General features: G+C 72.5%; 61 protein-coding genes, 2 pseudogenes and 1 riboswitch (1 of these 64 running past the window's edge). Of the genes and pseudogenes, 31 read left to right on the forward strand and 32 right to left on the reverse strand.

Annotated elements, in window-relative coordinates; translation table 11 throughout:
- Together B0I31_RS14440 and B0I31_RS14445 are read right to left on the reverse strand one after the other, a co-directional pair.
- On the reverse strand, nt 1–592 hold the start of the coding sequence (locus B0I31_RS14440; RefSeq protein WP_106615844.1) for a hypothetical protein. It extends 2,396 nt beyond the left edge of the window; only the first 592 of its 2,988 coding nucleotides appear in the window; it begins with the start codon at nt 590–592; its stop codon lies off the left edge, out of view.
- 66 nt (nt 593–658) lie between these two features.
- A complete protein-coding gene (locus B0I31_RS14445; protein WP_106615845.1) occupies nt 659–3,379 on the reverse strand; it encodes a type 1 periplasmic-binding domain-containing protein in 2,721 nt (906 codons plus the stop codon).
- Nucleotides 3,380–3,604: 225 nt separating this feature from the next.
- Here B0I31_RS14445 and B0I31_RS14450 point away from each other — a divergent pair, with 225 nt between their 5' ends.
- The gene (locus tag B0I31_RS14450) at nt 3,605–4,948 is read left to right on the forward strand and encodes an alpha/beta hydrolase family protein (RefSeq protein ID WP_106615846.1); all 1,344 of its coding nucleotides are present in this window, start codon (nt 3,605–3,607) and stop codon (nt 4,946–4,948) included.
- A gap of 383 nt (nt 4,949–5,331) precedes the next feature.
- On the forward strand, nt 5,332–6,006 hold the full coding sequence (locus tag B0I31_RS42920) for a transglycosylase SLT domain-containing protein (RefSeq protein WP_342751482.1): 675 nt from the start codon (nt 5,332–5,334) through the stop codon (nt 6,004–6,006).
- Between the two features lie 48 nt (nt 6,007–6,054).
- On the opposite strand, the gene B0I31_RS14460 is transcribed toward B0I31_RS42920, so the two are convergent.
- The gene (locus B0I31_RS14460; protein ID WP_106615847.1) at nt 6,055–7,449 is read right to left on the reverse strand and encodes a BNR repeat-containing protein; all 1,395 of its coding nucleotides are present in this window, start codon (nt 7,447–7,449) and stop codon (nt 6,055–6,057) included.
- 67 nt (nt 7,450–7,516) lie between these two features.
- A complete protein-coding gene (locus tag B0I31_RS14465) occupies nt 7,517–8,488 on the reverse strand; it encodes a helix-turn-helix transcriptional regulator (protein WP_106615848.1) in 972 nt (323 codons plus the stop codon).
- A gap of 94 nt (nt 8,489–8,582) precedes the next feature.
- Here B0I31_RS14465 and B0I31_RS14470 point away from each other — a divergent pair, with 94 nt between their 5' ends.
- Complete coding sequence (locus B0I31_RS14470) at nt 8,583–8,978, forward strand: RidA family protein (RefSeq protein ID WP_219910725.1); 396 nt, start codon at nt 8,583–8,585, stop codon at nt 8,976–8,978.
- 47 nt (nt 8,979–9,025) lie between these two features.
- Here B0I31_RS14470 and B0I31_RS14475 read toward each other — a convergent pair whose 3' ends face one another.
- From B0I31_RS14475 to B0I31_RS14485, 3 genes are read right to left on the reverse strand one after another with little or no spacing between them, the layout of a single operon-like run.
- Nucleotides 9,026–10,000, reverse strand: coding sequence for a GNAT family N-acetyltransferase (locus tag B0I31_RS14475; RefSeq protein WP_106615850.1), 975 nt, complete (start codon nt 9,998–10,000; stop codon nt 9,026–9,028).
- Between the two features lie 52 nt (nt 10,001–10,052).
- The gene (locus B0I31_RS14480) at nt 10,053–11,060 is read right to left on the reverse strand and encodes a HEAT repeat domain-containing protein (RefSeq protein WP_106615851.1); all 1,008 of its coding nucleotides are present in this window, start codon (nt 11,058–11,060) and stop codon (nt 10,053–10,055) included.
- Entirely contained in the window at nt 11,054–11,731 is a 678-nt protein-coding gene (locus tag B0I31_RS14485) for a HEAT repeat domain-containing protein (protein ID WP_106615852.1), read from the reverse strand. Before B0I31_RS14485 ends, B0I31_RS14480 begins: the two co-directional genes overlap by 7 nt.
- A 191-nt stretch (nt 11,732–11,922) precedes the next feature.
- Here B0I31_RS14485 and B0I31_RS14490 point away from each other — a divergent pair, with 191 nt between their 5' ends.
- The 4 genes from B0I31_RS14490 to B0I31_RS14505 all read left to right on the forward strand — a co-directional run bounded on the left by B0I31_RS14490 (nt 11,923) and on the right by B0I31_RS14505 (nt 18,608).
- Nucleotides 11,923–12,393, forward strand: a complete 471-nt coding sequence (locus tag B0I31_RS14490) for a (2Fe-2S)-binding protein (protein ID WP_106615971.1) — start codon at nt 11,923–11,925, stop codon at nt 12,391–12,393.
- On the forward strand, nt 12,390–14,405 hold the full coding sequence (locus B0I31_RS14495; RefSeq protein WP_106615853.1) for a xanthine dehydrogenase family protein molybdopterin-binding subunit: 2,016 nt from the start codon (nt 12,390–12,392) through the stop codon (nt 14,403–14,405). Before B0I31_RS14490 ends, B0I31_RS14495 begins: the two co-directional genes overlap by 4 nt.
- A gap of 49 nt (nt 14,406–14,454) precedes the next feature.
- A complete protein-coding gene (locus B0I31_RS41195) occupies nt 14,455–15,117 on the forward strand; it encodes a hypothetical protein (RefSeq protein WP_219910702.1) in 663 nt (220 codons plus the stop codon).
- 188 nt (nt 15,118–15,305) lie between these two features.
- Complete coding sequence (locus tag B0I31_RS14505) at nt 15,306–18,608, forward strand: S8 family serine peptidase (protein WP_106615854.1); 3,303 nt, start codon at nt 15,306–15,308, stop codon at nt 18,606–18,608.
- Nucleotides 18,609–18,645: 37 nt separating this feature from the next.
- On the opposite strand, the gene B0I31_RS14510 is transcribed toward B0I31_RS14505, so the two are convergent.
- Nucleotides 18,646–18,894 carry a hypothetical protein gene (locus tag B0I31_RS14510; protein ID WP_106615855.1) on the reverse strand — a complete coding sequence of 83 codons (249 nt, stop codon included), beginning with the start codon at nt 18,892–18,894 and terminating at the stop codon, nt 18,646–18,648.
- A 90-nt stretch (nt 18,895–18,984) separates the two neighbouring features.
- The gene (locus tag B0I31_RS14515) at nt 18,985–19,476 is read right to left on the reverse strand and encodes an SSI family serine proteinase inhibitor (protein ID WP_181320162.1); all 492 of its coding nucleotides are present in this window, start codon (nt 19,474–19,476) and stop codon (nt 18,985–18,987) included.
- A gap of 125 nt (nt 19,477–19,601) precedes the next feature.
- On the opposite strand from B0I31_RS14515, the gene B0I31_RS14520 reads away from it, so the two are divergent.
- Both B0I31_RS14520 and B0I31_RS14525 read left to right on the forward strand, forming a co-directional pair.
- On the forward strand, nt 19,602–20,993 hold the full coding sequence (locus B0I31_RS14520) for a PLL family lectin (RefSeq protein ID WP_245949916.1): 1,392 nt from the start codon (nt 19,602–19,604) through the stop codon (nt 20,991–20,993).
- A 61-nt stretch (nt 20,994–21,054) separates the two neighbouring features.
- Nucleotides 21,055–22,101 (forward strand): glycoside hydrolase family protein, encoded by a 1,047-nt coding sequence (locus B0I31_RS14525; protein WP_106615858.1) that lies wholly within the window; start codon nt 21,055–21,057, stop codon nt 22,099–22,101.
- Between the two features lie 2 nt (nt 22,102–22,103).
- On the opposite strand, the gene B0I31_RS14530 is transcribed toward B0I31_RS14525, so the two are convergent.
- Nucleotides 22,104–23,342 (reverse strand): DUF8189 domain-containing protein, encoded by a 1,239-nt coding sequence (locus tag B0I31_RS14530; RefSeq protein ID WP_106615859.1) that lies wholly within the window; start codon nt 23,340–23,342, stop codon nt 22,104–22,106.
- A gap of 111 nt (nt 23,343–23,453) precedes the next feature.
- Between B0I31_RS14530 and B0I31_RS14535 the strand changes: the two genes are divergently transcribed.
- Nucleotides 23,454–26,174, forward strand: coding sequence for an AfsR/SARP family transcriptional regulator (locus B0I31_RS14535; protein ID WP_106615860.1), 2,721 nt, complete (start codon nt 23,454–23,456; stop codon nt 26,172–26,174).
- Nucleotides 26,175–26,209: 35 nt separating this feature from the next.
- Here B0I31_RS14535 and B0I31_RS14540 read toward each other — a convergent pair whose 3' ends face one another.
- Nucleotides 26,210–27,823: a RecQ family ATP-dependent DNA helicase gene (locus tag B0I31_RS14540; protein ID WP_219910703.1), complete on the reverse strand. Its 1,614-nt coding sequence runs from the start codon at nt 27,821–27,823 to the stop codon at nt 26,210–26,212.
- Nucleotides 27,820–28,242 (reverse strand): DUF2243 domain-containing protein, encoded by a 423-nt coding sequence (locus B0I31_RS14545; RefSeq protein WP_106615861.1) that lies wholly within the window; start codon nt 28,240–28,242, stop codon nt 27,820–27,822. The genes B0I31_RS14540 and B0I31_RS14545 overlap by 4 nt, the downstream gene beginning before the upstream one ends.
- 148 nt (nt 28,243–28,390) lie before the next feature.
- On the opposite strand from B0I31_RS14545, the gene B0I31_RS14550 reads away from it, so the two are divergent.
- The 4 genes from B0I31_RS14550 to B0I31_RS14565 all read left to right on the forward strand — a co-directional run bounded on the left by B0I31_RS14550 (nt 28,391) and on the right by B0I31_RS14565 (nt 32,665).
- A complete protein-coding gene (locus B0I31_RS14550; RefSeq protein ID WP_106615862.1) occupies nt 28,391–29,227 on the forward strand; it encodes an alpha/beta hydrolase in 837 nt (278 codons plus the stop codon).
- 97 nt (nt 29,228–29,324) lie between these two features.
- Nucleotides 29,325–30,974, forward strand: coding sequence for a glycoside hydrolase family 99 protein (locus B0I31_RS14555; RefSeq protein WP_106615863.1), 1,650 nt, complete (start codon nt 29,325–29,327; stop codon nt 30,972–30,974).
- Nucleotides 30,975–31,021: 47 nt separating this feature from the next.
- Nucleotides 31,022–31,783, forward strand: coding sequence for an SDR family NAD(P)-dependent oxidoreductase (locus B0I31_RS14560; RefSeq protein WP_106615864.1), 762 nt, complete (start codon nt 31,022–31,024; stop codon nt 31,781–31,783).
- A 72-nt stretch (nt 31,784–31,855) separates the two neighbouring features.
- Nucleotides 31,856–32,665, forward strand: a complete 810-nt coding sequence (locus B0I31_RS14565; RefSeq protein ID WP_219910704.1) for a TIGR02569 family protein — start codon at nt 31,856–31,858, stop codon at nt 32,663–32,665.
- Here B0I31_RS14565 and B0I31_RS14570 read toward each other — a convergent pair.
- A complete protein-coding gene (locus B0I31_RS14570; protein WP_106615866.1) occupies nt 32,640–33,560 on the reverse strand; it encodes an SDR family NAD(P)-dependent oxidoreductase in 921 nt (306 codons plus the stop codon). The two genes, B0I31_RS14565 and B0I31_RS14570, sit on opposite strands and share 26 nt — an antisense overlap.
- Before the next feature lie 117 nt (nt 33,561–33,677).
- Between B0I31_RS14570 and B0I31_RS14575 the strand changes: the two genes are divergently transcribed.
- Complete coding sequence (locus tag B0I31_RS14575; RefSeq protein WP_219910705.1) at nt 33,678–34,214, forward strand: TetR/AcrR family transcriptional regulator; 537 nt, start codon at nt 33,678–33,680, stop codon at nt 34,212–34,214.
- Between the two features lie 3 nt (nt 34,215–34,217).
- Here the strand turns inward: B0I31_RS14575 and B0I31_RS14580 are convergent, their stop codons facing one another.
- The gene (locus B0I31_RS14580; protein WP_106615868.1) at nt 34,218–35,717 is read right to left on the reverse strand and encodes a flavin-containing monooxygenase; all 1,500 of its coding nucleotides are present in this window, start codon (nt 35,715–35,717) and stop codon (nt 34,218–34,220) included.
- 1,073 nt (nt 35,718–36,790) lie between these two features.
- On the opposite strand from B0I31_RS14580, the gene B0I31_RS14585 reads away from it, so the two are divergent.
- Complete coding sequence (locus B0I31_RS14585; RefSeq protein WP_106615869.1) at nt 36,791–37,657, forward strand: SDR family NAD(P)-dependent oxidoreductase; 867 nt, start codon at nt 36,791–36,793, stop codon at nt 37,655–37,657.
- Here the strand turns inward: B0I31_RS14585 and B0I31_RS14590 are convergent.
- Nucleotides 37,627–38,481: a transglutaminase-like domain-containing protein gene (locus tag B0I31_RS14590; protein WP_106615870.1), complete on the reverse strand. Its 855-nt coding sequence runs from the start codon at nt 38,479–38,481 to the stop codon at nt 37,627–37,629. The genes B0I31_RS14585 and B0I31_RS14590 overlap by 31 nt on opposite strands.
- Before the next feature lie 58 nt (nt 38,482–38,539).
- On the reverse strand, nt 38,540–39,226 hold the full coding sequence (locus B0I31_RS14595) for a class I SAM-dependent methyltransferase (protein WP_245949896.1): 687 nt from the start codon (nt 39,224–39,226) through the stop codon (nt 38,540–38,542).
- Nucleotides 39,227–39,344: 118 nt separating this feature from the next.
- On the opposite strand from B0I31_RS14595, the gene B0I31_RS14600 reads away from it, so the two are divergent.
- Nucleotides 39,345–40,754: a rhamnulokinase gene (locus B0I31_RS14600; protein WP_245949898.1), complete on the forward strand. Its 1,410-nt coding sequence runs from the start codon at nt 39,345–39,347 to the stop codon at nt 40,752–40,754.
- A 63-nt stretch (nt 40,755–40,817) separates the two neighbouring features.
- Here the strand turns inward: B0I31_RS14600 and B0I31_RS14605 are convergent, their stop codons facing one another.
- The 3 genes from B0I31_RS14605 to B0I31_RS14615 form a co-directional block, all read right to left on the reverse strand.
- Nucleotides 40,818–41,204, reverse strand: a complete 387-nt coding sequence (locus B0I31_RS14605) for a hypothetical protein (protein ID WP_106615871.1) — start codon at nt 41,202–41,204, stop codon at nt 40,818–40,820.
- 11 nt (nt 41,205–41,215) lie between these two features.
- A complete protein-coding gene (locus B0I31_RS14610) occupies nt 41,216–43,033 on the reverse strand; it encodes a hypothetical protein (RefSeq protein WP_181320163.1) in 1,818 nt (605 codons plus the stop codon).
- Between the two features lie 154 nt (nt 43,034–43,187).
- Complete coding sequence (locus B0I31_RS14615; protein WP_106615873.1) at nt 43,188–43,880, reverse strand: FadR/GntR family transcriptional regulator; 693 nt, start codon at nt 43,878–43,880, stop codon at nt 43,188–43,190.
- A 68-nt stretch (nt 43,881–43,948) separates the two neighbouring features.
- On the opposite strand from B0I31_RS14615, the gene B0I31_RS14620 reads away from it, so the two are divergent.
- From B0I31_RS14620 to B0I31_RS14640, 5 genes are all read left to right on the forward strand, one after another.
- Complete coding sequence (locus B0I31_RS14620; protein ID WP_106615874.1) at nt 43,949–44,677, forward strand: (Fe-S)-binding protein; 729 nt, start codon at nt 43,949–43,951, stop codon at nt 44,675–44,677.
- Complete coding sequence (locus tag B0I31_RS14625; protein ID WP_219910706.1) at nt 44,674–46,074, forward strand: LutB/LldF family L-lactate oxidation iron-sulfur protein; 1,401 nt, start codon at nt 44,674–44,676, stop codon at nt 46,072–46,074. The genes B0I31_RS14620 and B0I31_RS14625 overlap by 4 nt, the downstream gene beginning before the upstream one ends.
- Entirely contained in the window at nt 46,071–46,913 is an 843-nt protein-coding gene (locus B0I31_RS14630; RefSeq protein WP_106615875.1) for a LutC/YkgG family protein, read from the forward strand. Before B0I31_RS14625 ends, B0I31_RS14630 begins: the two co-directional genes overlap by 4 nt.
- A gap of 61 nt (nt 46,914–46,974) precedes the next feature.
- Nucleotides 46,975–47,054, forward strand: a riboswitch (S-adenosyl-L-homocysteine riboswitch).
- A gap of 11 nt (nt 47,055–47,065) precedes the next feature.
- Nucleotides 47,066–50,653 carry a methionine synthase gene (gene metH / locus B0I31_RS14635; RefSeq protein ID WP_106615876.1) on the forward strand — a complete coding sequence of 1,196 codons (3,588 nt, stop codon included), beginning with the start codon at nt 47,066–47,068 and terminating at the stop codon, nt 50,651–50,653.
- A gap of 143 nt (nt 50,654–50,796) precedes the next feature.
- Entirely contained in the window at nt 50,797–53,523 is a 2,727-nt protein-coding gene (locus tag B0I31_RS14640; RefSeq protein ID WP_106615877.1) for an ABC transporter substrate-binding protein, read from the forward strand.
- A 4-nt stretch (nt 53,524–53,527) separates the two neighbouring features.
- Here B0I31_RS14640 and B0I31_RS41755 read toward each other — a convergent pair.
- Nucleotides 53,528–53,626: pseudogene (locus tag B0I31_RS41755) on the reverse strand (aldo/keto reductase); the annotation flags it as partial.
- 90 nt (nt 53,627–53,716) lie between these two features.
- Complete coding sequence (locus tag B0I31_RS14650; RefSeq protein WP_106615976.1) at nt 53,717–56,809, reverse strand: efflux RND transporter permease subunit; 3,093 nt, start codon at nt 56,807–56,809, stop codon at nt 53,717–53,719.
- Between the two features lie 345 nt (nt 56,810–57,154).
- Between B0I31_RS14650 and B0I31_RS14655 the strand changes: the two genes are divergently transcribed.
- Entirely contained in the window at nt 57,155–60,730 is a 3,576-nt protein-coding gene (locus B0I31_RS14655) for a DUF4082 domain-containing protein (RefSeq protein WP_106615879.1), read from the forward strand.
- On the opposite strand, the gene B0I31_RS14660 is transcribed toward B0I31_RS14655, so the two are convergent.
- The 3 genes from B0I31_RS14660 to B0I31_RS43095 form a co-directional block, all read right to left on the reverse strand.
- The gene (locus B0I31_RS14660) at nt 60,697–61,140 is read right to left on the reverse strand and encodes a hypothetical protein (protein WP_106615880.1); all 444 of its coding nucleotides are present in this window, start codon (nt 61,138–61,140) and stop codon (nt 60,697–60,699) included. The genes B0I31_RS14655 and B0I31_RS14660 overlap by 34 nt on opposite strands.
- Nucleotides 61,133–61,519 carry a hypothetical protein gene (locus B0I31_RS14665; RefSeq protein WP_106615881.1) on the reverse strand — a complete coding sequence of 129 codons (387 nt, stop codon included), beginning with the start codon at nt 61,517–61,519 and terminating at the stop codon, nt 61,133–61,135. Before B0I31_RS14665 ends, B0I31_RS14660 begins: the two co-directional genes overlap by 8 nt.
- Before the next feature lie 166 nt (nt 61,520–61,685).
- Nucleotides 61,686–61,937 (reverse strand): TetR family transcriptional regulator, encoded by a 252-nt coding sequence (locus B0I31_RS43095; protein WP_219910707.1) that lies wholly within the window; start codon nt 61,935–61,937, stop codon nt 61,686–61,688.
- 5 nt (nt 61,938–61,942) lie between these two features.
- On the opposite strand from B0I31_RS43095, the gene B0I31_RS14675 reads away from it, so the two are divergent.
- A complete protein-coding gene (locus tag B0I31_RS14675) occupies nt 61,943–62,098 on the forward strand; it encodes a hypothetical protein (protein WP_219910708.1) in 156 nt (51 codons plus the stop codon).
- On the opposite strand, the gene B0I31_RS14680 is transcribed toward B0I31_RS14675, so the two are convergent.
- The gene (locus B0I31_RS14680) at nt 62,095–64,602 is read right to left on the reverse strand and encodes a hypothetical protein (protein ID WP_106615882.1); all 2,508 of its coding nucleotides are present in this window, start codon (nt 64,600–64,602) and stop codon (nt 62,095–62,097) included. The genes B0I31_RS14675 and B0I31_RS14680 overlap by 4 nt on opposite strands.
- A gap of 215 nt (nt 64,603–64,817) precedes the next feature.
- Here B0I31_RS14680 and B0I31_RS14685 point away from each other — a divergent pair, with 215 nt between their 5' ends.
- A complete protein-coding gene (locus tag B0I31_RS14685; protein WP_106615883.1) occupies nt 64,818–66,233 on the forward strand; it encodes an aminopeptidase P family protein in 1,416 nt (471 codons plus the stop codon).
- 10 nt (nt 66,234–66,243) lie between these two features.
- On the opposite strand, the gene B0I31_RS14690 is transcribed toward B0I31_RS14685, so the two are convergent.
- Nucleotides 66,244–67,509, reverse strand: coding sequence for a hemolysin family protein (locus tag B0I31_RS14690; RefSeq protein WP_181320164.1), 1,266 nt, complete (start codon nt 67,507–67,509; stop codon nt 66,244–66,246).
- A 113-nt stretch (nt 67,510–67,622) separates the two neighbouring features.
- On the opposite strand from B0I31_RS14690, the gene B0I31_RS14695 reads away from it, so the two are divergent.
- Entirely contained in the window at nt 67,623–68,540 is a 918-nt protein-coding gene (locus B0I31_RS14695; protein ID WP_106615885.1) for an effector-associated domain 2-containing protein, read from the forward strand.
- 3 nt (nt 68,541–68,543) lie between these two features.
- Here the strand turns inward: B0I31_RS14695 and B0I31_RS14700 are convergent, their stop codons facing one another.
- Nucleotides 68,544–70,481: an MDR family MFS transporter gene (locus B0I31_RS14700; RefSeq protein ID WP_106615977.1), complete on the reverse strand. Its 1,938-nt coding sequence runs from the start codon at nt 70,479–70,481 to the stop codon at nt 68,544–68,546.
- Nucleotides 70,482–70,641: 160 nt separating this feature from the next.
- Between B0I31_RS14700 and B0I31_RS14705 the strand changes: the two genes are divergently transcribed.
- Entirely contained in the window at nt 70,642–71,163 is a 522-nt protein-coding gene (locus B0I31_RS14705; RefSeq protein WP_219910709.1) for a sigma-70 family RNA polymerase sigma factor family protein, read from the forward strand.
- A 330-nt stretch (nt 71,164–71,493) separates the two neighbouring features.
- Here the strand turns inward: B0I31_RS14705 and B0I31_RS14715 are convergent, their stop codons facing one another.
- The 3 genes from B0I31_RS14715 to B0I31_RS14725 all read right to left on the reverse strand — a co-directional run bounded on the left by B0I31_RS14715 (nt 71,494) and on the right by B0I31_RS14725 (nt 74,763).
- Nucleotides 71,494–71,910 carry a hypothetical protein gene (locus B0I31_RS14715; RefSeq protein ID WP_106615886.1) on the reverse strand — a complete coding sequence of 139 codons (417 nt, stop codon included), beginning with the start codon at nt 71,908–71,910 and terminating at the stop codon, nt 71,494–71,496.
- A 357-nt stretch (nt 71,911–72,267) separates the two neighbouring features.
- Nucleotides 72,268–73,473: a serine/threonine-protein kinase gene (locus B0I31_RS14720; protein WP_245949900.1), complete on the reverse strand. Its 1,206-nt coding sequence runs from the start codon at nt 73,471–73,473 to the stop codon at nt 72,268–72,270.
- A 351-nt stretch (nt 73,474–73,824) separates the two neighbouring features.
- Nucleotides 73,825–74,763, reverse strand: coding sequence for an aminoglycoside phosphotransferase/kinase family protein (locus tag B0I31_RS14725; protein WP_106615978.1), 939 nt, complete (start codon nt 74,761–74,763; stop codon nt 73,825–73,827).
- A gap of 529 nt (nt 74,764–75,292) precedes the next feature.
- Between B0I31_RS14725 and B0I31_RS14730 the strand changes: the two genes are divergently transcribed.
- Genes B0I31_RS14730 through B0I31_RS14740 form a run of 3 tightly spaced genes read left to right on the forward strand, consistent with a single transcriptional unit; the run spans nt 75,293 to nt 78,251 of the window.
- Nucleotides 75,293–75,556: a hypothetical protein gene (locus B0I31_RS14730; protein ID WP_181320165.1), complete on the forward strand. Its 264-nt coding sequence runs from the start codon at nt 75,293–75,295 to the stop codon at nt 75,554–75,556.
- A 15-nt stretch (nt 75,557–75,571) separates the two neighbouring features.
- Entirely contained in the window at nt 75,572–77,395 is a 1,824-nt protein-coding gene (glmS, locus tag B0I31_RS14735; RefSeq protein ID WP_106615888.1) for a glutamine--fructose-6-phosphate transaminase (isomerizing), read from the forward strand.
- Between the two features lie 22 nt (nt 77,396–77,417).
- Entirely contained in the window at nt 77,418–78,251 is an 834-nt protein-coding gene (locus B0I31_RS14740) for a siderophore-interacting protein (RefSeq protein ID WP_106615889.1), read from the forward strand.
- A gap of 4 nt (nt 78,252–78,255) precedes the next feature.
- On the opposite strand, the gene B0I31_RS14745 is transcribed toward B0I31_RS14740, so the two are convergent.
- A complete protein-coding gene (locus B0I31_RS14745) occupies nt 78,256–79,590 on the reverse strand; it encodes a hypothetical protein (protein ID WP_106615890.1) in 1,335 nt (444 codons plus the stop codon).
- Nucleotides 79,591–79,672: 82 nt separating this feature from the next.
- Nucleotides 79,673–81,163 (reverse strand): glycoside hydrolase family protein, encoded by a 1,491-nt coding sequence (locus B0I31_RS14750; RefSeq protein ID WP_245949902.1) that lies wholly within the window; start codon nt 81,161–81,163, stop codon nt 79,673–79,675.
- A 282-nt stretch (nt 81,164–81,445) separates the two neighbouring features.
- Here B0I31_RS14750 and B0I31_RS14755 point away from each other — a divergent pair.
- Nucleotides 81,446–81,764, forward strand: a pseudogene (locus B0I31_RS14755) (TerC family protein); the annotation flags it as partial.

Genomic DNA, 81,764 nt, shown 5'->3' on the forward strand with positions numbered 1-81,764 from the left:
GCGACGTCAGCACGAACACGCTGCGGGGCAGGGCCGACACGACCAGCCGGGCGTCGTCGGGCGGCAGGTCCACGCCGTCCAGCACGACGACCGCGCGGACGTCGGCGAGCAGCCTCCGGGCCAGGCCCTCGGGCACCACCGTGCCCGCGTCCAGCTCGTAGCACTCGTGCACGAGGTCCCCAAGGACGTCCGCGACCGACCGCGCCACCCGGGCCGGCCACAGCAGGCCGACGTCGTCGCCCACCGAGAGCGCACCGGTGTTCGCCGCGTGCTGGAGCAGCAACGTCTTGCCGGCGCCCTTCGGCCCGGTCACCACGACGTGCCTGCCCGCGGCCACGCTGTCGCGCACGAACGCCAGGTCGTCCGCGCGGCCCCGCACCGGCGAGCGGAGGGTGCGCGCGAGGGTCGCGGGCAACGGCCGCCGCACCAGGTCGTCCGGCCGCAGCACCGGCCGGGGCGCGTCCAGCCGCCGATCGATCGACTGGTGGACGTGCAGGTCCCGCCCGACCTGGATGACCTGGGCAGCTCCGGCTGCCACCGCCACCTGGCCGAGCGCCTCCCGCCCGCCACCGGGCCGTCGCCGAGTGCCCATCACCGGTCATCGTCCTACGGTCCACCGGACCGCGAGCCGCAAGGATGCGGTCCGCCGCGCATTCGCTCAGCGGGGCGTGGTGGGGCACCACGGTGCGCGGCGGAGGTCGACGTCGTCGCGGTTCGGGTAGTCGCCGCAGGAGGCCAGCACGGTGGGCGGCTCGCCGTCGGTCACCCCGAGCACCGCCAGGAACTTGTCGATCGGGACCTGCCCGTCCCCGAAGTCGATCACGCCGCTCTCGCCGGACAGCGCCCGCTCCCCGCCGATGTCGCTCATCTCCTTCCAGACGTGACCGGGCGACACCGGGATGTCACCGAGCTGGATCATGGCGTGCACGAACAGGTACAGCGCGTCGTAGGTGAGCGCCGCGTGGCCGTCCAGCGACGGGTTCGCGCCACCCTCGCACTCCTCCGGCACGAGGTGGCGCAGCGTCTGGTGCATCTCCGTCGCCGCCGCGCAGCCCTGGGCGCCGATCGCGAACGACAGGTACTCGAACGGGATCTCCGGGTGCTGACCGCGCAACGTGTCGTCGGCGGCGTAGCGGGCGATGTCGTCCCCGGCCAGCAGCACGGGCGGGTCGCTCTTGCACCCGGCGCTCAGACCGTCCATGAGCTTGCCGAAGTCCGCGGGCCGTCCCGCGAAGAACACCACCTCGTCGTCACCGACGTCGCACAGCGACTGGCCGAGCCGCCTGGCGTCGGAGCCCTGCCCCGCCGACACCGGCTGGTACGGCTGCTCGCGCACCCGCAACCCCAGTTCGGCGAACCGCTCCGCCACGTCGAGCCGCAGGTTGGCCGCGTAGGAGTCCTGCTCGTCGCTGGAGTGCACGATCACCACGCCGCTCTTGCCCGGGTGGTTCGCGCGCACGTGCCGGGCCGCGACCTCCGCCTGCCGGTCGTTGGTCGGCGAGACCTGGAAGTACATCCGGGACGCCGTGGGCATCTCGTCGTCCGACAGCGTCGCGGCGACCACCGGCAGGCCCACCTTCCCCAGCGCGGTGATCGTGTCCCTGGTCGGCGTGCTGCTCAACGCCATGCCGAGCACGCCGACGATGCTCTTGTCCCGCTCCGGCATCGACCCGAGGACCTCGGCGACCACGCCTCCGTGCTGCATCGCCGAGCCCGCGTTGCTCAGCAGGACCCGGATCAGGGGGTCGTCGGAGTCGGTGCGGTCGAGCAGCCGCGCCTGCCGGGCCGCGACGCCGACCAGCCTCGCGGTGTTGCTGGCCAGCGCGTCCCGGGCCGTGCCCATCGCCGACACGTACACGACGGTCGCGTAGGGGCGGCCGGGGTCGCGCGCGTGCGCCTCCAGCACCTTCCGGTTCTGGTCCACGATCAACTGCTGGACCCGGTTGAAGCGCTGGAGGTCCTCGCCGTCCGCCTCGCCGAACAGCGGTACCGGGCCCGTCGTCACGCCGACGCAGTCGTCGCCGATCCGGCGCAGCGTGTGCGCGTCGGGGTTGTCCCGGTCCAGGCCGCAGTGGTCGAACCGCCACCGGTCGCTCGCGGCGACCACCTGCGTCACGTGCCGGTAGCCGACCGTGGCCACCGACCCGAGCAGGAGCAGCACCACGACCGCGAGCACCGACGTGCGCGACCAGATCGGGGCCTGCCGCACCGACAGCGTGGCCGTGGGCGGCACCTCACCGCGCACCACGGTCACGTCCGGCACCCGCAGCGGCAGGAACCACGCGGTGGGACGGCGGGCCCGGCTGTCCGTGGCCAGCTTGCGCGCCCACGTCTCGTAGGCGTGGCTCGCCTGGCCCACCGGCGCCGGTTCGCGCTCGGCGGCGGTCTCCGCGTCCGGTGGCACCTTGGCGCTGCCGGAGATGATCACCAGCGGGTCGAACGCGCCGGTGTCGTTGCGGACGTCGTTGATGATCTTCAGCAGGGCGTAGCCGCCGTTGTCGCGGCGGATGCCGTCCAGCAGCACGACCGGGTACACCGTGCGGCGGGCCGACCTGATCCGCCACCACGACCGCCGGTACGCGCGGCGCACGTCCTCCAGGAATGCGTTGACCAGCAGCTTCGCCAGCTGGCCGGTGTCCTCGCGCGGCTCGGCGCTCTGACCGGGCACCAGTGCGGAGGTCAACCGCTCGGCGAAGCCGATGAACGTGCCCGGGTCGTGCGGCGCGAGGTAGGGCTGGCGGAGCAGCCACCGGTACTCGCTGCCCGGCACGACCCCGCGCAGCTTCGCCCGGAACAGGAAGGACGGCGCGAGCCGCACCACCAGCCGCACCCACCACGGCGCGGTCCCGGCGGCGTCGTCCAGCACGTCCTTCAGGTCGTCACCGCTGCGCCGGCCCAGGTCCCGCTCCCGCAATCGCGTCAGCAGGGTCGCGGCCGACTCCGGGTCGGTGCCGTCCAACCGCTGGTTCATCAGCCAGTAGACCAGCTCGAAGCGCCGGAACTCGTGCCGCCCGTAGCGGTCGTTCGCGCCGTGGGCCAGTTCGCGGGCGACGCGCACCAGCACCGACCCGACTGCTTCCACCGTGCCGGGCTCGGGCAGGGCCGCGTCCGGTTCCGGGAACCGGTGGTAGGCGTGCGGCACGCGGCCGGGGTGCGCGCCGCGCAGGTGCGCCTGCAGGGCTTGCAGCAGACCGGCCGCCTGCGTGCCGCGGACCAGGCAGACCAGCGGGATGCCCCGGTCGCCACCGGCCCGCGGGCCCGACCGGCGGCCCGGCAGTTCGCCGAACCGCGGCCGTTCGGTCAGCTCCTGCAGGAGCTTCACCAGCTCGTCCACGACCTCGGCCGACGAAAAGCGTTCCCCTGCACCGTGTTCGGCCACCGGACTCCTCGCGGACCTGCTCGTCGCACCCGCTCCGGCGGACGCGGGACGTTCGACTGTAGCTGTCCGGACGGTCCGCTTCGGGCGCTTTCGCCGCTATTTCCCCACGTCACCGCACTCTTGCGGGTTCACGTCCGGCCGTTCGGCCGTTCGGCGATGCGCGGAACAGTGCGGATCTGCGCGAAACCGGACCACCGCGCCCGCCGCACCGCTAAGAAGGTCGCCATGCGCAGGTTCGGGGTTCTGCTCGTGGTGGTGCTGATGGGGTTGGTCGCCGCGCCCGCGGCGGCGAGCGGTGTCCGGCGGTACGAGGGCGAGATCGACGGCGCGCGGTACCGGGTGATGGTGCCGGACCGGTGGAACGGGACGCTCGTGCTGTGGAGCCACGGCGCGTACGGCTCGCCGCCCGACCGGATCGCGTTGACCGACCGGCCGGAGACCGAGGCCTACCTGTTGTCGCACGGGTACGCGTTGGGCGCGTCCCTGTTCCGCACGCCGGTCGGCTGGTCGGCCGAGGACGGGCTGCGCGACCAGATCAGGTTGCTCGACTGGTTCCGGCGCGAGGTCGGCACGCCCCGGCGGACGATCTCGGCCGGTGAGTCGATCGGCGGCGCCACCTCGCTGGTGCTGGCCGAGCGCAACCCCGGGCGGTTCGACGGCGCGTTGTCGCTGTGCGGCGCGACGGCGGGCGGCGCGGCGTACTGGAACTCCGGTCTCGACGTGGTGTTCGCCCTGTCGGTGCTGCTGGACGTGGACGTCGACCTGGTGCGGGCGGCGGACCCGGCGGCCAACCAGGCGCGGCTGGTCGAGGCGATCACGAAAGCCGCGGGCGACCCGGCGGCCCGGCCCCGGCTCGCGCTGGCGGCGGCGCTGGCGGACGTCCCCGGCTGGTTCGACCCGACCGCGCCGCGCCCGGCGTCGGTGGACGAGCAGGTCGACTGGGCCGTGGTCTGGCTGCGGCACTTCCGCGCCTGGGCGGCCGGACCCGCGCGGGCGGACCTGGAGCGGTGGGCGGGCGGCAATCCGAGCGGGAACGTCGGCGTCGACTACCGGCGGGTGCTGGGCCGGTCCGACGAACGCGCGCTGGTGACGCGGGCGTACGCGGCGGCCGGACTCGACCTGGAGGCGGACCTGGACCGGCTGGCCGCCGCACCGAGGGTCGCGCCCGAGCCGCGCGCGGTGGCGTACCTGGCGCGGACCAGCTTGCCGGTGGGGCGCACGCCGTGGCCGGTGCTGACCGTGCACAACGCCGGTGACGGCCTGCTGCCCGCGTCGAACGGGACGGCGTACGCGGACCGGGTGCGGCAGCCGGAGCGGCTGCGCCAGTACACCGTCGACCGGGCCGGGCACTGCCGGTTCAGCGCGGCCGAGGAGATCGTCGCGTTCCGGACGTTGTTCGAGAGGATCGGGACGGGCCGGTGGCCGACCGCCGACGTGACCGTGATGAACGCCGCGGCGGCCGGGCTGGGGCCCGCGCTTCAGCTGACGTCGAACCCGCTGACCGGCTCGGACGTGGCGGTGCGGCCCGCGTTCGCGCCGTTCCAGGCCGGTCTGTACCCCCGCCCGTAACCATTTCGTACCCGATCGTGTGGTTGCGTCGACGCACAGTAGTCGTTAACCGGGACAAACGTGACGAGCATCACCCATTAACGTCGATACCTTGCCTCCGCAAAACACGAACGGTTACGTTCTCGGCCGCAGATCACGGTTCCATCACCGAAGGGACACGGGCCCGACATCCCCGATAGGGCCCACGTCCACCTGGATCCCCCGCCAGGTCCGGTGACGGAGTTCCCCGACCGCAGGAGGCTGCACCCTTGGCTCGGCACGTCCGTCACAAGAACAAACGTGGGCAGACCACGTTCCAGGTACCCCCGCCGCCCCCCGGCTACAAGGGCGCTCACCGCGCCGAGTCGGAGCGGGTCCTCCCGAGACGCATCGCCGGTGTGGCGGTGGCCGTGGGCATCGTCTCCGGCGCCGGCGCCGCGGCCCACGCGATGACCGGGACGTTCAGCCCCGTCGCCGGTGGCGCGGACCTCGGCGGCGTGCCGGACGAGGCGGCCCAGTCCGGCCAGGTCCAGACCGTGCACGCGGTCGACCTCGGCTCGGAGACCGCCCGGATCATCCGCCAGGAGCAACTGGCCGCGCTGCACACGTTCAACCAGGCCAGCGGCATCACGCAGGACGGCTACGCGGCGCGCAAGGCGGCCGAGGAGCAGGCGGCGCGGGAAGCGCACGAGGCCGCGGAGGCGCGCAAGCCGCCGAAGCAGCGCCAGATCGAGGGCTGGATCCGCGAGGCGATCGGCGTCCTGGCGGCCAACGGCACGGCGATCGACGAGAGCAGCGTCGACGAGATCTACACGATCATCATCAAGGAATCCAACGGCAACCCCAACGCCGTGAACACCTGGGACTCCAACGCCGCCCGCGGCACACCGTCCAAGGGCCTGATGCAGTGCATCGACCCGACGTTCCAGAGCTACAAGATCCCCGGCTACGACGACATCTACGCGCCGGTCGACAACATCATCGCGGGCGTCCGCTACACCTACGCGCGCTACGGCGGCTTCGCCAGGCACCCCGGCCTGGTCGGCATCAACAACGGCACCGGCTACGTCGGCTACTGAGCCCGGCTCGCGGCCGCGGGGGTCCTCCGGGCGGACGACCCCCGTGGCTCAGCCCAGGCGGAAGTCCGCAACGCGGATCGGCGACGGTGTCGTGCCGCTGGAGCGCTGCTGGTACTGCAACGACAGGACGCCGTCCACCGCCAGCCGGGAAGTGTCGACGTTGACCTCGCCGAACGCGTTCATCGCCGGGCGGTCGAACACCAGGGTCCAGTCGGTCCACCCACTGGCCTTGCTCGCCGACACGATCCTGCCGCGCGGCATCACCAGGTAGGCGTTGTCCGCCCGGTCGAAGACGAGCTTCGTCCGCTGGGTGCTGCCCGGCGCCACCGGCACCTCCCGCTTGGTCCACGTGCCGTTCGGGTTGCGCACGACGTGGAACGTCCGGCCGTACTGGGTGCGCTGCTGCGCGTAGTTCGAGACGCATTGCGTGAACCGACCCGGCACGTAGCTGATCACCACGTGCGGCGTGCCCGCCGAGTCCGCGCCCTGCCCCTCCTGGTTCATCAGCCCGTGGTTGGGGTCCAGCGGATCGGCGACCAGGCCGGGCGAACCCACCGACACCCGAGTGCCGCCGGTGGTGCCGACGACCGCGCCCGCCGCGTTGCGCCACGTCCGGCCGCGGTCGTCGCTGTAGACGTAACCGGTGTCGTGGTTGGTCAGGCCGCCGGGGCTGCACAGCACACCCGCGTTGCCCTCGCGCCAGGTGAACGCCGCGTGCAGCCGGCCACGCCGGTCGTAGGTGAGGCCGTGCAGGTACATGTTGCGGGTCGTGGACACCGCGCCGTTGGGCCCGCGGTAGTCGCCCGTGGCGGACGACCAGGCGCCCAACCGCCGCCACGCGCCGCCGGTGTACTCGGCCAGCTCGTTCACGCCGTTGCCCGACCCGCCGGTGCGGTAGCTGAACTGCAGCGCGCCCTCCGGCGTGACGACGAACTGCGGGTAGGTCATGGCGCCCAGCTCGACGCCGCCCAGGGTCCGCTGCACGGCACCGAACACCGACGGCGACCAGCGGTGCGAACCGGGCTGCGACGCCAGCCCCGCCACCGACTTCGAGTAATGCAGCCGCGTGTTGTGCGTGTCCATCGCGACGTGCAGCGTGCCGTCCTGCGGTGAGATGCCCAGCGAGATCACGTTGTGCGAGTCGTCGGCACTGAGCTGGTGCGGCAGCACGGCCTTCTCCCAGCCGCCGCCCAACGCCCGCCGCGCGACCACGGCGTGGCGGGTGGACGTGTACCAGGCCGCGTACTGGTGGCCGTTGTAGGTGATCAACGCGTCCTGGAACGCGTTGTTGTTGACCAGGCCGTCGTAGGACACGAAGTACAGCGCCGACTGGTCGAGCAACGTGTCGGACAACAGCGTGACGCCCGGCGCGGCGTGCGCGACACCGGGTTGGGCGAGGGACGCGGCCAGCACGACGGCCGCCGCGAGCGGTGCCTTGTTCATCGGAGACCTCGGGGTTCGTAGTCGGTGACGGCGGCGGACCACGACTCTGGCACAGTGGTGAAACGTTTCACAACGGTCGGTAGAGCGTGGCGATGGCCTGGGCACGGTCGTGCAGCGAGGTGCGCAACCACTGCGGTTGCAGGGCTTCGGCGTTCGTGGCGAGCTGCCACAGCGCCCATTCGGCGTGGCGCGGGTCCTGGAACGTGACTTCCAGCCGCAGCCAGCCGTCCGCGTCGGTCTCCTCGGCGAGGACGGCGAGCGCGGTGCCCACCAGGTCCTCCCGCCGCGCCGGGTTCACCCGCACCAGCACGGCGACCTGGTCGCCGCCCGCCCGGAACCGCGTGCCGCGTTCCTGCCAGGCCAGGTCCAGGTCGACCCGGTCCGGGCGCTGCGCGGGCTCATCGAGTTCCTCGGCGGCCAGCACCCGGGACAGCCGGTAGGTGCGGTCCGCGCCGGACCTGGTGGCCAGCAGGTAACCCTGGTCGCGCACGGTGACCAGGCCGATCGGGTCGACCGTGCGCCACTGCGGGGCCTGGCCCGCCGCCGCGTAGTGCAGGCGCAGCCTGTGCCCGGCCAGCACCGCGCGCCGGATCTCGGCCACCACCGCGTCGGGCACCTCGTCGGCGACCACGCGGCGCGAGAGCAGGTCGGTCTCCGGGTCGATGAGCAACCGCTGCGCCGCGCCCGCCGCGGTGTCCCGGTAGCTCTCGGGCAGCGCGTCGACCACCTTGAGCATGGCCGAGGCGAGCGCCGAGCCGAGGCCGAAGGCCTGCGCGCCACGTCGTGAGCCGGCGATCAGCAGGGCGAGCGCCTCGTCGTGGTTCAGCCCGGTCAGCTCGGTCTGGAAACCGGGCAGCAACGCGAAACCGCCGTGCCGGCCGCGTTCGGCGTAGACCGGGACGCCCGCCGCGGACAGCGCCTCGATGTCACGGAGCACGGTGCGCGTGGACACCTCCAGCTCGCGGGCGAGCGTGGCCGCCGACAGCTGCCCTCGCCGGCGCAGCAGCAGCACGAGCGAGACCAACCGGTCGGCGCGCATGCGCAGAAGCTACCGGAATACACGACAGAGGATGTCGTGATTCGTTGCGAGGCTGTCCGCACTGTCGAAGAACCCGAGTGGAGCTGATGTGGCTGTGGAACGAACGGCGGTCAACCCGTGGACGTGGTCGGTGGCGCTGGGGTACAACCAGGGTGAGATCGTCTCCGGGCACAGCCGGACCCTGTACTGCGCCGGGCAGACCGCGATGAGCGGCGACGGCGAGCCCCGGCACGACGGTGACCTGGGGGCGCAGTTGGCGCTGAGCCTGGACAACCTCGAGGCGGTGCTCGGCGGGGCGGGCATGTCGCTGGCGAACCTCGTCCGGCTCACCGTCTACACCACCGACGTCGACGTGCTGTTCCGGCACTACGGCGTGCTCGCGGGGCGGTTGGCCGCCGTCGGGGTGGCACCGGCCACCACGATGCTCGGGGTGACGCGGCTGGCGATCCCGAGCCTGATGGTCGAACTGGAGGGCACCGCCGTCGCCTGATCCGGCCTCCGCCACCCGTGCCGGGTCGAACCGGCACGGGCGGCGGGTCAGACCTCCAGCGCCCAGCGCACGTACCGCATCGTCGGCGTGAACCCGGCCCGCGCGAAGATCCCGGACGCGCCGGACGGGCTCGCCGAGTCGACGCTCACGCTCGCGCGGTCGTAGCCCTGCTCAGCGGCGGCCCGCAGCGCGTGCCCGACCAGCGCACCGGCGACACCCCGCTTCCGGTAGGCCCGGACCGTTCCGACGAGCATGAAGTGCGCGTCGCGGACGCCGGTGGCCGCGGAGTCGGCGTCCCAGCACAGGGTCACCAGCACGCCCACCGGAGCGCCGTCCGCCGCGTCGCGGAGCAGGAAGCTCACCTCGGGCCGGAACGTCTGATTGGTGATCTTGTTCTGCCAGGAGTCCACCGGCATCGGCACCGCGCCCCAGTAGTCCTGGTAGGACTCGTTGCGCACCGACCGGAAGTCCTCGTCGTTGCGCGCCGACCACGGCTCGACTCGCAGCCCCTCGGGGATCGCCGCGTCACCGAGCGCGTCGCCGAGCGGGTGTTCCAGGCGCTGGAAGTAGCGGACCGGCGCGAAACCCCGGGAGCGGACGAGGTCGGCCAGGCCCGCGATGTGCTCGGCCTTGTGCACGTCGACCACCAGCTTCAGGGCCGGGTGGTGCAGCGCGTGCACCACCTTCGCCGCCGCCACCCCGGCGTCCACGAGCGCGGCGCCGACACCGCGGCGGCGGTGGTCGGGGTGGACGCCGCCGTCCAGGAACACGCGGTGGACGTCCTGAGCGACCGGCTTGTGGCGGACCTTCATGAAGCCGACCATCACATCGCCGTCGAAGGCGGCGAGGCTGGCCCGTGCCAGGTCCGCGTACGGGTCGACCAGCTCCTGGAGCGTGTCCTCCGCGGTGTAGTTCTCGCCGATCCGGTCCACGGTCTCGATGGCGTTGAGGAGGTCGGCCGACGCCTCGGCGTCCTCGCGGGTGAGCGGCCGCCACGTGAGGGAGTCGGAGTGGTCGGGCATGCGGGCGACGGTAATCCCGAGCCCGCGCGCTGTCGCCCGGTTTTCGCCCGCGTCAGTCGACGGACCGCTCCTCGATCATGCGCACGAAAGCCGACGCGACGAGCGCGACAGCCCGATCGTCGTCGTGCGCCAGCTGCCGCAGCACGTCCAGCGCGAGGGTCCCCGGCAGCTCGGCGAGCGCCTGGATCAGGCGGATCCGCACGGCGGAGTCCGGCGAGGCCAGCTCGTCCACCAGTGCGCCCAGCACCCGGTCCGCGCACCCGGGCTCCCGTGCCGACGTGCCCAGCACCTCGGCCGCTTCCACGTCGTTCGTGCCGTCGACCACCATGCCGACGAGGGTCGGCACGGCCGCCGTGACGCCACGCGCGCCCAAGGCGAGGGCGGCGTGCCGGCGCACCGCCGGGTCCGAGTCCTCCAGCGCGTCCGCGAGCACGGCGGTCGCCTCGTCGCCGGGCATCCCGGCGATGGCCAGGACCGCGCGCCGCCGGACGTCGACGTCGTCGGAGTAAGCGCCGGCCGCCACGCTCGCCACGCCGTCACCGCCCGCCCGCGCCAGCGCCCACCGCAGGGCACCGGCGACGTTCGGGTCGGCTTCGGCGAGGACCGCCTCGGCCAGCAGCTCGGTGGGCACGGGCACGTCGTCGGTCGGGGCGAGGACGGTCTGCTGGCGGCGCGCGGCACTGGGCGAGTTCAGCCCGTGCAGCAGTTCGACGATGCGCAGGACGCCCGGCCAGCCGGAGGGCGCCGAGGCGTCGACCGCGCGGAGCCGTTCGAGCAGCTCCCGCTCCCGCTCAAGCCGGTCTTCGGTCTGCCGGATCAGGTCACTGACCAGCGCGGACGGCGTGAACGCCGGGTCTTGCAGGGCACGTCCGATCTGGCGAAGCGACAGCCCCAGGGACCGCAGGCTCTCCACGTGGAAGATCCGGCGGATGTCCTCGGCGGAGTACTCGCGGTAACCGCCCACGGTGCGGCCGGTCGGCCGCACCAGCCCCAGTGAGTCGTAGTGCCGGAGCATCCGGGTGCTCACCCCGGAGCGGCGGGCCACCTCGCCGATCAGCACGCCGCTCCCCCCGGGCCGAGCGCGACGATCCGCTTCGCCTCGTCCACGTCCGGGTCGAAACCGGCGTCCGGGTCGTGCAGGAGCCGTTCCGTGGCACGGGCGTGCGCGCGCACCACCGGGTCGTCATCGGTCAGTGCCACCCGCAGGGCGGGCTCGACCACGTCACCAAGGGCGACGAGCGCCCGGCTGAGGCTCAACCGCACCGTCCGGTCACCACGACCGAGCTGTCCGGCCAGGTCCGCCGCCAGCCCTTCCCTCCCCTCGTCGGGCACGAGGACCACGGCGGCACGCCACGCGCTGCGCCTGACCTCGTCGTCGGCGTCGTGCAGCAACGACCGCGTGATCGCGGGCCACGCCCGCGCGTCCCCGATCTTGGACAGCGTGTGCAACGCCTGGCTGCGGGCCTGGGCGCGCTCGGACCGCAGTTCCGCGAGGAGCCGGGGCACCGTGACGTCCGCCGGGAGCCGGGTCAACGCCCAGGTGAGCATGTCGCGCACGAAGAAGTCCGACTCGACCGCGCACCGGGCGACGAGCGCCTCGACCAGCCCGGGGTCGGCCCGCGTGCCGCCCGCCTGCGCCGCCCGCAGGCGGGTGGACGCGCTCTCCGCGCTCAACGCGTCGAACAGGCGGGTGTCCGGTGGACCACTGGGTGTCGGGTTGATGGGAACCACCTCCTCGGACCCAGTGAAGACCTTGTCACAGTGTCAACCTCAAGTCCGCGCTCCGCCGCGCGGCCCGGGTGGAGCAGGGGCGCAACCGCCTGTCGGCCATACCGGTGCCATCGTTCAGCGACTGAACGAATGATTGCCGGCTGGTCCGCGCGCCACCACGATGAGGTCGGGCCGAACGTAAGGAGGCCGTGGTGGGGCGGTATCGGTTGCACGTCAACGGCGAGCGGCGGGACGTGGACGTTCCCGGGGAGACGCCGCTGCTGTGGGCGTTGCGGGAACAGCTGGGCCTGCTCGGCCCCAAGTACGGCTGCGGAGTGGGTGCGTGCGGTGCTTGCACGTCCCTTGTGGACGGTAAGGCGGCACGGCCGTGCGTCACGGCCGTGGGCGAGGCCGAGGGCAAGCGCATCACGACCATCGAGGGCCTGTCCGAGGACGGCGACCACCCCGTGCAGCGGGCGTGGCTGGAGCTGGACGTCGCCCAGTGCGGCTACTGCCAGCCCGGCCAGATCATGTCGACGGTCGCGCTGCTGGCCGCCAATCCCGACCCGGACGACGCCGAGATCGACGCCGCCTTGCGCGACAACGTGTGCCGTTGCGGCACGTACACGCGGGTGCGGGCGGCCGTGCGGCTGGCCGCCCGGATGAAGCGGGGCGAGCGATGAAGATCAGTCGGCGCACGTTCCTGGGTGGCGTGCTGGTGGTCGGCGTGCCCGTGGCGCTGCCCGGTTCGGCGCAGGCCGCCGACGAGTTCGCCCCCAACGTCTTCGTCCGGTTGGACGATCGGGGCCGGATCACGGTGACCGCGCCCAAGCCCGAGTCCGGGCAGGGCGTGCGCACGATGGTCGCCCTGCTCGTCGCCGAGGAGCTGATGGTCGGCCTGGACGACGTCCGGCTGGAGCAGGCGCACGGCGACACGGCCCGGTTCGGCTCGCAGGCCGTGGGTGGCTCGTTCTCCGCGCGCCAGCTCCACGAGCCGCTGCGCCGGGCCGCCGCGACCGCCCGCTGCCTGCTCGTCACCGCCGCCGCGCGGCGGTGGGGCGTGCCGGTCGAGGAGTGCGCGGCGCGGGACGGTGCGGTCCGCCACGGCCGGCGCGTGCTGCGGTACGGGAGCCTGGTGCGGGACGCGGCGGCGCTCGACCCGGCGACCGTGCCGGTGACGTTGACCCCACCGGAGCGGTGGCGCCTGCTGGGCCGCACCCGGGCCGGTCGCGTGGACGCGAAGGCGATCATGACCGGCAAGGCCCGCTACGGCATCGACACCCGTCCGCCGGGCACGCTGGTCGCCGTCGTGCTCCGTCCACAGTGGATCGGCGCGGTGGTCGACGCGGTCGACGACCGCGCGGCGAAGGCGGTACCCGGCGTGGTCGCGGTGACGACCCTGGACCCGGCGACGTCCGGCCAGGGCGGGGTGGCGGTGATCGCCCGGTCGGTGCCGGAGGCCTTGCGCGGGCGCGAGGCGCTGCGGGTGACGTGGCGCGGCGGCACGCCGACCGCGGACAGCAGGCAGTGGCTCGCGGACCTGGAGACGGCGTTGCCCGCCGTGCCGACCGCGCCCGGACCGGTGGCGTTCGAGGCCACCTACAAGCTGCCGCTGCTGGCGCACGCCCCGATGGAACCGATGAACGCCACCGCGCACGTCACCGCGGCCGGTCTCACCGTGTGGACGCCCACCCAGGACCCCGGCACGTTGCGGCTGATCCTGGCCCGGCAGTTCGGGCTGGACCAGGCCGCCGTGCGGGTCGAGACGGCGCTGACCGGCGGCTCGTTCGGCCGGCGCATCGAGTTCGACCCGGTGCTGGAGGCCGTCGCCTGCTCACGGGTGGCGGGCGCGCCGGTGAGCGTGCTGTGGACCCGTGACGACGACATGCGGCACGACTCGTACCGGCCGATGTCGGTGCACCGGCTGGCCGCCGTGGTGGACGCGGAGGGGGTGCCGACGTGGCGGGCGCACGGTGTGGCCACCTGGCCGTTGAACATCCTGCCGTTCTTCGACAACCCCGACATCGTCAAGGCCAACGGTGACCACTTCCCGTACACCGTGCCGGGCCAGGTCGACGTGACCCTGCGGGACGCGCCGCTGCGCACCGGTTTCTGGCGCTCCGTCTACGCCGGGCACTTCCAGTACGCCGAGGAGAGCTTCCTCGCCGAACTGGGTCACCGCGCCGGGCTGGACCAGGTCGAGCTGCGCCGGCGGCTGCTGCCCGCCGACTCCCGGCTGCGGCGGGTGCTCGACGTGGCGGCGTCACGGGCGGGGCACGTCCGGCCGGGCGTCACCCGCGGCGTGGCGTGCCACGAGGAGTACGGCTCGGTGGTCGCGGTGGTCGCCGACGCGTCCGAGGGCCGGGTCCGGCGGGTCACCGCAGCGGTGGACGTGGGTCCGGTGCTGCACCTGTCCGGGGTGCGCGCGCAGGTCGAGGGTGGGGTGATGGACGCGTTGTCGACGGTGTCGGGCGCGCAGATCACCGTGCGGGACGGCCGGGTCGTGCAGTCCTCGTTCCGCGACTACGCGTGGGCGCGCATCGACCAGGCGCCGGACGTCGACGTGGTGCTGGTGCCGTCCGACGCCCCGGTGGGCGGGGTGGGCGAGCTGTCCTACCCGCCCGCGGCGGCGGCCATCGCGTTCGCCACCGGACGGCCCGTCACCGGCATGCCGGTGGGTGTCGGGGTGGGCTGACGCCGGAAATCCGGTGGTGCCGCGCGGGCCACGACCTACGCTCTGCGCCATGGACCTGGTGGACCTGTGGCGACCGACCGGACGCGCCGAGCTGGACCTGGTGGCGGCGGCGCGGTGGCGCGCGTGGCCGCCGCGGCTGCCCGACCAGCCGATCTTCTACCCGGTGGCGAACCGCTGGTACGCCACGAAGATCGCGCGCGAGTGGAACGTGCCCGCCGGCGGCGTCGGTTTCGTCACGCGGTTCCGCGTGCGGCGGGACTTCCTGGCCCGCTACCCCGTGCAGCAGGCCGGTGGGCGTGAGGTCCTGGAGCACTGGGTGCCCGCCGAGGACCTGGACGAGTTCAACGCCAACATCGTCGGCGCGATCGTGTGCGAAGCCGAGTACCGGGGTCCGGTCGCGGACGCCGAGTTCGACCTGGCCGAGGCGCGGCTGGGACGTCCGCTGCCGGCGGCGTGGCGGCGTTACCTCCAGGGCGGGTCGTGGTGGCGCAGCGGGGTGCTGGGCGACACGTCCCTCACCCTCCACACGCCGAGCGAGACGCTGGAAGCCCACGACCACAACGCGGTCATCGGCGAGGACGGCTCACGCGGACGGCTCGCGTTCGACCTGGGCCGGGACCCGGCTCCCGTGGTGGACGTCGACGGTGTGCCGGTGGCGTCGGACGCCGAGCAGTTCGTCGCGCGGGTGGAGGCCGGCGACCTCTCCCGGTGACGGCGCACGAGCCTCCGATGGTGCATTCGGGTGGCGCAACAGGCCGCCAAAAGACGCTGACCGCACCGGGACGGGGTGGCTAGCGTCGAGGCCGTTGGGGGCTTCGTCACTTCCCGGTCCACCGCCACCGCGGGTCTGCGACGCCCCCGGAGTGCGCGATCCGCGCGCACCGGACACGGGAGGTACGTGTGTTCAGACCACGGAAGCGCGGTAAAGCCCTCGGGGCCGCCGTCCTGGCGTTAGGGCTGCTGTCCACGCCGGTCGCCGGCGCCGAACCCGCGGGAACGGCCGGTGCCGGGACCGCGAGGGCAGCCGGTGCCGAGGACACGGGAGCGGCCGGAGCCGCGAGGCTCACCGGTGCCGAAAACGCGACCGCGACCGACACGGAGCCGACCGACACCGGGCCGACCGGGAGTGACACGCAGCCGCGCACCGTCACCCTGATCACCGGTGACCGGGTCGTGGTGACCGGTGCGGCGGTCGGGTCGTTCCAGCCCGGACCCGGCCGCGACCGGGTCACCTTCCACTCCACCCACCGGGACGGGCGGCTGAGCGTCGTCCCCGAGGACGCGGCCAAGGCCGTCGCCGAGGGCAGGCTCGACCCGCGGCTGTTCGACGTCACGGGCCTGGTCGAAGCGGGTTACGACGACGCCCGCACCGACCACCTGCCGCTGATCGTCACCGGCACGCCCACCGGCCTGCGCTCCGCCCGCGCGCTCCCCGGCGCCATGGCCACCGCGGCACCCAAGGCCGAGGTGGGCGCGACGTTCCGCGCGCTGCTCACCGATCCCGGCGTGACCAAGGTGTGGCTCGACGGCGTGCTCCGCCCGACCCTGGACCGCTCCACCGCCCAGATCGGCGCACCCACCGCGTGGCGGGCCGGCTACACCGGCAAGGGCGTGAAGGTCGCCGTGCTGGACGGCGGCGTGGACGGTGCGCACCCCGACCTGAAGGGCAAGGAGGTCGCCGAGCGCAACTTCACCGACGACCCCGACGCCACCGACCTCACCGGCCACGGCACGCACGTCGCCGCCACGATCGCCAGCGGTGACCGGGCCTACCGCGGCGTCGCGCCCGACGCCCGCATCCTCGACGGCAAGGTGTGCGGCGGCAACGGCTGCCCCGAGTCGTGGATCCTGGCCGGCGTGCAGTGGGCCGTGGACGAGGGCGCGGACATCGTCAACCTCAGCCTCGGCGGCTACGACTCCCCCGGTGTCGACCCGCTGGAGGACGCGATCAACCAGCTGACCGCGAAGACCGGCACCCTGTTCGTCGTCGCCGCGGGCAACGGCGGCCGGTCGAGGTCGATCGACTCGCCGGGCAGCGCCGACGCCGCGCTCACCGTGGGCGCGGTCCGGCACGACGACGACCTGGCCCACTTCTCCAGCCGCGGCCCGCGCAACGGCGACGACGCGGTGAAGCCCGACATCACCGCGCCCGGCCTGAACATCGTCGCCGCCAAGGCCGCCAAGGGCGTGCTCGGCACCCCGGTCGGCAGGCGGCACGCGTCGCTGTCCGGCACCTCGATGGCCACCCCGCACGTCGCGGGCGCGGCGGCCCTGCTCGCCCAGCAGCACCCGGACTGGACCGGCGCCCAGCTCAAGGCCGCCCTCATGGCCTCCGCCAAGCCGAACCCCGCCCTGGGCGTGTTCGACCAGGGCGCGGGCCGGGTCGACGTGACCCGCGCGCTCACCGCGACGACCGGCGCGGAACCCGTGAGCCTGACGTTCGAAGAGCAGCTGTGGCCGCACCACGACGACACCCCGGTCACCAAGACCGTCACCTACCGCAACAGCGGCCCGGAGCCGATCGCCTTCGACCTCGCCGTCGAACTGCGCGGCGGCGCACCCGCCGGTCTGGTCACGGTGGACCCGGCGCGCGTCACGGTGCCCGCCGGCGGGACGGCCACCGTGGCGGTCACCGCGGACACCAGGGTCGGCGCCGTGGACGGCGTCTTCTCCGGTGTGCTGGTCGGCGGGCCCACGCGCGTCCCGATCAGCCTGGCCCGCGAGGTCGAGAGCTACGACGTCGCGATCGAGCACGTCGACGTCGACGGCAACCCGGCCCTGGACAACTCGGTCGCGCTCGTCGGCATGGACAACAACGTCTACGAGAACCTGTACGGCCCGGACGGCACCGCCACCGCACGCGTGCCCAAGGGCGAGTACATGGCGCGGGCCGTCATCCGCAGCTGGCCCAGGACCTGGGTGCTGGGCCGACCGGCGCTGACCGTCGACGCCGACCACACCCGGTACACGTTCGACGCCCGCGTGGCCAAGCCGTTGCAGGTCACCGCGCCCGACCCGACCGCGACGCCGATGATCGGCGACATCAACGTCTCCCGCCTGCTCAACGGCAGGCGCGTCGTGCTCAACACGGCGTTCATCGGCGGTTTCGGCGACATGGCGATCGGCCACGTCGGCCCGACCCTGACCGCCGAGGAGCTGACCGTCTCGGTCGGCGCCCAGTTCCAGAGCCCGCCGGTCGACGGCACGCCGACGCACTACCGGTTCCGCTGGATGGAGCCGGGCGCGGTCCCGACCGGGTACACCCGCGCACCCACGAAGGACGAGCTGACCGAGGTGCGGACCGCGTTCGCGCCCGGCCCCGCCGACCGCCAGTACCTGCACAGCGGCAACGCCAGCCCGCCGGACGGCTCGGGCGGCTGGTCGGTCGGCTTGCCCGTGCCGGCGGGCGGTGAGGTGATCGACCTGCTCACGCCCGACCAGCTCACCTGGAGCTGGGGCTACCAGCGGCTGTCGCCCCAGTACCGCACCGAGGCCGACTACTCGTCGTTCCACCGCCGGTACCGGCTGGGCGAGCGGTACGCGGAGCGGTTCGCCCACCCGGTGCTCGGGCCGGGCCTGGCCGGCTACTCGGCCACCTACCTCGGCGTGCACGAGGACCGGGTGACGGCGCAGATCCCGTTGATCAACGACCGGGACGGCAACCTCGGCCGGGGCAGCCACGAGTCGGCGCGCACGTCGGTGTACCGGGACGGGCGGCTGGTCGGGCAGGTCCGCGACCAGTGGGGCGAGTTCACCGTGCCCGAGGGCGCGGGCCACTACCGGGTGGAGCACGACATCGTCCGCGATCCGGCCGCGCACGAGCTGACCACGCGGGTCAGCGGGGCGTGGACGTTCCGGATGGAGACCCTGCCCGATGGCCACGGCCGCCGGCTGCCGATGTCGGTGGTGCGGTTCGAGCCGGAGCTCGACGCCGCCGGCAGTGCGCCCGCCGGACGCCTGCTGCGCGTGCCGCTGGCCGTCGAGCAGCAGGACGGCGCGGACAACGGCGAGGTGGGCCAGGTCCGGGTGGACGTGTCGTTCGACGACGGCAGGACGTGGCGGCGGGTGCCCGTCACGGGTGGTGCCGCGCTGGTGCCGCACCCCGACGCGGCGGGATACGCGTCACTGCGGGCGTCCGGCTCGGACAGTGACGGCAACACGTTCGAGCACACCGTGATCCGCGCCTACCGGATCACCCGCTAGGCCGGGGCCGGTGCCCCGGGCCGGCGGGTCCGGGGCATCAGCCGCGCCGCCTGCGGGCGACCGGGGTCGGCGCCACCAGGAAGTCGCCGCCGACGAAGATGTTCACCGCCTCGTCCCGCCCGGCGAACGTGCCGTTGTGCACGGGCGGGAACACGGCGGGGCACCGCGGCCCGACGCACGGCCCCAGCCCGCCCGGCAGCGGGTCGGCGACACCGACCCCGGGCAGCGCGACGGCCGTGACCAGCGCCGCCGCGCCGACGACTCCGAGCAGGGTGGTGCGGATCATGCGGTCAATGCTCGGCGAAGTGCCGGTTCCCGCACGGCGAAACCACGCGGGCTACCGCACGGGGTGACCCCGAACCCCCGGCCGGGTGACTCAGCCCCAGACCGGGAGCCAAGCCTGCCAGCGGTCTTCCTCGCACGAGTTGCGGCGGTTGAACCCGGCCGCGACCTCGACGCCGAACAGCACGCCGGACACCTTGGCGTACTCCGGGCCGTAGACCCGGTCCAGGCAGTTCGCGGTGGGCGGCGGCGGCTTGATGGTGCCCGGCGACTTGCGGATCGCCTCGCACGCCTCCTTGGGCCGCGGGTGCGTGCCGCCGTCCGGGTCGCAGGTGAGGCGGTACTCCCGGACGACCGGGGTGAGCGTGCCGTAGACGGAGATGGTGAGGTCGGTGGTCGCGGCGGCGGTGGTCGGTGCCGCGGCGGCGGCGGGTGTGAGCGCGGCGCCGAGGGCGGTCGCGATGGCCAGCGCGGGGAGCAAGCCGCGGGTCAGCCTGGTGACGGGCACGTTGGTCTCCTCCAACTGATCGGCGTTGATCGAGCTGAGAACCGTGGCGGCGGCGGTGCTGCCGGACCAGTAAACCACCTGTCCACAAAGGACGGCCTCGACGGCGCCGGCACAGCGCCGGGGTGGCATCCAGATTCCGTCCAACGCACGTCCAGACGGCCTCTCCACGATTCCCCCCGACAACCTGGAGGGAGCTGGTGGAGATGCTCAAAGCGCACCGGATGATCAGCTGGCTGGGCGCCGCGGTGATGGCGCTCGCCCTGGTCGTGCTGACGCCGACGGGGCCCGCGTCGGCCGCACCGGTCACGCCCGATTTCGGGCCGTCGATCGACGCCTACGCGGCGTACGACGGTCAGGACACGTGCGAGGCGACCGCGAGACCCGGCGTGATCGACGTGCGGGACCTGCTCAACGCCACCTACGGCACGCACACCTCGGGCATCAGCAGGTCGTGCAACGGCACGGTCAGCGAGCACCACGAGGGCCGCGCGCTGGACTACCACTTCAACTACTACGACGCGGCCGACCGCGCCAAGGCCGAGGACTTCCTCACCTGGGTCCTCGCCACCGACCAGTACGGCAACGGGCACGCGATGGCCCGGCGCCTCGGCGTCATGTACATCATCTGGAACAACCGGATCTGGGAGTCCTACCGGGCGGGCGCGGGCTGGCAGCCGTACCACGGCGACAGCCCGCACACCGACCACATCCACCTCAGCTTCAGCTGGGACGGCGCGCTCAAGCGGACGTCGTGGTGGACCGGCAGCCGTGCCGCGGAGGGTTCACCCGCCGTCGTCTCGATGCGGGACGGTCACCAGGAGGTGTTCACCCGCGGCGCGGACGGCCAGGTGTGGCACAAGTGGTGGTACGGCACCACCTGGAGCGGCTGGGAGTCCCTGGGCGGCGGTGCGGTCACGTCGGCGCCGGCCGCGGTGTCCATGCAGGACGGCCACATCGAGCTGTTCGCCCGCGGCACGGGCGGTGACGTGGTGCACCGCTTCTGGTGGGGCAACGGCTGGTCGGGCTGGCACAGCCTGGGCGGCCAGATCGTCGGCGCGCCGGCGGTCGTGTCGATGCGGCCCGGCCACCTGGAGGTGTTCGCGCGCTTCACCGACAACCAGATCTGGCACAAGTGGTGGTACGGCACGTCGTGGAGCGAGTGGGCCCCGATGGGTGGCGGCACCGTGTCGTCCAGCCCGTCCGTGGTCTCGATGCGCGACGGCCACCAGGAGCTGTTCGTCCGCGGCACGGGCGGCGACGTGCTGCACCGGTTCTACTACGGCAACGGCTGGTCGGCCTACCACAGCCTGGGCGGCGCCATCCAGGGCAACCCGGCGGCGGTGTCGATGTACGACGGGCACCTCGAGGTGTTCGTGCGCGGCACGGACAACGCGGTCTACCACAACCACTGGTACGGCACCGCGTGGAGCGGCTGGGGTTCGCTCGGCGGCCAGTTCAAGGACAGCCCGTCCGTGCTGACGATGCGGCCGAACCACCTGGAGCTGTTCGGTCGGGGCACGGACAACGCGATCCACCACAAGTTTTACTACGACGGGGGTCAGTGGAGCGCCTGGCACAGCCTGGGCGCGGTCTGATCGAGGAGTCCGCGGTCGCCCGGTCGCGAGGCCGGGCGGCCCACCCCGAGGGGAGGAAACGATGCGCAGCACAGTCCTGGTGGTGACGCTCGCCGCGCTGGTGGCGGGCGCTCCGGCGGCCGCGTCGGTGACGCGGGGATCGGTCCAGCCGGCGGCCGCGACGTGGGGCCCGGTGCAGCCGGTGTACGCGCCGAGTTCCGGTCAGATGTACGCCTACGCGCCGTCCGCGGTCACCGAAGGCGGGCAGAACTACGTGTACACGTGCCACAACGACACACCGGGCGTGATCACCGACCACGTGTACTTCACCCGCCTCGGCGTGCCGCGCGAGGACCGCTCGGTGCTGCGGCCGAGCACGTCGGGCTGGGACTCGACGCACACGTGCGACCCGACCGTGATCGCCGCGACCGTGCGCCACGGGCAGAAGACGTACCGGTACGTGATGTTCTACCTCGGCACGGACCACGCGAACACGAACAACCAGATCGGGGTGGCGTTCGCGGAGAGCCTCGGCGGGCCGTGGGTGAAGCACCCGACGCCGATCGTGACCACGCCGTTCGGGCCCGACATGTGGGGCGTGGGCCAGCCGAGCGCGACGACGATCGACCCCGCGACCGGCGAGCTGATGCTGTTCTACAGCCAGGGCGGCCCGACCACCGAGTCCTACTTCCGCTACCTGAACCTCGGCGACCTGGGCAGGCCGGTGGTCGGGGCACCCGTGCGGATCACGAACGAAGGGCTGGGCGGCGACGTCCTGCACAACTTCGACATCGCCTACGAGCCGGGTCGTGACCGGTTCTACGCCATCCGGGAGGCCGCGCCGTACCCCTCGGACGAGCCGTCGTACATCTCGGCGCGGGTGGAGGTCGTGAGCATCCCCGGCGGCGACGTCTGGGGCGGCACCGGCCGGTGGACCTCCGAGGGGTTCATCACCCCGGCCGAGTCGGGGTTCCCGCGCAACCACAACCCCGGGCTCCTGCGCACCGTCTACGGCACGCTGCCCTCGGCGAACGAGGTGACCGCGGTCTTCACCGTCGGCCGCACCGGCTCGTTCCCCGGGTCGTTGTGGAGCTACCGGCTGTTCCGGAGCACGGGAACCCTGCGATGACCTCAGCCCAGAGAGTGCCGGACGCTCCACCCCGCGCCGTAGTAGAAGCGGTGCCACACGGCGTTGTCCTGGCCCCGGAAGAAGAGCTCCTGGTGGTTCGGCGCCATCGACAGGACGGTCGGGCTGCTCGTCACGACACCGTCGTTCAAGCCGCCCCACTCGCTCCACGTGCTGCCGTACCACCACTTGTGGTACAGCGTGTCGTCGATGCCCCGGGCGTACACCTCGAGGTGGCCGTCGTACATGGACACCGCGGCGGGCGCGCCGGTGACCCGACCACCCAGGCTGTGGTACGCCGACCAGCCGTTGCCGTAGTAGAACCGGTGCAGCACGTCGCCCCCCGTGCCACGAACGAACAGCTCCAGGTGGCCGTCACGCATCGACGCCACGGACGGGCTGGACGACACGGTGCCGCCACCCATCGGCGTCCACTCGCTCCACGACGTGCCGTACCACCACCGGTGCCAGATCTGGTTGTCGGTGAAGCGCGCGAACACCTCCAGGTGGCCGGGCCGCATCGACACGACCGCCGGCGCGCCGACGATCCGGCCGCCCAGGCTGTGCCAGCCCGACCAGCCGTTGCCCCACCAGAACCGGTGCACGACGTCGCCGTTCACACCGCGGGCGAACAGCTCGATGTGGCCGTCCTGCATCGAGACCGCGACCGGCGGCGAAGCGATCCGGCCGCCGCCCAGCGACTCCCAGCCGCTCCAGGTGGTGCCGTACCACCACTTGTGCCACGCCTGCCCGTCCGCGCCGAGCCGGAACACCTCCTGGTGCCCGTCACGCATCGAGACCGCGCTCTGCGCGATGTCGTCGAGGTACCGCTGGGCCGCCTGCTCCGCGCCCGGCAGCCAGTGCGCGTAGCACTGCGGGTTCCCGCGGTCCTCGCAGTCCGACGCGGCCCAGTGGACCTGCCAGTTCGCGCCCTGGGCGGACAGGTCGTACGCGGCGCGGGCGTTGTTCGCGCCGACGAGCAGGTCGCCGTACGCCGCGACCCGTTCCGGGTAGGCCCTGATCTGCCACAAGCCCTGGTCGGCCGGGTTCGGCCCCTTCTCCCACGTGCGGCAGCCCGACTCGGCCATGCCGATCGCGATGGCCTTGACCAGCGCGTCCTCGCGGAAACCGGCGCCGTAGCCGTACTCGGCGCAGATCGCGGGCCCGTAGTCCTGCGCCTGCGCGGTCGCCGGCCACGTGGTCAACCCGACGAGCAGCACGAGCGCCGTCAGCAGCGATCTCATCCTTGATTCCCCCTCGTCACTCGGAAGCGCACGGATTGTGACCGGCGGCGGGCGCCCGGTTCTGGACGAAATCTGGATGGGCCGCTCGCCGCCGCTGTCTATGCTGCGGACGTGCGAGTCGGGGTTCTGGGGTCCGTCGAAGCGTGGGGCGAGGACGGGGCGCGGCTGCCCATCGGACCTCCGCAGCAGCGGTGCGTCCTCGGTGTCCTGGCGTTGGAGGCGGGTGAGGCCGTCCCGCTGGACCGGCTGATCGACTGCCTCTGGGACGACGACGCCCGGCGTGACGCGCGCGGGCTCGTGCACGGCTACGTCTACCGGCTGCGCAAGGCCGGGCTCACGATCACCAGGTCAGGCGCCGGGTACACCCTCGAAGCCGACGTCGACCTGCACCGCTTCCGCGGGCTGGCACGCGAGGGGGCGCACGCCGAGGCGCTCGGCCTGTGGCGCGGCGAGCCGCTGGCCGGGGTCACCGGGACGGACCTGCTGGCCCGGTTCCGCACGGCGCTGGTCGAGGAGATGCTCGCGGTCGTCGAGGCGTGGGCCGAGCACGAGCTGGAACGGGGACGGCACCGCGAGGTCGTGGGCGAGCTGGCCGCGCGGGCGGCCGAGCACCCGCTGCGGGAGAAGCTCGTCGCGCTCGCGGTGCGGGCGCTGCACCTGTGCGGGCAGCAGGCGGAGGCGCTGCGGCGCTTCGACCGCACCCGCGGGCTGCTCGCCGACGAGCTCGGCCTGGACCCGGGTGAGGAGCTGAGGACCGCGCACGAGCAGGTCCTGCGGGGTGTGCCGGTGTCCGAGGCGCGCGCCAGCACGTTGCCGTTCGACGTGCCCGACTTCACCGGTCGCGCGGCGGACCTGGAGGCGCTGACCCGGCCGTCGACCGGCACCAGGGTGTGGGCGATCGACGGCATGGGAGGTGTCGGCAAGAGCACGCTCGCCGTGCACGCGGCGCACCGGCTCGCCGAGCGCTACCCGGACGCGCAGCTCTACGTCGACCTGCACGGCTTCACCCCCGGCCGCGCGCCGCTCGACCCCGCCGCCGCGCTGGCCACGTTGCTGTCGTCGCTGGGCGTGCCCGCCGACCGGGTGCCCGTGGACGTCGACCAGCGGACGTCGTTGTGGCGCACGACCCTGGCCGACCGCAAGGCCGTCGTGGTGCTGGACAACGCCGCCGACGCCGAGCAGGTGGCACCGCTGATCCCCGGCGCGCCGGACTGCCTGGTGCTGGTGACGAGCAGGCGGCGGCTGGTCGACCTGGACGGCGCGACGCCGCTGTCGTTGGACGTCCTGCCGGTGCCGGAAGCGGTCGAGCTGTTCACCGCCGTCGCCGGGGAACGCCCGGCCGGCGACCGGGCCGCCGTCCTGGAGGTCGTCGAGCTGTGCGGGCGGCTGCCGCTGGCGATCCGGATGGCGGCGGCCAGGTTGCGGCACCGACCGCAGTGGCTCGCCGCCGACCTGCTCGACGTGCTGCGGACCAAGCAGTCCCGATTATCCGGCCTGACCGCGGTTTTCACCGTGTCCTACGAGCACCTCGAACCGCTGCGCCGGCGCGTGTTCCGCACGCTGGCCGTGCACCCGGGCGAGCACTTCGACGCCTTCGCCGCCGCCGCGGTGACCGACGTGCCGTTGCCGCGGGCGCGGGACCTGGTCGAGGACCTGCTCGACGACCACCTGCTCGAGCAGAAGTCCCGCGGGCGGTACGAGTTCCACGACCTCGTCCGCCAGTACGCGCTGACGTTGCCCGAGGACGACGAGGTGCCGCGTCGGCGGATGCTGGACTACTACCTGGTCGTCGCCGACCGCGCGGCCGACCTGCTGCAACCGGGTCGGCGCAAGGCCGAGCCGCCGGTGGCGCACGTGCCCGCGGCACTCCCGCCGTTGGCCGACAACGACTCGGCGATGGCCTGGTACACCGCCGAGCACCGCAACCTCGTGGTGCTGGTGGAGCACGCGGCGGCGCACGGCCTGCCGTCCCACGCGTGCGCCCTGTCCCGCGACGTGGGGCACTACCTGGTGATCACCCACCACGTGGACGACCTGTTGCGCACACAGGAGGTCGCGGCCGGGTGCGCGCGCGAGCTGGGCGACCCGCGCCTGGAGTCGCTCAGCCTGCACCAGCTCGCGCTGACCAACTACATGGCGTGCCGCTACCGGGTCGGCCTGGAGTACGCGACCCGCAACGTCGAGCTGGCCCGCGGCCTGCCGAACGAGGCGCACACGGTCGCGGTCGCCGGGCTGCTGCACCACCGCCTCGGCGCGTACTCGGCGGCGCTGGACTGCCACCGGGCCGCGTTGGAGATCGCGCAACGCGACCAGGACTACCGCGTGTCGGCCATCTGCACCGCCAACATCGGCCGCACGCGGCTCGCGCTCGGCGACGCCGACGAGGCCCGTGAGCTGCTGGAGAAGGCGCTGGTCCGGAGCCGGGAGATCGGGGAGCGCAACGAGGAGGCGTCGAACCTGACCACCCTCGGCACCGCGTTGAGCCGGCTGGGCAGGCACGACGAGGCGCTGGCGGCGTTGCGCGCGGGGCTGGCGCTCGCCGAGGAACTCGGCAACGTGCACTACGCGGTGCGGGGCGGGATCGAGCTGGCGGACGGGCTGCTCGCCGCGGGCCTGCCCGCCGAGGCCGAGCCGCACGCGCGGCGGGCGATCGACGCGCTCAGCGGCGGGCGCGTGCTTGACCACCTCGCCGAGGCGCACAACGTGCTCGGCGCCGTGCTGGCGGCTTCGGGTGACGCGGAAGGCGCGCGGCGGCACCACGGGACGGCGTTGCGGCTCGCGTCGCAGATCGAGTACCGGCGGGAGGTCGAACGGGCCGTCGCGGCGTCCTGAACGGGGTGTCGCGAACGCCGGGCCGGACGGCTCGGTCAGCCCTCCGGGTGGCGGCCGAGCGCGTCGGCCGCGTGCACCGCCTCCAGCGACAGCGTCTTGTACCCGACCTCCTCGAACAGCACGGTGAGCCGGTCGGCTTCGCTCTGCACCACCGTGCCGGAGCCGAACTCGCGGTGGTGGACGCGGGACTGCGCCGGGTACTCGGGGTTGGCCGACACACCGGTGCCGGCCTCGCCGCTCTCGCACGTGTCGCAGTTGCCGCACGCCCGCTCCAGCACCTCGCCGAAGTACCCCAGCAGGTGCCGGCGCCGGCACGCCCTGGTCTCCGCGTACGCCCGCAGCACCTCGATCCGCGACCGGTCCAGCCGGTGCAGCCGCTGTGCTTCCTCCACCGCCAGGTCGGCCGCCTCCCCGGGCTCGACCACCAGCCGGAACCGCGCCTTGGCCGCCTGCACCGCGCCGACCCGTTCCAGCAGGTTCACCCCGGAGGTGACCTTGCGGCGCGACTCCCCCACCTCCCGGGCCAGCTCGGTGACCCGCAGCCCGGGGTGGTCGCGCACTGCCTCCGCCAGCCCCGCCAACGCGTCCCGGTCGACGTGGCGCGAGTGCAGGAACCGCTGGAGCCCGAGGTCCTGCGGCCGGTAGAACAGCACCGCCCGGGCGGGCTCGCCGTCCCGTCCGGCCCGGCCGATCTCCTGGTAGTAGGCGTCCAGCGAACCCGGCGCGGACGCGTGCGCGACGAACCGCACGTCCGGCTTGTCGATGCCCATGCCGAACGCCGAGGTCGCCACCACCACGTCCACCCGGCCGCGCATGAACGCGTCCTGCACGCGTTCCCGTTCGGCGGCCTTCATCCCGGCGTGGAACGGCTCGGCGTTCACCCCTCGGGCGGCCAGTTCCTCCGCGTAACGGCGGGCGTCCTTGCGCGTCGCCACGTAGACCAACCCGGGCTTGCCCGCGTCACGCACCCAGTCGAGCACCGCGCGCCGCTTGTCGTCGTCCTCGACGAACCCGCGCACCGCCAGCGACAGGTTGGGCCGGTCGAACCCGACGGCCACCACGACCGGGTCACGCATCCCCAGGTGGCTGATCACGTCCTCGCGCACGGTCGCGCCCGCCGTGGCGGTGAGCGCGAGCACGGGCGGACGGCCGACCCGGGCCACCGCCGCCTCCAGCCGCAGGTAGTCGGGCCGGAAGTCGTGGCCCCACGCCGACACGCAGTGCGCCTCGTCCACCACGAACAACGCGGGTTCGCCCAACCGGTCCGACACCTCGGGCTTGGCCAGTTGCTCGGGTGAGACGAACAGGTACCGCACCTCGCCGCGCGCCACGGCCTCCCACGTCGCGTCGTTGTCCACTTCGGACTGCGCCGAGTTGACCAGCGCGGCCGTGGGCGCGCCGTTCTCGCGCAACGCCGCCACCTGGTCGCGCTGCAACGCGATCAACGGCGACACCACGACGACCAGCCCGTCCAGCAGCACGCCGGGCACCTGGTAGACCGCCGACTTGCCCGCGCCGGTCGGCAGCACGACGAACACGTCCCGCCCCGCCAGGACCTGCTCCATGGCGGCGACCTGCTCGTCGCGCAGCTCCGCCCACCCGAACACGTCCCCGGCTGCCCGGCGCAACCGCTCCCGCACCGCGGTCACCGGACCACCCGCTCCCGCGCCACGAGCCGGCCGGCCACCACCAACACCGCGCCGAACACCAGGAAACCCAGGTCGTAGGCCAGTTCGTGCGGCCCGGAGCGGACGTGGTGCACGCCGAGCACCAGGTGGTCCACCACCCCTTCGACCAGGTTGAACACGCCCCAGCCGGCCAGCACCCCGCCCCACAGCGTCCGCCCGGCCACCTCACCCGCGCGGTTGAGCAGCGCCACGCCGGTGAGCACGAGCACCAGGCACAGCAGGTGGAACAGCCCGTCCCCGACCATGTTCCGGTGCGGGTCGTCCGGGTACCAGCCGGACAGCATGTGGTGCCAGCCCAGGAGCTGGTGGATGACGATGCCGTCCACGAACCCACCGATCCCCGAGCCGAGCACCAGCGCCGCTCGCGCGCCTCTCGTCATGGCCCGGGAGTTGCCCGCGCGGCCCGGCTCAAACTCGGCCCGTCGTCACACCCCGCCGCACCGAGGTGGTCAACGCGGTGGTCGGCGGCGCGGTCGTGATCGGAGGTGTGCTGCCGGCCCGGTCGGGGCCGAATGTGAGGATCTCTCCATGAACGCGATCTTCGTCTGCCTGCCCGGCTCCAACAGCAACTCGTTCCACTGGTCACCGCTGCTGCGCGAACTGACCCTGCTCGGCCACCGCGCACTCGCCGTGGACCTGCCCGGACACGGCTTCGACGCCACGTTCTCCGCGTCCTACCAGGCACCGCAGGACCCGGCCGCGCTCGCCGCCGCGCCGTCCGGCCTCAAGGGCGCGAGCCACGCCGACAACGTCGCGCACGTGATCGACGTGGTGCGCCGCGCGGGCGAGCACGGCCGGGTGGTCCTGGTCGGGCACAGCCGGGGCGGGATGACGCTGACCGGGGTGGCGAACGCCGTGCCCGAGCTGCTGCACCGGGTCGTCTACGTGTCGGCGTGGTGCTGCGTCGACCTGACCGCCGACGGGTACATGGCGGGGCCGGAGTGGGCGTCGAGCGTGCTCAACGACCTGCCGGGCCTGCTCGCGGGCAGCCCGGTCGACCTGGGCGTGCTGCGGATGAACTGGCGCACCGCCGACCCGGACCTGCTGGCCAAGCTCAAGAACGCGCTCCTGGCGGACGGCACGGACGCGGAGTTCCTGGCCGCGCTGAACACCCTCGAACCGGACGAGAGCCTGGACGGCGGCAGCGACCGCGTCGACCCGGCCGCCTGGGCACGCCTGCCGCACACCTACCTCCGCCTGGCCGGCGACCGCTCGGTGCCGGTCGAGCTGCAGGACCGGTTCATCCGCGAGGCCGACGCGCTGCTCCCGGACAACCCGTTCGACGTGCGCACGCTCGACACCAGCCACATGGGCTTCCTGGTCCGCGCGAAGCAGGCCGCCGCGGTGCTGGCCGAGCTGGCGTAGTCCCGGTCCGGGAGCCGAATCCCGGTTTGTCGAGTTATTGCGTGACGCTGCTCACTTCTTGCATGCTGGTGTCGTCCCTCCAACGAAGGAGCGTGCGGTGCCCCTGTCACGCAGGACATTCCTCGGATCGGCCCTGGCCGCCTCCGCCCTGACCACCACGTCGTCCCCGGCGGGCGCGGCGAGCCCGCCGGGCGACGTGGTCGGCAAGATCACCGTCGGCTACCAGGGCTGGTTCGCCGCCCGGGGCGACCGCTCGCCCCTCGACGGCTGGTGGCACTGGAGCCACGACTGGGGGCAGCCGCCCTCGCCGACCAACCACGCGCTGATGTCCTGGCCGGACATGACGGACTACGCGAACAAGTACACGACGGCGTTCGGCACGCTGGGCAACGGCCAACCGGCGACCGTGTTCTCCAACCACGACTACCAGACCGTGGACGTGCACTTCCGCTGGATGCGCGAGTACGGCTGCGACACCGCCGCCCTGCAGCGGTTCAACCCGACCGGCGGCGAGGGCCCGATCCGCGACGCCGTCACCGCCCACGTCCGGCGGGCCGCCGAGGCGCACGGCGTGAAGTTCTACCTCATGTACGACGTCACGAACTGGACGAACATGCAGTCGGAGATCAAGGCCGACTGGACGGACAAGATGCGCGCGTACACCTCCTCCCCCATGTACGCCCGCCAGAACGGCAAGCCGGTGGTCTGCATCTGGGGCTTCGGCTTCAACGACCCCGGCCGGCCGTTCACCCCGCAGCAGTGCCAGGACGTGGTCGACTGGTTCAAGGGCCAGGGCGTCTACCTGATCGGCGGGGTGCCCACGCACTGGCGGCGCGAGGTCGAGGACTCGCGGCCCGGGTTCGCTCAGGTCTACCGCAGCTTCCACATGATCTCGCCGTGGATGGTCGGCCGGATCGGCACCGTCGCCGACGCCGACCACTTCTTCACCCACGTGAACTCGCCGGACCAGGCCGAGTGCGACCGGCTCGGCATCGACTACCAGCCGTGCGTGCTGCCGGGCGACCTGTCGCGGCGGCACCGGGCGCACGGCGACTTCATGTGGCGGCAGTTCTACAACATGGTCCGGCTGGGCGTGCAGGGCATCTACATCTCGATGTTCGACGAGTACAACGAGGCCAACCAGATCGCCAAGACACCGGAGACGCAGGCGGGCATCCCGGTCGGCTCCGGTTTCCTGGCGCTGGACGAGGACGGCACGCGCTGCTCGTCGGACTACTACCTGCGGCTCACCGGCGACGGCGGCCGGATGCTCAAGGGGCAGCTCGCGTTGACGGCGGTCCGGCCGACCAAGCCGATGCCCGACGCGGTCGAGCGTGATCTCGCCGCCGGCCGGCCGACGACGCAGAGCAGCCAGACCCAGCACTACGGCAGCCACTTCGCCGTCGACGCCGACCCGCACACCTACTGGGAGAGCGCGAACAGCGCGTTCCCGCAGTGGATCGGGGTCGACCTGGGCACGGTGGCCGCGCCGCGCCGGATGGTGCTGAGCCTGCCGCCGAACCCCGCGTGGGGCCGCCGCACGCAGACCATCGCGGTGGAGGTCGGCACCGGCACATCGTTCACCACCGTGCTCGGCCCGACCGGCTACGTGTTCGACCCGGCCACCGGCAACGCGGTCACCGTCGCCCTGCCCGCCGGGGTGACCGCCCGGCACGTGCGGCTGCGGTTCAGCGGCAACACGGGGTGGCCGGCCGGGCAGCTGGCCCGGTGGCAGGTCTTCGGCTGACGGGTCTTCGGCCCGGCTGGGAGCGCTCCCACGGTAGGCTTCCCCGCATGGTGAGCGTTCTGGTCACGGGGTCGGCGGACGGTATCGGTCGGGAGACGGCGGCGACGCTGGTGGCGCGAGGGCACCGGGTGGTGCTGCACGCGCGCGACTCGGCCCGCGGTGACGAGGCGCTGGCCGCCGTGCCCGGCGCGGCCGGTGTGGTGGTCGGCGACCTCGCGTCGCTGGCGCAGACCCGGGAGCTGGCGTCCGCCGCCGGCGCCTTCGACGTGGTGATCCACAACGCGGGCCTCGGCGGCGGCCTGCCCGAGCGGCGGGTCACCGAGGACGGCCTGGAGCTGTTGTTCCAGGTCAACGTGCTGGCGCCGTACCTGCTGACGGCGTTGATGCCCCGGCCCCGGCGGCTGGTCTACCTGACCTCCGGGCTGGAGTCGCAGGGTGTGGCGGACCTCGACGACCTCCAGCACGAGCGCGGTCCGTGGGACGGCATGCAGGCGTACTCGGACTCCAAGCTGCTGGACGTGGTGCTGGCGTTCGCGGTGGCCCGCCGGTGGCCGGACGTGGTCAGCAACGCGGTCGACCCGGGCTGGATCAAGACCAAGCTGGGCGGCCCGAACGCCACCGACGAGCTGCCGAAGGGCGCGGACACCCAGGTGTGGCTCGCCACCGGCGACGAGCCCGCCGCCACGGTGACCGGCCGTTACTTCAAGTGGCGCGAGGAGCTGCGCGCCAACCCCGCCGCGTACGACGTGGACGTGCAGGAACGCCTGCTCGACGCGTGCGCGGAGATCACCGGCGTCAAGCTGCCGTGACCACTCTCCACGCGAGCAGGGCGGCGGCTACCCGGTAGGGCAGCCGCCGCACCGTTGCCTACGATCGCGACCGTGCCCAGACCTCGCCGGACCGTGCTCGCCGCGTTCGGCGCCACGGCCGAGCCGGTCGTGCTGCCCGGTGGCCGGGGCGGGACGTGGCGCGCGGGTGACCTGGTGCTCAAGCCGGTGGACTTCGAGCCCGAAACGCGCTGGCGGTCCGACGTGCTCGCCGCCCTGCCGGAGTCGACCGGGTTCCAGGTCGCCCCTCCGGTTCGGTCCGCGTCCGGCGACTGGGTGGTCGACGGGTGGGAGGCGTGCCGGTTCGTGGCCGGCGAGCCGGACGTCGGCCGGCCGGACGACGTGCTGCGGGCCGGTATCGCGTTCCACGCCGCCGTGCGCGACGTGCCCCGACCGTCCTACTTGGACCTCCGCGATGACCCGTGGTCGTTCGGCGACCGGGTCGCCTGGGAGGAACTGCCCCTCGACGGCAGCCCCGCGGACCTGCTGGCACCGCTCGTCGCGGCCCGTCGCCCGGTGGACCTGCCGGCCCAGGTCGTGCACGGCGACCTGCCGGGCAACGTGCTGTTCGCCGCCGGCCTGCCGCCCGCGGTGATCGACTGGCCGCCCTACTGGCGGCCGGCGTCGTGGGCCGCGGCGGTCGCGGTGGCGGACTGCCTGTGCTGGTACGGCGCGCCGCCGGAGTTGGTCGACCGGTGGTCGCACCTGCCGGGGTGGGACCAGGTGCTGCTGCGGGCGTTGATCTACCGGATCGTCACCCACGACCGGGCTTCCGGTGACTGGTCACCGGACCAGGTCCGCGCCTACCGGCCCGTGGTCGACCTGGTGACGGCCCGGCTCAGCGCGCCAGGGTCTGCTCGGTGACCTCCCACAACCGGGTGGCCGTCTCCGGGTCGAGCGCGTAGGCCGCGACACCGCTGACCATGTTGCCGTCGTTCGGCAGGGCCTCGCGGCAGTCCTCGAAGTACCGCCCGCCGACGCCGTCCAGCAGCGGTGACGTCGCCAGCAGCACCGACGTGGCCGCGCCCTGCTCCGGCGTTTTGAGCCGGAACCCCTCGGCACCCGCATCCTCGATCATCGACCGCATGGCGTCCGGGTCGACGTGGCGCTGGAGGTTGGTCATGATCCCGCCGGGCATCAGGGCGTTCACCGTGATGCCGTCCGCCGCCCAGCGCTTGGTCCCGGCCACGGCGAACAGCACGTTCGCGGTCTTCGACTGCCCGTACGCCGCCCACGGGTCGTAGGGCCGCTCGGTGAAGTGGATGTCGTCGAACACGACCGGCGACATGAGGTGCGCGGCGGAGCTCACCGACACCACCCGGGCGCCCTCGACGGCCAGGAACCGGTGCAGGCCGTTCGTCAGCGCGAAGTGGCCGAGGTGGTTGGTGGCGAACTGGAGTTCCCAGCCCTCCGGCGTGCGGGTCTCCGGTGTCGCCATGACGCCCGCGTTGTTGACCAGGATGTGCAGCGGGCCGTCCCAGCCGGCCACGAACGCCGCCACGGACGCCTGGTCGGCCAGGTCGAGCCGGGCGACCCGGGCCGTGCCGCCGATCTCGTCGGCCACCCGCTGACCGGCCGCCGTGTCGCGGACCGCCAGGGTGACCTCGGCGCCCGCCGACGCCAGTGCCCGCGCCGTCTCGACGCCGATGCCCGACGCGGCACCCGTGACGACCGCGCGCCGTCCGGTCAGGTCGATGCCCGCGACGACGTCGGCCGCGGTGGACTCCGCGTCGAAGGGCGTGGTGATGTGCTCGGTCATGTCTGCTCGTCTCCCCTGTCGTACACTGAAGCGGAGGTTCCTCCGTTACGTTCCACCGTAACCGGAGGTTCCTCCGTTTAGCTCGGAGAGCTGCGTCACACCCGTCTGGAGGCACCCTTGTCCCGCCCACTGCGCGCGGACGCCCAGCGCAACCGCGACCGGCTGATCGAGACGGCGCTGGACGCGTTCACCACCGAGGGCGCGGAGGCCACGCTGGAGTCCATCGCCAAGCGCGCGGGCGTCGGCATCGGCACGCTCTACCGCCACTTCCCCACCCGGGAGGCGCTGGTGGAGGCGGTCTACCGCAACGAGTTGGCGAAGATCTGCGACGCCGCACCCGAGCTGCTGGGCTCGTTGCCGCCGTTCGAGGCGATCAGGGCGTGGATGGACCGGTTCGTCGAGTACCTGGCCACCAAGCAGGGCATGGGTGACGCGTTGCGCGCGGTGATCGCCTCCGGCGGCGACCCGTACGCGGAGAGCAAGGACCGGCTGGTCGAGGCGATGGCCACGCTGCTCGCGGCGGTCGACCGGCCGGACGTGGACCCGTTGCACGTGATCGCCACGGTCGGCGGCATCGCGCTCACGGTGCCCGACGTCGGCCCGGCGGACGGCATGCTCGACCTCGTCGTGGACGGCCTGCGCTACCGCGCCTGACGTCTACCGAACCCGCGCTGTCGGCGTTGGTCGCCGCACGGCCGCACGGGGCGTCCCGACCAACTGCCGGCTCAGGTCACCGCGCAGCGTGGACACCGCGTCCAGCACGTAGTTCTGCCGCACCCGCCACGGACCGCGGTCACCCTGGCGCGGGAACGCGTCGACGGCCCGCTGGATGTAGCCGGAGGCGAGGTCCAGCAGCGGACGGCGGGCCAGCGGTCGGTCCGGCGTGGGGACGACCGACGCGTAGCCGCGCCGGTCCATGTGGTTGACGACCCGGCACACCAGGCGCGAGGTCAGGTCGGCGCGCAACGTCCACGACGCGTTCGTGTAGCCGACGCAGACGGCGAAGTTCGGCAGCCCCGTGATCATCGCGCCGCGCCAGATGAACTGCTCGGACAACTCCACCGCGCGCCCGTCCACGCTCGGCGCGATCCCGCCGAACGCGAGCAGCCGCAGCCCGGTCGCGGTGACCACGACGTCGGCTTCCAGCACCCGCCCGGACTTCAGCCGGACGCCGTCCGGCGTGAACGTGTCGATGTGGTCGGTGACGACCGACGCGCGGCCTTTCTTGAGCGCCCTGAACAGGTCCGCGTCCGGGATGGCGCACAGCCGCTGGTCCCACGGGTCGTAGGTGGGCGTGAAGTGCTCGCGCACCGCGTCGTCGTCCTGGAGCACCTTGGCGGACAGCTTGGTGAGCACCTTGCGCGCCGCCTTGGGCCAGCGGCGGCAGAACTGGTAGAACGCCAGCCCGAACAGGATGTTCTTGGTGCGGATCAGCCGGTGCGCGGCGTGGGCGGGCAGCAGTTCGCGGACCTTGTCGGCGAGCTTGTCACGGCCGGGCACCACACCGATCCACGTCGGCGAGCGCTGGAGCATGGTGACGTGCGCGGCGGTCTCGGCCATCGCCGGCACCAACGTCACCGCCGTCGCACCACTGCCGACCACGACCACGCGCTTGCCCGCGTAGTCCAGGTCGTCGGGCCAGAACTGCGGTCGCACGACCTCGCCGCGGAACGACTCGACACCGGCGAAGACCGGGTCGTAACCCTGGTCGTAGTCGTAGTAGCCCGCGCAGGAGTAGAGGAAGTCGCAGGTAATGACACTCTCGCTGACCACGCCGTCCTCTTCACGACGAACCGTCAACGTCCACCGCGCAGTCTCCGTGGAGAAGTCCGCGGCGACCACCTTGGTCCGGTAGCGCACCAACCGGTCGATCCCGAACTCCGCCGCCGTGTCCCGGACGTACCCGAGAATCGACGGCCCGTCCGCAATCGCCTTCGCCTCGCGCCACGGCTTGAACGGGTAGCCGAGCGTGAACATGTCCGAGTCGGACCGGATGCCCGGGTAGCGGAAGAGATCCCACGTCCCACCGATCGCGTCACGTGCTTCTAGGATCGCAACGGACTTCCCCGGACACTCGGTCCGCAACCGGTAGGCCGCACCGACACCGGACAATCCAGCGCCGACGATCACGACGTCGAGGTGCTCGGTAGCCGTCATACCCCCAGTCTCCCGGACCTGCCAACACCCCTCCCACCTGGGCCAACACCAACCCCAACCGCCGACCCGCGAACACGATGGAGTGAACCTGCCTTCCCCCACTCCCCAAAACGCCGTTATCATTGCCCTCAAACGTCGGTTGAAGAAATGAGGAGCCCCGAGCAACCACCGCCGTGCCACCCCCACCACCCACCCCCACCGCCAACGCCCCGCCACCACCCGACCGCAAGCAACGGCAGCCACCCCACCACCCACCGCCAACACGTCGAGCCACCCGAACCCGGCCCAGGCGCTCCAGCCCACCACCGCCCCAGCCCACCGAGCCCCCAGCCCACCGAGCCCTCGGCCCACCGAGCCCTCGGCCCGCCGGGACCTCGGCCAGCCCAGCCCGCTGTCCGCCGCCGGGATCGAGGCCGCACCCTCGCGCCAGCCGGGTCCCGCCGCACGCAGCCGCGCCCCGCGGATACCACCTCGCCGCGCCGCGCCCTGCCGCCGCCCAGCCCACCAGCCGCCCAGCCCAGCCCGGTCCGCCCGCCCGCCCAGCCCACCAGCCGCCCAGCCCGGTCCGCCAGCGTCCTGCCGCCGCCCGGCACGTCCCGCCGGCGCCTGCCGCGCTCCGCCGCGCCTGTTGTGCCGTCGCGCCGTCGAGTCCCGTCCGCGCCCGGCCGGATCCTGCCGCCGCCGAGCCGCCCAGCCGAGTCCCGGCCCGTCGCCGCCCGGCCCCGTCTTGCCGCCGCCGAGCAATCCCGCCGCGCCAGCCAGCCGTCAACCGCGTCCCGCCGCGCCAGCCAGCCGTCAACCGCGTCCCGCCGCGCCAGCCAGCCGTCAACCGCGTCCCGCCGCGCCAGCCGCGCCCCGTCCTGCTGCCGCCCCGGCCCGTCTCGTCGCCGCCCAACCGAGTCCCGCCGCACCCAACAGCGCCCAGCCGGATCCCGCCGCGCCTAGCCGAGTCCAGCCGCGCCCAGCCGGGTCCCGGCGCGTGAAGTTGAATCTCGGTCGTCCCGAGCCGAGCCGTGGTGGGCTGGGGCGGGCCAGACTGGTGAGGTCTACGGCACGTCGTTGGAGGAGGCCGCATGTCCCAGCTTTCGCGCTACCGGTTCGCGGGCGGTACGGCGGTGGTGACCGGGGCGGCCAGTGGGATCGGTGAGCAGTTGGCGTACGGGTTGGCGCGGCGCGGCAGTGGTCTGGTGTTGATCGATCGGGATGGTGACCGGCTCGCGGCGGTGGCCGGGAAGATCCGTGGGGTGCGGGTCGAGACGTTCGTGGCCGATCTGGGTGACATCGGGGCGTTGGGCGGGCTGGCGGCGCGGGTGCTGGCGGGCGATCCGCGGATCAGCCTGCTGGTGAACAACGCGGGTGTGGCGCTCGGGGGGACGTTCGACCAAGTCGGCGCCGACGAGTTCGACTGGGTCATGGACGTCAACTTCCGCGCGCCGGTGGCGTTGACCCGGCTGTTCCTGCCGACGTTGCTCCAGTCGCCGGGCAGTCACGTGGTCAACGTGTCGAGCCTGTTCGGGCTCATCGGCCCACCCGGCCAGACCGCCTACTCGGCCAGCAAGTTCGCCCTGCGCGGGTTCACCGAGTCGTTGCGCCACGAGTTGGCCGACCGCGGCGTCGGCGTGACCTGCGTCCACCCCGGCGGTATCCGGACCAGGATCGCGGAGACCGCTCGGGTGGCGTCGGGGGTCAGCGAAACCGAAGCGGCACAAGGCAAGGAGAGCTTCGCCAAGCTGCTGACCTACCCCGCGGACAAGGCGGCCGAGCGGATCCTGGCGGGCGTGGCCAAGCGCAAGGGCCGGGTGCTGATCGCGTGGACCGCCATCGCACCCGACCTCGTCGCCCGCCTCTTCCCCACCTCCTACCTGACCGTCCTCAACCGCCTCAGCCCCGCCGCGGCCCGCAACGCCGCTCAGCGCAACACGACCTCCACCGGCAACTGAGTCACCTGATCCAGTGACGTGATCACCGGCGACACACGGTAAGCGTCGGTGTCGAAGGCCGCTCGCACATCGGCCTCCGGGTCCTGCAGCAACGCCGCCAGCTCGTCGGCCGCCGCGACGTCCTCTTCGGACAGTTCCGGCTCGTCGCTCAGCGAGCCCCACAGGTCCCACAGGATCATCTCGTGCTTGTTCAACGACGCCAGGTCCTGCACGAGGTCGTGCCGCACCTGGGTGAGGCCGCGCGTGCCGGGGACGGTCATCTCGGGCGAGACCACGAACCGGTCGGCCTCGATCGCACCCGACCGGGCGGCACGCCACGCGTCCGCGCCCACCAGGAACCGGTCCCGCGGCACGTCCATCAGGTCGACCTCGCCGTCCAGGAACTGCGGGTCGACCAACCGCCACCGCCGCCCGTCCCACACCTCGGCCACCACGTGGTCCAGGTACCAGCCGGGCGCGAGGTACCCGGCGAACCCGACCCGCGACCGGGCCGGGATGCCGTGGTGCCGTGCCATCGCCACGAACAGCAGCGTGAAGTCCCGGCAGCAGCCCACGACCCGCTCGGTCGGTGCGCGCTGCTCGCCCAGCGGCGCGGGGTTCAGCTCGTGCAGGCGGGCGAGGATGTCCGCCGCGTACCGCAGGTCGACCTCCGCCAGCCGTTCGGCGGGGAACCCGTGGTCGGTGATGTTCCCGTTGCCCCAGTAGTGGAACACCAGCCCGGCCGCGACCCGCCGCAGCTGCGCCAGGTCCGGTCCGACGCCGTCCAGCCACCCGGCGAGCGGGCCGGGGTCGGTGAACCGGCTGTGCGTGGTGTAGTCGATCATGTGGGCTCCCCTCGGCCTGTGTGCCGCGCATTGTCTACGCCCTGCCCCAAGGGCACGGTCAAGCGGTGACGGTGAACAGGACGTAGCCGTAGCCCAGCTCCCGCCGACCCGGGTTGGCGCGGACCCACCCGTCCACGACGTCGCCCGGGAACTCGATGCGCAGCACGGCTTCCAGCTCCGCCGCGTCACGGCACCGCCACGACGACATCACCTCGGTGCGCTCCGCGCCCTGGTCGCGCCACCACGCGTCGGTGGTGTCGGCGGCACCCTGCGCGGACGCCCACGGCGAGGCGGCGAGCAGGCCGGCGAACTCGCCGTGCCGCCAGTCGTTGTCGATCACGACCAGCGTGCCGCCGGGCCGCAGCACGCGCCGCACCTCGGCGAGCCCAGGCCCGCAGTCCGGTGGGAAGAAGTACGCGAACCGGGCGTGCACCACGTCCACGCTCGCGTCGGGCAGCGGGACGTGCTCCGCCGACCCGTGCCGCACGGTCCCCCGCTGCGCCGCCCTGGCCAGCAGGTCGGGATCCGGCTCGACACCGATCACCTCGCCCGCGTCGGCCGCGTAGCGGGGCAGCCAGAAGCCCGTGCCGCAGCCCAGGTCGAGCAGCGTGCGACCGGCCCAGTCGGCCCGCTCGCGCAGGGCGCGCCACAACCGCCCGTCCGGGTCGATCGCCTCGTTCTCCCGCTCGTAGACGTCGGGGTGGTCGGCGATGTTGGGCGCGCGGTGGAAGTCCGGGAACGTCACGGAGGACACCGTACGGGCGCACCACCGCGACGCCGCGTCCTTGACAGCCCGGGGCCCGAGGCGCTTGACTGCCGTGACTTGAAACGATTCAAGCACCCGTGGAGTAGTGGAGCCGCCCATGCCGCCCATGTCGTCCGTCGCCGAGGTGTCCGCCGAGGTTTTCGGGGCCGTCGACATCGGCGCCTCGGGTGGTCGGGTCGTGGCCGGGGTGGTGGCCGGTGGTCGCACCACGCTGCACGTGGTGCACCGGTTCCCCAACGGCGTGGTCACCAGGGACGGGCACCTGCGCTGGGACTTCACCGGCCTGTACCGGGAGGTGCTGACGGGGCTGCGGGCGCTGGCCGCCGCGTTCCCGGAGGTGGTGTCGATCGGCATCGACACGTGGGCCGTGGACTACGGGCTGCTGGACGAGGACGGCACGCTGCTCGCCGAGCCCGTGTCGTACCGGGACGGGCGGACCGCCCAGGCGGTGGAGCGGGTGCACGCACGGACCTCCCCCGAGGCCCTGTACGCGATCAACGGCCTGCAGTTCCTGCCGTTCACCACGCTCTACCAGCTGGAGGCCGAGCGGTCGTCGCCGTGGTGGGACGAGGCGGCGCACGTCGTGCTGCTGCCGGACCTGCTCGCCTACTGGCTGACCGGCGAGCTGCGGACGGAGATCACCAACGCGTCGACCACGGGGCTGCTGGACGTGCGGACGCGGACGTGGGCGCCGGAACTGGCCGCCGACGTGCCGTTCCCGCCGTTGCAGGAGCCGGGTGAGGTGCGCGGCCTGCTGCGCCCGGAGGTCGTCGCCGCGACGGGCCTGCCGGCGACGACACCGGTCACGTCGGTCGGCTCGCACGACACCGCGTCGGCCGTCGTGGCGCTGCCCGCGGACGGGTCGCGCTTCGCCTACGTGTCCAGCGGGACGTGGTCGTTGGCGGGCGTCGAGCTGCCCGGACCGGTGTTGAGCGCGCGGGCGCGCGAGCTGAACTTCACCAACGAGGGCGGCGTGGACGGGCGGACCAGGTTCCTGCGCAATGTGGGCGGTCTGTGGCTGTTGCAGGAGTCGCTGCGCGAGTGGCCCGACCGCGACCTGCCCACTCTGCTCGCCGAGGCGGAGACCCTCCCCCCGGGCGGACCGACCGTCGACGTCGACGACCCGGCGTTCATCGCACCGGGCGACATGCCGAACCGGATCGCCGCCGCGGCCACCGGCCCGCTGCGCACCCCGGCCGAGACCGTGCGCTGCGTCCTGGACTCCCTGGCCACCGCCTACGCCCGCACCATCGACCAGGCGGCGACCCTGACCGGCCACGACGTCGACGTGATCCACATCGTGGGCGGCGGCTCGCGCAACGACCTGCTGTGCCGCCTGACCGCGTCCCTCTCGGGCCGCCGCGTCACCGCGGGCCCCGTCGAGGCCACCGCCCTGGGCAACGTCCTGGTCCAGGCCAGGGCCCACGGCGCCGCCCCGGCCACCCTGGAGGCGATCCGGGCGACCCTGGCCACCACCGAGGACATCCGCCACTACGACCCGGCCTGAACCGGCAACCGACAACCGACATCCGGCAACCGGCTTCCGACCGGGCACGCGGGTGCCGGGTGCTCAGCCGCCGAACCGCCGCGTGAACTCGGCCGCCAGCCCGGCACCGGCCGCGCCGACGAGCTTGGCGACGATCGGGTTGAGGATCAGCTCCGACACCGAGGCCGCGAGGCGGGGCATCTTCCGGCCGAACCAGTTGCGGATGCTCTCCATCGTGGCGAGGTCGGGCTCGTCGTCGGTGATCGCCTCTTCCAGCTCGTCGACCTTCGCGCGGGCCGCGTCGTCGTCCTCGCCGAGTTGCGCGCGGAGCCGGGCGAACAGCGCGGCCAGGTCCTCCGCCTCGCGGGCGTCGAGCCGCACGGGTGCGTTGGTGACCGCGTTGTTGTCACCGACGACGACGTTGCCGCTGATGTCGCCCCCGACGCGGAGGCGGAACCGGTTGTCGGACATGGGTTCTCCCGTCACCCCGGAGTGGGGATGGTGGTGGTGGTGGTGGTGGTCGTGGTCGGCTTGACAACCGTGGTCGTCGGCGGCACGGGTGACGTCGCTGCTTCGACCACCCCGCTCAGCACCATGGGACGTTCGGCGGGGAGGGTGACCTGTGCCGTGTAGTCGCCGGGTTCGGTGGCGTCGAAGTAGATCGTCACCGTGCAGCTCTCGCCCGGTGACAGCACGTCGGGGCAGTCGGGCTTGAGGGCGAACACCGGCGCGTCGGGACCGCCGAGCGCCAACCGGCCGGTCGGGACGCCGTCGCCGTGGCAGGGCTGCGCGACGATCGGGATCGAGCGGGTGTTCCGCACGAGGTCGAGCCCCAGCGACGCGGGCAGGACGGGGTCGCACGGCGGATCGGTCGTCGGGTCGGTGATCGGGTCCTCCGGGTCGGCCGGTCCCGAGGTGGGGGTTCCGGCCGGGATGGTGGTGACGGTGTCCGGTGCGCTCGCCGTGGTCGACGCCGTCGGCTGCCCGGCGGTGTCACCCGGCTCGCTCAGGGCCAACCAGCCGAAGCCGACCAGCGGTGCGAGGACCAGCAGCGGGAGGAGGACCTTCCACCACAGACCCGAAGCCGACCGTTCCGCGAGCAGCCGGTCCCGCACCTGGAGTTCCCGTTCGAAGTAGGCCAGTTCGCGGGACTCGCCCAGCACACGCGCGGCCTCCGCGCCGAGCACCAGCACCTCGCCCCAGGCACCGAGTCGCAGTGACCGCAGCAGCGCCGGGGCGGCGACCCGGGCCAGCTCCAGCGCTTCCGCGGTAGGCCCGGCGGCGGTGAGCACGGCGACGATGACCGGTGCGGCCTCGACCACCTCGGATCGTGCCGGGCCGCTCCAGAGCCAGTCCGCCAGCGTGGTCGCCGCCGAGGACGCCGAAGCGACCTCCGCGGCCGGGGTGGCGAGGTGGACCCCACCGCCGTCCACCGTGACGAGCCCGACCCGCTCCAGGTCGGCCAGCACCGGTGCGGCCTCCGCCGAGGCGATCCCGGCCAGCAGCGCGAGGAGCGCGACCGAGCACCCGACGCCGCCGAGCAGCGCGAGCACCCTGATGACCCGGCGGTGCCGCTCGTCGGTCGTGGTGGCGGCGAGCCGGAGCAGCGCGGGCGGGCTGCCGCGGGCGGCCCGGACCTGCCGCAGCTCGGCCGCGGTCGGTGGACGGCCGAGGACGCGGTGCACGAGGGCGAGGCTCGCTTCAGGGGACAGGTCGCCGAGCGCCACGGCCCGCCCCGCGGACCACAGCGTGCGCTCCCGCACCGCGGACAGCACGGTGCAGCCGGACGCCGCGTCGAGCACCCGTTCGATGTCCTCCGGCCGGTCGGACAGGTGGTCCAGCACCAGCACCGCGCGGATCGGTTCCAGGAACCGGCGCAGGCGCGCGGGAGTCGGCCGGTAGTCCTCGGCTGCCTCGTAGCAGGCCTCGAACAGGTCCTGGAGGAGGTCGTCGACGTGCTTGCCGCTCTCCGACAGGCAGATCACGTGATCACGTGCCGCCCGCTGCCGGCTGATGTGCCGCAGCAGCAACGACTTGCCGTAGCCGGCGGGCCCGTGCAGCTGGACGTGCCGGCGGGCGTCGAGCTCGGCGTGCACGGCACGCAGTTCCGCGTCCCGGCCGACCGGCGCCTCCCGTTGTCCCCACAGCAGGGAACGCGGCGGTGTCGTGCGGCGCGGCGCGGGTGGTGTCGTCGGGCTGACCGTGGTGCCGGCGTGGTCGCACACCACGTTGTGATCGCCGATGACGACGACTCCGCTGAGACTCCCCCCGACGCTGACCGTGGTCGATCTGTCGTCCACGACACGATGGAAGCACGGTGCCCTCGTCCCGAAACCCGGATCGCCGCAACGTCCCACCTTCGGGCGCAGCACACATCACCCCATCGAGTGGGCCTTGACGTTCAGTAACCCCACCCCGCGAGAGTCGTACGTCCAGGACCCCTGAATTCAACGCTCACGCGTGCCGGACCCACTCCCGGTGGAAGCCCTCGACGTGACGGGTGACCCTGGTAGCGGCCAGGTCGCCGTCACCCGCCTGGACGGCGCGCAGGATCGAGCGGTGCTCGCGGCGCAGCCGGACGGCGGTGCGCGACCAGTCGGGCAGCGCCTGCACGGCGTCCAGCACGGTGCGGTGGATCGCGTCACGCAGCGCCGCCATGATCGCGGTGTTCACCGCGTTGCCCGCGGCGGCGGTGAGGGCGACGTGGAAGTCGGCGTCGAGCTGGTGGAACGTGTCCGCGTCCAGGTCCGGGGCGTCCATCCGGGTCAGCAGCTCGGCGGCGCGGGCCAGGTCGGGGTGGTCGGGACGGGCCGCGGCGGCGCGCACGGAGTGGCTCTCGATCATCACCCGGGTGCCGACGAGGTCGGACATCGGCAGCCTGCGCGTGGCCAGGTGCAGGCGCAACGCCGCGCCGAGCCCACCGGCCGGGTCCGCGATCACGGTGGTCCCCGCGTCCGGCCCCGAGCCGACGCCGCTGCGCACCACGCCCATCGCCTGCAGCACCCGGATCGCCTCGCGCACGGTCGCCCGGCTGACGCCCAGGTCCTCGGCCAGCTTGCGCTCGGCGGGCAACTGCCGGCCCACGCGGAGCCGTCCCGCGCTCAGCTCAGCCTCGACGTGCCGCAGCACCGCGCCGTACCCGGACAAGGACGCACCTCCACTGTGGTCTGACCACAGCCTGGTGTGGTCAGACCACAGAGTCTAGACTCACCGCGGTGAGAGTCGCGCTGTTCGTCACGTGCCTGGTCGACGGCCTGTTCCCGGACGTCGGCAAGGCCACCGTCCGGCTGCTGGAACGGCTCGGCCACGAGGTCGTCGTCCCGCCCGCCCAGACCTGCTGCGGCCAGATGCACATCAACACCGGCTACCCCGGCCAGGCGCTGCCGGTGATCCGCAACCACGTCGAGGCGTTCGAGCACGCGGACGTGATCGTCGCGCCGTCCGGGTCGTGCGCCGGATCGGTGCGCCACCAGCACGCCGACGTCGCCCGGAAGCACGGTGACGCGAAGCTGGCCGAGGCCGCCGCGGACACCGCCAAGCGCACGTACGAGCTGTCGGAGTTCCTGGTGGACGTCCTGGGCGTCACCGACGTGGGCGCGTACTTCCCGCACCGCGTCACCTACCACCCCACGTGCCACTCGCTGCGCGTGCTGAAGGTGGGCGACCGGCCGTTGCGGCTGCTGCGGGCCGTGGAGGGCATCGACCTGGTCGAACTGCCTGCCGCGGACACGTGCTGCGGGTTCGGCGGCACGTTCGCGCTGAAGAACTCCGATACCTCCACGGCCATGCTCGGCGACAAGATGAGCGCGGTGCTGAGCACGAAGGCGGGCGTGCTCACGGCGGGCGACTCGTCGTGCCTGATGCACATCGGCGGCGGCCTGAGCAGGCTGCGCAGCGGCGTCCGACCGCTGCACCTGGCGCAGATCCTGGAGCACACGCGATGACGACGTTCCTGGGCATGCCCGCCGGCGGCGGGAACCTGACCGGCGAGCCGTTCCCCCAGGCCGCGCGCGAGGCGTTGGGCAACGCCCAGTTGCGCCGCAACCTCGCCAAGGCCACCGGCACGATCCGGGCCAAGCGCGCGAACGTCGTGGGCGAGCTGCCCGACTGGGCTCAGCTGCGGGCGGCGGGCGCGGCGATCAAGGACGACGTGCTGGCGAACCTGGACGAGTACCTGTTGCGGTTCGAGGAGGCGTTGACCAGCCGCGGCACGCACGTGCACTGGGCCCGTGACGCGGAGGAGGCCAACCGGATCGTCACCGACCTGGTGCGGGCGACCGGCACTCGTGAGGTGATCAAGGTCAAGTCGATGGCCACGGTCGAGATCGGGCTGAACGAGGCCTTGGCCGACATCGGCGTGCACGCGGTGGAGACCGACCTGGCCGAGCTGATCGTGCAGCTGGGCAAGGACAAGTCGAGCCACATCCTGGTGCCCGCGATCCACCGCAACCGGTCGGAGATCCGGGACATCTTCCGGCGCGAGATGCCGGGCGTCGACCCGGGGCTGACCGACGACCCGCGCGCGTTGGCCGAGGCGGCGCGCAGGCACCTGCGGCACAAGTTCATGACGGTGGACGTGGCGATCTCGGGCGCGAACTTCGGCGTGGCCGAGACGGGGTCGCTGGTCGTGGTCGAGTCCGAGGGCAACGGGCGGATGTGCCTGACGCTGCCGCGCACGCTGATCAGCGTGGTGGGCATCGAGAAGCTGGTGCCGCGTTGGCAGGACCTGGAGGTGTTCCTGCAGCTGCTGCCGCGGTCGTCGACGGGTGAGCGGATGAACCCTTACACGTCGGTGTGGACGGGGCCGACCGAGGGGCAGACCAGCCACGTGGTGCTGGTGGACAACGGGCGAACGGCCACGCTCGCCGATCCGGACGGGCGGGCGGCGTTGCGCTGCATCCGCTGCTCGGCGTGCTTGAACTCGTGCCCGGTGTACGAGCGGACCGGCGGGCACGCGTACGGCTCCACGTACCCGGGCCCGATCGGCGCGGTGCTGTCGCCGCAGTTGACGGGGGTGGACCGCAACCCGACGCTGCCGTTCGCGTCGTCGTTGTGCGGTGTCTGCTACGACGTGTGCCCGGTGGCGATCGACATCCCGTCGATGCTGGTGCACCTGCGGGAGCGGGTCGTGTCGGCGAAGCGGGCGACGCCGGAGTCGACGGCGATGCGGGCGTTGGCTTGGGCGATGTCGGACGCGCGGCGGTGGCGTCGACTGGTGCGCTTGGGCAAGTTCGGGCGGTTGGCGAGCCGGCACGTGCCGCTGCCGGGCTGGTCGACTGCCCGTGACCTGCCACAACCGCCGAAGGAAACGTTCCGCGACTGGTGGGAGTCCTCTCGATGAGCGCGCGTGACGAGGTCCTGGCCAGGGTGCGGCGGGCGAAGGTGTCGGGATCGGGCTCGGGCGCTGCCGCTCCGGTGCCGCGCGAGTACCGGGCGGCGGGCACGCGGGGGCCGGGTGACCTGGAACTGTTCGCCGAACGGCTCCGCGACTACCGCGCCGAGGTCCGGGTCGTGGACGCCGACGAGGTGCCCACCGCGGTCGCTGCGGCCCTGCGTGAACGTGGCGCGCGCCACATCGTGACCGCACCCGGCATCCCACCCGAGTGGACCGCGGGGTGGGCGGCCGAGCAGGCACGGGCAGCATCGGCAGCCGAGCGGGCCGCGGCTGAGCAGGTCGCAGCGGCAGCGGCCGAGCAGGCCGCGCCGCAGGTGGGCGAGCAAGTTGCGGCGGCAGCGCACGAGCAGGCGGCGCGGGGGGCCGAACGGGCGGCGGCGCGGAGCGGAACGGCCGAATTGTCGGACCCCATCGGTAGAATTGAATCAAGGGTTCCCCTTGGCGGGGACGCTCGCGAAGCGCTTCGCGAAATGCTCGAAGCGGCCGATGCGGTGGTCACCGGCTGTCACGTCGCGGTTGCGGAGACCGGGACCATCGTGCTCGACCACGACGCCGCCGACCAAGGTCCCCGGGCCCTCACCCTCGTGCCGGACTACCACCTGGTGGTCGTGCGGGCCGGCCAGGTGGTCGCGGGAGTGCCCGACGCGGTGGCGGCGCTGGCCGGGGTCCGCACCCAGACGTGGATCAGCGGACCGTCCGCGACCAGCGACATCGAGCTGGAACGCGTCGAAGGCGTGCACGGTCCCCGTACCCTGGAGGTCGTGATCGTCCGCGACACCCAGTGATCAGGTTCTCACCCTTTGGGCGGATCCGCCCACGATCGCCGTGTTCGCTACGATTGGGCATCCGACCGAGAGGCGCTGCAACGGGCGTAGAGCCCGCCACGCTCGGTCGGGCTCGAAGATCCGCAAGGGCGCCTCCCACCAAGGGAGGCCGCGTGTCGGAAAACGCCCTGCGAGAGCTGCTGGACGAGCGCGTCGCGGTGCTGGACGGCGCCTGGGGCACCATGCTCCAAGCCGCCGGGCTCACCCCGGCCGACTACCGCGGCGACCTGCTCGGCGACCACACGCACGACGTCACCGGCGACCCGGACCTGCTGAACCTGACCAGGCCGGACCTGATCCTCGACGTCCACCGCAAGTACCTGGCCGCGGGCGCGGACATCACGACCACCAACACGTTCACCGCGACGAGCATCGCGCAGGCCGACTACGGCCTGGAGAAGCTGGTCCGCGAGATGAACGTGCGCGGCGCGCAGCTCGCCCGCCAAGCCGCCGACGAGGCGGGCGGCCGGTTCGTGGCTGGCTCGGTCGGCCCGCTCAACGTCACCCTGTCGCTGTCGCCGCGGGTCGAGGACCCGGCGTACCGGACGGTGTCGTTCGACCAGGTCAAGGACGCCTACGCGGAGCAGATCAGCGCGCTGGCCGAGGGCGGCGTCGACCTGCTGCTGGTCGAGACGATCTTCGACACGCTCAACGCCAAGGCCGCCGTCGCCGCCGCCCGCGAGGTGGCCCCGCACCTGCCGCTGTGGATCTCGGTCACCATCGTGGACCTGAGCGGGCGGACGCTGTCCGGGCAGACGGTCGAGGCGTTCTGGAACTCCGTCGCGCACGCCGAACCGCTGGTGGTGGGCGTGAACTGCTCGCTGGGCGCGGCCGAGATGCGACCGCACGTCACCGAGCTGGCCCGGATCGCCGGCACCTACACCGCCAGCCACCCCAACGCGGGCCTGCCCAACGCGTTCGGCGGCTACGACCAGACCCCCGACGAGACCGCCGCGCTGCTGCACGGTTTCGCCGAGGAGGGCGTGGTCAACATCGTCGGCGGGTGCTGCGGCACCACGCCCGACCACATCGCGCGGATCGCGGCGGCGGTCAAGGACATGAAGCCGCGGTCGGTGGCACGGGTGCCGGACCGGACCCGGTTCAGCGGCCTGGAGCCGTTCGAGATCGGCGCGGACACCGGGTTCGTGATGATCGGCGAGCGCACCAACGTGACCGGCTCGGCGAAGTTCCGGCGGTTGATCGAGAGCGACAACTACCAGGCGGCCGTGGACGTCGCGCTGGAGCAGGTGCGCGGCGGCGCGAACCTGCTGGACGTGAACATGGACGCCGACCTGCTCGACAGCGAGCGGGCGATGACCACGTTCCTCAACCTGATCGCCACCGAACCGGAGATCGCCCGCGTCCCGATCATGGTCGACAGCTCGCGGTGGAGCGTGCTGGAGGCCGGGCTGAAGTGCGTGCAGGGCAAGGGCGTGGTCAACTCGATCAGCCTCAAGGAGGGCGAGGAGCAGTTCCTGGCCCAGGCCCGCCGCGTCCGCGACTTCGGCGCGGGCGTGGTGGTGATGGCGTTCGACGAGCTGGGCCAGGCCGACACCACCGAGCGCAAGGTCGAGATCTGCGGTCGCGCGTACGACCTGCTGACGCAGAAGGCGGACTTCCCGGCCGAGGACATCATCTTCGACCCGAACGTGCTCGCGGTCGCGACGGGCATCGCCGAGCACAACGGGTACGCCAAGGCGTTCCTGGACGCGATCCCGCTGATCAAGCAGCGCTGTCCGGGCGTGCGGATCAGCGGCGGCATCTCGAACCTGTCGTTCTCGTTCCGCGGCAACGACACCGTGCGCGAGGCGATGCACTCGTCGTTCCTGTACCACGCGGTGCGGCTGGGCCTGGACATGGGCATCGTCAACGCCGGCCAGCTCGCGGTCTACGAGGACATCCCCAAGGACCTGCTGGAGCTGGTCGAGGACGTGCTGTTCGACCGCCGGCCGGACGCCACGGACCGGCTGGTGTCGTTCGCGGAGTCCGTGGCCAGCAAGGGCACCAAGCGGGTGGTCGACCTGGCGTGGCGCGAGGGCCCGGTGGCCAAGCGGCTGGAGCACGCGCTGGTGCACGGCATCGTCGACTTCATCATCGAGGACACCGAAGAGGCACGGCTGGAGGCCAAGCGCCCCCTGGACGTGATCGAGGGTCCGCTGATGGACGGCATGAAGGTCGTCGGCGACCTGTTCGGCGCGGGCAAGATGTTCCTGCCGCAGGTGGTGAAGAGCGCGCGGGTGATGAAGCGCGCGGTGGCGCACCTGGAGCCGTACATGGACGCGGAGAAGGAAGCCTCCGGCTCCACCCGCGGCAACGGCAAGGTCGTGCTGGCCACGGTGAAGGGCGACGTCCACGACATCGGCAAGAACATCGTCGGCGTGGTGCTGGGCTGCAACAACTACGACGTGGTCGACCTGGGCGTGATGGTGCCCGCGGCGAAGATCCTGGACACCGCGATCGCCGAGGGCGCGGACGCGATCGGCCTGTCCGGGCTGATCACGCCGTCGCTGGACGAGATGGTGTCGGTGGCGGCCGAGATGCAGCGGCGCGGGATGAAGCTGCCGCTGCTGATCGGCGGCGCGACGACGTCCCGGCAGCACACGGCGGTGCGGATCGCGCCCGCCTACGACCAGACCGTGGTGCACGTGCTGGACGCGTCACGGGTGGCGGGCGTGGTGTCGGCGCTGCTCGACGAGGACCGCGCCGAGGAGCTGGCCCAGGACACGCGGATCGAGCAGCAGCGGCTGCGCGAGGAGCACGAGAACCGGCAGAGCACGCCGTTGCTGACCGTGGAGCAGGCGCGGGCGAACGCCGAGGCGGTGTCGTTCGAGGAGCTGCCGACGCCCGCGTTCACCGGGTTGCGGGTGGTGGAGCCGTCGCTGGCCGAGCTGCGCGGGATGATCGACTGGACGTTCTTCTTCCTGGCGTGGGAGCTCAAGGGCAAGTACCCGAGGATCCTGCAGACCAACCCGGCGGCGCAGGAGCTGTTCGACGACGCGAACGCGATGCTGGACAAGATCATCGCGGACGGCTCGTTGCAGGCCAAGGGTGTGTACGGGTTCTGGCCGGCGCACTCCGAGGGCGACGACATCGTGGTGGACGGGCGGCGGCTGCCCATGCTGCGGCAGCAGACGGCGAAGCCGCAGAGCCGGCCGAACCGGTGCCTGGCCGACTACGTCGCGCCCGAGGGTGACCACCTGGGTGGGTTCGCGGTGGCGATCCACGGTGCCGAGGAGCTGTCCGGCCGGTACGAGCGCGAGCAGGACGACTACAAGTCGATCATGGTGAAGGCGTTGGCCGACCGGTTGGCCGAGGCGTTCGCCGAGTACGTGCACCTCCAGGCGCGGCGCGACTGGTTCGAGCCGGACGCGGAGCCCGCGCTGGAGGACCTGCACGCCGAGCGGTTCCGCGGCATCCGACCCGCGTTCGGGTACCCGGCCAGCCCCGACCACAGCGAGAAGCTGGACCTGTTCTCGTTGCTGGAGGCGGAGAAGGTCGGGTTGGCGTTGACGGACTCGTTCGCCATGACGCCCGCGGCGGCGGTGAGCGGTGTGATCTTCGCGCACCCGGAGTCGCGGTACTTCACCGTGGGCCGGATCGGGCGCGACCAGGTGGAGGACTACGCGGCCCGGCGCGGCATGCCGGTGGCCGAGGTCGAGCGCTGGCTGCGGCCGAACCTGGCCTACGAGCCCGGAGCCTGACCAGCGGGTCGACGCGAGAGGTCCCACCGGTCGAGCGGGTGATCGGTGGGCGTCCCCTTCCTTACTTCTGCGGTGCGTAACACCACGCGGTGTGTGCGTGATGTGAGTTACACGCGTCGCCGGCGCACCGCAGAGGGGGAAATGTGTCCGATCCCGTGTTCCCGGGCGTCGACGCCTTGTTGACGTTGGTGCGGGTGCTCGTCCGGAGACCGCGATTATGGGAACGCGACGAGGATCTCGAGAAGCGCGGCGACCTGCCGCTGCCCCTGGTGTGCCTGATCCGCGAGCCGGGCGCGGACGGGTTCCTGCCCCGGCTCGACCGGGCGTTCGCGGCCAAGGTGCCGAAGGTGCCTCACGTCCTGGTCACCCCGGAGGACGCGGCGAAGCACCCCGATGCCGTGCTGCCGCTGCTGCACGCGCTGCAGGTGAAGCTGCGCGGTGGGCAGTTCGGCCGCAACTCGGTCAAGAGGTTCGACCACTACGAACTGGCCCACCACCTCACCCGCGTGGAACTCGCGCCGAAGCAGGTGAAGTTCGAGCGCCCGGTCGAGGCCGCCCTGCGCGCCTGGGGCAGGCACCGCATGTCCGGGGAAGTGGGCGAACTCGCCGACAAGGCCGGGGAGCGCGCGCAGTTCCTCATGGCGCTGACGAAGTTCGCCGGTCGGTTCATCGGCCTGTACTGGGGGCGTGACCGCGTTCCGGGGCTCGGTCGGGAGCGGCGGTGGTTCATGCGCCAGCCGTACATGGTCCCGCGGCACTCCCAGGACTTCTTCGACTTCGCCGAGCGGCTGACCAAGGACCGCCGGGACTCCGAGAACCCGGACCAGTTCCGCAAGCTGCTGGTGCACGCGTTCCTGGAGGACCTGCGCGTGGCCTACCGGCGCACCAGGGCCGGGTTCATCCCCCACCGCAAGGCGCACCGGCGGACCACGTACGTACCCGTGCTGCTGGACGACGTCGACCCCGCCGGGTGGGAACTGCTGCGGCTGGTCAACGAAGTCCGCAACGAGACCGGGGAACTCGACCCTCTGCTGTTCGTCACGGCGAGCGGCGAGGAGCCGACCCAGCTGGTCCCGCCCAGCGCGCCGATCACGCCGAACGTGGCGGAGGAGGCGTTCAGCGCCTGGAAGGACAGGTTGCCGCGACGCCGCCAACTGCTGGCGCCGGACGCGCGCTACCTGTTCGTCAGCCTCCCCGCGGCGGTGCCGGACGGCGCCTCGCTGCGCGGTCGCGACCGGCACGCCTGGGAGATCGAGGCCCGCGAGAGCCCTCGGCGCCCCGCGTGGCCCGCCCGCCGCGGCGTCGGCGAGCTGATCGTGGTGCTGGCGGTCCTGGCCGCCGCGACGATGCCTGCCCAGTCGCTCTGGACGCACTGGCGGGCCGGGTGCGCGTTCTTCGGCGCGGTGACCCGCGGCATCGCCACCGAGGTGACCAGGATCGACGGCGCCGACCAGTGCGTCGGCTACAGCGACGGCGCCGGGCAGGTGTTCGGGCGCAACGAGCGGTTGCGGCTGGCCCAGGAGAACGTCTTCGCGCAGAACGAGATCGCGGCGAGGCTGCACGGGCAGTCACCCGAGCGGCCCTACTTCAGCCTGGTCTACTTCGCCGGGCTGACGTTCAACCAGAGCGTCCCGGCCGCCGAGCACTCGGTCGCCGAGGAGCTGGAGGGCCTGCTCATCCGGCAGCGCCAGCTCAACAAGGAGGCGCTCAAGAACGGCCCGCTGCTGCGCATCGTCGTCGCGAACGGCGGCAGCAAGATGGCGGCCGCGCACGCCGTGGCACGTGACCTGCTCGTCCCGCTCATCGAGGCCGATCCGCGCATCCTGGGCGTGGTCGGGTTGGACCGCAGCGTCGAGCAGACGGAGTTGGCGATCAAGGAGTTGGGTGATCACGGCGTCACGACCGTGGGCACCACCCTGACCAAGGTCGGCCTGGACGAGAACTCGCCCCTCTACTTCCAGCTGGTGCCCGACAACACCCAGCAGGCCAACCTGATCGGCGATTACGCGACCCGGGTCGGCGCCACCAAGGTGACCATCTACCACCGGGCCGGGAGCGGGCCCGACGCCTACGTCGACTCCCTGGTGGAGGTCATGCAGGCGCGTCTGAAGGCGGATCCGGTCGGCGTGGTGAGCAAGGACTGGGAGGAGGCGGCCGGGGAGCTCTCGGCGGCGTGCGTCGACCAGGTCGACCGCCACGACGAGATCGCCTTCTACGCGGGGCGGGAGGACGAGTTCGGCGGTTTCCTCGAAGCGCTGCGCAACAACTGCGCCGGCCTGGACAGGCTGCCGCGCGTCGTCGCGTCCGACGCGGTGTCGCGGTTCGTCGCCCACACGCCGGACCGCAACCGCGACGAGTTCAACGGCGTACCCCTGTTCTACGTCGGCATGGGCGGCCTGGTCGTGCTCGCCGGCCGGAACTGCGTCGCGGGCAAGTCGGGCACGGTGGTCGGCGGGTCGTCCGCGCTCGACTCGTTCTGCGCCGGGTACCGCGTCCTGCGGGACGAGATCACGGGGTCGCTCTCGGCGGACGAACGGCCGGTCGCGCCGTGGCCGGGTGAACGGGTCGGAGGTCTCTACGACACGGCCGGCCTCTTCGCCGGCGCCGTGCAGGAGCTGCGCCCGCAAGGGGGGACGACACCGCACCGGGCGGCGGTCGCCCAGCGGTTCCGGGAGATGGACTACCAGGGCGCCACCGGCTTGATCACCTTCAAGCAGGACCGGATCGCCAACACCCGGAACCTGGCGATCCTGAAGCTGGCCGACATCCACGACCTGCAGGGCATCCCGGTGTGCGAGTTGATGACCGGCCTGCTCTACAGCCGGGGGCAGGAGCGGCACCCGGGCACCGGATGCCCGAAGCTCGGCTGATCCATTTGCCGACGATCTCCTCGGACGCGCCGTACGAGCAGATGTCCGCGGTGTCCACGAAGTTGACGCCCGCGTCCAGCGCCTTGTGGGTGATGCGGACCGCGGGCCGGCGCGGGCGAGGCGGCGAACTCCGTGGAACGGCGCAGGCCCCGCCGCCCGGGTGTCGGGTGGCGGGGCCTGCGAACCGCCCGGCTCAGACGCCGACCGGCTCCCGGTCCTCGGCGACCGGCTGCGCGGACTTGCGTGCCTCGCGGCGTTCCTTGCGGCCCTCGACCATCGAGTACAGCGTCGGCACCAGCACCAGGGTGAGCAGCGTGGAGCTGATCAGGCCGCCGATCACCACGATCGCCAGCGGCTTGCCGATGAACGCGCCCTCGCCGGTGATGCCCAGCGCCATCGGCAGCAGCGCGAAGATCGTGGCCGCGGCGGTCATCAGGATCGGCCGCAGCCGCCGCCGTCCGCCCTCGATCACCGCCTCGCGCACCGGCATGCCGTCCCGCCGGTACTGGTTGACCAGGTCGATCAGCACGATCGCGTTGGTCACCACGATCCCGACCAGCATCAGCATGCCGATCAGCGCGGGCAGGCCGAGCGGGGTGCCGGTGAGCAGCAGCAGGCCGATCGCGCCGGTCGCCGCGAACGGGATCGACACCAGCAGGATCAGCGGCTGCACCAGGCTGCGGAACGTCGCCACCATGATCAGGAACACGATCGCGATGGCCGCGAGCATGGCCAGCCCCAGGTCGGCGAACGTCTCGGCCTGGTCGGCGCTGACGCCGCCGATGCTGTGCGCGGCACCGGCGGGCAGGTCGACCGCGTCCAGCCTCGACGTCAGGTCGGCCGTCACCGCGCCCAGGTCGGAGCCGGTGGCCTTGGCCGACACGGTGGCGCTGCGCGCTCCGTCCGTCCGCCGCACCTGCACCGGGCCGTCCACCACGGCCACCTCGGCGACCTGGCCGAGCGTGACGCCACCGGGCAGCGGCAACGCGCGCAACGCGTCCACGTCGGTCGGCGTGGTGCCCGTGCGCAGCAGGATCTGCTGCGACCGGCCGTCGATCGGCAGTTGCGCCACCGGCACGCCGCGCAGCGCCTGCGCCGCGAACTGGCCGATGGCCTGGCCGCTGAGCCCCCGGGCCGCCGCCGCCTCCTGGTTCACGGTCACCTGCACGCGCGGCGCGCTCACCGACAGGTCGTTGGTGACCTCGCCGACGCCGGGCGTGCCGGACACGGCCTGCTGCACGCGGTCGGCCGCGTCCCGCAGCGAGGCGGCGTCGGGCGCGGTGACGAGCACGTCGATCGTGTCCGAGCCGAAGCCGGACGCCGCCGCGCCGAACGCCACCTCGCCCGCGCCGGGCGTGTCCTCCAACTGCTCGGTGAGCCGGTCCTGCAACGCCTCCAGGTCCGTGCCCTCGCGCACGGTGGCGCGCACGCTGGTGTCGCCGTCACCGCCGAACCCGAACGCGGCCAGGCTGTTGTCCGTGCCGATGGTGACCTGGTAGGTCTCGACCTCCTCGGTCTCCGCGAGCACGCCTTCGAGCTTGCGCGCCGCGTCGTCCCGGGCGGCGAGGCTGGTGCCGGGCGGCATCTTCTGGCTGCCCTGCAACGCGGTGCCGCCCGCGTTGTCGATGAAGTTGGTCTCCAGCGAGCCGGCCAGGCCGAGCGTGCCGCCGAAGATCAGCACGGCGATCAGCAACGTCGCCCAGCGGCGCGTGGTGGCGAACTTGAGCACGGGCACGTAAGCGCGCTGCAGCGGGCTGCGCTTCTCCTTCTCCAGCACGGCTTCGCGCGCCTTCGCCGCCTCTTCGGGGTCGGTCGGCACCGCCGGGCGCTTGAGGAACCAGAACGCCAGCACCGGCACGATCGTCAGCGAGACCAGCAGCGACGCCAGCAGCGCCACGGTGACCGTGATGGAGAACGGCCCGAACAGCTCGCCCGCGATGCCGCCGACGAACGCGATCGGCAGGAACACCGCGACCGTGGTCAGCGTGGACGCGGTCACCGCGCCCGCCACCTCGCGGGTGCCGTCGAGCACCGCGCGTTCCTTCTCCTCGCCGTAGCCGAGGTGCCGCTTGATGTTCTCCAGCACCACGATCGAGTCGTCCACCACCCGGCCGACCGCGATCGTCAGAGCGCCGAGGGTGAGCAGGTTCAGCGACAGGTCACCGGTGTAGAGGGCGATCAGCGCGACCACCACGGACAGCGGGATGGACACCGCCGTCACCAGCGTGGACCGGACGGAGAGCAGGAACAGCAGGATCACGACCACCGCGAACAGCAGGCCGAGCAGCCCCTCGGTGGTCAGGCCGCTGATCGCCTTCTCCACCTGCGGGCCCTGGTCGAACGCGACGGTGAGCGTGGAGCCCGCCGCCTCGCCCCACTCGCCGAGCTTCGCGCGGACCTGCTGGGAGATGTCGACGGCGTTGCCGTCCGAGGCCATGGTGACGCTGACGCCCAGCGTGGCCTCACCGTTGGTGCGGGTCAGCACGGTCGCCGCCTCGGGCGCGGACTCGACCCGGGCCACGTCGCCGAGCTTCACCGGACCGCCGGGCGAGGCGAGCGGCAGGTCGCGCAGGTCGTCCACGGTGCCGACGGGGCTGCCGACCTGCACGGTCAGCGTCTTGTCCGCGTCCGGCACCGTGCCGGCGGGCATGATCGCGCCCGCGGTGGTCAGGGCGGCGGTCAGGGCCTGCGGGTCGACCCGCGCCGCGCCGAGGCGCGCGTAGTCGACGGTGACGGTGACCTGGCGGTCCCGCTCACCGCTGACCGTGGCCTCCCGCACGCCCGGGATCGCCTCCAGGCCGGGCACGACCTCGGCGCGCAGCCGGGCCGCGGCGGCGATGTCGTCGTCGCCGGACGTCGCGGCGAGCGCGATGACCGGGATGTCGTCGGTGCTGCCCTGGGCGACGGTCGGCTCGACACCCTGCGGCAGGCGCGGCTGGAGCCGGTTCACCGCCTGCTGCATCTGGGCCACGGCGGCGTCGATGTCGGTGCCGTAGGTGAACATCACCTGCACCGTCGCGGAGCTCTCGGCGGACCGGGTGAACACCTGCTCGACACCGTCGACGCCGCGCACGGCGGACTGGATCGGCTCGGCGACCTGGCTGTCCACCAGGTCCGGCGACGCGCCCGGGAAGGGTGCGATGACCACGGCGGCGGGCAACTCGATGGACGGGAAGAGCTGCTGCTTGATCGAGGGCAGCGAGAACACGCCGAAACCGATCACGAGCAGGCTGAGCAGCCCGACGAGACTTCGGTTGGCCAGGCTCAGTCGAGCCAGCACGGACATCCTGGGAATCTCCTTGGTGAGCGGACCCGCCCGCGCGTCGTCGGCGGCGCGCAGCCGACCACCGGACGACTGCTCGGGGTACCGCGGGCGGATGAGCGAACGCTGGCACACGTCACCTGAGAACGGGCTCAGACATGGGTTGACCGCAGCCCTGCGGCAGGCCTCTGACCTGCGCCGACGACCACCGGCTCAAGATCCGTCGAAGTCGGTGATCTTTATCACGGATGCACCTTCGGCACCATTACTCCTTTCGGGGGATTAACAGTGACGGTTCGTAACGGATCCCTCGCACGGGGGATGTGACCAGTACGGAAGTGTGACCGCCATCACCCCCGCGAGGTATCCATGCCGCTCAACGCCATCTCCACCGAGAACCAGAAACCGGGCAACCCGGCGAGCGAGTGGGACCTCGGTGGGGCCGCGTCGCCGACCATCGAGGGCTTCGCCACCAGGATGAGCGTCAACCGGGGCACGACGGTGCAGTTCAAGATCAGGACGACGTCGTCGAACTACCGGATCGACGTGTACCGGCTCGGCTACTACGCGGGCCTGGGCGCCCGGAAGGTCGCGACCATCCAGCGCAACACCCCCTCGCCCCAGCCCGCGCCCGGCGGCGACCCGGCGATCGGCCTCTACGACGCGGGCAACTGGAGCGTGACCGCGTCGTGGGCGGTCCCGGCGGACGCGGTGTCCGGCGTGTACCTGGCCAAGCTCGTCCGCCAGGACGGCGTGGCGGGCGCGTCCCACATCCCGTTCGTGGTGCGCGCCGACGGCACCCAGCACGACCTGGTCTTCCAGACCTCGGACACGACCTGGCACGCCTACAACGGCTGGGGCGGGGCGAACCTGTACGGCGGCAACGCCACGGCCAGCCCGAACGGCCGCGCGTACAAGGTCAGCTACAACCGCCCCATCGGCACCCGCCACGGCGTCGGCCTGGCCGCCGGCCCGCAGGACTACGTGATGAGCGCCGAGTACGCGGCGATCCGGTGGCTCGAGCGCAACGGCTACGACGTCACCTACCTCAGCGCGGTCGACGTCGGGCCGGGCAACGTGCCGTTGACGCAGTACAAGGCGTTCCTGTCCACCGGCCACGACGAGTACTGGTCGGGCGACCAGCACGCGCACGTCCAAGCGGCCCGGGACGCGGGCGTGCACCTGGTCTTCATGAGCGGCAACGAGGTGTACTGGAAGACCCGGTGGGAGCCCGACCTCAACGGGACCCCCGGCCGCACCCTGGTCTGCTACAAGGAGACCTGGGCCGGTTCGAAGATCGACCCGAGCCCGGAGTGGACCGGCACCTGGCGCGACCCCTCGCTCACCCCGCCGGCGGACGGCGGTCGGCCGGAGAACTCCCTGACCGGCACGATCTTCCAGGTCGACTCCTACCGCTACGACGTCATCGAGGTGCCGCACCCGATGACGCGGCTGAGGTTCTGGCGCGACACCCAGGTCGCGCTGACCGCGCCCGGCGGCACGGCCGAGCTGGTGCCGGGGCTGCTCGGCTACGAGTGGGACGAGTCGCCGAACAACCGGTTCCGCCCGCCAGGCCTGGTCCGGTTGTCGTCCACCGCGCTGGACGTGCACGCCTACCTGGTCGACTACGGCCTCACCACCGCCGCCGCGCACGCCACGCACCACCTCACGCTCTACCGGGCGCCGAGCGGGGCGATCGTGTTCGGCGCGGGCACCGTCTTCTGGACGTTCGGGCTCGACGCCACGCACGACGAGACCAGCAACGGCACGTACCCGGCCGTCGTCGTGGACCGCGACGTGCAGCAGGCGATGGTGAACCTGTTCGCCGACATGACCGTGCAGCCGACCACGCCGCAGGCGGACCTGGTGGTGGCGACCGCGTCGACCGACGTCACGGCGCCGACCGCGGTCATCGCGGCGCCCGCGAACGGCGCGACCGTCGTGCAGCAGCAGAAGGTCGTGGTCAGCGGCACGGCGAGCGACGTCGGCGGCGTCGTCGCGGCGGTGGAGGTCTCCACCGATGGCGGCACGTCCTGGCGCGCGGCGCGGGGCACCGCGAACTGGTCGTTCGACTGGTGGCCCCACCTGCCGGGGCAGCACGCGATCCGGGTGCGGGCGGTGGACGACAGCCTCAACGTCCAGTCACCGGCCGCGAGCGTGGCGGTGACCGTGACGCCGTCCGCGTCGGTCCGGCTGTTCGACCCGAGCGACGTGCCGTTCACCCTGCGCACGGCCGAGCACGCCGCGCTGGAACTCGGCGTGCGGTTCTCGGTCAACACGGCCGGTTCCGCGACCGGCGTCCGCTTCTACAAGAACCCGCACGTCACCGGCTCGCACGAGGCGCACCTGTGGAGCGGCGACGGCACGCTGCTCGCGTCGGCGGCGTTCAGCGGCGAGACCGCGAGCGGCTGGCAGCAGGCGAACTTCCCCGCGCCCGTCGCCCTGTCCCCCGGCGCCACCTACGTCGCGTCGTACCACAACGTCGGTTTCTACTCCGCGGACTCGAACTACTTCACCAGCGCGCGCACCGGCGGCGCGGTGACGGCACCCGCCGGGGACAACGGCGTGTTCGCCTACGGCGCGTCGGGGACGTTCCCGGCGAACACGTTCCGCAGCACCAACTACTGGGTCGACGTGGTCTTCGCCCGCGCGGGCGGCGCGGGCAACCTGCCGCCGGTCGCCGGCAACGACGGCGGGTTCACCACCAACCAGGGCACCGCGATCGTGATCCCGGCCGCCGCGCTGCTGGCCAACGACACCGACCCCAACGGCTACCCGCTGTCGGTGACCGGCGCGGACAACCCCGTCAACGGCACGGTGACGTGGTCGGCGGCGTCGCAGGCGGTGACGTTCACGCCCAGTGCCGGCTTCTCAGGCCTGGCGACGTTCCGGTACACGATCACCAACGGCCGCAACGCCCCGGTGTCGGCGACCGTGTCGGTGTCGGTGCTGGCCGCGGCGGTCCGGCAGACGCTGTTCAAGCCGGCCGACACCCCGGCGATCGCGGGCTTCGACGACCCGCACCCGATCAACCTCGGCGTGAAGTTCCGCTGCTCCGCGCCGGGCGCGAAGGCCAAGGGCGTCCGGTTCTACAAGGCGCCGCAGAACAGCGGCACGCACGCGGCCCGCCTGTGGACCGCGAACGGGGTGCTGCTCGCGTCGGCGACGTTCAGCGGCGAGACCGCGAGCGGGTGGCAGGAGGCGACGTTCCCGGCACCGGTCGACCTCACCGCCGACACCACCTACGTCGCGTCGTACCACACCGCGGCCGGGAACTACGCCGTGACCGGGAACTTCTTCGCCAACGCGGTCACCCGCGGCGCGCTCGTCGCGCCGTCCAGCGGCAGCTCCGGCGGGAACGGCGTGTTCGCCTACGGCCCGTCACCGGCGTTCCCGACCTCGTCGTTCAACGCCACGAACTACTGGGTGGACGTGGTGGTCGACGCGCCCTCCCCGCTGCTGCGGAGCCTGTTCGAGGCAGGCGACGCGCCCGCGGTCGTGACGGTGGCCGATTCGGGGCCGGTGCAGCTGGGCACGAAGTTCCGCACGTCGGCGACGGACGCGACGGCGGTCGGCCTCCGGTTCTACAAGGGACCGCAGAACACCGGCACCCACACGGGACACCTGTGGACGGCGAGCGGGGTGCTGCTCGCGTCGGCGACGTTCAGCGGCGAGACGGCGAGCGGGTGGCAGCAGGTCGTGTTCGGCACGCCCGTGCCGCTGACCGCCGACACCACCTACGTCGCGTCGTACCACACGAACGCGCCGTACTCGGCCACCGGGAACTTCTTCGGCACCGACCACGTGAAGGGCACGTTGACCGGCCTGTCGAGCGCGGGCAGCGGTGGCAACGGGGTCTTCACGTACGGGCCGGCGGGCAGCTTCCCCAGCTCCAGCTTCAACGCCACCAACTACTGGGTGGACGTGGTGGTGCGGTCGAGCTGACCGCGGCCGGTGTGGCGCAGCCAGAGCAGGCCGAGTGCCGGGAGGACGAGCGGGATGAACAGGTAGCCGCCGCCGAAGTCCGACCACACCGTGGCGTCCGGGAACGCGTCGGCGAAGACGAGGCTCGCGGCGCCGACGACCAGGACGCCGGTCAGCTCGACCGCGCAGGCGAGGTAGGCGATGCGTCGTGACACCACGCCGGCGAGGGCGGCGGTGGCGACGACGTAGACAGCCGCGGCGAACGCCGACAGGGTGTAGGCCAGTGGTGCCTGCTCGAACCGGGTGGCGATCTGGACGGCGGAGCGGGCGGTGGCGGCGAGGGCGAAGATCCCGTAGACCGCGATCAGCATCCGGCCGGGGCCGGAGCGGGTCGTGACCTTGAGTTGGTCGTGGCGCTGCCGGTCACCCATGGGTCGTTTCCCAGAGCTGGTTGAGGCGCAGGATCATCGCCGGGACGCTCAGGCAGGTGACGGCCAGTACCCCGGCGCCCCATCGCGACCGGTCGCCCAGTGCCCAGTAGGCCCCGATCGGGAGCACCAGGGTGACGGAGATCAGGTAACCGAAGAAGGTCGGCGTGTCCAGGCTGCCGCGGTCGGCGCTCAGCACGTTCACCGTGACCAGGACCGCTTGGATGAGCAGGCCGGTTTCGAGGAGCACGACGACGGCGGCGAGGCCCAGGGTCGGTTTGGTGGCGAGCGTGATCGGGCGGTCGGTGATGACCAGCACCAGCGACCACAGGGCCGCCACGAGCGCGACGACCGTCAGGGCGGTCGCGAGGACTTGGATCATGAGGGCTTTCCGGGGGTCGTGGTCGGTTCTTCGGGCGGTTCTTCGGGGGTCGGGGGCTGGGTCCGGCTCGATTTGACATGGGACCCTTGCGGGCACTCCAGGCAGGCCAAACCCGGCAGGCCCGGCGGGGAAGAGCGTCCCGCCAGGCCTGCCGGCTTCGACCAGCCTAAAGCACCCGAACCCATGTCAAATCGAGCCTCGGTGGGTGGGCGGCGGGTCCGTTGCGGGCCCGAGGATCGGCAAGCCTCGTAGGGTGCCAGCGGGGTCCGATGTGGCACGTGAGTTGCCCGCCTTCGCTGGGCGGCTGCGGGTCCGTTGTGGCCTGCCGGTTGGCGAACCGGCGGTGCACGGTGGTGCGCGCGACGCCCGCGGCCTCGGCGATCTGCTCCGTGGACGCGCCGGGGTTGACCGACAGCACCCCTCGTGCGCGCGGGCCTGGACGCCCTGGACCGCGACCGCGCCTACCTCGCGCCGGGCCTGCGCAACGCGCTCAACGCCCACCTCGTCCCGCGCCGACCGCGCCGACTGGTGGCCGCGATCGCCGAACGCGTCACCCGGTCGGTGCTCCGGCAGGACTAGTTGACCGGATCGCCCGACAGGGTGAGGCCGCCGAGCACGACGGTGGTGCGGGGTGTCGCGACGGCGTCCGCCACCCGCGCCACGACCTCGTCGAACACCGGGTCGTCGTAGTAGTCGCCGTGCCCGCGCAACGGCGAGGCGACCATGTCCGGATCGGGGTCGAGGAACTCCGGGTCGCGCAGCCGCACGTCGTTCCCGCAGCGCACGCCCCACAGCTTCGGGTCGGCGAACACCTGCTCCTCCGCCGTCTCCGGCCACACCTGCACCGGACCGCCCAGCGGGTCGGTGAGCCGGTGCACGTTCCACCACCGGTCGCCGAGCTCCTCGTGCAGGCTCGCCAGCCGGGCGTGGCCGAGGTAGTGCGGGAACAGCCGCGAGTACGCCCACTGCAACTGCGAGCCGTAGGTGACCAGGCCGACCCGGCGCAGCGCGGCGACCGCGTCCGCCTGCCTGATGTACCGCTCGCCATCGGCCGGGTCGGGCCGTTCGCTCTCCCGGCGCAGCAACGACAGCGCGGCGAAGCACACCACGCTGCCCTGGCTGTGCCCGGACAGCACGACCGCGCCCACGTCGTGGTGCCGGGCCAGCCGGACCGCGCGGGAGGTCAGCTCGATGGTGGCGCGACCGCCGTAGGGCGGCGGGCAGATCGGGTGCGCCAGCCGGGGCCAGAACGCCACCAGGTCCCACACGATCCCGACCGCCGTGCGCATCCTCGGGTTCTGCCACGTCCGCACACCCAACAACAACAAGACCAGCACGAGACCGGACACCACCAGGCTGCCCAACGCTCCCAGCTCCTGCGCCGGACGGGTCGACAGCCAGTCGGCCAGTCCCGGCGGCGGCGCGGCCCGCCAGTCCGGGTGCACGAGTCGGGCCAGCGCGAGCCCGCCGCCCGCCGCCACGAAAACCCCGCCCATCAGCGCGATCGCGCCGAGCAGCCAGTGGTAGCGGTACTTCGCCGCCGCCAGCCGCTGGTTGAACGCCACCTTGCCGATCCCCGGCCGATCGGGACGTCCCGGGTAGTCGGCCACGACGCCGTCCCGGACCGCCACCCCGATCGCGTGGCGCACGCAAGACACCATGCCGATCGCGTACAGCAGACCGGAGACGATCGCCGCCGCCCAGAACGCCCAGCCCGGCATGGACGTCCACCGCAACACCACCGCCACCGCCGCGGCCACCGACCCGGCCGCGAACACCAGCGCGCTCGACACCTGCCGCACCATGGCCGCCACGATCGGCGCCACCAAAAGCGGGAACGCGAGCGCCAACACACCCCACAACCCCGCGCCGACCAGGTAACTCGTGCTCAGCACCAACCCCGGACGACCGGCCTCGGGCACCGGGTCGCCCACCCACTCCACCACCCGGTACGCCAACCCGCCGCTGAACCCGACCGCCAACGTGGTGGCCACGGCCGCGATCACCACCGCCGCGTAGCCGTGCCACAGGGGCCGGAACCGCTTGTCCACCACCATCAACTCGACACCACGCGCCGAATACCGCATCCGCACGCACGCCCCGAGCAGCACGACCAGCAACAGCATCGCCAGCGCCGCCAGGATGTTGGTGACCGCCTCGAACCCGGCCAGCGGCGTCACCGACCCGGCCGCGGACGTCGGCACCCGCCACAGCAACGCCGTCGCCAACCCCGCCGCGAGCAGCAGGTACGCCACCGACGCCCACTTGAGCGCCCGCGAGTTCACCTCGCGTCGGTCCGGCGACATCACCACGCACCCGACCGCCCACGCCAGCACCACCACGCCCAACCCCACCACCGTCCACGACAGCACGTCAGACGGCCGATCCGGCTGCGCCGTCCGCAACGCCCCCGCGTACAGCACCCCCACCACCACGCACGCCGCCGCCACGTGCGCGTCACGCAACACGGGCGTGCGCGGCGACGTGTGCCAGAACGCGTAGTCGCCCAGGCTGCCCGTCCGCGTCTCCCACGCGTGGTGCGTGCCCTTGGGCTCGTACAGGAACGTCTGCCTGCCGAACCACCACAGCACGGTGATCACCAGCCCCGGCGGCACCAGGCCGACCAGCAGCATCGCCCCGAACGGCCACCCGTCGAAGAACGCCAGGTTCTCCTCCCGGCACGCCACCGTGCCCGCGCACTGCCGCACCAGCAGCTCCAGCGACACGTACGCCGTCGCCGCGACCAGCATGCACGTGAGCACCAGCCCGAGCAGCCGCAGCACCGCCTCCGCGAACCGCCCCGCACCCAGCAACGCGTACCGGGCCAGGTTCAGGATCGCGAACGGGATGAGCACCAACCACAGCGCCCGACTCGCCCCGCCGGACGTGAACCGCCCCCAGTGGAACGCCTCGACCGTCCGCGTCCGCCCGCTGGACAGCGCCCGCGCCGGCTTGCCCGCCCGCAGGAACCGGGCGACGTCGTCCCCGGCCACGGGGGTGGGGAACGGGTCACCGAGCATCGCTTCCGGCGGGGTGCCGGACACCCCGTGCACCCGCAGTTCGACAACGTCCTCGGGACGCATGCGCTCCACCTGCCGTCGGTAGCCGTGCGTGTTACCTACCGGATCGCCCACGCGGGGTAGGCCGTTTCAGTGCGGGTGACACCCCATCGGGGGATCAGGGATTCGTGGGGCGGGCTCCGAGTAGCGATGAAGGCTGGTGAGAACATCGTCGGCGACGCCCGGTCGCCGATCGCGGTCGGGCGCGTCCACGGCCCCGACCCGAAAGGCTGCCCACCGTGACCAAACCCGCCCGTCGAGACCCGAGCAAGCTGGTGGACGCCTCCGGGTTCCGCGAGTTCGTCCAGCACGGCTGGGGTCCGGCCGACCGCGCCGCCCGCGTCACGCCCGGCGCCGCGCAGGCCGCTGCCGCGCACCGCGACCGGCTCAGCCGTGCCCTGCCCGGCGCGCGCATCGCGGTGGCCGCCGGCTGGGCGCCGGTGCGGTCCAACGACACCGACTACGGCTTCCGGCCCGACAGCGACTTCTCCTGGTTGACGGGCTGCGCGGCGGAGGGCGCGGTGCTGGTGATGCAGCCCGTCGCCGGTGGTCACGAGGCGGAGCTGTTCCTGCGCCCGCCCGCCGGGCCCGACGAGCCGGACTTCTTCGCCAACGCGCGTGACGGTGAGCTGTGGGTCGGCCCGGTACCCGGCCTGGCCGAGTGGGGCGAGGCGCTGGGCCTGCGCTGCCGCCCGCTGCACGAGCTGCCGTCCGCGCTGCGCGGCAGGCTGCCCGCCGTGCACGCGACCTACGGCGTGGACCCGCTGCTGGACGCGTCGACCGGCGCGGACCACACCGCCGAGCTGCGCACCGTGCTGGCCGAGCTGCGCCGGATCAAGGACGACTGGGAGATCGGCCAGCTCCAGGCCGCCGTGGACGCCACGATCCTCGGGTTCGCCGACGTCGCCGCCGAGCTGCAGGCCGCGGTGAAGGGTGGTGGCGAGCGGTGGTTGCAGGGCACGTTCGACCGGCGCGCACGCACCGCCGGCAACGGTCCGGGCTACGCCTCGATCGTGGCCGCCGGGCCGCACGCGCCGGTGCTGCACTGGGTGCGCAACGACGGCCCGGTGCCCGAGGACGCCGTGCTGCTGCTGGACGCGGGCGTGGAGCTGGAGACCCTCTACACGGCCGACATCACCCGCACGCTGCCGGTGTCCGGGACGTACAGCCCGGCGCAGCGGCAGGTGCACGAGCTGGTCGAGCGGGCGTCGGTGGCGGCGTTGGCCGTGGTCAGGCCCGGTGCGGCGTACCGGGACTTCCACCAGGAGGCCATGCGGGTGCTCGCCGAGGGCCTGCACGACTGGGGCCTGCTGCCGGTGTCGGTGGCCCGGTCGCTGGACCCGGACGGCCAGCACCACCGCCGCTACATCACCTGCGGCGTGGGGCACTTCCTCGGGCTGGACGTGCACGACTGCGCCAACTCCCGCGCCACCGCCTACCACGAGGGCGAGCTGGAGGCCGGCATGACGCTGGCCGTCGAACCGGGCCTGTACTTCCACCCGAACGACGAGACCGTGCCGCCGGAGCTGCGGGGCATCGGCGTGCGGCTGGAGGAGAACGTCGTGGTCACCGCCGACGGCAACCGCGTGCTGTCCTCGGCGCTGCCGCACGACGTGGCCGGGCTGGAGGCGTGGGTCGCGGCGGCGGGCCGGTAGTCGCCGGAGGTCAGCGGCGGCGCAGGCGAACCGACGTGATGGCGTGGTGCTCGACCTTCAGCACCTCGACGGTCCACCCGGAGACCGTGACCCGGTCGCCGGGTGCCTCGGGGATGCGGCCGAGCAGCACCAGCACCAGGCCCGCGATGGTGGCGTAGTCGCCCTCGGGCGGGTCGACCAGCTCGATGCCGAGGTCGACCAGGTCGTGCACGGGGAACGTGCCGGGCAGGACGAGCGAGCCGTCCGGGCTGTTGCGGACGGCCATCACGTCGCGGTCGGTCTCGTCCAGGATCTCGCCGACGATCTCCTCCAGCAGGTCTTCGAGCGTGATGATGCCGTCGACCGCGCCGTGCTCGTCCACCACGAGGCCGAGCTGCTCGCGCTCGGCCTTGAACCGGCGCAGCGCGTCGGACACCCGCACCGAGTCGGGGAACACCACCGGCGTGCGGGCCAGGTCGACCAGCTTGGCGTCGTCTTCGAGCAGGTCACGCAGGTGCACGACGCCCACGACGTCGTCCAGGTGCCCGCCGCGCGCGACGGGTGCCCGGGAGTGGCCGGACGCGGCCAGCTCGCCGCGGGCGGTCGGCACGTCCAGCTCGGCCGCCAGGGTGACCACCGACCGGCGGGGCACGAGGACCTCGCGCAACCGGCGCTCGCTGATCTCCAGCGCGCCGGTGATGATCATGCGCTGCTCGGCGTTGAGGCCGCGCTGGGCGTGCACCAGTTCCCGCAGCTCCTCCGACGACATCTGCTCGGACTCGGCGTCCGGTGTGCCGCCGAACAACCGGACCACCAGGTTCGTGGACGCGCTCAACGCCCACACCGCCGGCCGTGAGGCGGCCGACAGCACGTGCAGCGGCCGTGCCACCAGCAGCGCCCAGCGCAACGCGTACTGCATCGCCAGCCGCTTGGGCGCGAGCTCACCGAACACCAGGGTCAGGAACGTCAGCACCACCGTGACCAGGGCGATCGCCACCGCGTTCGCCGCGTCGCCGAGGAACGACAGCGCGGGCACCAGCGGCGCCGCCAACGACACCGCCGCCGTCGCCGAGGCCAGGAACCCGGCCAGGGTGATGCCGATCTGGATGGTGGCCAGGAACCGGTTCGGGTCGCGCGCCAGCCGGACCAGCGTCTTCGCGGACGCCCTGCCGTCCCGCTCCAACCCCCGCAGCTGACCCTCGCGCAGGCTGATCAAGGCCATCTCGCTACCCGCGAACAGCGCGTTCAACAACACCAGCACCGCGACCAGCGCGATGGTCCACCCGTACCCGTCCACACCCGACTCCATACCCGAACCGGGTGGGCGCGCAACCGGAGCGTTGGTCATTTCGAGTGGCGCCGCTGCCCACGCACCCCTCCGCTGGGCTACAACAGGCGTGGGGAGGTCGCATGGGGTCGGCTGCGGTGCACCGGTCGTTCGTCGTCGTGGACGTGGAGTCCTACGGCGACTCCAGTAGGACGTCACCCCAGCGGACCGCCGTGCGGGACGGCATGTACCAGGTGCTGATGACCGCGTTCGCCGACTGCGACCTGCCCTGGGACGACAAGTCGGTGGACGACGTGGGCGACAGCCTGATGGTGCTGCTGCCCGCGGACGTGCCCAAGTCCGCCTTGGTCGACCGACTGCCCGAACGGGTGGTAGCCGCGTTGCGCGAGCACAACCACGTCCACGCGGACGGGGCGCGGCTGCGCCTGCGGATGGCCGTGCACGCGGGCGAGGTCCACTTCGACGAGCACGGCAAGACCAGCGCCGAGATGATCTTCACCTACCGGATCCTCGACGCGCCGGCCGCCAAGCAAGCTCTCAAGTCCTCGACCGCCACCCTCGTCCTGATCGCTTCCGACCCGTTCTACCAGGCGGTGATCCGCCACGCGCCGGCCGCCCGTCCCGCGGACTTCGAGCAGGTGGAGGTGACGGTCAAAGAGGTGCACGACCGGGTGTGGGTTCGCCTCGTCGACGGCACGCACACCGCCGTCAACGGAACCGCGGCTCCGCGTCGTGACCGGATCCGCCCCGAACCGCTCACGCTCGCCGAGCTGGGGCGGATCGTCGACGCCCTCCTGGAGACGCCCGGGTTCGACACCCGAGAGGGCCGCGACCTGGTGCTGGCCCTGTTGGACCGCAACGTGACCGGCGCGATCGCACGCCACTCCAGCGACCGCGCCGACGTCATCAGCATCGTGCGCACGTGCTGGCGGTACGAACGTGGACCGGAGGCGTTGCTCGACAGCCTCAGGTTCCACGCCGGCGGCACCACCGCCCTGAGCCGGATCGAGGCGCTGTTCTTCCTGGACGACGCGCGATAGCGGTCAGCCCACGGTGGCGTGGCGGCCGGTGGCCAGGGCGCGGCCCGAGGTGGTCAGGGTGGTGGCGACGCGGTCGACGGCGTCGGTGAACTCGGGGTCGTCGCAGTTCCAGTCGGTGAGCTTGACCAGCAGCCAGCGGCGCCAGGCGGCGACCAGGTCGGTGAACACCTCGGTGCCCTGGGGCGTGAAGCGGTACTCGCCGCGGGCCTCGGTGAGGTAGCCCCTGGTCTGGAGTTGGCGTGCCACCGGTTCGAAGATGCCCGGTGGGACGTGGGTGGTGTCGGCCAGGCGTTCGAGGGTGGCGTGGCCGTGGTCGACGCTCTGGCGGAACACCTTGACCACCAGCCACGCCTGGGCGTGCGTGAGCGGGACGTCCGACTCGCGCAGCACGTCCGGTGTGGGGTCGCGGCGTTCACGGCTCACGATCAGGGCGACCAGCTTCTCCAGCTCCTGCTCGGAATCGGACGTGTGCGGCGCGGCGAAGTTGTCGCCCACCTCGGTCGCGGCGGCGCGGGCGGTGTCGCGCAGCGGGACTTCCTTCAGGAACAGGGCGACCAGGAACGCGACCGCGGCCACGGGGGCGGCGGCCAGGAACACGGTGTGCAGCGTGTCCGCGTAGGCGGCGATGATCGGGGCCTTGAGCTGGTCCGGGAGGGCGTGCAGGGCCTGCACGTTCGCCGCGGCGGCGGGGTCGACGCCCGGGGGGATGGCGGCGGCGAGGTTGCCCGGCAGGTTGGTCGCGTACACGGTGCCGAAGACCGCTACCCCGAACGAACTGCCCAGCGTGCGCAGGAAGCTCACGCCGGAGGTGGCCACGCCGAGGTCCTCGTAGCTGCTGGTGCTCTGCACGACCACCATCGCCACCGGCATGCACATGCCGACACCCAGGCCGAGCACGAGCATGTACGTCGACGCCTGCCAGAAGGAGGTGTCGGGCGTGAGCCGGGACAGCAGGAGCAGCCCGGCGACCATGAGCAGGCTGCCGACCAGCGGGAACACCCGGTAGCGGCCGGTCTTGCCGATCACGTTGCCGGTGGTGATCGAGGCGATGAGCAGGCCCACGACCAGCGGCAGCATCTCCAGGCCCGACTGGGTGGCCGACGCGCCGTGCACGTACTGCAGGTACGTCGGCAGGAACGTGACGCCGCCGAGCATGGCGAACCCGACCACGAAGCTCAGCACCGTGCAGACGGTGAACACGCGGCTCCGGAACAGCCGCACGGGCAGCATCGGCTCCGCGGCACGGGTCTCGACGAACACGAACAGGGCGAGCGTGACGACCGAGCCGATCGCCATCCAGATGATCGTCGGCGACGCCCACGGGTACTCGACGCCACCCCAGCTGGTGACGAGCGTGAGCCCGGTCGCGGCCAGGCCGATGAGCAGGATGCCGAGGTAGTCGATCTTCGGCCGGCCGGCGCCGCGCACGCCGGGGAGCGCGAACGCGCCGACGGCCAGCACGACCACGCCGAGCGGCAGGTTCACGTAGAACGCCCAGCGCCAGCTCAGGTGGTCCACGAACAGGCCGCCGAGCAGCGGCCCGACCACCGTGGCCACGCCGAACACCGCGCCGATGAACCCCTGGTACTTGCCGCGCTCGGACAGCGGCACGACGTCGGCGATGACGGCCGCGGAGGTCACCATCAGCCCGCCCGCGCCGAGGCCCTGCACCGCGCGGGCCAGGATGAGCCACGTCATCGAGTCGGCCCAGCCGCACAGGAACGAGCCGACCAGGAACAGGGCGACGCTGGTCAGGAACGCCCGCTTGCGGCCGAACAGGTCGCCGAACTTGCCGATCAGCGCGGTCATGATCGTCTCGGCGAGCAGGTACGAGGTGACCACCCAGGACAGGTGCCCACCGCCGCCGAGGTCGCTGACGATGGTCGGGAGGGCGGTCGCCACGATCGTCTGGTCGAGGGCGGCGAGCAGCATCCCGAGCATGATCACCGAGACGACCGCGCGCCGTGCCCCGCGTCCGACCTGTTCGACCACGTCGACCTCCCGCGCCCGACGATAAAACCGCCACCCCCACCCCGCCCGACCACACCCACGGCCGGGTGACCGGCACGACCGCGCACCCACGAGAGCGGGCAGGCGCGGTGTGGTCCTGCACGACGTCTTCGCGGTGTCGTTCGGCGAGATCGGCGAGATCATCGACCGCTCACCGGCGGCGACGCGGCAGCTCGCCAGCCGGGCCCGGCGGCGGGTGCGGGGCGCGGCTGCCGCGTCCGAGGCCGCGCGATCCCGCAAGCGCGAGGTCGTCGCCGCTTTCCTGGCCGCCTCCCGGGACGGGGACTTCGGCGCGCTGCTCTCGCTGCTCGACGCGAACGCCGTGCTCGTCGCCGACCCGGCTGCCGTGCGGCTGGGCGCGACGGCCGAGGCCCGCGGGGCGGACGCGGTCGCGGCCGTCTTCGCCGGACGGGCCGCGGCCGCCCGGCTCGCCCTGGTCGACGGTGTGCCGGCCGCCGTCTGGGCACACCGCGGCCGGCCCCGGGTCGTCTTCGCGTTCACCGTCACCGAGGGCAGGATCACCGACATCGACCTGCGGGCCGATCCCGACCGGCTCCGCGACCTCGACGTCGTCTTCCTCGGCACCGGCGACGAGGACCACGATGATCAGTGATCCCGAGCTCACGGACTGCACGCTCGCCGTCCACGACCTCGACGAAGCACTCTGCTCCTACCGCGACGTCCTCGGCTTCGAGGTGCGGGAGGACGTCGAAGCCACGGGCGCCGAGGTGATGCAGGAACCCGTCGACCGAGCCCACGGCGTCCGCGACTGCGCCTTCCGCGACCCATCCGGGAACATGCTGCGCTTCACCCGAACCCTCGACCTCCAGGTGCACGGCCGCACGTCACCCGCGACAGGGACCCCATGCACGACCTGGAGTAGGACAGCGATGCCGCTTGGCCGGCGGCGACGGCTTCCGAGCTGTTCGAGCGGCACGGGAATTCAGGCGCTCGGCGTTGTCAGGCCGCGCGGCCGGACCGAGGTCAGCGCCGCGATCCCGAACACCAGGGCGGGCAGCACGAAGTAGAAACCGGGTCCGAGGCCGAGCACCAGTCCCCAGGCCGCCATCGCCAGTGCCACGACCGTCGTGACGAACGCGACGGCGCGGCCGGTGAGGTCCGCGACCGCGACCACCGCCGCGGCGACCAGCGGCACCCCGAGCAGGTACGCCGAGGCGCTCCCGCTGTCGGCGGACAACACCGGCAGCAACGCGACCGCGATCCCGACCGTCGCCGCGACCCCGGTCCACCGCAGCGCCCGGCCGATGGTCCCGGGAACCGCCCACCGGCCACGCAGGCGGACGAGCGTGGCGACCGTCAGGAACAGGACGAGGCACACACCCGCGACGGCGGCGATCATCCCAACACCTCCCAGTGCGGCAGGTCCGGCAGCGCCGTGATCCGGATCCCACCACCGAAGGTACGGCAACCACGACCCGATGACCCGGCTGCTCGACGAGATCACCGCCGGCCGAGGCCGGTGCGGCCGCACCCGCTGGAGGACCTCCTACGGGCTCGAACGGACAGCGGCACCGGGCACGGCAGTTGATCCGGTGGTCGGCTGTGGCCATGCTGGGATCCGTGAGGACGTTCGGCCGTCTCTTGAAGGTGGCGGTCGCCATGGGCGACACCCACCACACCGGCCGAGCACCGCGACTTCCTCCCGGCCGGTGTGCGTGGACGAGCGCGGCGGAGGTGGCTGCGACTCCGCCACGGTTCAGGGCTTGACCTTCTTGTCCTTGCCCGTGGCCTTGTCCCCCACCTCGCCTTGCGCGTGGTCCTTCACCCGGCCCTGCTGCCGGCCTTGTTGCTCAAGGGCGGGTTGCTGCTCGACCGGAACCTCGACGGTCACGGTGGCGATCTCGGGCGTGACACCGGCGGCAGCGGCGCTCGGCGCACCCGGTGACGAGGTCGTGATGTGGGTGGGCGGAACGGATTCACTCGGTGCGGAGGTCACCGGCGTGGAGGTCGCCGACACGGCCCAGGCGACGCAGACGGCACCCACCAGGCCGGCGGCCGAGGCGGCGAGCGTCTTCTTCGGCACCTGCACGGTTGACCAGGGCACTGAGACCTGGGGCGGTTGATCGCTCTCGCGGGTGTAGTCGGGCTGGTCCTCGATGGCGGCAGGAGCGCCCATGCCCAGTATGCGGGCGCAGTCGCGAGCGGTCGGACGTCGGCGCGGTGACAGGGATGTCATCAGCGCCAGCAGGCGCGCCAGGTCGGCAGGCAGGTCAGCGGGAACGATCGGCGGGCGGTGCAGCCGCGCGACGGCCGCCTCGACGTCGCCGCCCGGGTACTCGCGGCGGCCGGTCAGGCATTCCAGCAGCACCAGTCCGAGAGCGTAGATGTCGGCCGGGGCGCCCACCTCCTCGCCGCGGACCTGCTCGGGCGCGAGGTAGGGAGCCGTGCCGACCATCTGCCCGGTGCGCGTGAGCCGGGTGGCGCCGGTCAGGTGGGCCAGGCCGAAATCCGCCAGGTAAGGGGTGCCGGCGCGGTCGAGCAGGATGTTCGACGGTTTGACGTCCCGGTGCACGACGCCCCGGTCGTGGACGTAGGCCAGTGCCTCGGCAAGACGGGCGCCCAACCGCCGTACCTCCTCGACCGCCAGCGGCCCCCGTGCGATGTGGGTGCGCAGTGTGCGACCGTCGACCAGTTGCAGCACGAGGAACGCGCCGAGGTCGCTGCCACCCGTGTCGTAGACCGCCACCAGGCCGGGGTGCGACAGCCCGGCCAGGGTGCGCACCTCATTGTCGAACCGCCGCCGGTCGTCGAGGTCGGCACCAGGCGCGAACAGCTTGACCGCGACGTCACGGCACAACACCGTGTCCCACGCCCGGTACACCTCCGACATGCCGCCGGAACCCAGCGCTCCGGCCAGCTTGTAACGACCGGCCAACAGGTCGTCGTGATGGGATGGTGGCACCGTGGACCCTTCCCGGTCTTCCGACTCCCGACATCCCCAGGTGCCCCTCAACCGGCAGCCCAAACGCCCAGGCCTGCCCTGAAGCAGCCCAGAGGCCGGTTCACTCTTCACACCGAGGACCGCACGGTCCATCGGTGCTTACGCCGATGGACCGGTCAGCGCCGGAGGCACACCCCTCGACCCCCAGCGCGCACACCGCGATGCGAAGATCACCCGGCAAGCCCGCGCAGGACCGTCGCGGGGCGACCGGACAGGCTCGCGGCGACGGGTCCGCACGCCCGTGCATGGCCCGCTTGTCCTGCCGGTCGTGCACGTGTCGTCTTGTCACGGGCGGCGGCCGAGCCGTCCGCTTCACTTCGAGGAGGCGTTCCCGTGCTGCCAGGGTTCGGTCGCCCGCCAGGTCTGGAGCGACGACGACAGGCCGTCTGCCAGTAGCGGGAGCTGCGGAACCATCGCCAGGGCGGCGACCATCTGCAGGTCGCGCAGGCGTTCCATGGCGCGCAGAACGTCGATGTCGACCGGGCGCAGCCCCAGGTCGACCGCGGCGGCGTTGTAGGAGGCGATCGCCTCTTCGCCGGTGTGCGCGAGATCCCACTCGACCGGGGCGACGCCGACGTGCTCGTAGTCGGAGTACAGCACGGTATCGGCAGTCTCGATCAGGTTGTAGAACGGAGCGTCGCCGTGGACCACCTGGACGGGAACACCGGGGAACGCCCGCGCGAAAGCAGAGGGCGACGCGACAATGGGCGAGAGGACGGCCCACTCGGCGCGGGCACGGGTCAGATCGGAGGCGGGCAGCAGGTCCTCGCGGCCCTCCAGGTCGTCGAAGGCGAGGTCGACGTACCCCTGCATCCCCGGGAAGAAGCCGGTCTCGCCCGGGTACTCCGCCAGGATCGAGTGCAGGCGGGCGACGGCGGGCATGCGCCTCACCGCGTCGTAGTCGTTGGGCAGCACGCCCTCGACCTTCTCCCAATAAGTCATCGTGAAACCGTCGCGCTCGACGGGCTCGGCCGGGACGAGCGCGCTCGGCACGACGGTCGGCTCGCCGCGCGACGCCATCCACCTCGACACGGCCAACTCCGTGCGCTGGAAGCCCGTCGAGGTGATGCCGCGCGGGGTTACCACCGGCACGCGCGCGACGACCGGGGACGGTGCGAGGTCCACCACCACCGAGAAGACGTCGTACAGGATCTTCGCCTCGGACGCGTCGAGCCCCAGACCGGTTGCAGCGGCGACCGCAGCGTCGCAGGCGCGTTGTGAGCGAGCGGCGCGTTCCTCTTCGGTGATCACGAACGCCACTGTAAGACCCCTCCCGATCGCACCTGATCAAGGGTGGTCCGGCCGCGTGCGAACAACGAACAAGTCGTGCTGCGAGCACTACGGGCTGGGCGACGCGGTCACCACCCACCTCGACACAGCGTTGACCAGGATGACCGCCGTCCCCCGCCCCACGCCTGTTGCACGTTGCAGTCGATGCCCACGCGGTCGGTGGGTCAGGTCGCGAAGGACTTCGACCTGACCGAGACCGCGGTGCGGCAGCGGGTCGTGCGGGCGGGGCTTGAGCGGTCGCCCGTCCGATGCGTCCAGCCCTCCGGTCGACAAGGTCGGCGCGCGGGAGCGGGGAGGTCACCGGCACCGGAACGGGCAGCGGCACCGGGCACGACGGCGGCGACAGTCCGCTTACGCACAGTCACCTCCGTGGCCGCGGCTCAGCTGTGCCCGATTTCGGGCACGGCATTTGATCCGGTGGTTGGCTGTGGCCATGCTGGGACCCGTGGAGGACGTTCGGCCGTCTGACGAGCGGTGGGAAAGACCCCACATGGGAGTGTCGGACGAACTCCTCCGGCACGTGGTCAGGACGACCGGTCTACCTACTGCGGTCGCGCGGCGGGTGGTGTCCGATGTCATGGGCTACTTCGTGGAGACGGCGGAGGAGTACGTGCGGCGGCGGCACGTCGAGTTGCGGCGGGACGGGTTGGGCAACGCCAGGATCTGGGCGCTGCTGCGGGAGGAGCTGGACGTGCGGCCGGTGGCGGCGCCGAAGTTGTCCGAACGCCAGTTGCGGCGGATCGTCTACGGGTAGAGGAGAGCACCGGGTATGTGCGGAATCGTCGGGTACGTCGGTCCCAGGGACGCGGTCCCCGTGCTGCTGGAGGGCCTGCACCGGCTGGAGTACCGGGGTTACGACTCGGCGGGCATCGCAGTCGCGGGTGGTGGTGGGCTGCAGGTCGTCAAGACTGCCGGACGGGTCGGTGACCTGCGCAAGGCTGTGCCGGACGGCACGGCGGGCGCCGCCGGTATCGCGCACACCCGGTGGGCGACCCACGGGGAGCCGAGCGATCGCAACGCCCACCCGCACGTGGACGCGGCTGCGCGGGTGGCGATCGTCCACAACGGCGTGTTCGAGAACTCGGACCGGCTGCGCGCGCAGCTTGAGGCGGACGGCGTCACGCTCGCCTCCGACACCGACAGCGAGGTCCTCGCCCACCTCGTGGCCCGCAGTGCGGCGACCACGCTCGAAGACGCCGTGCGCGAGGCGTTGGCGCAGGTCGAGGGCACGTACGGGGTGATCGTGATGGACGCCGAACGGCCCGGTGAACTGGTCGCGGCACGCCGCGGCAGCCCGGTCGTGCTCGGTGTCGGCGAGCAGGAGATGCTGATCGCCTCGGACGTCACCGCGCTGGTCCGCTTCACCCAGCAGGTGATCTACCTGGACGACGACGAGATCGCCACGGTCACCGCGGACGGCTACCGCACGTCCACCACGGACGCCCGCGCCACCAGCACCACCCGCTCCCCCACCGCGATCGACGTGGTGAGCGCCGAGTACGAGCTGGGCGAGCACCCCGACTTCATGTACAAGGAGATGCGCGAGCAGCCCGACGCGGTGGACCGCTGCCTGCGCGGCCGGCTGGACCACCGGTTCTCGTCGGCCCGGCTGGACGGCGTCGGCCTCAGCCCGCAGGACTACCAGCGCATCCGCCGGGTCAAGCTGCTCGGCTGCGGTTCGGCGTACTACGCGGGGCAGCTCGGCGCGCAACTGGTCGAGGAGCTGGCCCGGATCCCCGCCGACGCCGAGCCCGCGTCCGAGTTCCGCTACCGCAACCCGGTGGTCGACCCCGACACGCTGTACGTCGCGATCAGCCAGTCGGGTGAAACGCTGGACACGCTCGCGGCCGTGCAGGAGCTCAAGCGCAAGGGCGGGCACGTCATCGGCGTGGTCAACGCGGTCGGCAGCACGATCGCCCGTGAGTGCGGTCACGGGATCTTCCTGCACGCCGGGCCGGAGGTGTCGGTGGCGGCGACGAAGTCGTTCACCACGATGGCCGTGGCGTTGGCGATGCTGGCCCTGGACCTGGGACGGGTGCGCGACCTCTCGATCACGGAGGGCAGGCGACTGGTGACCGGGCTGTCGGAGCTGCCGCACCAGATCGCGCAGGTCCTGGCGTCCGAGGACGACATCGCCGCGGTCGCCCGCAAGTACGCCGACGCGCGGCACATGTTCTTCGTCGGCCGGGTGCGTGGTTGGCCCGCCGCACGGGAGGGCGCGCAGAAGCTCAAGGAGATCTCGTACGTGCACGCCGAGGCCTACCAGGCGTCCGAGTTGAAGCACGGGCCGTTGGCGCTGATCAACCCGGAGATGCCGACCGTGGTGCTGGTGCCCGACGACGAGCTGCTGGCCAAGAACACGGCCACGATCGAGGAGATCAAGGCGCGCGGCGGGCCGGTCATCGCGGTCACCGACGCCGAGCTGCCCCCGGGCCTGGCCACGGACGTCATCCGGGTGCCGAAGGCGCACGACGCGCTGGCCCCGATCACGCTCTCGGTGCCGTTGCAGCTGTTCGCCTACCACCTGGCGCGCGCGTTGGGCCGTGACGTGGACCGGCCGCGGAACCTGGCCAAGAGCGTGACCGTGGAGTAGGAATTAGGTTAGCCTAACCTGCATGCCCCGGTATTCGACGTTGGACCAGCTGCAGCTGAAGGTGCTCACCAAGGCCGCGAGCCTGGTCACCGCGCCCGCCAACCAGCGTGACGTGTTCGACCAGTTCGCCATGGCGGTCACCGCGGTCGCCGACCTCGCGCCGCACCTGCGCCGGGTCACGTTCCACGCGGCCGGGTTCGCCGACTTCGCGGTGACCGGCCCGGACGAGTGCTTCGGCCTGCTGATGCCACCGCCGGGCCGGCCGCTGACGATGCCGAGCGCGGATCGCGTCAACGTCCGCACCGCGCTGCGCGCCCTGCCCGCCGAGGACCGGCCGGACCTGCGCTGGTACACGATCCGGGCCCACCGGCCCGACGTCGGCGAGATCGACGTGGACTTCGTCCTGCACGGTGACGCAGGCCCCGGAACGCGCTGGGCGAACCGTGCCGAGGTGGGCCGGACCGCCGGTTTCCGGGCGGGCAACTCCGGCTACCGCCCGCCGTCCGCCGGCACGGTCCTCCTGGCGGCCGACGAGACCGCGCTGCCCGCCCTGGGCGCGATCCTGGCGTCCGGCGTCCCCGCGGACACCCGGATCTTCGCCGAGGTGCCCGGCGAGGACTACCGCGTCGACCTCGACGGCCCGGTCACCTGGCTCTACCGGGGCACCGACGCACCGGGCGCGCACATGCTCCGCGCGATCACCGACCTGCCGTCGCCCACGCCGGACTACGCCTGGGTGTGCGGTGAGTCGGCCTTGGCCACCGCGGTCCGCCGGCACCTGGTGAAGGACCGCGGCCTGGACCGCCGGTCGGTGACGTTCAGCGGTTACTGGAAGCTCGGCGCGGCCCGCACGTGACCGGTCAGAGGTAGCGGCACGGCAGTTCGAAGAACCAGTTCGCCGGCTCGTGGTCCAAGCGGCCCGCCGGGCTGCCGGTGCCGCACCGGGCCCGTGCCTGCACGACGCTCTGGTCCCACGGCACGCCGTCGAGCACCACCGCGGCCGTGCGGAAGTGCTGGACGACGCTCGCGAGCACGACCAGCGCGATCACCGCACGACCGGCCACCACCGCGTACCGCTGCCACCGGTGGGCGGGCACGGCGTCCAACCCCACGGCGATCGCGGCGAACAGGAACAGGCACGGCGCGACGCTGTAGCGCTGCCCGGCCATCACCACTTCCGGGTACTGCACCTGCAGGACCGCGCTCCAGTTGGCGGTCAGCGACACGACGATGACGAGCACGCTGTAACCCACGCCGAGCAGCACCAGCAGCCTGCCCGACCGGCCACCCCACCGCAGACCGGCCACCACCGGCACGGCGGCCAGCACGAGCGCGGCCAGCAGCGGCAGGTTGCCGTGCGCCGGGTAGATCCGGGCGACCTGCTCCGACCCGGTGAACGCCACCACCGGCACCCGCAGCACGCTCGCCAGCGCCACCTGCACCGGGTCCACCACGTCGTGCGAGTACGGGTTCCGCTCGGCGAACAGCATCACCGCGCCCTGCACCAGCGCCCCCGCGAAGAACGCGACGGGCACCTCCTTGCGGGGCACGGCGAGCCGCAGCAGCGCGACGGGCGCCAGCACGAACACCAGCGGGCTGGACACGGCGGCGAGGAACACGAACAGCGCGACCGGCACGCGCGGGGCGTCGCGCCACAGCAGGGCCCAGAACACCCCGTACAGCAGGAACCAGTGCAGGTTCGTCATGTTGTTCAACGGCTCGGAGTTGCCCGCCGGCAGCACGACCACGAGCGACGCCAACGCGACCCGCAGCGGCAGCGAGCGCAGGTACGCGCCGGAGGCCGCGAAGCAGAGCAGCGCGACCAGGGCGCGCAGCACGGCCGCCGCGATCGCGAACCCCGCGGCGGTCCACTCCAGCGGGAGCAGCGCGACCAGTTCGGCCACCAGTCGCGGCAGCGTGTGCAGGTAGCCGCCGTAGGGCTCGACCAGGTTCGACCACGCGGGCAGCGTGACGGCGTCCAGCGCGAAGCGGGCGCCGTCCTCGGCCCACAGGTGGTCGAGCCTCGCCCGGCCCGCGGGCAGGAGCAGCAGGAACGCGAGCGCGGCGACGAACCCGAGCAGGTAGCCGGTCACCGTCCCCGACCGCGGCGCCGGCGGCTGGGGCAGCAGGCTGTCGGCGAGCACGCGCAGCCGTCGTTCGCCGGTTCTCGGCGGGTCCTCGCTCGTCACCGTCACCCGGCGGCCCTCCCCTTGCGCCCTGTGGTAGCGGGAAGGTACCCGTCCGGCGGCCGGGGCCGCGCGCCGGGTGAGCGGGCGGTCAGGGGCCGGCGAGTTCCGACCGGCGCTCGTAGCGGGACCACTCCTGCTCGGACACGGTCTTCACGGTGGACGAGTTCAGCGCCGCCACCTCGGCCGAGCCGACGAGCCACAGCTTGCCGTCCAGCAGCAGCCCGACCTCGCCGTCCGGCGAGCGCACCGCCTCCACGCCCGCGGGCACGCGGACCGCGACCGGCAGCGAGTCGATCACCGCAGGCCGGTCGGCCAGCACACCGCGGGAGAACTCCTTGGCCACCGAACGGCGCTCGAAGCGGATCACCTCGCCGCCGACCACCAGGTCGGCCGTGTTCTCCGGTGACGGCACGGTGTAGCGGTTCAACGCGCTCAGCTCGGCCTTGGTGGCGCAGCCGCGCAGCCCGACCGCGTCGAGGCCGAAGTGCCTGATGTCCGTCGGCGCGTTCGCCGCGCCGATCACGGTGGAGCGCAGCACGTCCAGCGACACCCGGCCGCACGGGTCGGTCGGGTGGATCGGCGCGTGCCCCTCGGCGGTGCGCACCAGCCCCGGCCCTTCCCGCCACACGCCGGGGATCAGCACCGGGTCGAACGGCTGGCGGGTGAAGTCCTTGTCCCAGAACGTGATCGTGGTGCCCGCGTCGGTCGAGTGGGCGATCGCGAACGCCGACACGGCGTCGATCCACATCCAGTCCGAGCTGAACGCCTCCACCACCGAGCGGGTGCGCGGCACGGTCGTCGTGGACACCGGCACCATGCCGCCCTCGCCCAGCGCCTCGACGCCCTTGACGAACAGGGGGTCGCGGGAGCGGAGCACGAACTGGCCCGCGCCGTTCGGGTGGGTCGCGCGGCCGGTGGTGTCGGTGAACATGAGGTAGAACCAGCCGTCGACGTGCACGACGGACTGCTGCCCGGCGCCGTAGGCGTTCTCACGGATCACGTCGTTGGCCGGCACCACGATCGCCTGGCCGTTGTTCGCGCGGGTCCAGGTGATGCCGTCCCGACTGGTCGCGACGCCGATGGAGCTGCCGTTGGCGTGGTTGTCGCGGGACGCGCCGGTGTAGTACATGTAGTAGGTGCCGCCGACGCGGACCACCGACGGGTCGCACACGTGCATCGCGTCGAAGCTGGCGGAACTGCCGGAGAAGACCGGGACCGCGGTGCTGAACGGCCCGTCCAGCGACGGTCCCTCGCTGTAGAGGATGTCGTCACCGCCCGGCTGCGCGACGCTCATCTGGCTGCACCACCACGCCCGGATCCGGCCGCCCTCGCGGAGCACGGCGGGTGCGTAGTTGTACGGCGCGTCCTCGACGCCGTGCACCACGACACCGGCGCTCTCCCGCGGCTTGTCCACGGTGAGCGTGAGCTTCTTCGGTGGCGGCGGCGGCACCGCTGACGTGCTCTTCTGCACCGGGGAGATCGGCACCGAGCCGCTGGCGGCCGGGTCGCTGCACGCCGTCACCGCGCCCACCAGTACGGAGGCAGCAAGCAGCACGGGAAGCCGTCGACGCGGGGACACCCACCCAGTCTAGTTGCCGCTCATCCAGGCGAGTGAGGAACACCGTCACTGACCGTTGATGTTTTTCGTCAGTCCGCGCACCCCGGGACCGGGGCCCGGGAGGCCGTCGACCGGCACCCTTTACCAACGCTTTACTCATCGGCCGCCGTCCTGGATACTGTGCGTCGAGGGGAGTACTTCCCAAGCGTCTGCCCGGTCAGTACGGACATCCCGATCGGTGTCCCCGGCAGGCCGCCCGCCAGGGTGAAGGAGACCTCGGACTTCGGTGTTCGAGGAGCCTTGATGCCTGTGCACGTCGCCGTTCCGGCGAGTCCTGTCGAGTCCGTCGGGTCGACGGGGCTGTGGTTGACCAGCATCGCCGTCCTGGTGGTGCTCTTGGTCGCCGACTTCGTGGTCACCCGCCGCCCGCACGAGGTGTCGATGCGGGAGGCCGCCGGGTGGTCGGTGTTCTACCTCGCGTTGCCGGTGGTGTTCGGCGCCTGGCTGTGGCACGCCTTCGGGACCGACCGGGCGCTGGAGTTCATGACCGGGTTCCTGGTCGAGAAGTCCCTCTCGGTGGACAACCTGTTCGTGTTCATGCTGCTGCTCGCCGCCTTCGCCG

This window comes from Saccharothrix carnea (assembly GCF_003014735.1).
Taxonomy (GTDB): Bacteria; Actinomycetota; Actinomycetes; order Mycobacteriales; family Pseudonocardiaceae; genus Actinosynnema; species Actinosynnema carneum.

Bases quoted from the DNA above. Each gene is read 5' to 3' on its own strand.
- B0I31_RS41195 (WP_219910702.1), top strand. From the start codon at position 14,455: ATGGACCTGGTGGACCTGTGGCGACCGACCGGACGCGCCGAGCTGGAC.
- B0I31_RS14530 (WP_106615859.1), bottom strand. From the start codon at position 23,342: ATGAGATCGCTGCTGACGGCGCTCGTGCTGCTCGTCGGGTTGACCACG.
- glmS (WP_106615888.1), top strand. From the start codon at position 75,572: ATGTGCGGAATCGTCGGGTACGTCGGTCCCAGGGACGCGGTCCCCGTG.
- B0I31_RS14740 (WP_106615889.1), top strand. From the start codon at position 77,418: ATGCCCCGGTATTCGACGTTGGACCAGCTGCAGCTGAAGGTGCTCACC.
- B0I31_RS14580 (WP_106615868.1), bottom strand. From the start codon at position 35,717: ATGACGGCTACCGAGCACCTCGACGTCGTGATCGTCGGCGCTGGATTG.
- B0I31_RS14650 (WP_106615976.1), bottom strand. From the start codon at position 56,809: ATGTCCGTGCTGGCTCGACTGAGCCTGGCCAACCGAAGTCTCGTCGGG.
- B0I31_RS14520 (WP_245949916.1), top strand. From the start codon at position 19,602: ATGCTCAAAGCGCACCGGATGATCAGCTGGCTGGGCGCCGCGGTGATG.
- B0I31_RS14570 (WP_106615866.1), bottom strand. From the start codon at position 33,560: ATGACCGAGCACATCACCACGCCCTTCGACGCGGAGTCCACCGCGGCC.
- B0I31_RS14680 (WP_106615882.1), bottom strand. From the start codon at position 64,602: ATGCGTCCCGAGGACGTTGTCGAACTGCGGGTGCACGGGGTGTCCGGC.
- B0I31_RS14700 (WP_106615977.1), bottom strand. From the start codon at position 70,481: ATGCTCGGGATGCTGCTCGCCGCCCTCGACCAGACGATCGTGGCGACC.
- B0I31_RS14510 (WP_106615855.1), bottom strand. From the start codon at position 18,894: ATGATCCGCACCACCCTGCTCGGAGTCGTCGGCGCGGCGGCGCTGGTC.
- B0I31_RS14590 (WP_106615870.1), bottom strand. From the start codon at position 38,481: ATGATCGACTACACCACGCACAGCCGGTTCACCGACCCCGGCCCGCTC.
- B0I31_RS14450 (WP_106615846.1), top strand. From the start codon at position 3,605: ATGCGCAGGTTCGGGGTTCTGCTCGTGGTGGTGCTGATGGGGTTGGTC.
- B0I31_RS14715 (WP_106615886.1), bottom strand. From the start codon at position 71,910: ATGATCGCCGCCGTCGCGGGTGTGTGCCTCGTCCTGTTCCTGACGGTC.
- B0I31_RS14460 (WP_106615847.1), bottom strand. From the start codon at position 7,449: ATGAACAAGGCACCGCTCGCGGCGGCCGTCGTGCTGGCCGCGTCCCTC.
- B0I31_RS14495 (WP_106615853.1), top strand. From the start codon at position 12,390: ATGAAGATCAGTCGGCGCACGTTCCTGGGTGGCGTGCTGGTGGTCGGC.
- B0I31_RS14545 (WP_106615861.1), bottom strand. From the start codon at position 28,242: ATGACGAGAGGCGCGCGAGCGGCGCTGGTGCTCGGCTCGGGGATCGGT.
- B0I31_RS14475 (WP_106615850.1), bottom strand. From the start codon at position 10,000: ATGCCCGACCACTCCGACTCCCTCACGTGGCGGCCGCTCACCCGCGAG.
- B0I31_RS14655 (WP_106615879.1), top strand. From the start codon at position 57,155: ATGCCGCTCAACGCCATCTCCACCGAGAACCAGAAACCGGGCAACCCG.
- B0I31_RS14550 (WP_106615862.1), top strand. From the start codon at position 28,391: ATGAACGCGATCTTCGTCTGCCTGCCCGGCTCCAACAGCAACTCGTTC.
- B0I31_RS14605 (WP_106615871.1), bottom strand. From the start codon at position 41,204: ATGTCCGACAACCGGTTCCGCCTCCGCGTCGGGGGCGACATCAGCGGC.
- B0I31_RS14625 (WP_219910706.1), top strand. From the start codon at position 44,674: ATGACGACGTTCCTGGGCATGCCCGCCGGCGGCGGGAACCTGACCGGC.
- B0I31_RS14695 (WP_106615885.1), top strand. From the start codon at position 67,623: ATGGGGTCGGCTGCGGTGCACCGGTCGTTCGTCGTCGTGGACGTGGAG.
- B0I31_RS14600 (WP_245949898.1), top strand. From the start codon at position 39,345: ATGCCGCCCATGTCGTCCGTCGCCGAGGTGTCCGCCGAGGTTTTCGGG.
- B0I31_RS14660 (WP_106615880.1), bottom strand. From the start codon at position 61,140: ATGGGTGACCGGCAGCGCCACGACCAACTCAAGGTCACGACCCGCTCC.
- B0I31_RS14730 (WP_181320165.1), top strand. From the start codon at position 75,293: ATGGGAGTGTCGGACGAACTCCTCCGGCACGTGGTCAGGACGACCGGT.
- B0I31_RS14525 (WP_106615858.1), top strand. From the start codon at position 21,055: ATGCGCAGCACAGTCCTGGTGGTGACGCTCGCCGCGCTGGTGGCGGGC.
- B0I31_RS14665 (WP_106615881.1), bottom strand. From the start codon at position 61,519: ATGATCCAAGTCCTCGCGACCGCCCTGACGGTCGTCGCGCTCGTGGCG.
- B0I31_RS14560 (WP_106615864.1), top strand. From the start codon at position 31,022: ATGGTGAGCGTTCTGGTCACGGGGTCGGCGGACGGTATCGGTCGGGAG.
- B0I31_RS14465 (WP_106615848.1), bottom strand. From the start codon at position 8,488: ATGCGCGCCGACCGGTTGGTCTCGCTCGTGCTGCTGCTGCGCCGGCGA.
- B0I31_RS14585 (WP_106615869.1), top strand. From the start codon at position 36,791: ATGTCCCAGCTTTCGCGCTACCGGTTCGCGGGCGGTACGGCGGTGGTG.
- B0I31_RS14630 (WP_106615875.1), top strand. From the start codon at position 46,071: ATGAGCGCGCGTGACGAGGTCCTGGCCAGGGTGCGGCGGGCGAAGGTG.